The following is a 113,249-nucleotide window of genomic DNA, read 5'->3' on the forward strand; positions in this document are numbered from 1 at the left end:
CCGCGAGACGCAGGCCGATGCGCTCGGCGACCGCACCGGACGCCGTGTTCGCCGGGTTGGTCACAGCGACGACCCGACCGATGCCGTGAGCACGGGCCAGCGCCAGGAGTGCGGATGCCGCCTCGGTCGCGTACCCGGCACCCCACGCGTCCGGGTGGAAGTGCCAGCCGATCTCGATGCGCTCGGGCCGACCGTCGCCCGCCCCGGCCGACCACGGGATGCGCTTGAGCAGTACGACGCCGAGTCGCCGACCGTCCAGGGTCTGCACCGCGCGCGCCCCGAGGAGGCCGTCGGCGAGGCCCGTCCAGCGATCGAGGACGGCGTCGACCTCGGCCGCGTCGACCATCACCCTCCCGTCGCCCAGGTACCGACGCACGTCGGGCCGGCGGTACATGTCGAACAGGAACGCGCGGTCGTCGTCGTCGCGCGTCCACTCCCGCAGCACGAGACGCTCGGTGGCGAGGCGCGTCCGCCGCATCGGCAGGTGCGGGATCCCGTCTTCGGCGAAGGGCGCTCCGGACACCACGAACCCGAATCGCCCATACCACCCCGCGAGGTGCGCCTGGGCGTCGAGCAGGATCGGGATGCCGGGAACCTCGGCGTCCAGTACCTCGACCGCCGCGCGCATGAGGTCGGCGGCGATGCCGCGGCCCCGTGCTCCGGGAGCCGTCGCGACACGGCCGATCCGCGTGTTGTCGGCCTCGCGGAGGATGCGCAGGGTGGCCAGCACCTCGTCGCCCTCGCTCGCCCACATCAGCTCCGCACCGGGTTCGATGTCACGACCGTCGATCTCGGGGTAGGCCGCCTGCTGCTCCACGACGAAGACCGTCACCCGCAGCCACAGCAGGCGGTAGAGCGTGAGGGGGTCGATGCCGGCGACGGGCGTCCGGTGCAGGGTGACGGCCATCATCCGACCGTACTCGCCGGGTACGACACAGCTCATCCGTACGCGCATCTCGGCTGGGCGGTCGCCGGGGTGCCCCGCGCACCGGTGGACCGATGTCGGAGCATCACGCTAGCCTCCGGTCATGTCTTTCCAGTCGTATCTCGACAACATCGAAGCCAAGACCGGCCTGACTCCGCGGCAGTTCATCGCGCTCGCCGAGGAGCGCGGATTCGGCGCCGGCACGAAGGCGACTCCCATCCTGCAGTGGCTGAAAGACGACTACGACCTCGGTCGCGGCCACGGCATGGCGCTCGTGCACGTCATCACCAAGGGTCCGAAGATCAGCGACGCGCACGTCGGTCGCGGCGGACCGCACGGCGACGTGAGCGACGAACTCTGGCTCGACGGGGCGGCCAGCAACCCCGACCGCTGACCGCGGCGGGCAGAACCGGGGCGACCTCGGGGTCGGGCATCACTCGCCCGACGTGACCCCGAAGCGCCTCGAGGCGGCGATCTGCTCCGCCACGCGCCGCAGGGCCAGGATCAGCGGCTCCACGAGCGCCGTACCGAGGACGACGTAACGCACGGCATCCTCGATCGATGTGTCGGGCGTCGCCGCGAGTTCTGCCTCGGCAATGGCGGAGAGGTGGACGAGGTACGCCTCCATGACCCGTTCTGGCACGGTGAATCCCGCCCGATCCAGCCCGGCCAGAGCGTGGGCGACCGCGGCGACCTGGTCGGGGAAGCACTTCTCGCCGTTGCCGCCCATGCGCTCGAGCAGCGCGGTCGCCGCCGTCAGGTCGATGTCGGCCGCGACGGCAGGGGTGACGGCCGCGTTGGCGGCGCCGAGGAGGTCGTAGGGATTCGCGGGGGGCTCCTCCAGAACGCCGACCACCTTGCGCACACCCGCGAGGCCGACGCCCGCGTCGACCAGGGCGCGGATGACGCCGAGACGCTGCACGTGTGCGACACCGTACGACGCCTGGGTGGGCGAGGTCCGCTCCCCCTCTGGCAGGAGCTTCTCGCGCAGGTAGTACTTGATCGTGGCGACCGGCACGCCGGCTCGCGTCGATAATTCTGAGATCCGCACACTCACCCCTTGACTCGATAGCTCTACTATCCAACACTGGATAGCAACACTATCGAGTGAGGACGAGCCATGGCATCCATCAATCCGGGTCGGATGACCCATCGTTACGACGGCGAACTCGTGGTCTTCCACATCGGGATGACCGTCAACAAGTGGTGGCGACCCGACCAGTGGATGCCGCTCATGGGCGACATGCCGCGGATGCTCCGCGAGCTGAGCGTCGACCCCGACTCGGGCCTGCTCGGGTTCTCCATGCTGCTGGGGGCGCGCGGGCCCTACCTCGTGCAGTACTGGTCGTCGCTCGACAAGCTCTACGCGTACGCCTCCGCGCCGCAGCAGGAGCACCGGCCGGCGTGGACGCGCTTCAACAAGCGGGCGCGCAAGACGCCCGGTGCGGTCGGGATCTGGCACGAGACCTACGTCGTCGAACGGGCCGAGACCATCTACGTCGCGACGCCGCCGATGGGCCTGCCCCAGGCGACCGAGACCGTGCCGATCACGTCGCGCCACGACCGGGCGCGGGCACGCGTGGCCGATGGCCGGACGCACGGCGACGCGGCAGGCGACTGAGGGCCAGACTGGGGGGATGGCCTCGATCCTCACCACCGCTCCCGAGCTGCACGCCGCCCTCGCCACGGGGGCGTACCCCGACGGCGGCTCCGTGCGAGTGCTCGACGTCCGCTGGCGGCTCGACCGGCCCGACGGACTTCCCGACTACCGCAACGGGCACATCCCCGGCGCGCAATACGTCGACCTCGACCACGACCTCGCAGCGCACGGCGATCCGACTGACGGGCGGCATCCGATCCCGCCGATCGAGACCCTTCAGGCCGCCGCACGGCGATGGGGCGTCGACGCGGGAGACACGGTGGTCGTCTACGACGATCTGAAGAACATGTCGAGCGCACGGGCGTGGTGGCTGCTGCGCCACGCCGGCGTCGACGACGTGCGGCTGCTCGACGGATCGCTACGGGCGTGGACCGACGCCGGTTTCGACCTGGAGGACGGGGATGCCGAGACACCCGCGCCGGGCTCGGTCTCGCTGTCCTACGGGGCGCTACCGGTGCTCGAGCTCGACGCCGTCGGCGGGTTCGCCGACGAGGATCTGCTTTTGGACGCCCGCGCGGGCGAGCGCTATCGGGGCGAGGTCGAGCCGATCGACCCGCGCGCGGGGCACGTGCCGGGCGCCGTGAGCGCGCCGACGACCGAGAACGTCGGCGCCGACGGACGGTTCCGCTCACCCGACGAGCTGCGGTCGCGGTTCCGGATGCTGGGGGCCGAGGACGGCGTATCGGTCGGCGTCTACTGCGGTTCCGGCGTCACGGCGGCGCACCAGGCGGTGGCGCTCACCCTCGCGGGCTACGAACCGCGCGTGTTCCCCGGGTCGTGGAGCCAGTGGTCGAACCATCCCGAGCTGCCCGTTGCCACGGGGCCCGACCCCCGCTAGGCCCAGAGGTCGCTGACGGGGATCGCCCTGCCCAGCACGTTCTGTGCGGCACGGTGACCCGAGAGCATCGCGCCGGGCACGGTCGCGGGGTCGTCGCCCCACGTCGCCTCCCCCGCCAGGTGCAGGACGCCTCCCACCGGCTCGGCGAGATCATCGTGGTCGGCGCTGACGGACCCCGGCAGCATGTACGCGTAAGAGCCGCGCGAGAACGGGTCGTCCTGCCAGCGGGTCACGACCGCGCTGGTGGGCTCGGGTACCGCGTCGCCGTAGAGCCGGCGAAGCTGGGCGAGGGTGGATGCCACGATCTGGTCGTCGCTCCAGGCACGCGTGGCCATAGCCGCGGGTCCGGCGGCGAAAGTCAGCAGCGCGGGTTCGTCGTGCAGGCGCCCGAGGTCGTACCAGGAGTGCCACCACTGCCCCTCGTCGCCCAGCTGACGGATGCCGTACACGTCGGAATCCCAGAACCGTTCGGCGAATCGCAGCACGACCTTCTCGAACGCGTTCATGCGCAGCAGGCCGAGCGCACGGCGGTGTCGTTCGGGCAGCGGGGGCTCGATGACGACGTCACCGGCGTTCAAGACGCCGACGGGCACCGTCACGACGGCGTCGGCGGCGGCAAAGGTGCCCTGGTCTGTGTCGACCTCGATGCCCGTCGTCGACCACCGCACCGCTGAGGCGACGTGCGTGAGGCGGACGTCGAGCCCCTCGGCGAGATGCTGTGCGAGCTCGTCATACCCCTGCGGGAAGACCACCTCGTCGCCGTTCACGGTGTCGTCGTCGAGGCCGTGGGCACCGAGGCCCTCCCCTCCGACGCCGTACTGCTCCTGGGCGCGCCGGTCGTTGTACTCGCGCACGCGCTCTTTCCGCTCCGCGTCCCACTCCCGCGTCCCCAGAGCCGCCTCCACGACATCCGCGTACGTCGCGTCGGCCGGGGCGTCGGCGATGACGTCGACCAGCGTCGCGTTCAGCGCGCGGACGTCGTCGGCATACTGCCGAACGGCGGGGGCCTCGAGCCGCCGGCCCGCCGCGTCGAAATAGGTCAGCGGTCGGCTGTCGGGCTGGTAGCCGCCGACCGTGAACTCCACCATCGGCATCCCGAAGGCGCGGGCGGCCTCGGCCACCGGGCTGTCGGTGATGCCGTGGATCCACGAGGCTCCCCGGTCGGTGACGTGCCCGTCGGCGCGGTCGGTGAAGACGCGCCCGCCGACGCGATCACGGGCTTCGAGCACGACGACGTGGCGTCCCGCACGAGCGAGCAGCCGGGCGGCGGCGAGGCCCGCCACCCCCGCGCCCACGACGATGGTGTCGACCGTCTCCATGTGTCCTCCGGGCTCTCGGTTCCCGTGACGGTACTGCGGTCGCGGGGGTGGCGGCATCCGCCGCTCCGGAGAACCGGCGATGCCCGGGTGGACGCCGCGTACAGCGTCGGCCGACCGGGGGCCGCGGGCAGACCTTCCCGCGCTCCCGGATCGATCAGTAGGCTCCGGCTCATGGGGACGAACGAACGGCGGAGCCGAGGGTGGGACATGCTGCTGCGAGGGGTCGGCCTGTGCCGGGAACGACCCCACCATGACGACCTGCGACGAGCCGGGCGGGCGGCCAGCACCTCGCCCGCCGATGCCTCCCGGAGAGCAACGGGGTTCACGGCCTGGACGAGGATGGGCGGCGGCGGCGCGGTCTGAGGCTCAGGACTCGGGGAACAGCTCGGCGAGGGTGGTGGGCACGCCGTGGTCGGTGTTCGACGGGGCGCGGTGACGTGCCCGGGCGACGACCTCCGGGTGGGCGTTGGCCATGGCGTACGACCAGTCGGCGGCATCCATCATCTCGAGATCGTTGAGATAGTCGCCGAACGCCGCCGTCTGGGCGGGGGTGACCGCGAGGGCGGTCTGAATCCGGCGGAGGGCCGCGCCCTTGTCGACGCCGGGGTTCATGATGTCGACCCAGTGCGGCGACGACACCACCACGCGATGCGTCGCCGCGATGTCGTCGAGTGCGCGCCCCACGCTGTGCGCGGCCTCAGCGAAGTCGTAGACCGCGATCTTGAGGACGTCGTCGTCGACGGCGAGCACGTCGTCGACCTCTTCGAGCGCGGCGTAGTAGGTCGCCGCCTGGGCGCGGAACGCGTCGTCGGTGCGCTCGATGTAGGCGGAACGCTTGCCGCACACGACGACACCGAGGTCGTACCCCTCGGCCGCGAGTGACCGCAGTCGGCGGACCGCGCGTTCGACGACCTGCGCGTCGACGGCGTCGGACGCCACCTCGACCCCGGCGCGCACGACGTACGCTCCGTTCTCGGCGATGAAGGTCATGGCATCCGCCGCCTCGCCGAACGTGGCACGCAGGGTCGCGAGCTGTCTTCCGGATGCCGGGACGAAGGCGACTCCGCGATCCGCGAGTCGAGGGAGAAGCTCCCACAACGGTTCGGGGACGTTCCCGTCCCCGTCGAGCAGTGTTCCGTCCATGTCGACGGCGACCAGGCGGATGTCGTGGGTCACGGCATCCATCCTCTCAGCCACGGAAAGCGGCGCGAAAACCCCTCAACCCCTGGGAGGTCCCGGAAACACGCGCGGGTGCATGCGACTATGAGAAGGACGATCGCCCGATCGCGCCGACCAATGGAGAGCGGATGCCCCCCATCTGGAGACGAATCGTCCCCCGCAGCGTGCGTCTGCGAAGCAGACTGCGGCTAAAGAACGGCCGCTGGCGTCTCGCGACGCCCGACCGCGTGCTGCTCGAAGACGTCATCGTGCCCGAGTTCCTCGGCAAGGACGACATCCGGCGGATGCTCGACGTCGGGGTCGCCTGGTACACCCGCACGTATCCGCGGCTCTACCGGGGCATCGAGTACCACTCGATCGACGTCGACCCCGCGATGAAGCGCATCGCCGGACGCCACCATCACACCCTCTCGATGACCGATCTCGCGACGGTCTACCCCGCCGACACCTTCGATCTGGTCGTGTGCAACGGCGTGTTCGGATGGGGGCTCGACACCGCCGACGATGTCGCGCGCGGCCTCGAGGCGTGCGCGGACGTGCTCCGGCCGGGCGGGTGGCTCGTGGTGGGCTGGAACGACATGGAGGGGCGGCGCATCCCCGACCTCGACACGCTCGCGGCCGTCCGCTTCGAGCGCGCGGTGCTCCCCGCGGCGCACGCCGACCACGTCGTGACGTCGACCCCCTATGCCCACCGATACGACTTCTTCACCCGCCGGTGAACGCGCCGACGCCGATGATCGCCGGGATCTGGGCTCATTACGACGACGATCTGCTCTTCGCCGTCCCGACGATCGACGAGGCGATCAGCGCCGGTCACGGTGTTCGGCAGCTCTTCCTGACCGCCTCAGACGCGGGCCGCGGCATGTCACGGTACGTCGACGATCGTGAGACGGGCATCCGCGCCGCCTACGACGTCATGCGCGGATCGGCGACCGCCTGGTCGGATCGACGGACGGTGTTATCGAACGGCGTCACCGTGACGACGACCTCGCCGGACGACGACCCCCGGATCTCCCTGTCGTTCCTGCGGCTACCCGACGGCGGTCTCACCGGCGGCGGCTGGTACGCGACCGGTTACCGCACGATCACCAAGCTCCTCGGCGGGGCGCTCCCATCGCTGGCGACGCTCGACACCGGCCAGGACGTCACCGTTGCCCGGCTCATCACCACCATCTCCGCGTTCGTCGCCGAGACGGGGGCGACGGAGGTCTTCACGACCCTGCCCGACTTCGCCCCGGCCAGCGAGGGCGACCACCCCGACCATGGCGGCGCGGGCCGGCTCGTTGCCGCAGCGGTCGACGCGGGACTCCTCGACGGCGCGATCGTCCGGTACGCCGTCGGATACCCCGGCCGCACGTGGCCGGCCAACCTCGACCACGGGGCTGTGGCTCGAAAGGTCGCCGTCTTCGCCGCCTACGGCGCGCACGACGAGGTCGTGTGCCGCGCTCCGGAGGCCTACCTCGAGACTCCCGGACTCGGCGAATGGCTGCAGCGCGAGCATCTCATCGACGACCACGACATCGTGCGGCCCTCCCCGCCCTCCGCCGGCGGTCAGGCCGGCCGTGCGGCGACGCCGAGTCACGAGAGGGTACCCGGCGAGGCCTGAGAAGGCGAGGGCCGCGCGCAGACCCCCGGATGCCGCAGACACTTCGAGGATCATTCCCCTTGGAGGCAGCATGTACTTCCACCTGCAGGAATTCATCCACGAAATCGCCCAGGACGAGCCCGATCCCGCCGCAGCGAACGCGCTGCAGGAGGGACTCGGCGGGCAGTTCGGCGAGATGCGCACGATGATGCAGTACCTCTTCCAGAGCATCAATTTCCGCGGACCGTCGGGTAAGGCCTACAAGGACCTGATCCAGGGCATCGGAACGGAGGAGATCAGTCACGTCGAACTCATCGGCACCACGATCGCGCGCCTGCTGGACGGCTCCCCCGCCTACCAGGGCAAGCCGGCCGATCCCGTGGACCAGCCCGGCGCCGGCGGCGCCACACCGCTGAGCATCGCGGTGGATCACGGCAACATCCACCACTACCTCGTGGGCGCCCAGGGTGCGCTGCCCGTGGACGCGGCGGGAAACCCGTGGTCGGGGAGCTACGTCTACAACTCCGGCAATCTCGTGCTCGACCTGCTGTACAACCTGATGCTGGAATCCACCGGGCGCCTGCAGAAATGCCGCCTCTACGAGATGACCGACAACAAGATGGCACGCAGCACCATCTCGTACCTCATCGTTCGCGACCAGGCGCACGAGAATGCGTACGCGAAAGCGCTCGAAACGCTCGGGGTCAACTGGCGCACCTCCCTGCCCATCCCGAAGACGAACGCCGAACAGTTCCCGGAGGTGAAGCGGCTCGTCGACCTGGGTCTGCAGAGCAAGCAGTACTCGTTCGACCTCGGCAACCAGTCGGAGGTGGGCAGGATCTTCCAGGGCGCGTCGCCGTCCAACGACGGCACACAGCTGGATGCCAGCGAGCAGGCGCCCGTCGGCACGCCGATCACCGTGGCCCCCGAGCGCCCCGAGGAGTTCTCGCCGGGAGCCGACGCCGAGCTGCGCAAACTGATCGAAGCGACAGCCGCGATGGAGATGGCGGACATCGACGCCACGTTCGGACGGATGAAGTAGGAGCCCCGAGCGCCGCGCCCCCCGAGCCGGGGTGCGGCGCGATCTCCCGCTCTCGTGCGTACCGCTGGCACGAGCGAGGACCCTATGAATAACAAAAAGATCACGGACGCCTCTTCCGCTCCGTTACCTCACCGTTATAGAGTGCATGCACGGTAGTTGTTTTGCTGTGGCACCTACCGACATGTGATTGCAGGACACTCTGGTGCAGGACCGGGCCGGTCGGGATCCCCGACCGGCCCGTCTTCGTCTGTACGGCGCCGCCTCCCGGCGCGAGGATGGACACGTGAAGGACGCAGAGCTGACCGAACCCGACGGCCGCATCGTGCTCGTGCGGCACGGCGAGACCCAATGGAGCCGAAGCGGGCGGCACACCGGCCTCACCGACATCCCGTTAACCGAGACGGGCGCCTACAAGGCCGAGCTCGCCGGCACCCTGCTCGCGACACGGCGCTACGACCTCGTGCTGACGAGTCCGCTTCGTCGAGCCGTCGAAACGGCCACCCGCGCCGGGTACCCGGACGCTCGGCCGGAGGGGCGCCTGGTGGAGTGGGACTACGGCGCGTACGAGGGCCTGACGACGCCCGAGATCGTCGAACGCCTCGGCCATGCGTGGACGGTGTGGGACGGAACGCCCCCGGGCGAGACACCCGGCGAGACGGTCGCCGACGTCACCGCCCGGGCCGAGTCCCTGCTCGGCGAACTCCGCCCGCGGGTGCGGGCCGGAGAGCAGATCCTGCTGTTCTCGCACGGACACTTCCTGCGAGCGCTCGCCGGCACGTGGCTCGGCCTCACCGCCGCCGGCGGCCGCTTCTTCGTGCTGGGCACTTCGGCGGTGAGCGAGCTGGGCTTCGAGCACGGCGCCGAGGTCATCACGCAGTGGAACCACGTGCGCGGGCGGTGAAGTTGCGGCTCCGACGAGCCCTGACGGAGCCCGCGAAACAGCCCGTGAAGATCGGTCACGAAAATGTAACGACGACCTCTTCCCTTCCGTTACCCCACCGTTATAGAGTGCTCGCACGGTAGTTGTTTTGCTGTGGCAGCTACCGACATGTGATTGCAGGACACTCTTGGTGCAGGGACAAGGGCCGGTCGGAAGCCTCTCCGACCGGCCCTTACTCTGTCCGGCCCTCACACGGCGCCATATCGCACCCGACGCAAGGGGCGGAACGTCGGGCCGAACAAGCATTGTCGGCTCTACGCTGAGGGGATGACCGATCGACGCCTCGCCGTGCAGGCCTGGGAGAGCCTCTTCCGCGCGCAGCACGAGGTGTTCGAAGATATCCGCGGCGACTTCGACAGCACCGAACTGACGCAGGCGGAGTACGACGTGCTGCTCACCGTCACCCGGGCGCCGCAGATGACGGCGAGACTGCGCGACGTCACCGGCAACATGCTCATCAGCCAGCCCAGCGTCTCGCGTCTGGTCGAGCGGATGGTGACGCGGGGACTGCTGACCAAGTGCGCCGACCCGGAGGACGGTCGCGGCTCGCTCGTGTCCGCCACCGAGAACGGCGCGGTGGTGTTCCGCCGACTGGCCGCCGCGCACGGCCGCTCGATCGCCGAGCGCATGGCCCGCCTCGACAACGACGAGCTCGCGCAGCTGCACGCGCTCACCGCGAAGCTCCGCGACGGGGCCTGACCGCACGCACCACAGGCCGCGTGCGACCCGGCGGCGCGGGCTGCAACTCGCCATGTGGCGGTGAAACCTCACCCGTTCGCCGAGGCCGCACGCCTTCGGCCGCAGTCCGTTGCGGTGTTTCAAAAACCCTGCGGTTCGGCGGCCTCCGGTCGGGCACTTCGCCTCAGCACTCGATGACGTTGACCGCGAGGCCGCCCTCGCTCGTCTCCTTGTATTTCGTCGACATGTCGATACCCGTCTGACGCATCGTCTCGACGACCGCGTCGAGCGAGACGTAGTGACTGCCGTCGCCGCGCAGGGCGAGGCGCGCGGCGGTCACGGCCGTGGAGGCGGCGATCGCGTTGCGCTCGATGCACGGGATCTGCACGAGCCCCCCGACGGGATCGCACGTGAGGCCCAGGTGATGCTCCATCGCGATCTCGGCGGCGTTCTCGATCTGGCGGTTCGTGCCGCCCATGACGGCGGTGAGGCCGCCCGCCGCCATCGCGCACGCGGAGCCGACTTCGGCCTGGCATCCGCCCTCCGCCCCCGAGATCGACGCATTGGCCTTGAAGAGCGAGCCCAGCGCCGTCGCCGTCAGCAGGAACCGGCGGATGCCCCGACGGCGGTTCGCCTCGGCGACGTCGCCGTCATCCCATCCCGAGACCTCGGTGCGCGTGACCGCGTGACCGTCGTAGCCGAGCAGCGCGCTGCCGACGAGTTCGCCGTGCGGTGTCACGGCGTTGCCGATGCCGAGGCCGGAGTCGGCGAGGAAGCGCCACCAGTACATGGCCACGGCCGGCAAGATGCCCGCCGCTCCGTTCGTCGGCGCGGTGACGACGCGCCCGCCCGCCGCATTCTCTTCGTTCACCGCGAGGGCGAAGGCGCCGAGCCACTCCCCCGGAAGTTCTCGGTGCCCCTCGGCCTCGATGGCGTCGAGTTGACCGCGGATGACGGAGGCTCGGCGCTTGACCTTCAGGATGCCGGGAAGCACGCCACCGTTCTGCAGGCCTGCGTTGACGCAGGCCGCCATCGCATCCCAGATGCGGTCGAGGCCGGCGGCGATCTCTTCGTCGGAGCGCAACGCCTCTTCGTTGAGCCGCGCAGCCTCGGCGATCGTGATGCCGCGCTCGTCGCACAGCGCGATGAGGGTGGCCGCGTCGTCGAACGCGAGGGGCATCGGCGCCGCGGACACCCGCGCCGGCTCGCCGTCGCGTCGGATGAAGCCTCCGCCGATGGAGTAGTACGTGTCGTCCGTGACCACCCCTCCGTCGGCATCGCGCGCGACGAGGGTCATCGCGTTGGGATGACCGGGCAGACGCGTTCGGGGCTCGAGCGAGATGTCGGACCTCGCGAACGGGATCTCGTGCGTACCGGCCAGCGCGAGGAAGCGCCCGTCGGGCCAGTCCGACCACGCCCGTCGCACGGCATCCGGATCGACCGTCTCGGGGTCGAGGCCCTGCAACCCTGCGACGACCGCGTCAGGGGTGCCATGGCCGATACCGGTCGCGCCGAGTGAGCCGTAAAGGGCGCACGAGACGGATGCCACCCGCTCGAGGGCGTCGTCGCCCCGCAGTCGGGTGACGAAATCGACAGCGGCCTTCATGGGGCCGACGGTGTGGGAGCTCGAGGGTCCGATCCCGATGGAGAACAGCTCGAACGCGGAGGTGTATGCGCTCATTCCGCCAGCGTACGTCGCCGTCCCGACACCGGCCGGTTACCCCCGCGCCACGCCCGGGATGCGTGACGTTCGGGGCCGATTAGACGTCCCCCAAGGTCCCGGCTATGCTGGACCACGGCCTGCGCGCCGTTTCGCGCGGAGGCCCTGCGCCCGTAGCTCAATGGATAGAGCATCTGACTACGGATCAGAAGGTTAGGGGTTCGAGTCCCTTCGGGCGCACACTGTGTTGAGACAGTGATAAGCCCCGGCCGTGAGGAAACTCCGGCCGGGGCTTTTTTCGATGCCGGCGGGAGTGACGCCCGAGGCGTGGCACCGATCCCGGCGGCCGTTCGTCGGCTCAGCCCGAGGCGGACGCCTCACCGCGATGGGCGGCATCCATCTCCTCCGAGTGCAGGTGCAGGATCGCCAGTGACTCACGGAGCGAGCCGAGCGGCGCCTCGATGTCGTCGTAGTGGTGCACGAAGCCGTTGGCATCCCTCGCGGTCACCGACACCAGCGCGTAACCGGGACGCGGCACCCGCGCCTTCCGACCGACCCGTCGCTCCGCCATGGCATCCACCTTCCGTCGCGGCCGAGATTACCGCGGCCGGGGCGTGACGCCGCTCAGCGCGCGGCCGACTTCTTCTTCTTGCCGGTCTTGCCGCCGCCCGTCGTGGGCGGAGGGGCCGCGTCGGACGCCGCCTCGTCTGCGACGGCCTTGTCTTTCGCCCGTCGCTTCGCCTGGGACGCGAGGCGGGCGAGATCGACCATGCGCAGGGCATCCATGCGGGCCTTGCGCATCTGGGCGTACTCGGGATCGGCGTCCGCCGTCATGCCCTCGACGTCGAGTCGCTGACTGAGGTTCGCCTCGACATCGCCCCAGGCCGCGATCCGCGCGTCGGCGACCAGACCGGCCACCCGTTCCGGATCAGCCGCGAACGTGCGGAGCTCCTTCGCCACTCCCCGCGACTGTTTGGCCCGCCGGCGAAGATTACGGGTGTCGCGGTCGCGATAGTCGTGGGTGCCCGAGGAGTCGGAGAACCGCCCCCACGCACGCTTGCGCTGGTGCGTCACCCGGTCGGCAGCCTGGTCCTGCTCGTCGGCGAGCGAGTTGAGGACGGCGCGGGCGAACTCGGCGAACACGTCGCCGTCGAACTGCCCGCCCCGGGCGATCGTCTCGACGAGGATGCGATTGCGCACGGCGAGTCGCGCCGCCGCTGTCGCAATCGACAGCCCCTCGGCGATGGCCTCATTCGTGCGCCCCACGGAACCTCCCGTCCCAGGCTATCGTCCGCGGGGGGCGCCGCACTCAGGTCAGCTTGTCGACCACGGACGCGATGCGTCGCGCGCGGGTGTCCGCCGCCTTCGCGGATTCGACGCTGGTGACGTGTGCCTTCCGTGCACTCGGCGAAAGGGCGTCGAACGACGCGCGTGCACCGGACTCCGCCAGCGCCGCGGCCAGATCGTCGGGGACCTCGACCGTCCGCGGCGTCGTGTCGAGCGTCAGCGTGACGGTGATGGCATCCCCACCGGACAAACCCGTGGCGGCCCGCTTGTCGGACGAGAACGGGATGAGGAAACGCCCGCCCATCACGCCGATCGTGCTGGAGTAGCCGAAGCCGTTGACGTCGACCACGACGGCGGCGCGCTTCCCGCCGCCGAGCTCATCGACGACAGCGGGCGGCACCTCGATGCCGGTGTTCTTCCCCATCTGGAAGAGAGTCGTTTCGAAGCGCATGCGGCACAGTGTGCCAGAGCTCTCGGGCGGCCGCGCGGGAGCATCCGCACCCGCGTCCGACAATCCGCCGACCCGCGGGCTCCGAAGATCACGCAGCGGCGGTGCGGAAAGCACGAGCCGCCGGTGGGGGCGCACCGACGACTGGCTGAGATGATGACAGAACCCGTACGACTGCACATATCCGACGGCGTGGCCCGGGTCACCCTGAACCGACCCGACGACGGCAACGCGATCAATCTGGACCTCGCGCGAGCACTCCGTCGCGTCGTGGCTCGCATCGCCGACATCGCTCCGCGGGTCGTGGTGCTCACGGGCGACGGGGGCGCATTCTGCTCCGGTGGAGACGTGGTCGAGATGGCCGCAGCCGTCGACCTGGGCGACTTCGTGTACGAACTCGCGACGACCTTCCACGGCGCGCTCGCGAACCTGGCCGACATCGACGCGGTCATCATCGCGGCGGTCGACGGCGTCGCGGCGGGCGGAGGGCTCGGGCTCGCGCTCTGCGCCGATGTGGTCCTCGCCTCCGACCGCGCCCTCTTCCTCACCGCGTACGAGGCCATCGGGCTGAGCCCCGACAGCGGTGCGTCGTACCTCTTGCCCCGGGTCATCGGCGCATCCCGCGCACGCGCCATGAGCGCGGTCGGTCTTCGATTGGATGCCGCGGCGGCCCACGACATCGGGCTGGTCCACGCCGTCACGCCGTCGGCCGACCTCGACGACGCCGTGTGGACGATGGCCACCCGGCTCGCCGCGCGTCCGCAGACTCACATGGCCGCATCGCGGGCCCTGTTCCGCGGCGCGGACCCGCAGGAGTTCCGTCGCCACCTCGACGCGGAGGCCCGGGCTATCAGCGCGGCGGCCGCGTCGCCCGACGCCGCGCGCCTCATCCACGAGCACGCCGTCCGCGCCGAGCGCAGCGCCGCCGCCCTGCGGCGTCGCGCCGAGCGGGCACGCGCGGCGTAGGTGAACGTCGCGCGGAGCGCAATCCCCCCGGACCGCCGAGGACGACCTCGTAGTTTCGGATCCGTTGCGGAGGGCCTCGGAGAGTACTCGGGGGCCTTCTGTCGTTTCACGGGTCCTACCGGAGCAGGGATGTGGTCCGCAAAGGGCAATCCGAAGCACGGTGTTCCTCCGAAGATGTGGTGAGGCGGCCGGACGGTCGCTGCCAACACTCTGGGAGGTTCATCATGAGCTCATCACCCAACCGTCTCGTGGCCACCGTCTTCGGCGCTGTCTACCTGCTCGTCGGACTGCTCGGCTTCGCCGTGACCGGCGGCGTCGGTTTCATCGCCACCGAGGGCGGCCTGCTTCTGGGCATCTTCGAGGTCAACCCGCTGCACAACATCGCGCACCTGTTGATCGGTGGCGCGCTGCTGGTCGCCGGCCTTGCGAACGCCCGCGCCGCGAAGGGCGTCAACACCACCGTCGGTGCCGTCTACCTGCTGCTCGGTATCGTCGGCTTCTTCCTCACCGGAACGGCGGCGAACATCCTCGCGCTGAACGTGCCCGACCACTTCCTGCACCTCGGCAGCGCCGTCGTGCTGCTGGGTGTCGGCCTCGGCACCGAGCGCAGCATCCCCCGCACCGCGGCGGTGTGAGATGACCGCCGCGACCTTCACGCGGTCGTGGCCCTCCGTGTCCGCATGGGGGGCCGGCCTCATCATCGCCGCCCTCGGCGCGGGCGCGATCGTCCGCCCCGGTTCCGAGGCCGTCGCCATCGTCCTCGGGGCCGGGGCGGTCGTCCTCGGACTCGCCGCCCTCGCGTGGGGCGGTGCCGTCCTGGCCAGAGGTCGCACTCTCATGCCGCGAGCCGCCCTGGGCGGGTCGCTCGCCGCACTGGTGCTGACCGCCGCGCTGGTCGTCACCGACCCGGCGCACACCAGCATCATGGGTGCCGCCGCGGCATGCGTGCTCTTCGTCGTCGTGGGCGCCACCGCGGCGGGGTTCCTCCGTCGAGCCCGCCAGAACGACGGCACCGCAGACCGGACGGCGCAGCCGATGAGCGTCATCGGCCTGCTCGTGGCCGCCGCCGTCATCGCCGTCATCGTCACGCCCGCCCTGGGAGCGACCCAGAACGCCGTGCTGCTGCGCGATGACGGCACCGTTCCGGTCATCACGCACGAGGGCCACTGATCCGGAGCCGGCCCGCTCAGACGGCCTCCAAGATCTTCGTGAGCGAGACAACTCCGGAGCCGGCCCGCTCAGGCGGTGGCACGCTGGAAGGGTGACAGACGCCCCCTCCTCCCCCGCCCCCGACTGGATCCAGTCGCTCCGCGGGAAGATCCTCGTCGCCCTCGCGGGTGACCCGACCGGCATGGCCCCCTACGTGCGCGACATCGCCGAGGGCGACGACGCGGGGTACTTCGCGGAGAACGGCCCCGCCTGGACGGTGCACGCCGGAATGGGCACGCTCGTGGCCGGCATCCGGGCCCTTCTGCTGCAAGCGCTGCACCCGGGCGCCCTCGCGGGCGTGCACGACTGGTCGCGCTACCGCGAAGACCCGATCGGCCGCCTCACCGGCACGGTGCGCTGGGTGATCACGCTCACGTACGGCTCGAAGACCCAGGCGGATGCCGAGACCCGCCGTGTCGGACGCTTCCACCAGCGTGTGAAGGGCGAGTACCGCGCGGGCGACGGCGCCGAACGCACGTATACGGCGGAGGCGACGGACCTCGTCCGCTGGGTGCATCTCGCCTTCACCGACGCCTTCCTCGCCGGCCACGAGGCGTCGAAGAGGCCCATTCCCGGCGGACCCGATGCCTACGTCGCGGACTGGGCGACGGCCGGCCGCCTGATGCGCGTCGTCGACCCGCCCCTCACCCGCGACGCGCTGCGCGGCGAGATCGACGGCTTCTGGGAGCGCGGGGAGCTGCGCGGCGGAGAGCGCGTCGACGAGGTCGTACGGTTCTTGCGCAAGCCACCGTTCCCCGGCGCCATGGGTGCGGCCTATCGCGTGCTGTTCGCGGCGGCGGTGGCGACCATCCCCCGCCGGTACCGCAAGATGCTGGGCGTGCGGCGGTGGCCGCTGCCCGTGCTGACGCTGACCCGGGTGATCCTGCGCATCACCGAGCGCGCCCTCGGGTCGGGACCGCGCGCGCAGGACATGGCATACAAGCGTCTGCGGAGGCTGGAGCGGGAGGCGGCGTGAGCGAGGATCCTCGTCAGGCGGCTGAGCGGTACCGCCTCGATCGCCGACTGCGGGAGGCGGGGCTCGCCCCGTCCCCCGACGAACGAGCGGCGGACGAGGCGGCGCGTGACACGGCGTCGGGGCCGGCGAGGGGATCGACGTCGGCTGAACGCGCGGCCTTCGTCGAGACCGCGCTCCAGCAGGCCATCCGCCGGGGCGACTTCGACGACCTCCCCGGTGCGGGCAAGCCCCTGCCCGACCTCGGGGGCGGGCACGACCCGGACTGGTGGATCCGCCGAAAGATCGAGACGGAGAAGCTCACCGGGCTCGGGCCACCTGCCCTCACCCTGCGCGTCGAGCACGCCGAGATGGCGGAACGGCTGGATGCCATCGCACGCGAGCCCGAGGTGCGCGAAGCCGTGGAGGACTTCAACCGTCGAGTGATCGACGCGCGGCGGCAGCTGCTCGGCGGACCGCCGGTGGTGACACCCACGGTCGACGTCGAGGCCGAAGTGGCTGCGTGGGCCGCTCGGCGACGGGCGCGCGAGGCGGCGGCGACGGTTGCGAGTCCCGTGCGCAAGCGGCGGTGGTTCGGGCGGCGGTGACGCCCGGGCTCAGAGGGCGGCCAGGGCCTCCGCGCGCTCGACCAGGGCGCGAGCCCGGGCGAGGGTCGGCGCATAGGAACCGTCGACGGGACCGTCGGGGGTCGCCGACAGCAGTGACCTCGCGGCCTCCACCTCGGCGGGCGACGGGGTGAAGCCCGCGTGCGCGCCGGCAACGGCGGCATCCTGAAGCGCCAGCGTGCCGGTGAAGCCCATGGCGACCGCGTGCAGTGCGGCATCCCGAGCCTGCTCGATCGGACCGCACGGGCCGTCGATGGGTCCCGCGATCCCCACGGCGGCCGAGGCCACCACGAGCTGCGCCCGCGGCCACGACAGCGCCATGCGATCGGCCGCCATGCCGGTGTCGCGCCGAAAGTCTCCGGTGCCGAACGCGAGGCGACGGGTGGCGGGGTGTGCGGCGATCGCCGGCGCGGCCAGGAGCGCTGCGGCCGACTCGACCATCGCCACGATGGGAGTGCCGAACGGAAGGGATGCCGCCACGTGGGCGACGTCATCAGGGCCGGCGCACATGGCCAGGACGACGCCCGCGAGGCGACCCTCCAGATCGCGGCACAGGGACAGATCGTCGTCGCCGTCGCGGGTGCCGGCGGCGCTGATCCGCAACCAGACCGGGGCGTCGGCGGCGGCACGGTGCGCCCGCTCGCGCCCCTCGGCCTTGCGGCCGGCGGGGAGCCCGTCTTCGAGGTCGAGCACGAGGACGTCGGCCGTGGTGTCCAGGCCGCCCGCGAGCGGCGAGCGAAGCATCCAGGTGCGGGCGAGGTCCACACGCGCGGGGGCGGGGGCGGCCGAAGCCGCCCCCGCCGGGGTGTGCGCGATGGTCACGAACGGCTCCGAGCCACAGCCTCCGCCTCCGCCTTGGCGCGGAAGGTGTTGAGCGTGTCGGTGTCGACCGTGGCGGGGCCGGTGCCGGCCTCGGCCGAGGCCTGCTGCTTGGCATCCGCCGACTTGTTGACCGAACCGTGGTCGTCGCCGGTGAGCAGGTTCTCGTCGAACGGGATCCGGCCGGCGAGCACCTCGCCGACGCGCTCGCGGTCGTACTGCTTGGTCCAGGCACCGATCAGCATCGTGGCCACGGCGTTACCGGTGAAGTTGGTGACGGCGCGAGCCTCGGACATGAAGCGGTCGATTCCGACGATGACACCGACACCGTTGACCAGGTCGGGGCGGTAGGCCGAAAGACCACCGGCGAGCGTCGCCAGGCCCGCACCGGTCACACCGGCTGCACCCTTGGACGCGATGATCATGAAGACCATGAGGCCGATCTGCTCGGGGATCGACATCGGCGCACCCATGGCGGAGGCGATGAACAGCGAGGCCATGGTCAGGTAGATCGCGGTGCCGTCGAGGTTGAAGGAGTAACCGGTCGGGACGGTGATGCCCACGACGGGCTTCGAGACACCCAGGTGCTCCATCTTGGCGATCAGACGGGGAAGCGCCGCTTCGGAGGACGAGGTGCCGACGATGAGGAGGTACTCGCGGCCCAGGTACTTCATGAGCGAGAAGATGTTGACCCGCGTGACGGCGTAGAGCAGCGTGCCCAGGACACCCACGATGAAGACGAAGCACGTGAGGTAGAACGCACCCATCAGGATGCCGAGGCTGATGACGGCGGCGAAGCCGGTCTTACCGACGACGGCGGCGATGGCGCCGAACGCACCGAGCGGGGCCAGCCACAGGATCATGCCGAGGATGCGGAAGACGAGCACCTGGAAGTTGCGGATGGCGTCGACCATCTTGGCGCCGCGCTCGCCCATCCGCTGAAGGGCGAAACCGACGAGCAGGGCGATGAAGAGCACCTGGAGGATGCTGCCGCCGGTGAACGCCGAGAAGAAGGTCGTCGGAATGATCCCGAGGATGAAGTCCTGCGTGGTGGTGGGCTCAGCCGCCGCCTCGTAGGTGGCTCCGGCGATGTTCAGGCCCTCACCGGGGTGGATGATGTTGCCGACGATGAGGCCGATGATCAGGGCGAACGACGACATGATCAGGAAGTAGACCATCGCCAGGCCACCGATCTTGCCGACCGTGGAGGCCTTGGCGATCGATCCGATGCCGACGACGATCGTGCAGAAGATCACCGGGGCGATCATCATCTTGATCAGGCTGACGAAGCCCTTACCGATCGGCTCGAGCGTCGTCGCGAACGCGGGGGCCACGAGGCCCACGACGATGCCGCCGACGACGGCGATGATCACCGAGATGTAGAGCCAGTGGTTCGGGTCGATCTTCTTGCGAGGCCGGCCGTCGCGAGTGGTGCGGAGTGAAAGTGCCATGAGCGCCTATCTCCTCTTTCTAACGTCATTGTTATTGCCGGCCGAACTGCCGGTGGGTGAGATGCCTTGTTCCTGCCGGCGGGGCCGCCGGTGGATGTCATGACTGTGGTCGACGGCGAGCCCCACGACGATTTGTGGTCGTATTGTTCACGGCATGGACGCGAAAGGGCGAGGGATGCGACTGAGCGTGGGTGGGCGCCTGGCCCTCGTGTCGCTCGGCATCGTCGTGCTCGTCGCAGGTGTCCTCGCCGCGCTCCTGTCCGTGCAGTTGAGCGACTCCGGGCAGCGCGAGGCCGAGCAGGTGACCCGGTCGGTGGCCGAGACGTTCGCGCACGAGTCGGAGATCGCCACCCTCGCCGCCGCTCGCGACTCCGACCGTCTGCAGCCAATGGTCGAGCAGATCCTCCCCGACGCCGACCTCTCGTTCGTCACGATCATGACGCCCGACGGCATCCGTCTCACCCACCGCAACCGCTCCGAGATCGGCCTGCCGTACCAGGGTTCGAGGGCCGAGGCCCTCGCGGGCGAGAGCTTCACCGAGGTGTACGTGGGAACGCTCGGACCATCGGTGCGCACCATCGTGCCCATCCGCGAGGGAGGTGACGAGGACGGCCCCATCGTCGGCCTCGTCGCCGTGGGCGTGACGCTCGGCGCCGTGCAGCAAGACCTCGCCGCCCGCGTTCCCCTGATCGTCGCGGCATCCGCGGCCATCGTCGGCTTCGGCGTGCTCGGCGCGCTGTTCGTGCGCCGGAGCGCCCGGCGCGTGACCGGTTCGTACACGCCCCGCGAGCTGTCGCGCCTCGTCGACAGCTACGAGACCGTGCTGCACTCGCTGCGCGAGGGACTCGTAGTCACCGACCGCGACGGGCGCATCGTGCTCTACAACGACGAGGCCGCCGACCTCCTCGGCCTGCCGCCGGCCATCACCGGCCAGGTCTCGCTCGACCCGCACGACGTCGACATGGACACCGATCTGGCGGACGCCATCGCCGGTGGTCGCCGCATGGTCGAGGAGACCGTCGTGAACGGAGACCGCGTGCTGCTGGTCAACCAGGAGGAGGCGCGAGATCTCTCAGGCCGCCGCGCGCCCGAGCGTGGACGGGTGATGACCCTGCGCGACCGCTCCGAGCTGCAGGCCCTGCTGGGCGAGCTGGAGGGCGTGCGCACGCTCAGCGACACCCTGCGCTCGCAGACGCACGAGCACGGCAACCGCCTGCACGCGCTGCTGGCACTGCTCGAACTCGGGCGCATCGACGAGGCGCGGCGACTCATCGTGGCATCCACCGAAGACCGTCAAGAGCTGGCCGACCGCCTTGTCTCGGACGACGACGACGCCGTCGTCGTCGCCCTGCTGCTCGGCAAGCTCGACGAGGCCGCCGAGCGGGGCGTGCGCCTCGACCTCGATGTCGTCGAGCCGGCCCCCCGCGTGCCGTTGGCGGCGCCGGAGGCGGTGACGGTAGTCGGCAATCTCGTCGACAACGCCCTGGATGCCGCATCCGCGGGCGCCGAACCACGCTGGGTGCGCGTGTCTCTCACCGCGCGCGAGGGTGACGCGGTGCTCGAGGTCGCCGACAGCGGCGCGGGCTTCGATCCGTCTCTGCACGACCCGTTCGCCTACGGCGCCTCGACCAAGCCCGCACACGCGCCGGGCGGGCGCGGTGTCGGCCTCGCGCTCGTGCGCGACATCGTCGCCGCGCGCGGGGGGACCCTGCAGCTGGCGGCCGAACCGACGACGGTGAGGGTGTTCCTCCCCGTCGTGACGGAGCAGGTGCCGGCATGATCCGCGTGCTGGTGGTCGACGACGACGCCCTCGCGCTCGAACTGCACTCCGCTTACGTCGCGCGGGTCCCGGGCTTCGAGGTCGTGGGGCAGGCCGCGGGGGCCCGCGCGGCGCTCACGGCCCTCGCCGACCCCGAACGTCGCATCGACCTCGTTCTGCTGGACATGACCATGCCCGACGGCACCGGTCTCGACGTCGCACGGCATGTACGGGCGATGGGCTCGCGCGTCGACATCATCGCCGTCACGGCGGTGCGGGATGCCGCGACCGTGCGCGCCGCGGTCTCGATCGGCGTCGTGCAATACCTGATCAAGCCGTTCGCGTTCGGAGCATTCCGCGAGCGTCTGGAGGCATACCGCGCCTACGTCGAGGGCCTCGACCGCGCCGCCGGCGAGGCGACGCAGTCGGAGGTCGACGCGCTGCTCGGGTCTCTCCGGACGGTCGCGCCGCCGACCATGCCGAAGGGACTGAGCGACGAGACACTGCACTCCGTGGCCGAGCACGTGCGCACGGCATCCGGAGCCGTCTCCTCGACCGAGGTCGGTGAGGGCGAGGGAATGTCGCGGGTCACCGCCCGGCGGTACCTGGAGCACCTCGCCGACGTCGGGCGCGTGCGCCGCGAGCCTCGCTACGGCGGGCAGGGAAGGCCCGAGATCACCTACGCGTGGGTGCGGGGGTAGCCGCAGGCATCTGAGCCGCGCCAGGTTTCCGAGCTCGTCGAAGGGACCGGAGGTATCGACAAGCTCAGCCACCTCGCCTCCCCGACCCCGTGCCCCGATCCCCGACCCTCGGGCCCCAGGTCCCTGAGCTTGTCGAAGGGACCGGGACCCGCCGGCGTTGTCCACAGCCTGGACGAGCTACCCCGAGCGCAGTGCCATCATCACGGGATGCCATGGGCGTACATCCTGGAATGCCGCGACGGGTCGTTCTACGTCGGCAGTACGGGCCGAGAACTAGAGAGCCGCGTGTGGGAGCACAACCATGACGATGACCTCGCGGCATCCTTCACGAAGAAACGCCGGCCAGTGCGCTTGATCTACGCCGAATGGTTCGACGCTGTGGAGGCGGCGTTCGCCCGCGAGAAACAGCTTCAGGGGTGGCGCAGGGAGAAGAAGATGGCGCTCATCGCCGGACGTGGCCAGGATCTCCCCCGACTTTCGAGGGGCGGTTCGGGCTCGAAGGCTAGGACAGGTTCAGCCTCCACCCAAGGGCCTCAGCCCCCGCCAATTCGCTGAGCCCGGCGAACGGGACCGGCGGCTTCGACAAGCTCAGCCACCTCCGCCGCAGCTGAATGATCGAGCACATCGACGGCTCGCTCGCCCCTCAGAGGTCGAAGGCAGCGCGGACGCCCTCGTTGACCACGACGCCGGCGCGCACGTTCAGGCCTTTGGCGAGAGCGAGATCGGCGGATGCCGCGGCCTCCCATCCCGCGTCGGCGATGCGCGCGATGTAGGGCAGGGTGGCATTCGACAGCGCCCGCGTGGAGGTGTGCGGCACCGCGCCGGGCATGTTCGCCACGCAGTAGTACAGCGCGTCGTGCACGCGGAAGGTCGGGGCGTCATGGGTGGTGGGGCGAGAACCCTCGAAGCAGCCGCCCTGGTCGATCGCGATGTCGACGAGCACGGCCCCCGGCTTCATCGTGCGTACCATCTCGTCGGTGACGAGTTTCGGGGCCGCGGCACCCGGGATCAGGACCGACCCGATGACGAGGTCTGCGTCGGCGAGCTGCTCGGCGATCGCCAGGCGGGTGGACGCACGCGTCTCGATCGCTCCCCCGAAACGTTCTTCCAGCTGCCGGAGCTTCGGGAGCGAGATGTCGACGACCGTGACGCGGGCGCCGAGTCCGAGGGCGTTGGCCGCCGCATGTTCGCCCGCGACGCCGCCGCCGATGACGACGACCTTCGCGCGCGGCGTGCCGGGCACGCCCCCCGGAAGCAGGCCCCGCCCACCCGAGGCGCGCAGCAGATGGTGGGCGCCCTCGATGATCGACAGGCGTCCGGCGACCTCGCTCATCGGCGCGAGGAGCGGCAGCGCGCGGTCGGCAGTCTGCACGGTCTCGTAGGCGACAGCGGTGGTGCCCGCGGCCATGAGGGCGTCGGTCAGCGGGCGGTCGGCAGCGAGGTGCAGGTAGGTGAAGAGGGTGAGGTCGCGGCGGAGGAAACCGTACTCGGGCGCGATGGGCTCCTTGACCTTGACCAGCAGCTCGGCGCGGGCCCAGGTCTCGTCGGCGGAGGCGACGATCTCGGCCCCGGCGGCACGGTACTGCTCGTCGCCGAACCCGCTGCCCTCGCCCGCACCGGCCTGCACGAGCACCTCGTGACCGCGGTGGACGAGTGAGTCGACCCCGGCGGGCGTCATTGCGACGCGGTTCTCGTTGTTCTTGATCTCGGTCGGCACGGAGACGCGCATGGGTTCCTCCTCGAGCGGGTGAGCGTTGCGGAGAGAATCGCAGAATACTGTGTTTCTGTGGTGTTTCTCCGCAGATCCTTCGGTCACTACCGGTGCGCCAGCGCTATTGTCGGTCTCACCGCGCCTCCGGCGCCCGGGAGGACGAAGGATCTACGATGATCGACGACGACCTGCACCCGCTCGACGCGCACATCATCGAGCTGCTGTCCGCCGACGCGCGCATGACGAACGCCGCACTTGCCGAGGCCTTGGGGGTCGCGGCATCCACCGCTCACGTGCGCGTGCGCGCGCTCGTCGACCGCGGCCTCATTACCGGGTTCCACGCCGCCGTCGACCAGAGCCGTCTGGGACGCGGACTGCAGGCGATCGTCGGGGTGACCCTGCGTCCGGGTCAACGGCAGGAGAGCATCCGCGCCTTCGCGCACGACGTGCGCCGGCACCCGGACGTCATCCAACTGTTCTTCCTCGGCGGGGCCGACGACTTCCTCGTGCACATCGCCGTCGACGACTCCTCGGCCGTGCGCCGTTTCGTCGTCGACCACCTCTCCGCGCGGCACAGCGTGGCATCCACACGGACGAGCATCATCTTCGAGTACCACCGCAACGCGGTCGCGGCGGACTTCGACTGAGGGCGTCGACGGTTCCGGCCGCTTCGGCTGCCGGCGGCGTCGCGACACAACGCAGCAGATCCGGCCGCGTGAGCGTGCGAGCGCGGGATCAGTCGGCTGCGGTAGAGCGAAGATCCTGCGTTGTGCACCTTCGCGACAGCAACCCGGTGCCGCCGGGACCACGTGACGGCAGTCAGCGCAGAGCAGCGGCGATCGCGGCGATGTCGGCGGGGGTGGAACGGCAGCAGCCGCCGACCAGGCGTGCGCCCGCGGCGACCCACGCCGGGGCCTCTTCGTCCAACGGGGCGGCGGGGCCGAGCCAGGCGCGGGCGGCGGCGTCCCACCGCTCGCCCGTGTTCGGGTAGGCGACCGAGGGGATGCCGGGCACTTCGGCGAGCGCGGACAACACCGTCGCGGGCGCGCAGCAGTTGACTCCCACCGCGATGACCCCGGGGACGGATGCCGCGACGCGCAGGGCCGCCACACGCGAGCCGGGGGCGGCGAACCCCGTGCTGTCGGCGGAGAGGCTGACGAACGCGGGGACGCCGAGGTCGGCGAGCTCGATCGCCAGCGCCTCGACCTCGAGCCGCGACGGGATCGTCTCGACGGCGAGGAGGTCGGCCCCGGCGCCGGCGAGGACGTGCAGCCGACGTCGATGCGCGTCGCGCAGCTGCGAGACGGTGAGGCCGTAGTCGCCGGTGTACTCGCTGCCGTCTGCGCGGAGCGCCCCGATCGGACCGACGGATGCCGCGACCACGACGTCGCCGGCCTCCCGGGCGAGCGATACCGAGCGGGTCAGGAGCGCCTCGACGTCGGCATCCGGGATCCGCCCGTCGAATCCCAGCTGGTAGGAGGCCGTTATGACGACCTCGGCGCCCGCCGCGGCGAACGCGGCGTGGGCCGCGCGCACCTCGTCGGGGTCGTCGCGCAGCACACGCGCCGACCACAGCTCCGAGGTCACGTCGTTTCCGCGAGCCTCCAGCAGAGTGCCGAGTCCGCCGTCGAGGACGACCGGGCGTCGCGTGATGGTGTCGGCGAGGTCGATCACGCCTCGTGCGTCTCGCCTGCCGCGAGCACGCGCAGAGCACTCGCCAAGAGGGCCTGGTCACCACGGCTGACGTCGCGCAGGGCCTCGGCCTCGAGGCGGACGAGCTCGGTCATCGCAGCATCCACCCGTTCGATGCCCTCGGGGGTGATCGCGACGAGGATCGCGCGACCGTCCGACGGATTCGGGCGGCGGTGTACAAGACCGCGCTCGGCGAGCTTGTCGAGGCGGTTGGTCATGGCCGCACTGCCGATCATGGTGGCCGCGATCAGACGCGTCGCACTGAGCTCGGTGCCCGCGCGGCGGAGGACGGCGAGCACGTCGAACTCCCACACCGCGATGCCGGCGCTCGCGAAGGCCTTCGCGCGCAGCTTCGACAGGTGGAATGCCGCGCGGCGCAGGCGCGACATCACGTCGAGGGGCGTCAGGTCGACGTCGGGTAGCAACTGCGACCACGCATCGATGAGGAGGTCGACCTCGTCGTCCTTGCTGCTCGCGGTAGGCATTCTTCGACGGTACCGGAGCCGCGGGGTGCGGGGGCGCAGTGACGGGCGTGCCGGGACCGCCGGCATCCCCGCGTCCGGGTGTCTAGGGCACTCGAGCACGCATCAGGCAGCAACCCGGGTGAGCGGACACCGGATGCCGACGCGACTCCCGCGTGAGTCCGCGCGCGAAAGCGCACCGGCGACGCGACGCGCGGCTCCCGTGTCCGGCATCCGCGTTAGCGTGGAGCATCGCCCCCGACGCCGCGGAAGGAACCGATGACCCTGCACGACGAGACCGCTCCCCCGGCCGCGGACGCCGACGCCTCCGCGCCGGCCGGCGAAAACCCCGGCGTGCGCGGCATCGTCGAGAACTCGGCATCCCGTGTCTTCCCCGACCGCGACGACGCCCGGGCCGATCCCTGGTCGATCGACCTGGAGCGCATCCAGTTCTCGCCGTACTTCTCGCGGCTGTCGGCTGTGACGCAGGTGGTGTCGCCGTCGATCGGCGGAGCACCCGTGCACAACCGCCTCACCCACACGCTCAAGGTCAGCGCGATCGCGCGGGTCGTCGCCTTGCAGCTCAACACCCGCTCGCGCCGGGCCGGCGAGGGCGACGTGTGCAACGCGACCGTCGTCGAGGCTGCGGCCTACGCGCACGATCTCGGGCACCCGCCCTTCGGACACCTCGGGGAGTCGACGCTCGACCGTCTCGCCCGCACCGAACTCGGCCTCGCCGATGGGTTCGAGGGCAACGCGCAGACGTACCGCATCCTCACCGCGCTCGACGTGGTCGAGAACGCGCCGCGCGGGCTCAACCTCACCGCCGCGGTGCGCTCGGCGTCGGCGAAGTACCCGTGGGCGCCATCCGTCGACGCGGCCGAGATCGAGCGGATCGGCGCGCCGCGTGGCATCCGTCGCTCCTCCGACGGCGCGTATCGCGTGCACAAGTATTCGGCGTACGACCTGGATCTCGCCGACCTCGCCGAGGCTCGGCAGGGGGTGGATGCCGAGCCGCTGCGCCAAAGCGTCGAGGGCGCCGTGATGGACCTCGCCGACGACATCGCGTACTCGGTGCACGACGTCGACGACTTCTACCGGGCCGGCATCCTGGATCACGCGCCCATCGCGGCGGAGTTCCGCGGCTGGCTCGACGACGTGCTCGAGTGGCGCTCGCGCGACGACGCCGAGGTGCGCGCCGAGCTCGCACCCGGCGCGGGTCTGGAGCGGCTGCGCCGCAAGATGCGCCGCGACGACCCATGGATCGCCGACGACGAAGCCTTCCTTGCCGCCGTCAGCGACGTGGATGCCGAGATGGTCACCGACCTGCTCGCCCGCCCCTTCGACGGCTCGCTCACGGCCGAGCGCCGACTCGCGGGCTTCACCGACCGGTGGATCCGGCGGTTCCAGGAGTCGGCGCGGCTGCGTCCGCTCGACACCCCGCGCGCGGGTCCCGTCGTGCTGTCGCCGTGGGCGTGGCACCACGTGGAGGTGCTGAAGTTCGTGCACAAGCGGTTCGTGCTCAGCCGCCCCGACCTCGCGATCCAGCAGCGCGGCATGAGCCGCATCCTCGCCCGGTCCGTTCGCGCCCTCGGTGAGTGGCTCGACGACGACCGCGACCGCGCCCGCACCCCGCGGCGCCTGCGCGAACTCATCGCCCTCGCCCGTGAGCAGTACGCCGCCCTGCCCGCCGAACGCAGACCCTCGGATGCCGAGGCCGAAAAGCTCGCGCGCTCCCGCGGCATCGTCGACTACGTGGCATCCCTCACCGACGCGCAGGCGTTCGCCCTGTCGGAGGCGATCTCGGGCCGCGCAGATCGGCTGTGGGCGCTGGGGCAGCGGCTGTAGGTCTCTGCCGCGGTCCGGCGGGTTGCCAGCCGGTGCGGGCCCGCCTACGGTGGGCGGCATGCGACACCGCGCCGCCGTTCTTCTCGTCACGAGCGCCGTCGCCCTGCTCGCGGGATGCTCCGGGGAGTCGGTCGTCGCCGATCCGCCCTCCGCCGACGTGATCTTCGACCGCGCCCAGCAGTCCGCCGATCTGCTGCCCGCCGACGTCGCCTCCCTCTACGACGGCGACAGCAGCCGATACGTCGGCGAAGACTCCGCGGGCGACCGCTATTGGGCGGTGAAGGATCAGTCGGCCACGGCGTGCATCCTGCACCTCCCCGCCGACGACCCCGAGGAGTATCTCGGCTTCTGCGGGGGACCGGGCCTGTCGGGCGAGACCGCGGCGGGCATCGTCGTGGAGTACGCTTCGTCACCGTCGCAACTCGACCCGGATTCCGCGGAACTCGTGGGCGACACGCTCCTGGTGAAGCGCCCGTGATCCCTGTCGCGGCACACGGACGCCGGGCGTCATGAGGTCCTCGCATCCGATCCCCGGCAACCCGTGGCCGCGCGGCATGACCATGACGACCGACGATCGCCCGACCACGGTCAACGAGCTGCTGTGGGTGCGCGAGGCGTTCGATCTCACGGTGGCGGGTGACGCGCCGCCCCCACTGCTCGACTCGCCCGCCCCGGCGTCCAGGTCGCTGACCGAGAGCGAACGCGCCCGCTGGGCCGCCGCTTGGCCCGACGTCTGGACGGCGGTCGTCGAACACGCGGCGCGACCGCACGACGCCGAGGCGATGGACCGCCTCATGCGACAGGACACACCGGTCGAGGAACGGCCGGCCCTGCTCGCGCGCCTGGCGGGGCCCTCATGGCGCGACGCCTTTGGCGACGAGGTGTTCGACGACCCGTCGCACCGGGCGTGGGACGAACGATCGTTCGCGTCCATCCGTTCCGCCCTCCCCCCGAATTACGAGGCCCAGCCGGAGCGGCGGGCCGTGGACCACCTCGCCGCCGCTTGGCGGCGGGGGCTTGGGAAGATCATCGTCCTCGCCTGCGAGGGGACGTTCGTGCGCTCGGTCGGGTCGAGCGGACTGCTCGTCACCACGGGCGACCGCGATGACAACAGGTCGTACCGCGAAGCCCTGGCCTCGTTCGCGCCTCGTTGACGGAGGCCATGCGGCGGCGCCCGCGCGGCATCCACTGGTGCGTTCCACCAGCGCCGAGATCGCACGCGTTTCACGAGATGACACGCCCTTGCCGCGAACGACACGTCATCTCGGCGAACGGGCGTGATCTCGCCGCGGGCTGAGCCGTACGATCGGCGGATGCTGTGCGTCACCGACCCGCTGCCCGCGCGGCCCCGGCGGATCGTCGTCGCGGGGGTGTCGGGTGTGGGCAAGACGACGCTGGCGCGGCGGATCGCCGAGATCACCGGCATCCCCCATACCGAGATCGACGCGCTGTTCCACGGGCCGGACTGGACGCCCCGGCCCGCATTCGTCGATGACGTGCGCGCCCTCGTCGCGCGGGACACCTGGGTGACCGAGTGGCAGTACTCCGACGCGCGGCCCCTGCTGACCGCTCGCGCCGACCTGCTGGTGTGGCTCGACCTGCCGTTCGCGACCGCGACACTCCCCCGTGTCGTCGCCCGGACGGTGCGACGGCGCCTTCGCCGCGAACGCCTGTGGAACGGCAACGTGGAACCTCCCCTGCGGACGTTCTTCACCGACCCCGAGCACATCGTGCGGTGGTCGTTCGCGACGCGGAGGAAGTATCGCGAGCGGATCCCCGCACTGCGCCGCGATCTGCCGGTGGTGCGCCTGCGCCGCCGGCGGGATGTCGAGCGGTGGGTGGCCGGAGCGCTGACCGACACGGTGCGCTGAGCCGAGGACCGGCGCGCCGCGTCATCCGCGTCCACGCACCCGTCCCTCGGCAGACCAGCCTCGCCTCGACCCCCGACGATCGCGCAGCATCTCGATCGCACCCGAAAGGGGCCGTTCGCTGGATCACGCCCTGGTCGGGCCGGCGCCTGCCGACCGACCGTTCACGCGGGACGGGAGCCGTCGGCATCCCCCTTACAAGATGCCGACGGCCCAGGTCTACTCTGCCGCACGCAGCGCCGCGACGACGTCGTAGCGCTCTCGAATGGTGGGGCGATGGTCGGGCTCCACGGCGCGCGTGGTGGCGACCGTCCAGTCGACCGGGCCGCCCGCCAGCACGCCCGCCGCCTGCCGCGCCGCTCCGAGGGCGACGTACTCGCCCGCGGCCGGCACGACGATCTCGGCGTCGAACACCTGCGCGGCGATACGCGCGACGCCCTCGTTGGCGGCAGCTCCCCCGATCAGCAGGATGCGCCGCACCTCCACGCCCTGCGCCCGGATCGCGTCGAGCCCGACAGCCAAGCCGCTCAGCATCCCCTCGATCGCGGCGCGCGCGAGATTCGGACGGTTCGTGGATGCCAGGGTCAACCCGGTCAGCGACGCCTGCGCCTGCGGGAGGTTGGGGGTGCGCTCCCCCTCGAACCAGGGCACGAGCACGATGCCGCCGGCGCCGGGCTCGGCCTGGAGGGCGAGGGCACCGAGCTCGTCGTGCGGGACACCGAGCAACCCGGCGACGGCGTCGAGCACGCGGGCGGCGTTGAGGGTGGCGACCAACGGCAGGAACCGGCCGGTCGCGTCGGCGAAACCGGCGACCGTGCCCGTCGTGTCGCGCGTGGGTACGTCGGCGACCGCGAAGACCGTGCCGGAGGTACCGAGTGATACCACCACGTCGCCCACGCCCGCGCCGAGCCCCAGAGCGGCACCCGCGTTGTCGCCCGCGCCGGGACCGACGAGGGCGCCGCCGGGGAGCGTCCCCGCGCTCTCCCACGGCCCGAGCACACGAGGCAGCACCGCCTCGTGACCCAGTGCGCGGCGGAACAGGTCGAGGTCGTAGCCGTCGGCACCCCAGTACGCGGTTCCCGACGCGTCCGAGCGATCGGTGACGAGCTCGCCGAGCACGGCGTTGCCGGGCCCGAACCCGCGGAGGCGCCACGTCAGCCAGTCGTGCGGTAGCGCGACGGCGGCGACGCGCGCGGCGTTGTCGGGTTCGGCATCCCGCAGCCAGCGGAGCTTGGTGCCGGTGAACGAGGCGACCGGCACCGCCCCGGTGCGCTCGGCGTAGGCGCCGGCGCCGACCTCGTCGATCAGGTCGCGCGCAGCCTGCGCTGAACGGGTGTCGTTCCACAGCAGGGCATCGCGGATGACGCGCCCCTCGGCATCTAGCACGACCATTCCGTGCTGCTGACCGGCGATCGAGACCGCCGCGACGTCGTCGAGGCCGCCGGCTTGCGCGATGGCATCCTGCAGTGCGCGCCACCACGCCTCGGGATCGACCGAGGTGCCGGGGGGATGCGGCGCACGCCCCTCGCGCACGACCCGTCCGGTCTCGGCGTCGACGACGACGACCTTGCACGACTGCGTCGACGAATCGACTCCCATGACGAGCGCCATGCTCTGCCCTTCTGTCTGCCGCGCCTTCGTCGGCGCGGTCTGTGGTGTTCGAGCGCCCGCGAGGCGGGCTCCCCCGTTGAGTGTCCACAACTCGCCGTTCGCGCGCCGGTGGCGCGGAGTGTTGTGGACACTCAACAGGGGTTAGGCGGGGCCGGGAACCGGATTAGCGGCGCCGAGATGGACCCGCCGGCCGCGTCGGACGGACGGGTGCCCGGATGCCGTGGCATCCGGGCCCCTCCGAACTCAGCGGGCGCCGAGCAGGTGCTCGGTGGCGAGCTGCTGCAGGCGCACGAAGCCGAAGCCCTTGCCGCCGAGGTAGGCGTCGGTGTCGAAGTCCTCGTACGCCGAGCGGTCGGCGAGGAAGTCGTCATAGGTCTCGCCCTCGTTCAGCGTCGGCTGCGCGAGCTCGGCCACCTTCGCAGCCTCGAGCGCCTCCTGCACCTCGGGGTCGGCGCGGAAGGCCGCGGCGCGCTCCTTGAGCAGCAGATAGGTGTTCATGTTGGCCGAGACCGAGTCCCAGACGCCCGTCTCGTCTTCGGTGCGCGAGGGCTTGTAGTCGAAGTGGCGGGGGCCGTCGTAAGCGGGGACGCCGCCGGGGCCGCCGTTCTCGAGAAGGTCGACGAGCGCGAACGCGTTGTGCAGGTCACCGTGACCGAAGACGAGGTCCTGGTCGTACTTGATGCCGCGCTGACCGTTGAGGTCGATGTGGAAGAGCTTGCCGTGGTACAGCGCCTGGGCGATACCGGCGGCGAAGTTCAGGCCCGCCATCTGCTCGTGTCCGACCTCGGGGTTCAGTCCCACGAGTTCGGGACGCTCGAGCGAGTCGATGAACGCGATCGCGTGGCCGAGGGTCGGCAGCAGGATGTCGCCGCGGGGCTCGTTGGGCTTGGGCTCGATCGCGAAGCGGATGTCGTAGCCCTTGTCGGTGACGTAGTCGCCGAGCAGATTGACGGCCTCGCGGTAGCGTTCGAGCGCCTGGCGGATGTCCTTCGCGGAGTCGTACTCGGCGCCCTCGCGGCCGCCCCACATGACGAAGGTCTTAGCGCCGAGCTCCGCGGCGAGGTCGAGGTTGCGCAGCACCTTACGGAGCGCGAAACGGCGCACCTGGCGGTCGTTCGAGGTGAAGCCGCCGTCCTTGAAGACGGGAGCGGAGAACAGGTTCGTCGTGACCATCGGCGTGATGATGCCGGTGGCTTCCATCGCGCCCTTCAGGCGGTCGATCTGCTTCTGACGCTCAGCGTCGGTCGAGCCGAAGGCGAAGAGGTCGTCGTCGTGGAAGGTGAGCCCGTAGGCACCGAGCTCGGCGAGCTTCTCGACGACGTGCACGACGTCGAGGGGCTCGCGGGTCGGGCCACCGAAGGGGTCGGTGCCGTTGTAGCCGACGGTCCAGAGTCCGAACGAGAACTTGTCATCGCGGGTGGGGGTGGGCATTCCTGCTCCTTCGCATGGAGACGCACGGGTGCGTCATGACGCACATCGGGGTTTGTTGGTGCTCACAACATATATGGCGGATGCCGCGGCGTCCAGCCCCTGCCTCAGACCCCGAGCGCCCTGTCCACGACCGCGAACACTTCCGGATCCCACGTGAGCGCGCGGTCCCACGGCAGCCCGAACGCCTCGGCGAAGAAGATGCTGTGCACGTGATCGGAGAACGAGTGCCGTTCGACGGTCGGCAGCACCGCGGCGGGAATCTTGTCGGCGCGTCCACTGGTCAGCGAGACGAGACCGTCGTGCGGCCACAGCTGCGCCGGCTCGGTCGCCGCGGCGAAGTACCCCGCGCCGATCGCCGTCACCGGGATGCGGTCGAGCACCCCCGCCTGGGCATGGTTCCACTCGCGCAGGAACCGGCGCGACACCTCGTGCGCGGCTCCCTGGGAGTGGGCATCCGCGTACGGGCGCACCTCGGCGAAGATCTGCTGTGTCGCCGGGTCGTCGTGCGCGTCATCCTCCGAGAGCTCGCCGTCGAGGAGGTCGCCGAGCACCGATCCGTCCCACGGGGTGCCGAGTGTCACGAGCCGTTCGATCCGGAGGCTGTCGTCGCCCAGCTCGCGGATCGCGGCGCGTGAGAACAGGCCGCCCATCGAGTGACCGACGAGGTCGACGCTGGTCACGCCCTCGTCCGCGGCGAGGCGCCGCAAGAACCCGGCGAGTGCGACCCCTGCGTCGTCGACGCGGCCCACGGCGTTGATCGTGACGTCGGCCGGGAGCACGACGGGGACGTCGGCGAAGCCCTGCCACCCGGCATCCTCCCCCACCTCTCCCTCACCGATGCGGGCCGGAGCGGTGAACACGCGGATGCCGTGGTCGAGGAAGTGCGCGCGGAGGGCGGTCATCGTGTTGCCCGCCGCGAGGCCGGACGCGGCCGCGCGCTCCGGGTCGGTGTACGGGGTGACGGCGGCACCGCCGGAGACAAGGACGACAGCATCGGTCATGTCGCTCAGATTACCGACGAGCGCCGGGGCGCCTCAGCCGCCCGACATCACGGCCGCGGGCGCGTCACCGATCCGAACGCCTCCGGAGGAGCGTGTCGGCCGCGACCCCGGCGGTCAGACCCACGGCGGCGCCCAGCAGCAACCCGAGTGCGAGATTGTCGAAGCCGAACACGCCGATGGCGGCGCCCGCCGGCAACCCGAGGACGATGCCGATCGCGATCGGGTTCACCGCGGATGAGCGCTCGGGATCGTGGCGTGTCATGGCTTCACCGTAGGCACACCGGCCGGCGCGCACCTCCCCCTCGTGGGGGACGCTCAGCCGGGCAGCGCGTCTTCGATCGCGGCGACGACCTCGGGGGCGTCGGGGAGCGTCCGCGGGCTGAAGCGGGTCACGCGGCCGTCGGGAGCCACGACGAACTTCTCGAAATTCCACGAGATGCGGCCGGTCTTGCCCTCGGCATCCGGGGTCTGCGTCAGCTCCTTGTAGAGCGGGTGGGCGTTTCGACCGTTGACCTTGACCTTCTCGGTCATCGGGAACGTCACGCCCCACGTCGACGAGCAGTACTCGGCGATCTTGTCGCTGTCGCTGAGCTCCTGCAGGAACTGGTTGCTCGGGAAGCCGATCACGGTGAACCCGCGGTCGGCGTAGCGCTTGTGCAGCTCTTCGAGGGTCTCGTACTGCCCCGAGAGCCCGCAGCGCGAGGCGACGTTCACCACGAGCGCGGCCCTGCCCTCGGTCAGCGCGCCGAAGGTGGTCTCTTCGCCCTGGAGGGTGGTGACGGGGATGCCGGAAAGGTCCATGCTTCGATCCTCGCACCGCCGCCTTTGACCGGGGTGGGAATGGGGCGCCATCGCGCGGGACCGGGGTGGGAATGGGGCGCCATCGCGCGGGATCGCCGCCGCCGCGCGGCGCCGACGCCGGCTCGGCATCCACGCATAAACACGATTCGTGCGCGGAAACACGACGACAGCGCGTTTATGCGCACGAAGCGTGTTTATGCGTGAGGGGAGCGGCGGCCTCGGCGCCGGATGCCTATCGTGGCCACGTGAGCGCTCACGCCAGAGCGGGCCATCACGGTCACGCGAGTCCTTGACCGCACCCGCCCGTGGCACAGTGGTGGCATGGTCACCGCGGGGAGTCGGGGCGACGGCATGCGCCGTGCCAACCTCTCGCTCGTGCTGCGCACCGTGCACCGCGAGGGTCCGCGTTCGCGCGCCGCCCTCACCGAGGCGACGGGGCTAAATCGCTCGACGATCGCCGATCTCGTGGGCGAACTGCAGCGTGCCGGCCTCGTGATCGAGCGAGCGTCCGAGGCCCTGGGGCGCGTCGGTCGTCCCTCCCCCATCGTCGTGCCCGACCCCCGGGTCGTCGCCGTGGCGGTCAACCCCGAGGTCGATGCGCTCGACATCGGCGCCGTGACCCTCGATGGCACGATCATCGCGCGCCGGCGCCTCGAGCAGACCGCCCTCCTGAGTCCCGAGCGCACGGTCGAGCTGGTCGAGGCGGCCCTCGCCGGCTGGCGGAGCGGACCGCTCGCCGAGAGCCGGATCGTCGGTGTGGGCGTGGCTGTACCCGGCCCGGTGCGCGCGTCCGACGGACTCGTCCGCGAGGCACCCCACCTGCAGTGGCGTGACGCTCCGCTCTCGGAGCTGATGACGGATGCCACGACCCTCACCGCCCACGTCGGCAACGACGCGGCCCTCGGCGCTCTGGCCGAGCACCTCTTCGGTGCGGCGCGCGGCGCGCACGACGTGGTCTACCTCAACGGCGGCGCGAGCGGCATCGGCGGCGCCGTGATCGTCGGCGGCGTCCCTCTCGGCGGCGCCGGCGGCTACGCCGGGGAGTTCGGGCAGAACCGCCCCGGCATCGTCGACGCGGCCGACCGGCGCGCGAGCGGCGGGGTGCTCGAAGACGAGGTGAGCCGAGCGCTGCTGCTGTCGGCGGTGGGCCTCGACGGCGGCGACGACGCGGTCCTCGCTGCTGCCCTGGCATCCACCTCCGATCCCGCGGCGCACGCCGAGGTCGATCGGCAGCGGAGGATCCTCGCGACGGCGCTGGCGAACGCGGCGAACGTACTGAACCCGGCGGTCATCGTGCTGGGCGGCTTCCTCGCCGTGCTCGCCGCCCGCGACCTCGACGGCCTCGACACCGCCGTCCGCGCGCAGACGGTGGCGGCTTGCGCCGACGGCCTGCGCCTGGCCGTCGCCGAGCTGGGCGAGGACCGCCTGCTCGTCGGCGCGGCCGAGGCGGTGTTCGAGGCGCAGCTGTTCCCGGCTCGCTGAGTCCGACGCGGCGGAAGCGACGACCACCGTGGCGGGAGGAGATCCCGAGAGGGGAGGAGACCCACCGCCACAGCGTCCTCCTCTTCCAGAATCTCCTCCGCCGCGGCGAGGCGACGGCGAAGGACGGCGGACAGCGGCGACTCCGATGTCGGAGGTTCGAGGCAGGATGGGAGGCGTGATCCACAGACGCGACCCCGGAGCCACCTGGTCGGGCAACCACCGCTACCGCGCCACCGAGGTGCTCCTGCCGAGTGACCTCGTCGAGCTCGCCGAGGTGGTGGCATCCGCTGGCACGCTGCGCGTCCAGGCCACGCGGCACACGTTCAACGACGTCGCCGACTCGGACGCGGCGCTGGTCTCGCTCGAGCGCCTGCCGACCCGCGTCGAGGTGATCAGCGATCGCGTGCGCGTCGAGGGGCTCGTCACCTTCGCCCAGCTCGCGCCCGTGATCGAGGCCGAGGGGCGCGCGCTGCACAACCTGGGCTCGCTCCCCCACATCTCGGTCGCCGGCGCCACTGCCACGGGCACCCACGGCTCGGGTGTGCGAAACGGCAACCTGTCGAGCGCGGTACGGGCGCTCGACATCATGGATGCCGACGGGCACACGCACCACGTCGACCAGGCCCACGCCTGGTTCCCGGCCGCGGCGATCGGGCTCGGCGCTTTCGGTGTCGTGACCGCCGTCGAACTGCAGACCGAACCGAGCTACCAGGTGACGCAGCAGGCGTACACCGGCGTCGCGTGGGACGACATCGCGGGTGACCCCGAGCGGGTGTTCGGCGGCTCGCGCAGCGTCAGCGTCTTCACCACGTGGGGCGACCCCGCGCACGACATGGTGTGGGCGAAGAGCGACGACGGCGCGCCCGACTGGGTCGAAGAGCTGGGCGGGCGTCCCGTCGGCGACGACATCCATCTGGGGCGTATCCGCACCGTCGACAACACCACCCCGCGCGGCACGCCCGGGCCGTGGCACACGCGTCTGCCGCACTTCCGCGCCGATGCGCTCCCCAGCGACGGCGACGAGATCCAGACCGAGTACTTCGTTCCACTGGCGTCGGCGCGCGAGGCCCTCGCCGCGGTGAAAGCCGTCGCCCCCGCGTTCGACGCGCAGCTGCTGGTGAGCGAGTTGCGCACCGTCGCCGCCGACGAGCTGTGGCTCAGCCCGGCCTACCAGCGCGACGTCCTCGCCATCCACTTCACGTGGCGTAACGACACCGACGGGGTTCTCGGGGTGTTGCCGAGCATCGAGGCGGCCCTGGCGCCATTCGACGTGCGGCCGCACTGGGGCAAGGCGTTCACCATGCCCGGCGACGCCGCGCGCGCAACGCTCACCCGCGTCGATGACTTCCTCGCCGCCGCCCGCGAAGCCGACCCGCGCGGCGTCTTCCGCAACGACTTCTTGCGGCGGACGCTGGGCCTCTAGCCCACTCACCCTGCGGCATGGGCCCCGCGGGTCCACGAGAAGCCGAAGCGATAGCCGCGGTCGCCGTTCCGGTCGGGCCGTGGTTGTCATTGCGGTCGCGGTCGCGGGCGCCGTTGCGGTCGGGCCGTGGTCGCCGTTGCGGTCGGGCCGTGGTCGCCGTTGCCGCCGCGGTCGTGGTCGCCGTTGACGTCGAGGTCGGGCCGCGGTCGCCGTTGCCGCCGCGGTCGTGGTCGCCGTTGACGGCGCGGTCGCCGTGGTGGCCGACCGGAGGCGCGGGCTCGCCCGAGGGATCGGCGGCGGCACCACAAGTTGCGCCCGGACTACGGCCACGCAAAGTCAGCGATTCGCACAACCTCAGCCGCCGGGGCCGAATGCCACTGACCTTGCGCGAATCGCTGAGGATACGCATCACCCAACGGGCGTCGCCCGCGCCCACCGCGCACCCGCCGCCACCGCAGCCCCCGCCGCCGCCCCGCAAAGTCAGCGATTCGCACAACCTCAACCGTCAGGGCCGAATGCCACTAACCCTGTGCGAATCACTGAGGTTGTGCCGTGCCGCCGCGACCGCGAAACGGCGCCGCCCACCGCGGCGCCGCCCCGCGGCATCCGGGATCAGCGGCTGGAGTAGCCGCCGTCGATGGGAAGCGAAACGCCCGAAATCATGCCGGCGCCGTCGCTGAGCAGGAACACGATGGGGGCGGCGATGTCGTCCTCGGTCGCCCACTTGTGCAGGGGCATCGCTTCGAGGAACGGGCCCTCGATGTCGGGGCGACCCCAGTACCAGGCCGACATCGGCGTCATGACGACGGTCGGGTTAACGCTGTTGACGCGGATGCCGTAGCCGCCGAGCTCGAGGGCCGACACGCGCGTGATGTTGTCGAGCGCCGCCTTGGAGGAGCCGTACGAGATGTGGCCGGTGAGGGCGACGAGGCTGGCCTGGCTGGATACGTTGACGATCGCACCGCCCTTGCCGACGCGGATCATCTCGCGCGAGGCGTACTTGGTGACCAGCAGCGAGCCGCGGGCGTTGATGCTCATGACCTTGTCGAACACGTCGATGTCGGTCTCCATGGGGGTCGCGATCTCGCCACCCCAGCCGCCGCAGTTGACGACGCCGTAGAGGTCGCGGCCCTCGATCGCGGTGCGGATCTCGTCTTCGGACTCGAGGTCGAAGACCACGGGCTCGGCGCCGGTCTCGGCGGCGATCGCCTCGACGCTGTCGGCGGTGCGACCAGCGGCGAGCACGGTCGCGCCCGCGGCGACGAGGTGGCGGACGGTCGCGCCGCCGATGCCGCCACCGGCGCCGGTGACGAGGATGGTGCGGTCGGTGAATTCGGTCATGGGTGGGCTCTTTCGCGGGTCCTGGAGGCGAGGACGACGGCGGTGTCGTCGCGGCCCACTATAACCACAGAATCACGCGGATGACTTCGGTGTCATGACGAATTGATCACGGGTGTTGACACCGGTGACATGGTGGCCGTACCGTAACCAAAGTTCGACCGGTGCACCCCACCGGAAACCGCTTCGCCGACGCAGCACTCCCGATGTGCGACGCCGCCCGGAAGGACCCACACAGCCGTGACCCACACTTCGGAGACCGCCGCGACCCCGGCCGCCGCGACCGTGCGCATCGTCGACCTCGTCGACCGTGCCCGCGCCCTCGCCGCCACCGGTGAGCGTCGTGTGCTGGGTATCGCCGGTACCCCCGGGGCGGGCAAATCCACCGTCAGTGACGCGCTGCTCGACGCCCTCGGCGATGACGCGATCCTCGTCGGCATGGACGGCTTCCACCTGGCCAACGAGGAGCTCGTGCGCCTCGGACGGCGCGAGCGCAAAGGTGCCCCCGACACGTTCGACGTCGAGGGCTATGTCGCCCTCCTCGACCGCATCCGTGCCGGTCACGCGGTCTACGCCCCTCGCTTCGACCGCAGCCTCGAGGAGTCCATCGGCTCGGCGGTGCTCGTGCCCGCCGACGTACCCCTCGTCATCACCGAGGGCAACTACCTGCTGCACGACCGGTTCGGGTGGGATGCCGTGGCATCCCGACTCGACGAGGTCTGGTTCCTCGATGTCGACGCCGCCGAGCGTCGCGAGCGGCTGGTGACACGCCGCCTCTCCCACGACCACCCCCACGACGAGGCCGTCGCGTGGGTTCGCGACGTCGACGAGGCCAACGCCGCCGTCGTCGAGCGCGGACGCCACCGCGCCCACCTCGTCGTCACCGTCTCCGAGGCCCCCGCCGGGGCCCTCGGCCACCACGAAGGAGCTGCTTCATGAGCACCACCACGACCGTGCCCGTGCTGCAGGCGCGGGGTCTCTCGCGTCAGTTCGGCCATGTCCGCGCCCTCAACAACGTCGATTTCGAGGTCTACCCGGGGGAGGTCACCGCTCTCATCGGCGACAACGGCGCCGGCAAGTCCACCCTCGTGAAAGCCCTGTCGGGCAACCTGGCGGTCGATGAGGGCGAGATCCTCTTCGACGGCAAGCCGATCGAGATGTCCAACCCGCAGGTCGCCTCCGCCCTCGGTATCGAGACGGTGTACCAGGACCTCGCCCTCGCCCCGCACCTCGACCCGGTGCAGAACATGTACCTGGGGCGGGAGATCCGCCGCCCGGGCCTCGCGGGGGCCCTGGGGTTCATGAAGACCAAGGACATGGCCGTCGCGTCCCGCGCGGCGTTCGACGAGCTCGGCGCGACCGTCCGCTCCCTCACCTCTCCCGTGGGGGAGATGTCGGGTGGGCAGCGGCAGGCGATCGCGATCGCCCGCGCCGTGCACTGGGCCGGGCGCCTGGTGTTCCTCGACGAACCCACCGCCGCCCTCGGCGTGCGTCAGACCAAGAACGTCCTCGAAACGATCCGTCGCGTCCGCGACAAGGGCATCGCCGTCGTTCTCATCTCCCACTCCATGCCCCACGTCATGGACGTGTGCGACCGCATCCAGGTGCTGCGCCTGGGGACCCGGGTGGCGAACATCGACGCCAAGCAGACCTCCATGGAAGAACTCGTCGGGCTCATGACCGGCGCCGTCACGAAGGACGACCAGAAATGAGCACCACCACACCCCCCACCGAAACCGTCGCCATCGGCACCTTCGACGACAACAAGAAGGCCAACCCGTTCGTGGCCGTGCTGCGCACCCAGGCGTTCCAGATCCTCCTGGTGCTGCTGGCGATCATCATCGTGTTCAGCATCCTGGCCCCCGAGTCGTTCGCCCAGTGGTCGAACTTCCGGCTCATCATCCAGAACGCCTCGATCCTCGCCGTTCTCGCCGTCGGCATGACGTACGTGATCATCACCGCCGGCATCGACCTGTCGGTGGGTTCCGTCCTCGTCTTCTCCGGCGTCGTCGCCGCACTCGTGATGCGGGCGATGGGCGGCGAAGGATGGGGCGTCGCCATCGTCGGCATCATCGTCGCCGTGCTCAGCGGCGTGTGCTGGGGGCTCTTGAACGGCTTCCTCATCGCCAAGGCGAAGATCCCGCCGCTGATCGTGACGCTGGGCTCGCTCGGAATGGCCCTCGGTCTCGCGCAGATCCTCACCGGCGGCGTCGACGTTCGCGACGTGCCCACCGTGCTCACGGTCTCGATCGGTTATGGCAATGTCTTCGGCTCGGTGCCGATCATCAGCGTCATCGCGCTGGTCGTGGTCGTCATCGGCGCGATCGTGCTGCACTACACGCGCTTCGGCCTGTACACGCTGGCCGTCGGATCGAGCGAGATCGCGGCCCGCCGTGTCGGCGTGAAGGTCGACGCGCAGCTCATCAAGATCTACACGATCTCGGGCGCACTGGCCGGGCTCGGCGGCATCCTGTCGCTGTCGCAGTTCTCCACGACCGCCATCGCGGGGCAGACCCAGACGAACCTGAACGTCATCGCCGCGGTCGTCATCGGCGGCACCTCGCTGTTCGGCGGCGTCGGCACCATCATGGGCACCGTCGTCGGCCTGTTCATCCCGGCGGTGCTGCAGAACGGCTTCGTCATCACCGGTGTGCAGCCCTTCTGGCAGCAGGTCGCCGTCGGCGCGGTGCTGATCACCGCCGTCTACGTCGACCAGGTGCGCCGCACCGCCGCGACCCGCGGCAACAGCCAGGGCCTCTGGCGCAAATTCCTCAGCGGAGGTCGGCGCGGCTGAGCCGCGGCGGCTTCCATTCCTCCACCCCTTACCCAGAACCCGACACACAAGAACGGTGATCACAATGAAGTGGAACAACAAGGCGACCGCACTGACGGTCTTCGGCATGGCGGCGACCCTGACCCTCGCGGGCTGCTCCGGTGGAGCAGCGTCCGGCGGCGCATCGGGCGGTGCCGAGGACGGGTACAAGATCGCGTTCGTGCAGGGCGTCGCGGGAGATGAGTTCTACATCTCCATGCAGTGCGGCATCGAAGCCGAAGCAGAAAAAGAAGGCGCCACCGTCACCACCCAGGGCCCCGAGAAGTTCGACCCCACCCTGCAGAAGCCGATCGTGGACGCCGTCGTCGCGTCGCAGCCCGACGCGCTGCTCATCGCGCCGACCGACGTGTCGGCCATGCAGGCCCCCATCGCTGCCGCCGAGGCCGCCGGGATCAAGGTCGTCCTGGTCGACACGACGCTGGAGGACCCCTCCGGTGCGGTGTCGCAGATCTCCTCCGACAACGAAGGCGGCGGCGCCGCCGCGTTCGAGGCGATCCAGGAGGCCAACCCGAACGGTGGCAAGGTGCTCGTCGTGTCCACCGACCCGGGTGTCTCCACCACCGACGCCCGCGCCCAGGGCTTCGAAGACGCCGTCGCCAAGGACAGCAAGTTCGAATCGGTGGGGGTGCAGTACTCGCACAACGAGCCCTCCACCGCCGCGGAGATCGTCACCGCCGCGCTGCAGAAGGACCCCGACATCGTCGGCATCTTCGCCGCCAACCTGTTCGCCGCCGAAGGCTCCGCCACCGGCGTCCAGCAGGCCGGCAAGCAGGGATCGGTCACCATCGTCGGCTTCGACGCCGGCCCCGCCCAGGTGAAGGCCCTCGAAGCCGGCACCGTCCAGGCCCTCGTCGCGCAGGAGCCCGCCACCATCGGCTCCGACGGCGTGAAGCAGGCCATCGCGGCGCTGAAGGGTGAGGCCACGGAGGAGAAGATCCAGACCGGCTTCACCATCCTCACCAAGGACAACATCGCCACCGACGGCGCCGACGCCGTCTACAAGTCCTCCTGCTGAAACCCCGGATGCCGGGACCTGCGCACTCGCGCCGAGGTCCCGGCATCCACCCCCTCCCCGCGCGAGTTGCGCCACATTGCCGCACGGGTCCGTCTCGAGTGGCAAAGAGGGGCGACTCACCCTCAAAGACCACGGACCACGGGACCCCGCGCCTGGCGCTGGGGTCCCGGCATCCACTACCCCCGCCCGGGAGCTCGACAGGCTCAGTCACCGGGCTCACGCAACCCAGGTTCCTGAGCCCGTCGAAGGGACCTGGTCCCCACCTCACCGCCCCACCCCACGGAGCCCCGCATGACCGATCTCACCGCCGACGCCCTCTCCTCGCTCGCGGCGAACGTCTCCGTGCCGACCTACGACCGTTCCGCCGTGCGCTCGCGGATCGTGCACTTTGGCGTCGGCGGGTTCCACCGCGCGCACGAGGCGATGTACCTCGACCGCCTGCTCGAGGCCGGCCACACCGAGTGGGGGCTGTGCGGGGTGGGCGTGCTGTCGTTCGACGCCCCGATGCGCGATGCCCTCGCCGCGCAGGACGACCTCTACACGCTCGTGACCACCGCCCCCGACGGCTCCTCCACAGCCCGCGTGGTCGGCTCGATCGTGCAATACCTCTTCGCCCCCGACGACCCCGAGGCCGTCGTCGCCAAGCTCGCCGATCCCGACACGGCCATCGTCTCGCTCACCATCACCGAGGGTGGCTACGGCATCGACGACGCGACCGGCGCCTACGCGCCCCGCGACGAATTGACCCTCGCCGATCTCGACGGCTCCACTCCCCCGCGTAGCGTCATGGGTCTGCTGACCGAGGCCCTTCGTCGACGCCGGGATGCCGGCATCCCCGCCTTCACCGTCATGTCCTGCGACAACATCCAGGGCAACGGCCACGTCGCCCGCGCCGCCCTCCTGGGCTTCGCCGAGCGCCGAGACTCCGAGCTCGCCACCTGGATCGCCGAGAACGTGTCGTTCCCCAACTCCATGGTCGATCGCATCACCCCGGTCACCACCGATGAGACACGTGCCGCGATCGCCGAAGAGTTCGGCATCCGGGATCGCTGGCCCGTGCGCTCGGAATCGTTCGAGCAGTGGGTGCTCGAAGATGCCTTCCCCGCGGGTCGGCCCCCGTTCGACGAGGTCGGCGTGCAGCTCGTCGCCGACGTCGAGCCGTACGAGCTGATGAAGCTGCGCCTGCTCAACGCCTCGCACCAGGCGATGAGCTACCTCGGGATCCTCTCGGGCGCCGAGTACGTGCACGAGGTGTGCACCGACCCGCTGTTCGTGTCGTTCCTGCAGGGGTACATGCACCACGAGGCCATCCCCACCCTGCGGCCGGTGCCGGGCATCGACCTCGATGCGTACTGCGACCAGCTCATCGAGCGGTTCGGCAGTGAGGCCATCCGCGACACGCTCGCGCGACAGGTCGTCGACGGCTCCGACCGGCTGCCCAAGTTCCTGTTGCCGGTCGTGCGCGAGCAGCTCGCCGCGGGTGGGCGCATCGACCACGCCGCCCTCGTGCTGGCGGCGTGGAGCGTCTTCCTGGAAGGTCGCACCGAGGACGGCGCGGAGACCCCCGCGGTCGACAGCCGCCTGGACGAGCTGCGCGCGATCGTGACCGACGACCCCGCCGCGTTGCTCGACTACGCGCCGGTGTTCGGCGACCTCGGACAGAGCGCACGCCTGCGCGAGGCCTACCTCGCCGCGCGCGCCTTGCTGGCTGAGCGGGGGGCGCGGGGGGCGATCGCCGAGGTGCTCGGCGCCTAGGGTCTCGGCCGACGGCGAGGACCGCGGTTGCGGAGCCCACTGACTCCACCGGCGCAGCAGAACGATCGGTCCTTTCGACAAGCTCAGGGACCTGTGCCGCCACCGACCCACGAGGAGGACCCCTCTACGGGCCCAGGGACCTCCCCCGGCACTCCGTGACCTGCGCCGATGCCCGAGAACGCCGCCGCCGCGCTCAGAGGGACCGTAAGAATCCGTCGATGGCGTCGTGGAAACGCTCGGATTCTTGGTTGGCCTCGTTGCAGTGGCCGGTCGCGTCGAACGCCACCAGGTCGGCATCCGGATGCCGTTCGACGTACGCGACCGATCCTGAGAACGGCACCACGGGGTCGAGACGACTGTGCAGGATCAGCGTCGGGATGCGCGGTCCGGGTCGGTGTCCGCCCACCCAGGTGAGCGCGCGGGCGTCGACCGTCTCGATCAGTCCGAGCGCACGGGCGCCGACCGGGCTGCCCAGCACGCGCATGGCCGCTGCGGCGATCGAGCGCGGGAGGTGGGCGCCGGCGACGGCGTTCTCGACGACCCGCGTCCAATCCAGAGCGGGGGCGACGAGCACGAGTCCGGTCACCGTGCCGCGGTGCGGCGACTCCTCGAGCGCGAGCATCGCGATCGTCCCGCCCATCGACCACGCCACTAGCACGATCTCGCGCGCGCCGCACGCGATCGCGTAGGCGATCGCGTCGTCGACATCGCGCCACTCGCGCGTCCCGAGACTCGAGGGAAGAGCGTCGGCGGGCGCGCACTCCTCATCGCCCGCGTACGACACCACCAGCGACATCCAGCCGGCATCCGTCGTCGCGGGCGCCGAACGTAGGGCGCCGTTGCGACTGGAGCGCAGACCGTGCACGTGGATCGTCCACCGCCCGTCGGCCGTCTCGCGATCGCCGATCTCCCACGCCTCGGCGGTGCCGCCGCGACGGAGCGGAACGGCGACGTGGCGAGTGGGGCCGACGTCTTCGGGGGCGCCGATGTTCTGCGAGGTCCACGCGGCCATCGCCTCGCCGTCGTCCAGCCCCTCCGGCCGGGCGAGGATCCGGCGGACGACACGGTCGCGCTCGACCCGCACGATGTCGCCCACCGGCAGGTGCGATCCGTCGTCGAACCGCAGCCCGTAGACGCCGGGCTCGCGACTGTCGTCGATCACCGGCACCGACACCGTGTCACCCTCGATGAACACCGGCGCGAATATTTTCGGCGCGCGGGGGGCGACCAATCTGCGGGCGACGTATCCGGCGAGAGCGGTGTGGGCGATCGCGACGGCGGCGGTGACGACACCGGCACCGACGACGAAGGAACGGATCATGCGCGGGCTCCCATGGTCTGTCGAGTCAGATGGGCGTCGACGTCATCGAGCAACGCGCGCTGCTCGCCGGTCAACGGCGACGAGGCGGCGATCGCGGCGTCCTCGATGGCGACCCGCAGTGCGTGCAGGCGGCTGTCGAGGGGAGCATCGGACGACACGGCGGCGAGGCGCCGGACGCCTCGTCTGCGGGCCAGATCGCCGAGTCGCGCCAGCAGTTCCTCGCCCCGACGGCGAATGCGCGCCGACGCGCGCGAGGCTCGCAGGATCCCGACGACGAACGCCACGACGCCGAGGTAGAACAGCGGGTCGAACAGAGCGCCCACCACGAGGTTCGCCCCGAAGAACCGGGTCAGCGTGAGGTCGAGGATCTCGCTCACGCAGCCGAGAACGATGCCCACCGCACCCACGCGGAAGAAGGGGCGCACTCCCGGGAGCGACCCGCGGGCCGAGCGGAAGAGCAGAGCCCCCACCAGAGCGATCCCCGCCATGTGCACGACGCCGTACAGCCACGCGCCCGTCGAGGTCTCTGCCGCGTCCTCGACGAAACGGAACGACGAGGTCCCGCGCTCGGGCAGGGCGACGAAGAAGACGACCGCGAACAGGATGCCGAGCAGCACGGGGAACCGCCACCGGAGCGTGTGCACGCGCGCGGAGACCGGGGCGGTGCCCGCCTGGATGCCGAGCCACAGCGCCACCATCGTGAGGACGTTCTGCACGAGCTTGAGCACGTTCGTGCCGCCGAGCACGCCGTCGAGCTGAGCGAGCGGGATCACCGTGCCCTGGGTGAGGAGCGCGACCGCCCCGACCAGCGCACCCCACCACGCGATCCGCGCCCGCGGATACCGCAACGCCGCGCGTGCGCGGAGGATGACGACGGCCAGCAGTCCGACCAGCGCCACATCGATCAGGGCGACCGTCACCACGACGACTCCGCGACACGAGGATCGCCGTAGAGCACGCCGGCGATGCGGTGGGCCACGTGCTCGGCGACCAGTTCGGCCTCGAACTCCGGGGTGCTCAGCGTCGGGTCGTCGTAGGGCGACACCGAGGACCGCTCCTGCAGCGCACCACTGCAATGCGCGTCGTCGAGCAGGTGACCGAGTTCGTGAGACGCCGCGAACTGGCGATAGAGCGCCGGGTCGGATGCGCGCACGTGGATGGTGCCCACGCGCTGGTCGTCGAAGACCGTGAGGAAACCGGTGAGCGTGCCCCACCCCTGGGTGTCGGCTTCTTCCACGACGCGCAGGCGGATCTCAACGGCGTCCTCGACCGCCCGCACGATGTCGTCGAAGGCCATACCGACCTCGATGCCCGCCCGGCCCACAGCGCGATCGGTGCGCGCGCGCACGCGCCGCATCATGTCGTCCGACTCCGTCACGGCCGCCTCCCCCCGTCGGCCGCTCATGCCGCGGGCGGCCCGCTGCGAAGAGAGTGGGCGATGGCGCGCAGGGCGTCGGGTGACATCTGCCCGAGGGCGCGGAACTGGATGCTGCTGGCCCCGGCGGCGCGCATGGCCTCGCGCAGCTCGAGCTCGGCATCCGTCCGCTCCGTCACCGCCTCGTCGGTGTGATCCGTGAGGTATTCGGTGGGCACGTCGGCCCAGTGCGTGATGAGCCGGAGCACCTCCTCGTCGAGGACGACGGTGGAGGTCTCGGCGGAGAGGAGAGTGCTCGCGCCGCGGGCGAGGAACGGATCGATGTCGGCGAGGTGCTGCAAGAGCTCGTCCTCGGTGGCGGCGTGGCTCTCGACCAGTCGACGCACGCGCGCGGCCAGGGGAACGACAGGAATCCGGATCTCGATGCGCGCGGCGGTCTCGGGACTAGCGACCTCTTCGGGGGTCACGCCGAGGGCGGCGGCGAGGGCTTCGATGTCGTTGGTGTTGTAGGGCAGCGAGAATCCGGCGCGGGACTGGTAGTAGCTCTTCGTCATTCCGGCGCGCTGAAGCAACTCGCCGACGGAGAGGCCCTTCGCCCTCCGCAGGCGGTCCACATTCGCCACCACTCGACGGGAGTACCGGGAGGGTGGTCCGACGGCGCCGCGACCCACGTGTCGATCGTAGACGACCCGGACACGCCGGATGCTTGTAATTACAAGCAACCGGTGGGTGCTATTTACAAGGGGCTGTGTTTGGATGGAACGAGACCGCGAGCGAGAGGTCGGGGGGACCCGCCGCTCGCGCGGGCCGGACGCACAGCCGACCGGCCCATCTCCGCGGCGGGCGCGGCGTCATCGGGGGGCGTCGCGCTCGCTCGCTCCCCGCCGCGCCCGCCACCAAGGCTCAGGCGATCCGCCGCTCCCCCGGCCGGATGACCCGCCACCACCGGTGCCCGTACCCGTCGAGCGACACGTTGAAGCCGCCGCGCTCGAGCGTCTCGGCGCCGGAGTCGTCGTCGAGCAGGTTCACGACGCTCCAGCCTTCGGCATCCGCTCCGTCGATCTCGAGGCGGAAGGCGCGACCGTCGGGCGCGAAGTTGTGCGCGGCGACGAACATGCCGAGTTCGCTCGTGACCGAGTGCGCCAGCACGCACGTGTGCGGTTGATCCAGGATGCCGAGCTCCCCCCACCCGATCTCGGGCGAGGCGCGGTAGTGCCGCACAAGGTTCTGGACGAATCGCAGCATCGAGTCGGGATCGTTCCGCTGCTGCGCCACATTGACGTGCTGCGGGCCGAAGCCCCCGGGCACGATCTCGGCGATGAGTTCGTCGGCGGGCGAGAAGCCGGCGTCGTCGGCGCCGGTCCACTGCATGGGTGTGCGCACCGCCGCCCTGCTGCCCTCGATCGTGGGGTTCTCGCCCATGCCGATCTCTTCTCCGTAATAGAGCACGGGCGATCCCGGCAGCGAGAACATGAGGCTGTAGACCATGCGGATGCGACGCGGATCACCCTCGAGCATCGAGGGCAGGCGTCGCGTGATGCCGCGCCCGTGGATGCGCTGGCCCTCGTCGGGGGCGAAAGCGGCGAAGACCTCGTCGCGCTCGGCCGGGCTGAGCTGATCCAGAGTCAGCTCGTCGTGGTTGCGCACGAAGTTTCCCCACTGATTGCCGCGGGCGATCGCGGGCCGCGACTCGATCGCCTCGCGCAAGGGCGTGGCATCCTGTCTCGCGAGGGCAAGGTACAGACGCTGGTTGGCGACGAAGTCGAACTGCATCGTGAGCTCGTCGCCGTCGGCGTCGCCGAAGAAACGCATCTGCTCGTCATACGGCAGGTTGACCTCGCCGAGCATCATCGCGTGGCCGCTGCGCCGCGAGACGTAGCCGCGCAGCTCCCGCAGGAACTCGTGCTCGGGGCCGTCGTCGCCGTCGATGACGAACGGCACGGCATCCACCCGGAAACCGTCGATACCGAGCTCGAGCCAGAAGCCGATGGCCTTCGCGATCTCCTCACGCACCTCGGGGTGGTCGGTGGCGAGGTCGGGCTGGTGCCGGTAGAACGAGTGCTTGTAGTACTGACCCGCTGTCTCGTCGAAGAACCAGACACCGTCTTCGACGTCGGGGAACATGCTGGCGGGAGCGTCCTCGGGAACGTCGTCGCGCCACTGGTAGAAGTGGCGATGGCGGCTGTCGGGGCTCGAGCGGGCGTCCTTGAACCACGGATGCTGGTCGGAGGTGTGGTTCACCACGAGGTCGACGATCACGCGCATGCCGCGGTCGTGCGCGGTGCGCAGCACCTCCACCATGTCGCCCAGCGAGCCGTAGCGGGGATCGACGCCGTAGTAGTCCTCGATGTCGTAGCCGTTGTCACGCTGGGGCGAGGGGTAGAACGGGGCGAGCCACAGGCACGTCACGCCGAGCTCGGCGAGGTGGTCGAGCCGCTGCGCGAGACCGCGCAGGTCGCCCACGCCGTCGCCGTCGGCATCCAGGTACGTCTTGACGTCGAGGTTGTAGAAGACCGCGGTCTTCCACCACAGATCGCTCGTATCGGTGAGCCTCATGCCGTCACCCCCGTCTGGGCGTCGGTGCGGCGCGGAGCATACGGGAAGGTCGTCATCGGAGCCCTCTTCTCGGGAGCGGTGGCGGCTGGTCCCTTCCGTTCTATCCGGCGCACCTGATCGCGCGCGGGCTCTTGTCTCGGCCGGGGCGATGTGCGTCGGGTGGTGGCTCGAGGCGGGTGGTGGCGCGTGACGGGCGGGGGCGCGCGACGGGTGGAGGCGCGTGACGGGCGGGGGCGCGTGACGGGCGGGGGCGCGTGACGGGCGGGGGCGCGTGACGGGCGGAGGAGCAGGGACCAGCGGAGGAGGATCGACCCGCGGAGATCCTCCCCTCGATCCACGCCCTCCGCTCATCACCGGCGGCGCGGGCGCCGCGCCAGGGGCGTCACCGGCGGCGCGGGCGCCGCACCGGGGGCGGCGCCGTCGGCGGGGCCGCCGCTGGTAGCAGCGCGTCGCCGGCAGCCGGGGCGCGCAGGCTCGAGGCGGGACGCGGCAGCGTCAGAGGCGGCAGGACTCCCGCTCGACCAAAGACACGTCGATGACGGTGACCTCGTCGAGCCCGAGACCGGCATCGGGTTCGAGCCGCGCGAACACCCGTTCGGCGGCGAGCGCGCCGATACGGCGAGGATCCTGGTCGATCACGGTGACGGCGGGGCTGAGCGTGTCGGCCATGGGGAAGTCGCCGAAGCCCACGAACGGCAACGGATCACCGCGCAGCACGTGCGCGAGCGCCATCGACGAGCGGGCGTTCGCCGAGAAGATCGCGGTCGGCGGCTCGTCGAGCGCGCGCAGCCTGTCCAGAGCGGATGCCGCGGTCTCGCGGTCGGACACCTGCGAGGCGACGAGGCGCTCGTCGATCTCGACCCCGGCCTCGCGGAGGGCTCGGCGCCACCCCTCGACGCGTTTGGTCTCGGTGGAGAGGTGGACCATGTCGCCGAGGTAGGCGATGCGACGGTGCCCGTGCGAGAGCAGGTGGGCGGTGGCGAGGTGGGCGCCGGCCTCGTCGTTCTCGGTGAAGGTGTCGGTCGTCAGCCCCGCGGGGGCGCGGTCGACGAAGACGATGGGGGTGTGCCCGCGCCACCGCTCGAGCCACGAATGGTCGGTGCCGACGGGGGCGATGACGAGCCCGGTGAGCTGGCGGCCCAGGAGCGACTCGAGCGCGGCCCGCTCGTCGGCCGGGTTCTCGCCGAGGCTCGTGACGAGGGTGGAGAGGCCGTGGCGTCGCGCGGTGTCTTCGACGCTGCGCGCGATGGCGGCGAAGAAGGGGTCGACGACGTCGGGCACGGCCACGCCGATGACGGAGGCGCGACCCGCGCGGAACGTGGTCGCCAGGGCGTTGGGCACATAGTTGAGCTCGCGCATCGCGGCCTCGACGAGCGCCCGGGTGTCGGGCAGCACGTGGGGGTCGTCGTTAAAGACTCGCGAGACGGTCTTGGTGCTCACACCCGCGCGCTGGGCGACGTCGCGCATCGTCGTCACGAGGCACCTCCGGGATGTGGGCGAGTGGCGGCTTCGACGTGCAACCCTATCGGCCGGTCACCGTCGACCCGTGCCGGGCCGGCGAGGGCCGACACCGCTCCCCGCCGGGCGAAAGGAGAGCCCTCCCGCCCGGCACCGTGGCATCCATCCCCCGCATGCACACGCGGGATCCTCGACCGACGAATGTCGGACGCGGTCATGGACGTACCCGGCGCCGGGCGGTCGAGCGCATGTCAGCGGCCGTCGACGGCGTCGGCGAGCTCGCGCAGGCGCGGCAGGGCGCGGCCAGAAAGCAGCTCCTCGCGGCGGTCGGCGTCGATCGAGAGGCTGTCCTTCCACAGCGAGCGGCCGGCCATCGCGCCCGAAGCACCGTTCGCGACGGCGGTGCGCACCTGTTCGATGAAGGTCTCGTGGTCGACGCCGGCCGACAGCACGGCCCACGGCACACCCTGGGCGACCTCGGTCACGCGGGCGCTGGCCTCGGCCGAGCCCGGGTACTGGAGCTTCAGGATCTTGGAGCCGCACGCGACGGCGAGGGCGGCGCCGTCGACGACGAGGTCGGCGAACTTCGCCTTGTACTCCTCGTCGCTCTCGTCCTCGAGCTGGTAGGTGAGCAGCTCGACGATCAGCAGCAGGCCCTCGGCCTCGCAGGCAGCGACGAGGTCGCGGATCTCCTGGGCGACGCGGGAGTCGGCATCCTGCTTGTCGGGGCGCGTGTAGTAGAGCATCTTCGCGACGGTGCCGCCCATGTCACGGACCGTGCGCGGCGTCACGCCGGGCACGAAGCGCGTGTACTTCAGGCCATCGACGGTCTCGAAGCCCGAGGCGTCCAGGCCCACGACGAGTCCGGTGTCGCGGTCGAGAACACCGTCGTCGACGATCTGCGGCAGCGCGACCTCGGGGTCGAGCAGGATCGCGGGGGCGTGGTTGGCGAGGTGGCGCACGAGGTCGGCCTTCACCGCGGCGAGCTCTTCGCGCGAGATGGCGTCGGAGCCGTTGGGGGCGTCCTTGATCGCGGCCTTCATGCCGTTGCGCTGATCGGCGGCGACGATGAGCATGTGGCCGTCGGGGGTGCTGATCGACTGGAGCGCGCGGCGCTCGAGGGTGGTGAGTTCGTTCATGATCTCTCTTCTCTGGGGTTCTGTCTCGCGCCCGGTCGCGGGCGGGATGCGGTGGGGGCGGTGGTTTCAGGAGGGGACGGATGCCGAGACAAGCCGCCGCGCCATGTCGGCGGCTCCGAATGCGACGTCCTGTTCGCGGGTGGACAGGGACGCATCGGGCAGCACCTCGGCGCGGGCTCGGCGGACGCTCGCCATACCCGCCCACCCGCCCGTGAGGGTGGAGCGGGTCGCGGGCGCGACCTCGCGGTCCATGGCGGCGATGAGTGCGGCGACCTCGTCGTTGCTGTGCCGAAGCACCGCGCCGAAGATCTCGGCCGGTGAAGCTTCGGTGTGCAGCGTCAGGCGCAGGACGCCGTCATCATTGCGGGCGCCGGTGACCTCGATCGCACCGGCCGGCAGCTCGCCCTCGTAGGGCAGGGCCATGACCGCGGCATCCAGTTCGTCGCGACCGGCGCGGTCGCTGATCCCCGCCGCGTGCAGCGCGCGGCGCAGCAGCAGCCCCGTCTTGACCCCGGCGACGAGCACGTGCTGGCCGGGCACGACGTGGCGCACCTCGTTGATGAGCGCGTCGGCGAGGCGCTGGCGGGCCGCGTACCCGAGCGGCGCGTCGAGCACGCGCAGCAGCACCTCGGCGGTGCCGAGCGAGACGTGGTAGCTCCCGGCATCCAGGGTCCCGTTGGCCTGCGCGGCGACGAGGTGGTCGTGGCCCGCGACGGTGAGGGCGGCGCCCGCGACGCGCGGCCCGAAGGCCTCGGATGCCGTACCCCAGGGCAGGCCGCCACCGCGGAGCGGCGGAAGCAGGGCGTCGTCGACGCCGAGCGCGTCGAGCATGGCGGGCCAAGCGGCGCCGGAGTCCTGGTCGATGAGCCCGGTGCGGGAGGCGAGGGAGAGCTCGAGGGCGACGTCGCCGCCGAGGGCTGCGACGACGAACTCGGGAAGATCGAGCCAGCGGAGACCGCTGAGGTCGGTGCCCTGGTCGCGCAGCCAGGCGAGCTTGGCGACGCTCACTTGAGCGCCGAGGGGCAGCCCGGTGCGGCCTGCGAACTCCTCGCGAACCGCCTGCGGGAACGCCGCGATCTGGTCGAGCCCGCGCGGGTCGAACCAGGCGAAGCCCGGGCCCGCGGCGGCACCGTTCGCGTCGATCAGGATGCCGGTCTCCCCCATGCCGGCGACGGCGAGCGAGGTCAGCGGCTGGGCGGTCAGCGGGGCGAGGTCGGTTTCGACGAGGTCGATGAGCGTGCGCACCGAGGCCAGCAGGTCGTCGGCGGCGATGTCAGTGGTGCCGCCCTCGCCGACACGCCACGGTGTGGGCACCTGGGCACCCGCGACCTCGCGGCCGGCATCGTCGATGACGAGCATCTTGATGGCGGTGCTGCCGAGGTCGAGCCCGGCGTGCAGGCCGGTCGACGCATCGAGCGGGGTGCGCGCAGCGGCCTGGGTCATGTCACCGGTGTCTCGCACGAGCGGCCGTCCTCTCCGGAACTTCTTCGAGCCCCGGAATTCCAAGCATGACACCGGTGACTTGCTACGTCTATGGTGGGGGTATGCCGACGCCGTGTCAAATGCCCGAATTCCTCGCCGTCGTCGTCGCCGGAACGGCCGGCAGCGGCAAGAGCACACTCGGTCGGGCTCTCGCTATCGCGCTCCGCGCCCCCCTGATCGACCTCGACAGCGTGACGACACCGCTGCTCGATGCGCTCCCCGAGGGCGCGCTCGACGGCCATTGGCTCACCTCGCCGCACGCCCCGGCGATCCGCGCCGGACGCTACGCCGCCCTCCGCGCCACCGCCGCCGACGCCCTCTCCACCGCGGGCCGCGTGGTGGTCGTGGCGCCGTTCACCACCGAGCTGACCGGGGGCCCTGAGTGGGACGCCCTGCGCGAGGCTCTCACCCCGAGCGAGCCGCACGTCGTGCACGTCGACGGAGACCCCGCCGTGCTGGCATCCCGCCGCTCCTCGCGCGGGGCATCTCGCGACGCGCACCGGCCCGACACCGCCCCCGTGGCACCCTCGATCCCGGTGACCGCTGTCGACGCCGAGCTGTCGACGGCGCAGCAACTGGCCCGCGTCCTGCCGGCGCTGGGGATCCGGCGGCCGGTCGACGCGGACGCCGAGATCTTCACCCGCGAGTTCGACGCCGTACTCTTCGACCTCGACGGCACGCTGGTGGACTCCACGGCATCCGTCGTGCGGTCATGGCGCCGATTCGCCGAGCACTTCGACGTGTCAATGGAGGCCCTGCACGCCAACCACGGCCAGCCCGCGCGCACGCTCGTGGGCCACTTGCTGCCCGCCGACCGGCATGCCGAAGCCCTCGCGCACGTCACCGACCTCGAGGTGACGGATGCCGTGGGCCTTCTCCCCATCCGAGGCGCCGACGCGTTCTTCGCCTCGGTGCCGGCCGAACGCCGGGCCATCGTCACATCGGGGTCGGTGCCGATCGCCACCGCCCGTCTCGCCGCGGCCGGCTACGACCGGCCCGACGTGTTCGTCACGGTCGACGACGTGGTCCACGGCAAGCCGCACCCTGAGCCGTTCCTGTTGGCCGCCGCCCGCCTCGGCGTCGACCCGGCTCGCTGCCTCGTCGTCGAGGACGCCCCGGCCGGCATCGCCGCGGCCCGCGCGGCGGGGTGCGCCGTGTTGGCGTTGACCGGCACGACGGCCGAAGAGGAGTTGACCGCCGACCTCGTGGTGGACGGGTTGGATGCCGTGCGGGTAGAGGTGACGGCGTCGGGGGCGTTGCGGTTGGCGCCGGCCGGACCCTGACGGCGGAGCTGTGAGCGCTGCGCGCGCACGGTCTCTCCGGACGAGAGGACGACCTCAGTCCGCGCTCCCTCGGGCCGGAGCCCCGCCCCCTCGACACGGCGCCGTGTCTCCCTCGGGGCACGCGCCGCCGAAACAAGAACAACCGATGCGAAAGGGTCGGGACCCGTTTTGCACGGCCCCGGGTTTCGCAACGGGGTTTTGCACCGATCGTGCCCGCGAGTTGACGGGCTCCTCGATACGCGTGGCGCGCGTGATCATGAGTGGTGCGAAACCGATCGGTTTCGCACCACTGGGGCGTCCATGTAACACGAGTGAATCGCGCGAGATGGGCCGCTAGGGTCGAACGACTTCGCGAACGAAAGGGAGCCCATCGGATGCCACGACCCTTCATGACCGACCCCGACTTGGTCCGCTCCTTGCGTGGCCAGCAGTACCTGGTTCTGCGCCCTGTCGCGGATGTCGAGGAGTTCTACGACGCCGAGCAGCGATCGCTCTTCGGCCGTGTAGAGACACCTCTCCCACCCCAACACCGGCCACGTGACCTTACGGGGCTTCTATGAACCCAAGAGAGTGCAATCGCTCCGGAACGCCCTCACTGAATGGGCAGCCGCTCAGGCTCCCATAGATCTGCGGGTGGCCGCGGTCGACGGGTTCCCGGCACCGTTTCAAATCGTCATTGCGCGAGCCGAACGTACGCCCTCACTTGTAAGCGCGTACGCGAACCTCACTGAGCTGCTCGACACCACCGACTTTCAACGAATCGGCGAGCTCCCGCTCGAAGAGTGGGTGTTCCACCTCTCCCTTCTGTACGCCGGCGCGCTCCCCGAACAGGAGTGGCAAGCGCTCCATGCTGATGCTCGACGCGATATCGCTTCGGTGCCCGCCGAACTGATGACATCCGCTGAGTAAGTCTGGTACGACGACGAGGGTGAACACATCGAGGTCTTACCCCTGGGCACTGATCAAAGCTGATCTGGCGAGTGCGGCCAGCAGTGCGAAACCGATCGGTTTCGCACCGTCCGTTAGGAAGCGAGCAGAGCCGTGCGCCAGGTGTCCCGGTGGCTGCGGACGTAGCGGTCTACGCGGAGCCAATGCTCGCCGTATCCCTCCGAGAACATCGAGGCCCACGGCTCGGCGCCACTCTCGTGTGAGGTGCGCAGCAGCTCGTACATCGCCGTGGTGCGCTCGCTCATCGTGCCCGGGAGGTGGTGACGGAGTTCATCATCGGCCTGGTAGCCGTCGATGAACGCCGCGAGGTCTGCCGCGGCGAGGTCCGGGTCACGTTCGGGGTCGGAGAGAGTGAAGGCCTGCGCGGCGTAGGCGAGGTCCCAGAGTCGTGTGCTCGGGGCGGCCGCGTCCCAGTCGATGAACATCCACCTCTCACCCATGAGGAGGTTCCAGGGGGCGAGGTCGTTGTGACAGATCAGATCGGCGCCGGGCGCCGGGATAGCCGTCTCCCAGACCGCCCCCGCCGGTGGCACGTAAGTGGAGCTCGCGTCGTGGATAGTGCGGACCATCGCCCCCACGCGGCGGAGGTCGGGCTGGGGAAGCGGGTACACGTCGAGCGCAAGCGTGCCGGGAACAAATTCCTGCACCTGTCGGCCGGCGTCATCTCGCCCCAGCGGGGCGGGTGCATCGACCCCGGCGACGCGGAGCGCGTTCACGAACGCGACCACGCTCGGCGTCGAGGCCACCCAAGGCTTGCGGACCGTCTCACCCGCGCGCACCACGCCGTCGCCGCTCGCGTTGCCGCCCGATAAGGGCTCCTCGTGAACCATGAAGCCTCCAAGACTCACCAGCGATGTATTCGACAGCTCCACGGGGTGCGAAACCGATCGGTTTTGCACCATCAATCCACCATCGGCGTGGGCTATAGACGCGAGCGGCCGCCGGTGTGAAGCCGGCGGCCGCTCAGTCAGTGCTCGAAGGTCAAGCGCAGCGGGCGATGTACTGCTGCACATCGGCGCGGGTGAGCGTCTTCAGCGCGGCGAGGTCGTGGTGTGCGCGCAGATAGGCGCGGGCTGCGGCGGTTGCTTTCGCGACGGTCAGAGTCGAGCGGGCGAGGCACGGGGCGGAGTCGAGCGGGTTTGTGCGCGGGGTGCGCAGGTCGGCATCGATCCCGGTCACCGCGTCGTCGATGCTCGTCAGCACGATGGTCTCGGCTCCTTCCATCGTCGGGCTGTTGCGCCACCACTGCGCCATTCCGCCGTCCCCGTCGTCGCCGAAGCCGACGATGAAGGTGTCCAAGTTGGGTGTGGGGTCCAGGCCGCGAATGGTGTAGTCCCCGTTTCCATCCGTCACGGTGTCCGTGTAGCCCGCGAACTCCTGATAGGCGGAAACCGGCACGGGGGCACCGTCATCGGTTTCGACGTGGCCGCTGATGGTCGCCCCCAACGGCAGGACGTACTCGGGAAGGACCAGCGTCTCACCCGTCGACACTGTGAAGGCGGTCCCCGGAGCGTTCCTGCGCGTTGCGCCGAGGTTTCGGGGCACATGGACGCCGTCCTCGACCTGCGCGGCGACGACGTAGCCCACATCGGGCAGGACATCGGCGGTAAAGGTGCCGTCGGCGGTGGTTGTCGCGATGACGGTCGGTGTCTCCGAGCTCACCGAGGGCGGGAAGAGGTACACCTCTGTCCCTGCGGACGGAGGGTAATCCGGAGGACCTTCGAGGAGTACCTGGCCGATGATTGTGCCGGTCGCCTGCGGCGCATCGGCGTGAGCGGGGGCAGCGACCCCGGAACCCATGATCAGGACGGCCGCTGCGGCGGCGATCGAATTTCGAAGTTGAGCGCGCGAAAGCAATGACATGACGATCCCCCAGCGGGAGCACGGTGCCCCCATCGATCCCGACCTTAGGGGCGCGCGGTCGTCGACGGCTACACGCCTCCCAACTGTTTACAGAATTGCCCTGACGGTGCGAAACCGATCGGTTTTGCACCGGGTATCAACCGCGTCAAGCAGCGGCTTAGTCTGCCTGGACGAGGAGAGACTACGCACATGGGATACAACGGGGTGGCACCGCAGGATCGTGCAATGGCGCAGCTGCTCATCGTCATGGGCTCTCTCGTGACCCTGGGGGGCGCCGCGGGGTTATTTTTCGTCGACCTCTCCGAGACATCTCGCAGAGGGATCCCGATGTGGATTCTGATGCCCGCGGTGGTCCTGTCCGGTTTGCTGATCGTGGGAAGCGGTATCCGCATGTGGCGACGGAACGGGCCATCCTCACCCAAGAACCCGCCCGCTGATGAGAACGGGAATGAACCCCCGACTCGAGCGACGCGCATTGGCCGCGCCCTTCCAACGACATACTTCGCTGGAACAGGAGCCCTCGGTGCCGGCGGTGTTCTCGCCGGGTTAGTGACGCTGGTAATCGGTCTTGCATCCGGGGACTCAGGCCTCACATCGACGGGGGTCCTGGTGGGCGGTGCCGGGGCGGTGCTGTCACTTGTCGGGTGGTCTGCGGCTGCGTACATGAATTCGGTGAAGCAACCCCACAATGGCTAGTCGGCGCTTCAAGTGCTGCCGATCATGTCTGCGGGGCGACGTGCGATTGTCCGCAAGCTGAGCCCGCAACTTGTTCGCGTCGAACCGATGGGTTCTACAGCGTCTTGCTCATCCCGCGAGGCCTGTCTGCCGGGACGAACGATGCGGGTCGGTCTGGCCAATGGTCAGCTCTACGACCAGTGCGGCTATCGCCGCCGTCACCGCCGTTGCGAGGCCGGCGAAGGAGGAGAGAGCTATCCATGCGCCCGCGGCGTGGAACAAGGCGTCTGGATCGCTCAGGAGAACCGCGGTGATGACGACGGCCACCGTGAGAGTGGCGGAGGGGAACAGGAGACACGGTAGGGCACGACGCCTGTCTCGAGCGCGAAAGAATTCGGCCCCGACGTGTACGGCTACCCCGGTCGCGCACGCCAACGCGAGCAGTGTGAGGAAGGTGGCGGTCCAGCCGAGCGCACGCCGAGATGGACTGAGCGGTTCGCAACCCGCGACGAGCGGGGTCACCGCCCAGTGCACCCCTTCAGTGCATGGCAGATTCCAGAACAGCACGATCGCGCCGACGGACATGACGGAGGGGATTGCTAGACCAGCGAGCAGGGTCGACCAGCCGAGGGCGAGGCTATTACGTCGTATGAGTCCGCTCGTCATGTGGTCAGCTCCTGCTGTGGTCGGTGGAGGTGGCGGTCGTGGGGGACGCTCGATGGTGAAGCGCTCAGCCGGCGGTCGACATGGTTCGGTCCAGGGCCTCAACGAATTCTGCGTGGCGGTGGGGGTGCTGTTGGAGCTGTCGGAGGACGGTGAGGAGCGGGGTGCCGCTCAGACTTCCGGGCCCAATCATGGGCTCCCCCATGACCGACCACTCCGCGGACGGGTAGCGCGTGGCGATGCTGTTGCCCAGGAAGATCGCTGCTGAATATGTCAACTCGGCGGTGAGCCCGGTGTCCTCCGCCAGCACTCGGATGAGTGCGGGAAGGTCACCTGCTAGCGATGCGGCCGACAGGCCCCGAGCATGCAGTGAATGTGCGTAGGCGTCGTAGCCCTCAGCGAACCGCACGGGGACTTCCGCTTCGGAGGCGGGTCGATATGTTCCCATGCTTCGCGGACTCGGTTGCGTGAGGGGTGCAGAGTTGGGGAAAAGGTGGGCGGTCTCGTCGTGAGGCTCCATCGACCAATCTTCGCGGGTCGCAGGTGGTGCGAACAGATCACTCGTCCTGGGTCTCGCTCCGGCGTATTGCTTCGTCGAGATCCGCGCTGTTCCGAGCCTGAATGGCCCAGACCCAACCCACGGTCGCCCCGATGAGTGCGAGAAGCGCCGGTATCCACAAGCCGAACATGAACAGGATCACAACCAGCGCGGCAATTGGCATTCCGATGAGTTGTATAAGCAAAGTCCGACTCATCAACACTCCGATTGGATTACGCGCGCCACTGATTTCGATCATCCCCCGCGGCGCCCACGCGATAGCAAGTACCAGCTGTAGACGACGAAGAACGCCCCGCCCCCAACCAACAGCGGGGGGAGCACCCACAACGGCAAGCCACGGGGAGACGTGCCCGTGGGGTCATTCAGAGCCAACGGGATTCCGAGCAGCCCGACCAGGATGAACACCACGCCCATCCACATGCCAACTCTCGGCCGCTTCACATCGCTGATGCTCACAGCCCGAGCAGTCCAACACAAACTATTGACTCTCGACCACGCCGCCCCGGCACGCGCGGCGCGGTTGTGCGAAACCGATGGGTTTCGCACCACATAGGCGCGATGCAACCGCCGTTCTCATGGGACGAGGACGATCTTCCCGGTGGTGCCACCGGCCCGACCAGCTCTGTGCGCCTCGGCGACCTGCGTCAAGGGGAAGGTCTCGGCGACGATCACTCGGACTCGGCCGGTGGCGGCGAGCTCGGCGAGGTGTGCTCTGACGGAGTCGCGGTACGCGATTCCGGCATCCTGCCCGGGCCCGTAGCCGAGGAGTCTGATCCCGGTGCGGAAACGACGGTCAGAGCCGGTGATCGAGGCGATGCGTGCGGGGTCTGAGATGAGTTCGAGGGACACGTCGAGGGCCTCGTCAGAGCCGACCGTGTCGATCGCGGCGTCCACGCCGCCAGGTGCTGCGGCGCGCACGCGGGCGGTGAGTCCGTCCCCATATTCGACCGGGACGGCGCCGAGCTGTCGAAGCAGATCGTGGTTCCGTCCGGATGCGGTCGCGACGACGACGGCTCCGAGGTCGGTGGCGAGCTGGACCGCCATGAGGCCGACGCCGCCGGCTCCACCGTGGATGAGCACGGTATCGCCTGCCTGGACGTCAGCGGCGTGGAGGGCGTGTGCCGCGGTCAGCCCGGCGAGCATCAAAGAGCCGGCTTCCTCCCACCCGAGTGTGACGGGCTTCGGGATGAGGGAGGACGCGGGAGCGGTGACGTAGTCGGCGTACGCGCCGGTGACGGGGTACACGATCACCTCATCGCCCACGGCGACGTTCTGCACGCCCTGGCCGATCGAGGTCACGATGCCGGCGCAGTCCATGCCGAGGCTGGGCAGCGCGTCGGCCAGGCCGGCCGCATCCTTCTCGTCGTCGTCGACCTCATGGAACGCTCCGCTGTAGACCTTCCAGTCGAGTGGGTTGACGCCTGCCGCGCGCACCTGCACGACCACCTCGCCCGGTCCGGGCGTCGAGACGTCGACGTCCTGGACCGCGAGTACGTCGGGACCGCCGAATGCTCGCGGACGCACGATCCTGGCCATGAGACCTCCAAGGGGATCAGCGACCCGGCTGCTAGCCGGATCGGAATGACGGGGGCCGATCGGCCCCTCGTCCCATGCTGATCGACTCGACTCATATCCAAAAGCGCAACATAAGCAACTTATGTTTGCGTTTGACACAATAACTCGATGGCCGCGGAGCAACTCGATCTCAACCTCCTCCGGGTCTTCGACGCTCTGCTGGACACGAGCAGCGTGTCCAAAGCCGCGGATCGACTTCACCTGTCGATACCGGCGACGAGTCGAGCACTCGGCCGCCTCCGCCACGCGATGGACGACCCGATCCTCGTCCGGGCAGGCCGCGGAATGGTCCCCACGCCCTTCGCGCAACGTTCCGCCGCGCGGGTGAAGGCCATGATCGACGACGCCGACCGACTGCGCTCGGACACGGTGGGCGACCCATCCACGTGGCAACGGACCTTTCAGATCCGCATCAACGACGCTCTCTCCCCCTTCCTCGCACCACGCCTGACGCGCCTCGTGTCCGCGCAGGCGCCCCGCGTGCAACTGCGGTTCGTCGCGCAGCAGTCGAAGAAGGTCGATCTGCTCCGCGACGGCACCCTCGACCTCGACGTCGGAGTCGCCGACCAGACGCCACCCGACGTTCTCACCTCCGTCCTCTTCACCGACGTGTTCGTCGCCGTCGTGTCCTCCGTGTCCGATCTCGGGAAGAAGCGGACTTTGACCCTGGACGAACTGTGCTCCGTCCCCCACGTATCGGCATCGCGGCGTGGTCTGGAACGGGGCCCCCTGGACGACGCACTCGAACGTGCGGGATACACCCGTCGGGTCGCCGCGATCGTCCCGACCTATGCCGTCGGTGCGCTCATGGCGCTCGAGGACGACGTGCTCTGCCTGATCCCCTCCCGACTGGCCTCACACCTCCGGGAACGCGGCGTCCCTCTTCGCGCCCACAAGGTCCCCGTCGATCTCCCGGTGTCCATCGTCCAGCAGCGCTGGCACCAACGCGTAGACGCGGACCCCGCATCCCTCTGGCTGAGGGACGCCATGAACGCCGCATCCCGCGACGCACCGGTGGCGTCAGTTAGTCCAGACGGCGGCGATGCTGCGATCGACAACCCGTCGCCACCCCGCGGGGGCTGACGGGTCACGGCTTGCGGTTCCTGCCATCCAGAGCACCGTCATGAGGTCGTCGGCGGTGAACCCTCGGGAGAGGACACCAGCCGCGTGAGCGTCGTCGATCAGGTCCCGGCCGAGCGCGGTCGACCGATCGCAGGTTTCGATGAGCGACGTGGCGTTTGGGAAACGACGGAGCATGGCGTCGTTCAACGCCGGATCGGCGAGCTGTAGGTCGATCATCCCCGCGATGAATGCCTCCAGTCGCGCGCGGGGCGATGGTCGACTCAGAGCCTGCTCTTTGAGAGCCAGGAGCTTTTCGCCGGCGATTGCGGGGATCACGGCGTCGATGAGGTCCTCCCGGGATCCGACCCGGTTGTAGAGCGTCCCGATGCTGACGCCGGCCTCCCGAGCGATCTCCTCGAGCGGAGCGGAGAGTCCACGGCGCGAGAACACCGCAAGCGCGGCGGCGTGCAGCTTCTCGACGTTGGCTTGGGCATCTCGGCGGAGACCATTCGCACGCGTCACGACGACTCCAGTGGATATTGAGGGCACCCTCAACATAGGCTGGGTGCAAATTGAGGGCGCCCTCAATCTACCTCACCTACGTGACGACCTGTGGATTGCCAGGGCGCGAAAGGAAACACCATGCCGCTTATCACCATCATCGGAGCCGGCCCCGGATTGGGTCTCGAGATCGCCCGCGCCTTCGGGCGCAGGGGCTTCGATGTCGCTCTCGTGGCGCGCACTCAGACCGGGCTCGACTCTCTCGTCCAGACCCTCGTAGGCGAAGGAATCTCGGCGCACGGATTCGCTGCAGACATCAGCCGACCGGACACCGTCGCGACCGCCATCCGCACGATCAAGGACACACTCGGCCCGATCGACGTGCTCGAGTTCTCGCCGGCAGACCCGTCCCTCGCGCCCGTCGACGTCCTCGAGGTGACGATGGAGAACCTGCAGCCGCAGATCGACTTCTATCTCGGAGGCGCTCTCAACGCCATCGGGGAAGTACTGCCGGACATGATCGCGGCCGGCGAGGGCGCCGTCCTTGTCACGACCGGTGGCGGCTCCATCAGCCCTATGCCCTTCCTCGGCAATGTGAACATCGCCGCAGCGGGGCTCCGCAACTGGACACTCAATCTGCACAACGCACTCCAACCGAAGGGGATCTACGTCGCGCACATGGGGATCACCGCACTGATCGGAGGCGGCCACCCCGATGCCGAGCCCGATGTCATCGCCGAGGCGATCGCGCGGCTGCACGATGATCGTCGGCAGCCCGAGCTGCACTACGTCGCCTACAGCGGCTGACACCCCGGCCACACGAGGAAGACACGATGAAACTGACCATCTTCGGCGCCACACCGGGCGCACCGGTATGCACTTGGTCGAGGAGGGGCAGCTACCCGACCGCCGAAGATGACGCCGCGGAGCAGCAGCTCGATGCGGACCGGTGAACGCCCCCCAAGAGAATTTAATGGGATGCCGCGGTAGCTGACTCATGCCCTCCTCCCCCGGCCCGTGGTTCACGCTGAAGCTGACCTCGGTACGCGTGCCGCGCTGCTATGCGAGTTGGCACTGCTCAGCCGCACCGCTGGCCGCGGCACGCGACGCGAGCGGCTGACGATGGCGGTCACGCGGGAGACCGTCGACCTGAGGGGCGGTGCGGCGGTTCTGCATGTCGATGGAAGTGCGTCCTCGAGCTGCGCGCTGTCGGCTAGCAGTCGCTCTCGGCAGGCGCCCAAGGCGAGGGCGTCTCCATGGCACGGTCCCCGACATCGTGCGAGCTGTCCACGCTCTCCGGGTGGAGCGTTTCGCGGCGACTCGTCCCCCTCATCGGCTACACCGACACCATGACGGACCGGAATGGGAACTACACCATCCGTGGCCTGGATCCCCGACCCGGCGGCGAGTCCTACATCGTCGGCTTCGGCTCCGACGGAGACGGCGGGATGGCGCTGTGGTGGCGCAACAGCCCCACCATGGAAGGCGCCGAGACCATCGTGATCACCAGCATCGACGAGGCCGTCATCGGGATCGACGCCGACCTGCGCACCCCGCGCACGAACCCGCTCGAATCCGCCCCCTGCCTCGACCGGTCCACCCTGACACTCGCGAAGGCCACCACCGCCGCCCGTGCATACCTGCGCGCTCACCACGACATCGCCGCGCTGAAGACGCTCACCCGCGCCGACGTGCGGCAGTACCTGGCCCGCTGCGCCTGATCGCTCGCGCCGACTAAGCGGCCGCCGGCACCACGCCGACGGCCGCTCACGTCCGCTGTCCGTGCGCACCCCGCGCGAGACCGCCAGCAGTTCGGTCGCTACCGCTGCACGCTCCACCAGAGGAAGGAAGCGATCACGGCTCGCTCATGAACGATCATGGGCGACCCCTGGCCACCACCCCTTCGGGTCGCGGATACTACCGGCATCCGCCGAAGACACCAGGGCCCGTCTCTCGTCAGGCGCCTTTCCTACCGTTCTGGGACGCACTCGCCCTGACCTGAGGAAGAACATGTCCCGCAACATCGGCTATGCCACCCCCGACAAGAACACCCCCCTGGCGCCCTTCACCTTCGACCGCCGCGAGGTGGGCCCCGAAGACGTGCGCATCGACATCGCCTACTGCGGCGTATGCCACTCCGACGTGCACCAGGCGCGCGACGAATTCGGCGGCGCCCTCGCGACGCTGTGGCCCTGCCTCCCCGGGCACGAGATCGCCGGCACCGTCGCCGAGGTGGGCTCCGAGGTGACCCGCTACGCCGTCGGCGACCGTGTGGGCGTGGGCTGCCTCGTCTACTGGGGCGACGAGTCGCAGCGCGGCGTGAGCGAGGAGCAGTACCAGAACCCGCCCGCGATCTTCACCTACAACGGGCAGGACCCCGACACCGGAGACGTCACTCTCGGCGGGTACTCCGACGAGATCGTCGTCAACGAGCACTTCGTGCTGCGCATCCCCGACGCCATCCCGCTCGAGCAGGCGGCTCCGCTGCTCTGCGCCGGCGTCACGACGTGGTCGCCGCTGGCGCACTGGAACATCGGCCCCGGCAGCGTCGTCGCCGTCGCCGGCCTCGGCGGACTCGGTCACCTCGCCGTGCAGCTGGCGAAGGCGCGCGGCGCCGACCGCGTGATCGCACTGACCACCAGCCCCGACAAGGCCGACGCCGTGCGGGCCCTCGGGGCCGACGACGTGATCGACATGACCGACGAGGATGCCGTCGAGGCCCAGGCCTCGAGCGTCGACTTCGTGCTGTCGACCATTCCGACCCCGTTCGACATGAAGCCCTACCTCTCGCTCATCCGCCACGACGGGGCGCTGGTGACGGTCGGCATGCTCGAGCCGATCCACGAGGAGGGCATCGACTTCGGCTTCGTGTCGATGAACCGCATCACGATCGCCGGCTCGCTGATCGGCAGCATCGCCGAGACGCAGGAGGTGCTCGACTTCGCCGCCGAGCACGGGATCGCCGCCGAGGTGAAGGTCATCCCCGTGCAGCAGGTCAACGAGGCCTTCGACGAGATGGTCGCCAACGACATCCGCTTCCGCTTCGTGATCGACAGCAGCACCCTGGATGCCGACCGCGACAGCGCCGCGGAGCTGCCGGCTTCGCAGTGAGCGAGAGGGGACCCGTCCGCTGCCGGGCGCGTCCCCTCACCGCGTCGCCTGCGCTGACGGCTCCAGCGCGTGCACGTTCCGTTTCGCTCAGCCCTCCCCCGGCGGAGAAACGCTACATCGGCGGCGTCAGGAGAAGAGTTGGCGAAGCGCGTCGAGGTCGCCGGAGTCGACGACCTTCTGGACAGCGTCGATGGTGTTCTGATTCACGAACATGGCCTTGAGGGTGTCATTCCAGACGGCTTGCACGGTGTCCACGTCACCGGCATCGACTGCCCTGCCTGCGGACTCGATCGCCTGCTGGTACGGAATCTGTTCGAACCCCGCGGGCGCGTCCTCGGGGGCGAAGTACGGCACCCAAGGAGTGTCGGGGTCGGGGGTCAGCCAGAGCACCTGCTCCGGTTGGATCGTGCGCACGTGATTCATCGGGCCGAGGGTCGGGTACGCGCAGAACCGTTCGGCGATCACCGCCTCCACGTCGCCAGGCTCAACGGTATAGGTCACGGGGGCGCCGTCCTCATCGAATGTCACCTCGCCCCGCGCGAACTCACGTGCGCCGAGATCCCGCAGCGTCCCCCGCCGCTCAAGATACGGACCCCTGGTGGAGCCGTAGACCTCCGACATGCCAGAGCAGGTCTCCGAATCGGCCGATGGCGGCGCCGGCGTCGCTCCCGTCACCGGCGCGGCGACAGCCGTGGGAGCGGATGCCGTGGGAGCGGATGCCGTGGACGTCTGAACTGCCGTCGGCGCTGCCGCAGTGCAGCCGGCCAACGCCGAAGCCGTCAAGGCGAATGCGGCGAGTACAGGGGTGACCTTCGACGTGCCGGACATGACGCCATACTGACAGACCTGTTTCGCTTCACGACGTCGGATGGTGTCATGGCCGCCGCCGCGGAACTTCGATAGCGGCCACCGCCGGGCTGCTCAGCGGGGGCGTGGCTCCGCGCCGCGGTACCCGCTGCAAGCGGATGACGACCGCGGTCGCGCGGGAGAGGTCGGGGCCGTGATCGCCGGCATCGACGAAGCCGTCACCGGGGTTCAGCGACTGACGAGAGTTCCCTCCACCACGTCCTAGGTCGGCGCAGGATCATCGGGGGGAGATTCCGCGTCGCGGTAGTCCTTCTCTCGGCCCAGGAACGCCAGGATCGGATCGACGAGGGCGGCGAGAGCCTCCCAGACGGCGCTCATCGGTTGGGGCGCCCTTGCGCCCGCGGTCGCTCGAGTCCCTCTGCCATAGCCGGATGCTGTCAGCAGCACATCGCGGCTACCACCTCTTGCAATCTGTCCCCGCGCCGTGCATTCTCCTGGCTCAGGATGGCGCGAAGCCGATCGGCTTCGCACCACGGGCCCCCTCCGTTTGTAAAGCTCTAGGCAACTCCCAGCCCGACCCCGACACTGAATTCTCGATCGGCCATGCGGCCGTCAGTCACTGCCGAAGAGGCATCATGGACGATTCCGACCTGGTCCGCCGCGAGGACCGTCTTCGCCGCGAACTCGTGGATCTCGAGCAGCAGATCGCATCGTCGATCGCGAACGCGCTCCGCGTGCCCGGGGGCGGCCTCGCGCACGCGGAGTTTCAGGATCGTCTGCAGATCCGCGCCAATGAGATCCGCGCAGAACTCGGTCTCGCCACGCAGCCTGTCGGCAACCCACCCGGAAAGCCCCGACGGTGGCATCGGTGGCTTCTGTGGCTCTCGCTCGGCGCGGCCCTGGCGGCGATGATGCTCGTCTTCGTTTCCCGGTGACCGGCGACGCCGACGTGCAAAGGGGACGCGCCCGTGAAGACGCGTCCCCTCACCGCGTCGCCCGTTCCAACAGCTCCAACACGTGCACGTACGACTCCCCCGTCGCCTTCGTCATGCCCAGCTCGCACGTGCGATTGCACGAGGCGTGCGCGTCGGCGCCCCAGCCGACGACCTCGGCCGCCTCGGGGGCGGTCGCGGCCCCGGTGAGCTCGGGGTGCAGCATCCCGCGGTCTCCGGCGTAGGCGCAGCAGCCCCAGGCATCGGGCACACGCACCTCGGTGGCTACGGCCTCCCCCACCGCGCGCAGCGCAGGATCGATCCCCAGCTGCTTCGACGAGCACGTGGGGTGCAGCGCCAGCAGCTCCGCCACCGGCGTGGGGCTCAGGGCCGGAAGCAGAGTGGATGCCGCGAAGGCCACGGCATCCACGACCTCCACGCCCTCGTCGCGCAGCGTCGCCGCGAACCCCTCGGTGCAGCTCGACGCATCGCATACGACCGGGAGCGCGCCGTCGCGCGACGCCGAGCGCACGGCGGCGCGCACGCGGGCCGACATCGTCGCGTGCCCCTTCGCGTAGCCCTTCGACGACCACGGGGTTCCGCAGCACAGCGCATCGATTCCGTCCGGCACCACCGCCGCGACCCCGGCGCGCTCGAGCAGTCGCACGAACGCCGCGGTCGCGCCGATTCCGTCAACGGGCCCGAACATGCTGCCCACGCACGCGGGCAGGAACACCGCCACCGGCTCGACGCCCGGCGCGCCGATCCGCGAGCCGAGCGAGCGACGAGACGCCCCACCCGACGGCAGCTCCGCCGAGTACCGCGGCACCGTATCCGTGCCGAGCACCGCGCGGGCGGCATCCGTCACCGTCCGCACCACGGGCATCGGAACCGCCGCAGCCACGGAGAGCGCCGCCGACCCCGCCCGCGTCACCGCACCCCACCCGGTCGCCGCGGCCGACCACCCCGCGGCCACTAGCGGGTTGGCATCTTCTCGACGGAAGCGCTTCATCAGCGTCCCGGTGTTGATGAGCACGGGGCACGCGGTCTGGCACATGCCGTCGACGGCGCAGGTCTGCACACCGTCGTAGTCGTAGTCCTTCTCCAGCTCGGCGACGAGGGCGCCGTCTCCGCGCTCCCGGGCGGCAATCGAGGCGCGCCGGACGACGATCCGCTGCCGCGGGGTGAGGGTGAGCGATCGGCTCGGGCACACCGGCTCGCAGTATCCGCACTCGACGCAGCGGTCGGCCTCGGGCTCGATCGACACGGGCGCCTTGAGGTCGCGCATGTGCACCCCGGGGTCATCGCTGATGATCACGCCCGGGTTCAGGATGCCGCTCGGATCGAGCAGACGCTTCAGCTCCACCATCACGTCGTAGAGCTCGTCGCCGTACTGCCGACGCACGTACGGCGCCATCGCCCGGCCCGTGCCGTGTTCGGCCTTCAGGTTGCCGCCCGCCGCCAGCACGAGGTCGACCATCGCGTCGGTGAAGCCCTCGAATCGACCCAGCGCCCTCGCGCCCTCGAATCGGTCGGTGAGCATGAAGTGGATGTTGCCGTCCTTGGCGTGGCCGAAGATGACGCTGTCGGCGTAGCCGAAACGCTCGAACAACCCCTGCAGGCCCTCGCACGTGTCGGCGAGCCGCTCGACCGGCACGACGACGTCTTCGAGCAGAGCCGTCGTCCCGCTGGGTCGGGCACCGGCGACCGAGGCGTAGAGGCCCTTGCGGAAGGTCCACGCGGCGGCGCGCTGCACCGGGTCACGGGAGAAGACGACCGCGTCGAGAAGGTCCTCCCCGGCGAGCACGCGTGCGCCCGCCCCGGCGAGCTCCCGGAGCGCGAGAGCGTCGTCCGAGTGGTACTCCACGAGCAACGCCGCCTGCGTCGTCGCCTCGAACCCGTGGATGGCGGCGGGAGTGCCGGCCAGACGCTGACCGACGCGGAGGGAGGTGGCATCCATCAGCTCCAGCGTCGCCGCCCCGGTCGCGACCAGCGCGGGAAGGGAGCGCGTCGCGGCGTCCAGCGTCGGGAACACCGCAAGGGTCGTCGCGATGGCGGGGCGGATCGGCACCGTACGGAAGGTCGCCTCGGCGACGAACGCGAGGGTGCCCTCCGACCCGACGACGAGGTGCGCGAGCAGGGCCGCGGGAGTGTCGAAGTCGAGGAAGGCGTTGAGCGCGTACCCCATCGTGTTCTTCATCGCGAACTGCCGCTCGATCAGGGCGACGCTCGCGGCGTTCGTGGCGACGCGCTCGCGCAGGTGCATCAGCCCCTCGACGAGGGCGGGCTCGCGCTCGCGCAGCAGCGCGTCGGCATCGGGCGCGGCCGTGTCGACGACGGTTCCGGATGCCAGGACCAGCACGAGCCCCTCGAGGGTGCGATACGAATTCTCCACGGTCCCGCACGCCATGCCGCTGGAATTGTTCGCCACGACCCCGCCGATCGTGCAAGCGGCCTCGCTCGCCGGATCGGGTCCGAGGCGGTGCCCGTGCCGCAGCAGTCGCGCGTTCACCTGGCGCACCGTCGCCCCGGGTTGGGAGCGCACCCGGCGACCGCCGTCGAGCACGTCGATGCGTCCGAACCACTGTCGCACGTCGACCAGCAGCCCCGCTCCCGACGACTGCCCCGACAGGCTCGTGCCGCCCGAGCGGAACGTGACGGGGGTACCGGATGCCGTGGCCCCCCGCAGGATCGCTCCGACCTCGAGCGCGTCGGCGGCGATCACGACGGCATCCGGGGTCAGGAGATAGTGCGAGGCGTCGTTGGCGTAGGCGACGCGGTCGATCGCGCGGGTACGGATGCGCGCGACGTCGGTGACGGCCGCGGCGATCTCGGGGGCGACGGCGCTCACGCCTGCCCCTCGTCGGTCAGCGCACGAGAGAGGTCAGGGTTCGTCGCGATCACGGCCCGGATGCCGAGCGGCGGCCCCTCGACGATCGTCGACGCGTGCGCCACAGCGTGCGCTCCCCACTCGGCGGCCGAGGCGACGGCCACGGCCAGGGGATCGGCGCCCGCGGCGGGTTCCCTCGTGAGGCCGAGGAGGAAGCCGGCGAGGGCGGCGTCCCCCGCCCCGGCGGTGTTGGCGACGGACGGGGCCTCGGCCCGCGCGAAGACCTCGCGGTCGGCGGTCACGGCGATGAGGCCGTCGGCACCGAGGCTGGCCAGTACGGTCGTCACCCCGCGCGACACGATCTCCCGTGCGGCGGTGACCACATCGCCGAGGGTGTCGAGCGGACGCCCCACCGTCGCCGACAGTTCCTCGGCGTTGGGGGTCAGCAGGTCGATGCCGACGGGGTCGGCGAGCAGCGCGTCGAGGGCGGCGCCGCTGGTGTCGACCGCGACACGCGCCCCGTGTTCCCGCGCTATCGCGCGGACGGCGGCCAGGTCGACCAGGGCCCCGGTCCCGGCGAGTTCCGGCAGACTGCCCGAGATGACGAGCCAGGGCGAGGTGCGGGCGGCGAGCTCCACACCCAGGGCCGAGATCGTGGCATCCCATGCCTCCGGCGACAGGGGTGGAGTGGGCGCGTTGACCTTCGTGGTCGCACCGCCGGCGTCGATGATCGACGTGTTCACGCGGGTCGCGCCCGGCACCTCGACGATGCGCAGCAGCGGAGCTGTCAGCCCGGCGCGGGCGAAGCGCACGTCGTCGGTGCCGAGCACGACCACCGCCGCCGTGTCGGCGCCGCCCGCCGCGAGAGCGGCCGAGACGTTCACCCCCTTGCCGCTCACCTCGCGCGCGTAGCTGTCGGCGCGGGCGAAGGCGCCGCGGCGCAGGGTCCCGACGCGGTAGGTGGCGTCGATCGCCCCGGCGGCGGTCAGGGTGACGATGCCGGTCATGCGCCGACACCCGTCACGACACCGAGCAGGCGCCGCACTTCATCGGCGACCGCCGCGCGGCCCGGAGCGAGCCACCGGCGGGGGTCGATGGCATCCGGGTCCCGGTCGAGCTCGGCGCGGACGGATGCCGTCAGCACGGTGTTGAGGTGGGTGCCGATGTTGATCTTGCGCATGCCCGCGCGCACGGCTCCGTCGATGCCCGCGTCGGCGACTCCGCTCGACCCGTGCAGCACGAGCGGCACGGGCAGGGCCGCGGCGAGCTCGGCGATGAGGTGCTCGTCGAGCCTCGCGCTGCGCTCGCGCATCGCGTGCTCGCTGCCGACGGCGACGGCGAGGGCGTCGACCCCCGTGGTGTCGACGAAGCGCACCGCCTCGTCGACGTCCGTGCGCACGCCGGGTGCGTGGGCGCCCTTGCCGCCGATCTCGCCGAGCTCGGCCTCGATCCAGCCACCGGCAGCGTGCACGCGAGCGGCGACGGCGGCGGTGCGCTCGAGGTTCTCGGCGTCGGCGAGATGAGCAGCGTCGAACATGACCGAGCGGATGCCGACGGCCAACGCCTCGTCGACGAGCGCTTCCTCGGTCGCGTGGTCGAGGTGCACGACGACGGGCACGCGCGCGGACTCGGCGAGACGTAGGGCGGCGGAGCCGGCGGGGGCGAGACCCCCGTGGAACGCGATGGCGTTCTGCGACAGCTGGAGGATGACGCCGCTGTCTGCGGCTTCGGCGCCGGCGATGATCGCCTCAGCGACCTCGAGGGTGATGAAGTTGAAGGCCCCGACCGCGCGGTGCGCGGCGAGCAGTTCGGGCATGTCGGCCAGCGGCACGGCGGTCCTTTCTGGGCGCGCGTGAGTTACCGAACTCTGTCGCTTCAGCGGTGTCGGAAGCGGCAATGTGGGGCAAGTCGCGCGGGGAGGGGGTGGATGCCGGGACCTCGGCGCGAGTGCGCGAGGTCCCGGCATCCGGGGTTTCAGCAGCTGGACTTGTAGACGGCGTCGGCGCCGTCGGTGGCGATGTTGTCCTTGGTGAGGATGGTGAAGCCGGTCTGGATCTTCTCCTCCGTGGCCTCACCCTTCAGCGCCGCGATGGCCTGCTTCACGCCGTCGGAGCCGATGGTGGCGGGCTCTTGGGCGACGAGGGCCTGGACGGTGCCGGCTTCGAGGGCTTTCACCTGGGCGGGGCCGGCGTCGAAGCCGACGATGGTGACCGATCCCTGCTTGCCGGCCTGCTGGACGCCGGTGGCGGAGCCTTCGGCGGCGAACAGGTTGGCGGCGAAGATGCCGACGATGTCGGGGTCCTTCTGCAGCGCGGCGGTGACGATCTCCGCGGCGGTGGAGGGCTCGTTGTGCGAGTACTGCACCCCCACCGATTCGAACTTGCTGTCCTTGGCGACGGCGTCTTCGAAGCCCTGGGCGCGGGCGTCGGTGGTGGAGACACCCGGGTCGGTGGACACGACGAGCACCTTGCCACCGTTCGGGTTGGCCTCCTGGATGGCTTCGAACGCGGCGGCGCCGCCGCCTTCGTTGTCGGAGGAGATCTGCGACACCGCACCGGAGGGGTCCTCCAGCGTCGTGTCGACGAGGACGACCTTGATCCCGGCGGCTTCGGCGGCAGCGATGGGGGCCTGCATGGCCGACACGTCGGTGGGGGCGATGAGCAGCGCGTCGGGCTGCGACGCGACGACGGCGTCCACGATGGGCTTCTGCAGGGTGGGGTCGAACTTCTCGGGGCCCTGGGTGGTGACGGTGGCGCCTTCTTTTTCTGCTTCGGCTTCGATGCCGCACTGCATGGAGATGTAGAACTCATCTCCCGCGACGCCCTGCACGAACGCGATCTTGTACCCGTCCTCGGCACCGCCGGAGGCACCGCCCGACGAGGATCCGCCGGAGCACCCGGCGAGGACGAGGGTGGCTGCGGCGCCGAGGGTGGCGAACGCGAGAACCTTGCTGTTCCACTGCATTGTGATGACCGTTCTCTCTTGGTGGGGTCGGATGCCGGGCCTCAGCCGCGGCGTCCTCCGCTGACGAACTTTCGCCAGAGGCTCTGGGTGTTGCCGCGCGTGGCGGCGGTGCGGCGTACCTGGTCGACGTAGACGGCGGTGATCAGCACCGCACCGACGGCGACCTGCTGCCAGAAGGGCTGCACACCGGTGATGACGAAGCCGTTCTGCAGCACCGCCGGGATGAACAGGCCGACCACGGTGCCGAAGATCGTGCCCACGCCGCCGAAGAGGGACGTTCCGCCGATGACGACGGCCGCGATGACGTTCAGGTTGGTCTGCGACTGACCCGCGATCGCCGTGGTCGAGAACTGCGACAGGGCCAGGATGCCGGCGAGCCCGGCGAGCGCCCCCGAAAGCGTGTAGACCGAGATGAGGTGGCGGTCGACCTTCACGCCGACGCGGCGGGCGGCGAGCTCGCTCGAGCCGACGGCGTAGGTATAGAGGCCGAACTTCGTGAAGTGCAGCACGATGGCCCCGATCACCACGACCACGAGCGCGATCACGCTGATGATCGGCAGCGACCCGAACACGTTGCCGTAGCCGATCGACACCGTGAGCACCGTCGGGACGTCGCGGATATCGACGCCCCCGGTGATGATCTGGGCGAGCCCCAGCGCCATGCCGAGCGAGCCCAGCGTCACGATCAGCGGCGGGATCTTCGCCTTGGCGATGAGGAAGCCGTTCAACAGCCCCCAGCACACGCCACTGAAGATCGAGACCAGGATGCCGACGGTGGCGACGCCCCACCCTTCTCCGCCGAGAGCCCGCATGACGGTCGCCGAGACGACCCCCGAGAACACCAGAACCGAGCCGACCGAGAGGTCGATGCCCGAGGTGATGATGATGTACGTCATCCCAACGCCGAGCACCGCCAGGATCGAGGCGTTCTGAATGATGAGGCGGAAGTTCGACCACTGGGCGAATGAGTCCGGCGCCAGTGCACTGAAGATCAGCACGATGACGATGAGGATGATGAGGATCTGGAAGGCCTGCGCCTTGAGCAGCCCCACGAAGAAGTTCGGCTTCGAATCGTCGAAGGTGCCGATCGCGACGGTCTCCGTCGGCGGTGTCGTGGTGCTCATTTCTGGTCGTCCTTCGTGACGGCGCCGGTCATGAGCCCGACGAGTTCTTCCATGGAGGTCTGCTTGGCGTCGATGTTCGCCACCCGGGTCCCCAGGCGCAGCACCTGGATGCGGTCGCACACGTCCATGACGTGGGGCATGGAGTGGGAGATGAGAACGACGGCGATGCCCTTGTCGCGGACGCGACGGATCGTTTCGAGGACGTTCTTGGTCTGACGCACGCCGAGAGCGGCGGTGGGTTCGTCGAGGAACACCAGACGCCCCGCCCAGTGCACGGCACGGGCGATCGCGATCGCCTGCCGCTGCCCACCCGACATCTCCCCCACGGGAGAGGTGAGGGAGCGGACGGTCGCGCCGAGCTCGTCGAACGCCGCGCGGGACGCGACGGCCATGTCCTTGGTCTTCATGAACCCCAGGGCCCCCGCGAGGCCCGGGCGGCGGATCTCCCGCCCCAGGTACATGTTCTGCACCGGGTCGAGGTGCGGGGCGAGGGCGAGGTCCTGGTACACCGTCTCGATACCGAGGGCCGAGGCGACCTGCGGGTTGGACATCTCGATCGGCTTGCCGTCGAAGAGGATCTCGCCCTCATCGACCGCCAGGTTGCCCGACAGGGCCTTCACGAGGGTCGACTTGCCGGCGCCGTTGTCGCCGATGAGAGCGGTGACCTCCCCCGGGTAGACCTCGAAATCGACGTTGTTCAACGCCCGGACATGGCCGAACTGACGCGACAGGCCCCGCGCCTGCAGCACAGGGACGGCTGTGGTGACTGACGACATCGTCAGCTCCTTTCGTTGGTGAGAAGCACGCTCTCGTCGGAGACGAGAGAGGAAGAAAGGAACGTCTCGGCGACGTGCTCGAACGATCCGGTCGAGGCGGCGAAGGCGGCGAACAGCGCCGCCCCGTACGCGGTGCCCTCGTCGTGGGTCGACACGGTGACCTCCGGCAGAAGCGACGAGCGCGAGCGGACGACGGACGCCATGGTCGACCACCCCCCGGTGAGCACGGTCGAAGTAGGAGGAGCGACCTCGCGGTCCATCACCGCCATGCATTCGGCGAGCATGTCGTTGCCGTGGCGCAGGCTCGCCGCGAACAGCTCGGCGGGGCTGAGCCCGTCGCTCTGCGCGACGATCTTCAGCACGCCGTCGTCGTTGCGCGCGCCCGAGACCTCGAGGCCGCCGTCGGCGAGGGTGCCGTCGACGGGCAGTGCCATGGCCGCATCATCGATGCGCGCCCGGCCCGTGGCATCCGTGATCCCGAGCAGCTGCAGCACGCGCCGCATGAGCAGCCCCGACTTCGTGCCCGCCAGCAGCACGTACTTACCGGGGATGACATGGCGCACGCAGTTGATGCCCGCGTGGGCGAGTCGCTCCCGGGCGTCGAACGGCAGGGTGTCGTCGAGCACGCGCACGAGCGCCTCGGCGGTACCCATCGAGTCGTACAGCTGGCCCGTGCGGGTGGCACCGGCGGCGACGGCCGAGACGAGGTGGTCGTGTCCGGCGATCGTGAGCGCGGCTCCCTGGAAGCCCGCGGGCAGAGCGGGATCGTCCAGCGCCCCGACGGCCTCCCCAGCACTGACGCGCGCACCGAGGATCGACTCGTCGACGCCCAGCACGTCGAGGGCCGCGGCCCACGGGGTGCTGTCGTCCTGGTCGATGAGCCCGGTCCGAGAGACGAGCGAGTACTCGGCCACCCGCGGCCCGCCGAGGGCGTGCACGACGAACTCGGGGACGTTGAGGAAGGTCGTTCCGGCGAGCGCGATGCCGCTCTCGCGCAGGTACAGCAGCTTCGCGATGGATGCCAGCGGCCCCACCGGCAGCCCGGTGCGGCCGAGGAACTCGGCGCGGAACGCCGCGGGCGTCGCCAGGATCTGCTCGGCGCCACGCGGGTCGAACCACGCCATGAGCGGCGCCAGCGCGGTGCCCTCGGCATCCAGGAGCACACCCGCCTCCGCCATGCCCGAGACGGCGAGGGCGATCACGCGATACCCGTCGTCCAGCCGCGCGTCCGCCTCGGCGGCGAGCTCGCGCACCACGGCGATCGCGCGCTCGGCGGGCATCTCGGCCCGACCGTGGTCGAGGTTCGTCCACGGAGAGGGTCGACTGACGACGAGCACCTGGTGCCCGTCGGGGGTGGCGACCAGCAGCTTGGTGCTGGTGCTTCCCATGTCGATGCCGACGACGTAGTCGCTCACCGAACTCCCCCACCGCGGAGGGTGCCGGGCCAGCCGACGCCGGGGGATGCCACGAGCACCTCGGCCTCGCCGGTCAGGCGCCACGCGCCGAAGGCGTGCGGCACGGCGTACACCTGTCCGCGCTCGACATCGGTCGAGCCCGCGTTCGACACCATCGCGCCGGACCCCTCGCGCACGAGCACCACCGCGAAGCCCGCCTCGCGCGCCGCGGTCTCCCCCGCGGCGTCGAACAGACGGAAGTAGGGGTCGGCGACGGTCGGAAGCAGCGAGCGGAAGTCCGCCCCCGCCGGGGTCGTGCCGGCCGTGCTGATGAGAGCGTCGAGGGCCTCGGCATCCATCTTCTCGGTCGACACCGCGGGCATGACCGCGTCGAAGCCCAGGTCGAGGTGCGACTCCTCGCGGGTGGAGGTGGTCACCGACCACTCCAGCAGGATCGAGAAGTCGGTGGGTTCCTGCACCTCGGCGACGAAGATGCCGCCGTCGATCGCGTGCACCGTCCCGGCGGGTACGAGCACACCCATACCCGCACGCACGACCACGCGGTTCATGCGCGACAGCATCCATTCGCTGTCCTGCGCGTCGCGGCGGCGATCGAGCTCGTCGCGGTCGACGTCCTGGTTCCAGCCGACGTGCACGGCGCAGTCGTCCTCGGTCTCGAGCACGTACCAGGCCTCGGTCTTGCCGTAGGGACAGTCGAGGTGGGTGCTCGCGAACCCGCGGTCGGGGTGCACGTGCACGGGAAGACGCTGACGCGCGTCGAGGAGCTTGACCAGGATGCCGAGATCGGCGGCATCCCGCCCGCCCCGTGCCCCCACCCACGACGCACGGTCGGCGGTGACGAGGTCGCGGAGGAAGGCGCCCTGGTCGGTGACGGCGAGGCCGATGTCATCGGAGCCGAAGCGCGACACGGTCGAGCCGAGCCACTCCTCAGGCTGACGGTCGGTCTCGGGCACGATGCCGCGGAGGGCGGCGATGCGGTCGCCGCCGAGGTAGAAGTGCTGCACGGGGTTGGGCGGCAGCAGGACGGGCGTCGTCACGGGGCTCCGATCGGGGCTGCGGCCGGAACGGCGGCATCGCCGCCCGGCTCGGGGTGGACGAGGGTGAGCGCGGTCGCGACGAGGGCTGCGGCGGGCTCGACGAGGACGGCGGGGAGCGTCGCCGACGACGCAGATTCGGAACGCCGCGACAGAATCGCATCGGGCGCGAAGCCGCGTCCGAATCCGTTGCGCCGCTCCGATTCCGCGAAGGCCACCGCGACCGGCCGACCCGCCGGGGCGACCTCACCCGATCCGCGCGGCACGAGGCGCGTCGGCACGACGATGCGGGCGGGCCCCTCGTCGGGGCGTTCGGCGCGCTCTCGCAGCAGCGAGAACGCGGCCGTGGCGAGAAGCCGCGGGTCGTGGTCGACGAAGGTGATGCCGGGATCGAGCACCTCGGCGAGAGTGAAGTCGCCGAACGAGATGAGCGCCGGCATTCTCAGTCCCCTCGCGCGAATGGCGCGGACGGTGCCGATCGCGGCGAGGCTCGTCGCGCACAGCAGCGCGGTGGGGGCGTCGTCACGCTCGAGGAGCCGGGAGGCTTCGGCGGCTTCCCCGCGCCCGAAGCGTTCGTGGGTGACGACCAGCGACGGGTCGAAGGGGAGCCCCGCGGCTGCGAGGGCCGAGCGGTAACCGGCCAGCCGGTCGCTGACGGTGGGGTAGGGCACGTCCTCGCCCATGAAGGCCACGCGTCGGTGTCCATGAGCGATCAGCGCGGCGGTGGCCTCGACGGCCGCCCCGAAGTCGTCGATGACGACCGCGTCGATGCCGGAGCGCACCCGGTCGATGCAGGCCACGGGAAAGCGGGTGCGCAGGGCCGCCAGGGTCGAGGCCGCGACCGCCACGGGCGCCACGATGAGCCCCGCCAGTCGGTGCCCGGTGAGGCGCTCGAGCTGTGCGCTCTCGCGGGCGGCGTCGTAGCCGGTGCTGGCGAAGATGACGCTGAGGCCCTCCGCGACCGCGAGCTCTTCCACGACGCTGACGAACGCGGCGAAGAAGGGGTCGCTGATGGCGTCGATCAGGATGCCGATGGTGTCGGCGTCGCGGCGCTTGAGCTCGCGGGCGCTCCTGTCGGGCACGAAGCCGAGCTCGCGCACGGCACGCAGGACGCGTTCCCGGGTGGGCGGCAGCACCCCTGTCTCGTCGTTGATGACCCGCGACACGGTCTTGGGGCTCACGCCTGCCGCCGTCGCGACGTCGATGAGCCGAGCGCGCGGCCGAAGCGTCGTGGCCTCGCCGGCCGTCTCTCGCTCGTGCGTCATCGCTGCTCCGACATCGTTGTCTTGCGGATCGGGAACCCTCGTTCGGGCTCTGCTGGAGTCAGCATGAGCCTGCGGGACAACGTTGTCAAGTCACGGATCCGTCTCGGATGACATCGATGTCGAGGCCGAGCTCCCACGCCGATCCCGGCCCGAGCTCGCGCAGCAGACCCGCCGCCCGCGCGTCGGCGCGCCCGAGGATCGTCGCCGCCGTCGCCGGCTCCACGCCGAGGACGACCGCGCCCTCCTGCGCCACCCGCCACTGGAACATCCCCGGCAGCACGGCGGTGTCGAACGAGATCCGGATGCCGAGCCCCGACCGCGACACGACCTCGGCGGCGACACGACGGTCTACGGGCAGCTCGTGCGCGAAGACCTGCTCGGGGTACTCCGCGACGGGCTCGGGGAACTCCGCCCACGACGCGAGACCCGCCTCTGTCGCCGCATCGCGGGCGCGCACCCGTTCCGCCGGCGAGCGCAGCACGGAGCCGGCATCGATCACCGGCCAGCCGAGGTTGACGTGATAGAGCACCATGGGCTCGACCGCGCGCGAGCCGCGGTTCACGATCTCGTCACGCAGCTCGATCCGCCCCGCCCCGAACGGCAGCCGCACACGCCGGCGCAGTTCGAGGTGCGCGCCGAGCACGGTCGCCTCCACGACGGTCGCCTCCACGATCACGGCGTCATCCGAGACCTCCGATCGGGTGACGGATGCCGCGAGCCCGCTGTACCGCCCGTGCTGCGGATGCTCCCCCTCGGCGTCGACCGACGGTGGGCCGAACGACAGCAGCCCGCAGGTCGTGACGAGGCCCCCGCCGAACGACGCCCCGAAGCCCCCGGCGCCCGGTCGTAGCCACCCCGTCGGCGACACCCAGGCCAGTGGCACCCCGCGGTGACGCACCTGTCCGATGTCGAGCCCGCGGTCCGGCAGCAGTTCGACCTCGAGTTCTCCCGCGATCACCCGCAGACGCCGGGTTCCGGCATCCGGTCCATCGGTGCGCACCGAGGCTTCCACGCTCGCCACCTGCGCGAACGAACCCGTGCGCCGCCGCGCCTCGTCGACCGTCGATCCGTACAGCTCGCCCATGAGCCCCGCCTTCCTCGCCGTTGCGCGGCTCACGCTAGCAGTGATTGACAACGTTGTCTCGTCACCCGCATACTGACCGACGAGCGCAGAGCAGCGCCCCGACACGACGTCTCGGAGACCCACACCCCATGTCGAAACCCCGCCTCCACCGCCTCTTCAACGCGAAATCCGGCCGCGCGCTCGACGTCGCGGTCGATCACGGCGCGTTCCACGAGCACAACTTCCTCACCGGTATCGAAGACATGGCGAAGACCGTCGCGACGCTCGTCGACGCCGGCCCCGACGCCGTTCAGCTCACCCTCGGCCAGGCGCCCCTGTTGCAGTCCGTCCCCGGCAAGCAGAAGCCCGGACTGGTGCTGCGCACCGACATCGCCAACGTCTACGGGGATCCGCTCGAATCGCCCCTGCACAGCATCCACGTTCCGGATGCCATCGAGGTCGCCGTCCGTCTGGACGCGGTCGCCGTCTGCGTGAACCTGCTCGACCTGCCCGGCGAGCCGCAGGTGCGCGAGCAGTGCATCCGATCGATCCTGGCGCTCCGCACCGACGCCGAGCGGTACGGGATGCCGTTGATGATCGAGCCGCTGGTCATGCAGACCAAGCCCGGCACCGGCGGCTACGGCGTCGATGGCGACACCGCCAAGATCGTCACCCTCGTCCGCCAGGCGCGCGAGCTCGGCGCCGACCTCATCAAGGCCGACCCCACCGACGACATCACCGAGTACCACCGGGTCATTCAGGCGGCGGGTGACACCCCGCTCCTCGTGCGCGGCGGGGGCCGTGTCGACGACCGCACGCTCCTCGAGCGCACACGGGCCGTGCTCGAGCAGGGCGCGCGCGGCATCGTCTACGGCCGCAACGTGATCCAGCACCATGACCCGGCCGGCATCACCGCGGCGCTCATGGCGGTCGTCCACGACGACGCCTCGGTCGACGACGCCCTCGCCCTCATCGGCGGTGCCGCGTGAGCCCGCTCCAGGTCCCAGCCTCTTGCAGCCTCGCCGCCACGACCGCCGACGCCCGCGCCACGATCCCCGCCACTCGCGAAGGAGACCAGGAATGACCGGCAAGAAGGTCGGAATCGGCATCATCGGCGGCGGCCTCATGGGCCGCGAGATCGCTGCCGCCCTGCGCCGCTGGCCGGCGCTCATCGATCACCCGGCCGAGCCCGAGCTCGTCGCCGTATGCGACATCAACCCGGCCGCCCTCGAATTCTTCGAGCGCATCGACACCGTGCAGCTGACCACGACCGACCACCACGAGCTCCTCGCCGACCCGCGCGTCGACGTCGTCTACATCGCGGTGCGCCATGATCTGCACGAGCGCCTGTACGTCGACACCATCCGCGCCGGCAAGGCGCTGCTGGCCGAGAAGCCGTTCGGCATCGACCGCGCCGCCGCCGACGCGGTCGTCGCCGCCATCGACGAGACGGCCGGGTCGTTCGTCCGCGTCTCGAGCGAGATGCCGTTCTTCCCCGGTGCGCAGTGGGCCGTCGACTACGTCACGTCGGGCGCCCTCGGCCGCATCGTCGAGGCGAAATGCACGTTCCTCCACGCCAGCGACATCGATGTGAACAAGCCGCTGAACTGGAAGCGGCAGAAGCAGTTCTGCGGCGACGCGGGCGTGCTCAACGACCTCGGCATGCACACGTGGCACGTGCCGCTGCGCCTGGGTTGGACGCCCGAGAAGGTCGTCGGCATCCTGCAGGACGTCGTCACCGAGCGCCCCGGCCCCGACGGCACCCTGCAGCCGTGCGATACGTGGGACAACGCGGTCATCCACTCGTGGGCCCGCCACGACGGCGCGGCCTTCCCGCTCACCACCGAGACCAAGCGCATCGCGCCCGGGCAGAAGAACACCTGGGAGTTCGAGGCCATCGGCATGTCGGGCGGCGTGCGCTTCAGCACCAAGAACCCCAAAGAGGTGCAGGTTTTCGCCTTCATCGACGTGCCCGGGGTCGGCCGTGAGCAGAGCTGGCAGAGGATCGACGTCGGCAGCCAATCGGTATGGCCGACGGTGACGGGCCCGAACTTCGAATCGGGATTCTCGGATGCCATCCTGCAGATGTGGGCGGCCTTCCTCGCCGAGTACGTGGGCGAGCTGGGCGACGGCTTCGGCTGCGTCCGTCCCGAGGAGGCCGCGCTCACGCACCGCCTTTTCGCCGCCGCGATCGCGTCGCACGAGAACGGGACGTTCGTCGCCCCCGAGCTCTGACCTCCTCCCGACAAGCCCGTCGAGTGTCCAGGACTCGCCGCATCCGTCGCGCGGCGGCGGCGTGTCTGTGACACTCGACGGGCGCATCGGCCCCCGCCGGCGCGCGGATCCCGGAGTCGGCCGGCCCGCATCCCTATGCTCGGAGGATGCCGCACCCGACGGCATCCGAGGAGACTCATGCGCAAGACCGGCCGGCCCACGATGGTCGACGTCGCCGCCGACGCCGGAGTGAGCCTGAAGACCGTCTCGCGCGTCATCAACGGCGAACCCAACGTCGACCCGGGCATGGCCGAGCGGGTCGCCGCCGCCGTGCAGCGCCTCGGCTACCACCGCAACGCCCTCGCGGCGAGCCTTCGCTCCGGCAGCCGCGACACCATCGGCTTCATCGCCGCCGACCTGTCGAACACGTTCTACATGGCCGTCGCCGCCGCCGTCTCCACGATCGCCGCCCGCGAGCGCATGCACCTCGTCATGGCCTCCAGCGAAGAGGATGCCGACATCGAGCGCTCCCTCGCACTCGACCTGTGCCAGCGCCAGGTGGGGGGTCTCATCGTCGTCCCCACCGCAGACGACCACGCCTATCTGGCACGCGAGGTCGAACTGGGCACCCCCGTCGTCTTCCTCGACCGCCCCGGCAGCGGCATCCCGGCCGACGCGATCCTGCTCGACAACCGCGGGGGCGCGCGCGCGGCCGTGGCCGAGATGCTCGCCGCCGGACACCGCCGCATCGCCGTGCTGCTCGATCGCCGCAGCATCTACACGATGTCCCAGCGGTGGGCCGGCGTCGAAGAGGCCTTCGCCGCCGCGGGCCGGACGCCCGACCCGGCGCTGGTGGTCGACGGCCTGCACACCCCGGTCATGGCCCGCGACGCGATGCAGCGGCTGCTCGACGGCGACGGCGCTCCCACGGCCGTCTTCTGCGCGAACAACCGCGTCACGATCGGGGCGCTGGAGGCGATCCTCCCGCGCGGGGCCGACGTCGCCGTCGCGGGCTTCGACGACTTCGAGCTGTCACGTCTGCTGCCCCGTCGCATCCGCATCGTCGACTACGACGTCGCCGATCTCGGTGCCCGTGCCGCGGAGACTCTGCTCGCTCGTGCCGCCACGCCGGCGACGGGTTCCCACACGCACCTCGTCCCCACGCGTCTGGTCTACCGGGGCGGCATCCGCTGATCGCCCCTTGCTGGTGAGATTCGCCCCTGCGCGGGTGATTTGAAGGGGGCGTCCCGGTGACCTGGCCCCGGTGGCACCGGTGAGACGGCAAGACTGAGAGGTCACCCGCCGTCTCCCTGAGGTCATTCATGCGCAGTTCCGTCCCCCCTGATCACGGGTGGATCCCGATCGCGTACGGCGCGCTCGATATCCGCGGATCCGACCACTTCGCCGAGGACGCCGACGTGCTGGTGCTGCCGACGCGGCCGGGCGAGGCCCTGTGCCTGGTCGGCGAGGGCGCGACCCTCTGGCGGCGGCTCGTCGCCGCCGGCCCCGTCGCACCGGCGTCGTTCACCCCCGAAGAGAACGCGATCCTGGCGCACCTCAGCGCTCTGAGCCTGGTCACGGTCGCGGCATCGCACCCCGCACAGATCACCGCGCTGCACCCCCCGACGCTTTCGTCACCGCTGCACGAACTCGTCTACGCCCTCGTCGCGCGTGTGGCGGCGCACCAGGGCATCGCGTGCGTGTTCACCAAGGGTCCCGCCCTCCGCCTCCAGGGCCTGCGCGAACGCGAGCATTCGGGCGACGTCGACCTCTGGTGCGATCCCGCACGCGTCGACGAGCTCGCCGATGAACTAGTCCCGTGGGGCTGGGACCTCGCGCCCGACCCCTGGCGCGGCACGACGATCCACCACACGGCGACGCTCACCCCCCGGCGATGGGGGTGCGAGATAGACATCCACCGACGCTTCGCCGGGCTCGTGCTCGATGACGACCGGGCTTTCGCGCTCGTGCTCCGCGACGCCGTCCCCCTGCGCTTCGGCGCCGTCGATGTGCTCGTCCCCGCTCCCGCCACGCACGCCGTGCTGGCGGCGCTGCACGCGGTACGTCCCGAGATCGGCGCCGGCCCGCGCACCCCCGCTACCTCGGCCTCCGCGCGGGCCTTCCTCTCCCGTGTCGAGGGAAGCGTCGCTCGGGCGCGTGAACTCGGCGCCGTCCCGGCGTTGCGTCTCGAGCTCGAGCCCCTGACCGCCCCCGGCAGCCTCGAAGCGGATGCCGCGGGCACCCCGCGCGACTGGGCGTGGCGGCAGCAGCCCGACCACGTCCGCGCCTATTGGATGGCGATGAGCGGGGTGTCCTGGCCGATGCGCGCACGGCTGATCCTGCGGTTCGTCTGGCCGCCCGACGATGTCGCGATGGCCTCCGCCCGCCACGCGGGCCACTCCGCCACGACCCCGCAGCGAGCGCGATGGATCCGCCTCCGGCGCGGCATCCGCGACTGGGTGCGGCGGCGTCGCTGAACCGAGAGGGGCTCAGCGACGGCGCGCCCGCAGGGCCGCACGGGTGAGCGGGACGGAGGCAGCATCCAGGGCGCGGGTGAATTCGTCCTCCTCCCGCTCGACCCACCCCTGGCCGGCCAGGACGAATAGCGGGATGAGGGCGGATGCCGACAGGGGACCCCACCCCACCAGACCGAACGGGGTCTCCGTCGCCCCCATCACCAGCAGCGCCATCACGAACGCCACCCCGACGCCGCGCTGCCGCGCGGACGGTCGACGCAGTGTGGCGAAGAGCGCGATCACCAGGAGCGCTCCCCAGGCGACCAGCACCACCGCCCCGCCCTGCATCAGTGCCGTCAGGGCGAGGTTGTGCGCGTGGCTCGCGGCGCTCGAGAGCACGGATCTCAACAGGGCGTAGTTGTCGGCGAACCAGTGGGCGCCCAGGCCGAAGAACCAGTGGTCGCCGAGCTGCTGCCTATCGAAGATCCAGATGGCTCCCCGATAGGTGTACGCCTCGGGATCGGTCTCGGTGAACGGCAGCCAGAACACGGCGAAGACCGCCACGGCGAAGCCCCCGACGGCGACGGGAGCGAACGCGCTCCGCGGCAGCACCCGGGCCAGGAGGAGCACCGCCAAGACGACCGCGACCCCCACGAGGGCAGTCCGCGACGACGACAGGATGAGCGCCCACATCACGACGGCGAACAACACCAGCCGCACGGGCCATCGTCGCGCGAGGAACACGAACGGCAGGGCGAGCGAGAGGAACATCCCGAAGGTGTTGGAGTGGGTGAAGATCCCGGCCAGCAACGGCGCCCCCGTCAACGACTTGTCGAAGCTGTTCGTGCCGCCTGCGATGAGCACCTTCGACGGTGCCAGGTAGACCGCGGCGATCGAGGCCGCGGCGACGATTGCGCCGAGATAGCCGACCAGCGCGAGGTCCGGCGTTTTCACCCGCACACTCACCAAGAGCGCGCCCACTGCCGCGGTGACGAGCAGGCCGAGCGTCGGTGGGCGCCCGTGGACCAGTTCGTTCGCTGCCAGCACGAGACCGGGGGCGATCACCAGGATCAGGCTCGGCGCCGTCACCCTCCAGAACAGCCCCACGAAGAAGGTGGTGGCGACGGCGACGACCGGCACGACGATCGCGCCGAGGCTGTCGAGCGTCAGGGCCAGAGCGACGGCCGAGGTCTTGCCCTCCACGTAGTGCTGGCGGTCGCTGAACACCGTCTCGACGACGGGCGACGCGATCGAGTACGCCCAGACCAAGATCACCATCGCTCGGCGGGCGCGTACGGAGTCGACTAACCCGGGGGTCGACGAACGGGGGCCTCCGGGGGCGGCTCTTTCGCTGGTTAGCGTGCTCACGGCCGTCACCGTACAGCGCAAGGAGAACCCCGTGACCACGACCGACGTCGTCGCCCCCCGGAGGAAGGGGGCGTTCTTCCTCCTCGGGGCGCAGTGGGGACGATACGTCTCGCAGATCCTCGGAATCGTCGTCCTGGCGCGACTGGTCGGGCCCGCCGACTTCGGCATCGTCGCCCTCGGAGCCTCCCTCGCGGGGCTCGCCGCCGTCCTCGGCGATTTCGGCCTCAGCATGGCGGCATTGCGCGCGCCCTCCCTCGACGGACGCCAACGCACGAATCTCTTCTGGATGAACGCCGGCATCGGCGGGCTCGCGGCCGCTCTCGTCGTGGCGATAGCCCACCCGTTCGCCGCCGTCTTCGACGACGACCGACTCGTGACGGTGCTGCTGTTGCTCGCGCCCGCCTTCCTGCTGCGGTCGGCCAGCGCGCAGTTCCGTGTGGAGTTGAACCGTTCGGGGCGCCTGGGGCGGTTGGGCCTGACCGAGTTGACGGGCGACCTGTCAGGACTGGCGGTCGCGGTGGTCGTGGCCCTCTTCGGCGGCGGGTACCTCGCGCTCGCCCTGCAGGGCACTCTCGCCGCGGCCGTGACGCTCGTCTTCGCGCTCGCATTGACCCCGTGGCATCCCGGTCTCCCCCGACGCGGGGCCGAGATGCGAGGACTCCTGACCTTCGGGGGGAACACCTTCCTGGTCCATGCCCTCAACTACGCATCGACGAATGTCGGCACGATCATGATCGCCCGCACCGCGACCGATCAGGTGATCGGCTATTTCAACCGGGCGACTCAGTTGGTGAATCTGCCGATCGACCAGTTGATCACCCCGCTGACGCGCGTCGTCATCCCCCACCTCGCCGACGCACCCGGACCGGCCGAGGTGGGTGCGCGTCTCTCACGGTTCCAGACGGTCCTCTGCTATCCCGCTTTCGCCTATCTCAGCCTCTTCGTCGCCACCGCGCGGCCCGCCATCGAGGTCGTGCTCGGACCCGCGTGGGCGGATGCCGCGGCCTTCGTGCCCGTCCTCGCGGTCGCTGCGGTGTTCCAGACGCTCGGGTACCCCCAGTACTGGGCCTTCGTGTCGACCGGGCGTTCCGTGGTCCTGCTGGCGTCCGAGGCGGTGGGCCGCGTCGCGATGATCGCGCTCGCGGTGGCCCTGTCGTTCCAGGGACCGATGGCCGTCGCCTTCGCGATCGCTGCGGGACAGATCCTCCTGTGGGCGGCGGCGGCCGTCGTCTTCCTGCCGCGCACCGGTGTGCGCTCGAGCGTGCTCATGCGGGCGGCTCTCGCGCCCGTCGCCGTCTTCGGTGCCGCGTGGGCCACCGCGACTCTCGCGGACGCCGCCTTCTTCACCCCGCTCGACCCCCTCGCCCGCCTGTCCTGCACCGCCGGGGTCTGGGCGATCGTCGTGTCGGCGCTGATCCCGCTCCTCGCCCGCCGCGACCTTCGTCTCATCGCGGCGACGATCCGGCGGAGGTGACATCGGCGGCCGTCGTCACCCGGCTGAGAGGGCCCCGCACATGACCGACCGTTCCCCGGCTCGTCGCTGATGGCGCGCTGCCTGGTCATCGGGGCCAACGGCTTCCTCGGCTCCCGCCTCACCGACGCCCTCGTCGGCGCCGGTCACGAGGTGACCGCGTTCGATCGCTTCAGCCGCGGCACGCGCGCCTTCGCGTCCACCGACCTCACCGTCGTTCCCGGAGACTTCCTCAGCGTCGCCGACCTCGCCGCCGCCGTGTCCGGCCAGGACTACGTCTTCCACTTCCTGTCCACCACCACGCCGGCCACCGCCGATGCGGACCCCACCATCGACCTGCGAACGAACGTCCAGCAGAGCGTCGAGTTGCTCGCGTTGTGCGCCCGAGCCGGCATCCATCGCCTGTTCTACGCCTCCAGCGGCGGCGCGATCTACGGCCCACAGCCCGGCGCGACGTTCGTCGAAGACGCCCCCGCCGCCCCCGTCTCTCCGTACGGCATCGGCAAGCTCACGGTCGAGCGGTACATCGACTACTACGCGGCGACCGCCGGACTCGACGCCGTCTCGCTCCGCATCTCGAACCCGTACGGAGCGAACGCGAACCCGTCGAAGCGACAGGGCGTCATCCCGATCACCCTCAACCGCATCCTGCGCGCAGAGCCGATCGTGCAACTGGGCGACGGGTCGATGATCCGCGACTACATCCACGTCGACGATCTGATCCGGCGCATCCTGCGGATGGTGGATTCGGAGCCCCGGCACCGCGTTTACAACCTCGGCAGCGGCCAGGGCACGTCGGTGGCGGAGGTGCTCGGGACCGTCCGAGATGTCGTGGGCCGCGACTTCCCGGTGCGCACCGCCCCCAAGCCCGCCACCTTCGTCGACCACGTCGTGCTCGACGTCAGCCGCTTCGTCGACGAGTTCGGCACCGACGACGACCTGTCCCTGACCGAGGGCATCGCCCGCACCTGGATGGAGATGACGACCGCATGATGCGCGTTCTGCACGTGACCGAAGCGATGGGGAGCGGCGTCCTCAGCGTCGTCGACAGCATCTCGCGCCGCCAGGCCGAGGCCGGCGCCGAGGTGCGCGTGCTGTTCCTCCCTCGCCCGGAGACCCCGTCCGGCGAGGCGCTGCGCGCGCGCTTCCACCCGGACGTCGAGCTGACGCGACTGTCCACGGGCTCGCGGCTCGGCGACCTCCGCGCGCTGCACCGCACGATGCGCGACGTCGGTGACGTCGACGTGGTGCACGCGCACTCGAGCTTCGCGGGGGCGATCGTCCGGCGGGCGCTGCGCGGGCGCCGAGACCCTGCCACGGTCTTCTACTCGCCGCACGGTTTCGCGTTCCTGCGTCTCGACCTGCCCTCCGCCGTTAGAGCCGCACTCCGCCTCATCGAGCGACGCCTCGCCCGCCACTCCACGCTGATCCTCACGTCGCCGTCGGAGTACGCCCTGGCACAGTCGGCTCTGGCTCCCCCGCGCGCGCACCTCCTGCAGACCGGTGTCGCCTCCGACACCGTCTCGCGGCGTCCGCGACGCCCCGACCGTATGCGGCGACCGGTGGTGGGCATGGTGGGCCGCGTCACCTATCAGAAAGCCCCGTGGCGCTTCGCCGCCGCCGCCCGGGTGCTCGACGACCGCGCCGACTTCGTCTGGATCGGCGCGGGCGCGCCCGACGACGAGACGAGATGGTTCGCCGACGCTCCGGTGCACGTGACCGGCTGGGTCTCCCCGCAAGAGCTGGCGGCGTACATCGACGGGCTCGACGTGCTGCTGTTCCCCTCCCTCTGGGAGGGCATGTCGCTGTCGCTCATCCAGGCGCAGGCCCAGGGGCTGCCCGCCGTGGTCTCCGACGTCGTCGGCAATCGCGACACCGTCGCCGACGGGATCACCGGGTTCGTGCGCAGCACCGACGAAGCGCTGATCGCCGCGACCGCCCTTCTCCTCGACGACGCCGCACTCCGCGAGCGCATGTCCGCGGCGGCGCTCGACTGGGCACGACGCACGCTCACCGACGACCGGGTCGGCGAGGACTCGCTCGCCCTCTACGCCGCGGCCCTCGCCCCGCGAGAGCGGTCGTCACGATGACCGTCGTCAACGCGCGCTTCCTCACGCAGCACACCACCGGCATCCAGCGCTTCGCCACCGAGATCGCGCGCGAGCTCCTCGTGCGTCGCGACGACGTGATCCTCGCCGTCCCGCCGGGCGAGGTCGACACGGCCGGACTCGACCCGACGCGCATCGTGCAGGTCGGCCGTACCCGCGGTCACGTGTGGGAGCAGCTCGATCTGCCGCTGTTCGCGCGACGGCGTCGCGAGCTCCTGCTCAACCTCGCGAGCACGGGGCCGACGTGGTACCGGCCGCAGATATCCACGCATCACGACATCACCTACATCCGGCACCCTGAGAGCTTCGGTCGCCGTTTCCGGGCCGTCTACGGCGTCGTCGTGCCGCGCCTGATCGCCCGCAGCGACGGCCTTCTGACGGTGAGCGAGTTCTCCCGCGGCGAGATCGCCGACCACTTCGGTGTCGATCCGGCACGGTTCACAGTGGTCCACAACGGCGCCGACGCCCGCTTCCACCCGGGCGAGGGCGCCACCGGTCGCCCCTATCTGCTCGCGGTGTCCTCGCCCAATGCGCACAAGAACTTCGCCCGCATGCTGGCGGCATTCGAGCGCTTCGCCGAGACGCACCCCGACGTCGAGCTGCGCGTGGTCGGCAGCCAGACGAACAGCTTCTCGCGGCAGCGTTACGACGGCTCTCACGCCCGGGTTCGCTTCCTCGGTCGCGTCGACGACGACGAGCTGACGGCGCTGTACCGCGGCGCGATCGCCTTCGTCTTCCCCTCGCTGTACGAGGGGTTCGGCATCCCTCCGCTCGAAGCGCAGCAGTGCGGGTGTCCGGTGATCGCCTCGCTCGCCGCATCCCTGCCCGAGGTGCTCGCCTCCTCGGCGGTGTACGTCGACCCCTACGACGAGGCCGATCTGGCCGACGCCATGGGGCGCGTCGTCGACGACCCGACCTTGCGCGCACACCTCGTCACCGCGGGCCTGGCCAACGCCGAGCGCTTCTCGTGGCGCGCCTCCGCGCAGCGGGTGTCGGACGTGATCGACGACGTGCTGAGCGCCCGGTCGAGCCCGATCGCCGCAACGACCGGTCGCGTCAAGGCCCAGGCCGCGCGGCATCCGGGTGCCTAGCGTCGGGGCATGACCTCCGATCGCGACCAGTTCACTTTCGACAACCCCGTCACCCGTTACGCGCGCGTCGAGCCGCCCGTGCAGCACCAGCCCGAGCCCGGGGTTCAGGCCGACATGACGCCCGTTCCCGACCTCGGCGAGAAGACCTACCGCGGCCTCGGCCGCCTGGTCGGGCGCAAGGCCCTCATCACCGGTGGAGACTCGGGCATCGGCGGAGCGGTCGCCATCGCCTTCGCCCGTGAGGGCGCCGACGTGGCGATCGTGCACCTTCCCGGCGAGCAGCGAGACGCCGATCACGTGCTCGCGCAGATCCGGGATGCCGGACGCACGGGCGCCTCCATCGCGCTCGACATCACCGAGGCGGCCGCGTGCCGCGAATTGGTCGATCGCGCGGCCGAAGCGCTGGGGGGCCTCGACATCGTGGTGAACAACGCCGGAAAGCAGGTGATGGTCGAGAAGGTCGAAGACCTCAGTGACGAGCAGTTCGAGTCGACCTTCCGAACCAACGTCTTCGCACCGTTCTGGATCACGAAGGCGGCGCTCGCGTACCTGCCCGAGGGCGGCACCATCATCAACACCGCCTCACTCGAGGCGTACGTTCCCGCCCCCGACCGGCTCGATTACGCCGCCACCAAGGCTGCCATCAACAATCTGTCGAAGGGGCTCGCCCAGCAGCTCGCTTCGCGCGGCATCCGCGTCAACGTCGTCGCCCCCGGACCCACCTGGTCGGCGCTGCAGGTGAGTCAGGGTGTGTCCGACGACCAGATGGAGCACTTCGACGACGAGAGCACCTACCAGCGTGCGGGGCAGCCGGCCGAGATCGCCCCGGCGTTCGTGTTCCTCGCCTCGGCGGAGTCCAGCTATGTCTCGGGCGAGACGCTGAACGTCAACGGCGGCATGGTGACCCCGTAAGCCGACGACCCGCCCGCCCGAGCGCCCCGGCCGCCCCCACGGTCGGGGCTCTCGGGCGTATCGGGGCGCCGCGCCCCTGTGCCAGCACAGATGTGCGCGACTCCCGGAATCCGACGCCGCCGACGCCCGCCGGCGTGATTTCCGGGTCGGGATGCCCTCGTGCTCCGCGGTTCGGCGCGCCCCGGCACCGCCCCCGGCCCCGGCGTCCCCAGCCCCTCGACCCGCGAGACGGCCCGCCTCTCCGCCGACGTACGACGCTCTTGCGCAAAACGCCCCGATCCGCAACCGACCCTCCCCGACTCGGCGAGTGAGCGAGCGTGAGCACATGCCCTCCGAGAACGCCACCGCCCCGGGCGGGGCGCCCGTGACCCTTTATCTGCTTCATGCGCTCGGCGCGAGCGCCCGATCCTTCGACCGCCTCGCCGATCGTCTCGACGGCCGCGTGCGCGTGGAGGGCATCGATCTCCCCGGCTTCGGCTCGCTCGCGGCGGCCTCGGACTCGTCGCTCGACGCCTCGGTCGACCACGTGATCACGCATCTCGCCCGGCACGCGCGCGGTCGCTGGATCCTCGGCGGGCACAGCATGGGCGGCAAGATCGCGGCCCTGGTGGCATCCCGTGTCCTTCGCGGCGACGCACCGCTGGTCGGACTCGCCGGCATGGTACTGATGGCGCCGTCACCCCCGCGTCCCGAGCCGATGGACGAGGAGCGCCGCCAGCGCATGCTCTCGTGGGTCGCCGACGGAGCCCTGTCCGAAGTCGATGCCGAGACGTTCATCGATCAGAACACGGCCGAGCCGCTCGACGCCCCCGCACACGACCTCGCCCGCGAGGATCTGGGGCGTACCGCCCCCGCCGCGTGGCGGGCCTGGCTCGAGACCGGCAGCCGTGTCGACGCCTCGGCCGGTGTCGGCACCCTCGATCTCCCCGCCCTCGTCCTGGCCGGCACCGACGACGCCGATCTCGGCGCGGCCGCGCAGCCGGGGCTCCTGGCATCCGTCTATCCGCGCGCCCGTTTCGTCACCCTCGACGACACCGGTCACCTGATCCCGCTCGAGCGGACCTCCGAGGCCGCCGAGGCCATCGCGCACTTCGTCGACGACGAGGTTCTGCCAGGACCCGTCATCCCTGACGATTGGGCGACGCTCATCGCGGGTGACCGTGTGGATGCCCGCGTGCGCGGCATCCTGAATCTCCGTGCCGTTCCCGACGACCGCGGCTACGCGCCCTCCGTGCTCGACGTCGCGCAGCTCACGCTGCTGCGCGAGATCGCCGACCTCGTCGCGCCGCAGGACGGCCCTCCCATCGATCTGGCTGCCCGCGTCGACGCACAGCTCGCGCGCGGCGAGGGCGATGGGTGGCGCAACGCCGACCTACCGCCCGATCCCGAGGCCTACCGCGCCGGGCTCGACACCCTTTCCGGAGTCTGGCCGACCGATCCGACAGCCCGCGAAGAGGTTCTCCGCGCCGCGATCGAGGGGACGACGGATGCCGATGGCCCCCTCGACGCGGCTCGTCTGAAGTTGTGGCTCGAAGACGCCCGCAACGACCTCGTGCGCCAGTGGCTGGCGCACCCGGCGAGCATGGCGCGCGTCGGATACGACGGCTTCGCCACCGGGGGCAGCCCCATGCGCGGGTACGTGGAGCTCCGGCTCGGACGCCGCGAGGACTGGGAGCCCGCCGGTGTCGGCGGCACCGTGACGACAGGAGACGCGGCATGAACCTCGAGCAGATGCGCACATTCGGCACGGACGAGACGGTCGACGTCGTCGTGATCGGGACGGGCGCGGGAGGTGCGCCCCTGACATCCGAGCTGGCCAGGAAGGGCCTGAGCGTCGTCGCGATCGAGGCCGGTCGCCACTTCGCACTCGACGATCTCACCGCCGACGAGACCGAGGCCGTCGAGATCAACTGGATGTCGGAGCGCCTGAGCGGGGGCGACGACCCCACCGCGTTCGGGCCGAACAACAGCGGCCGCGGCGTCGGCGGTTCGATGCTGCACTGGGGCGCATTCACCCCGCGCCCCGACCGGCGTGATCTGGCCCTGCGCACCGAATCCGGCGTGGGGCGCGATTGGCCCGTCGACCCCGATGAGTTGTTGTCGTACGTCGAGCGTGTCGAGGGCGATATCGGCGTCTCTGGCCCGACCCCCTACCCGTGGGATCCGGCCCGCACGTACGCGTACGCCCCGGCGAAGCGCAACGCGCCGGCGAACCTGGTCGCGAAGGGCTGCGACGCCCTCGGTATCCGCTGGGCCGATGCCCCCGCCGCCGTCCTCACGCGCGCCCGACTGCAGGATCACCACGGCGAGCGCAGCGCGTGCGTGAATTGCGGCGAGTGCCACCAGGGGTGCCGGGTGGATGCCAAGGCCTCCACGGCGAACACGTACCTTCCCGCGGCGGTCGCCGCTGGCGCCGAGATCCGCGCCGAGGCGATGGTGCACGCGATCGAGCTCGATGCCCGCGGGCATGTCGCCGCGGTCGTGTACCGCCAGGGCGGTGTGGATGTGCGACAGCGCTGCCGGTCGCTCGTGCTCGCCGGCGGCGGGGTCGAGACGCCGCGCCTCCTGCTGCACACGGGCCTCGCGAACGACAACGGCCAGGTGGGGCGCAACTTCCTCGCGCACGGTGCGACGCAGGTGTGGGGCCGATTCGACGAGCCGGTGCGCGGACATCGCGGCTATCCGTCGTCGCTCATCAGCGAGGACATGATGCGTCCGGCCGACGCCGACTTCGCCGGCGGGTATCTCCTGCAGAGCCTCGGCGTCATGCCGTTGACCTTCTCGACGACGCTCGTGCGCGGAGGGGGGCTGTGGGGCCCCGATCTGATGCAGCGGCTCGACCAGTCGCGGTTCATGGCCGGCATCGGCATCAACGGCGAGTGTCTGCCGTCCGATGACAACCGGCTGACCCTCGTCGACGAGACCGACGAGTTCGGCATCCCCCGTGCCCGGGTGACTTTCAGCGCGGGCGAGAACGAGAAGGCGATGGACCGTCACGCGACGGCGTTCATGCTGCGGGTGATGGAGGCATCGGGTGCCCGCGAGACGATGGTGCTCGCCCGCACCGCCCACACGATCGGTACGTGCCGCATGTCGACCGATCCCTCGGACGGTGTGGTGGACGCGGACGGGCGCTCGCACGAGATCCCGAACCTGTGGATCTGCGACAACTCGGTGTTCCCCTCCGCCATCGCCGCGAACCCGGCATTGACGATCATGGCGCTGTCGCTGCGCACCGCCGACCGCTTCCTGGCCGCCGCCGCCTGATCAGCCCACCTCCCCGGCGGATGGGCGGTAGGGCCGCCGAGACCACCCCTGTATCGCGAGCTCACGCTCGTCAGCGTGCGATCACGGGTGAGCTCGGCAGGCGCGGGTCACTTCGCAGACGAGAGCGATCCCGCCCGCCGCGTATGCCGGCGTGTCGGCGACGCTCAGCACGACACCGCTCGACACGGGAGAATGGATGCCATGAAGCTCGAGCACCTCGTCCGGTTCGCGGCCCTCGCCGAAGAGCTGCACTTTCCCCGCGCGGCCGAGAAGCTCCGCATCCCCCTGGCATCGCTGTATACGACGGTCGACAAGCTGGAAGAAGAGGTGGGTCAGCCCCTCATCTCGCGCACCCCGCCGACGCAGCTCACGCCCGCGGGCCGCCTGCTGCTCGAAGAGGCGCACCACCGTATCGCCGATGCCCCGCCGGCCGCGCCGCGGCAGAAGGCTCCCGGCGGGGGCAAGGCGAAGGCGTCGAAGGGCAAGGGCCGCGCCCCGATCGTGAAGGGCGAACCCAAGCCGTACAAGAAGCGCCAGGGCCGCTGACCCCCGCCCCGTCCCACGTATAAACGCGAGCTGTGCGCACAAACACGCTGTCAGCGTGTTTCTCGGTGCGAATCGTGTTTACGGGTGCAGACACGCCGGCACCAGACGCCGGGCGGACATGCCGACACGCCGACACCACACGCCGGGCATACGGCCCCGCGCGGCGACGCGGCGCGGACCGACCGTTCCGCACGACTTCGCCGGCCGGACCGCTACACCTCCGTGACGACCCCGGCCTCGACACGCCACCGCCGATCGGTCTGCACGGCCGCGAGCATGCGCCGGTCGTGCGTCACGAGCAGCAGCGTGCCCGTGTACGACTCCAGCGCCTGCTCGAGCTGCTCGATCGCGGGAAGGTCGAGGTGGTTGGTCGGCTCGTCGAGCACGAGCACGTTCACACCACGAGCCTGCAGCAGCGCGAGACCCGCGCGCGTGCGCTCACCGGGCGACAGCGCGTCGACGGGACGCGTGACGTGGTCTGCCTTGAGCCCGAACTTCGCCAGCAGGGTCCGCACCTCGCCGGCGGCGAGCTCGGGCACGAAACCCTCGAACGTCTCGGCGAGCGGGCGCTCACCCACCAGGAGCGACCGGGCCTGATCGATCTCGCCGATCTCGACGCTCGCGCCGAGACTCGCGGTTCCCTCGTCGGGCGTCTGGCGGCCCAGGATGCCGCGCAGCAGCGTCGACTTACCGGCACCGTTCGGTCCGGTGATGCCGATCCGCTCCCCGGCGTTCACCTGCAGCGAGACCGGTCCGAGCGTGAAGTCGCCCTGCCGGAAGACGGCGCCCGACAACGTCGACACCACCGAACTCGACCGCGGGGCCGAACCGATGGTGAACTCGAGCTGCCATTCTTTGCGCGGTTCGTCGACCTCGTCCAGGCGCGCGATGCGGCTCTCCATCTGTCGGACCTTCTGCGCCTGCTTCTCGCTCGACTCCACCGACGCCTTGCGACGGATCTTGTCGTTGTCGGGCGCCTTCTTCATGGCGTTGCGCACACCCTGACTCGACCACTCCCGCTGCGTGCGAGCGCGTGAGACGAGGTCGGCCTTGGTCTCGGCGAACTCCTCGTACTTCTCACGCGCCTGCCGGCGCAGTGTCGCGCGCTCCTCGAGGTAGGCGTCGTAGCCGCCGCCGTAGACGCGGTGCGCGTTCTGCGCGAGGTCGAGCTCGAGCACGCGGGTGACGGAACGGGCCAGGAACTCGCGATCGTGGCTGACGAGCACGACCCCACCCCGCAGGCCTTTCACGAACGTCTCGAGGCGCTCCAGGCCGTCGAGGTCGAGGTCGTTCGTCGGCTCGTCGAGCAGCGCGATGTCGAAGCGCGACAGCAGCAACGCCGCCAGGCCCACGCGAGCGGCCTGTCCGCCCGAGAGCCCGGTCATGAACGCGTCCGGGCCGACGTCGAGCCCGAGATCGGCGAGCACCTGCGGCATCCGCTCGTCGAGGTCGGCCGCACCGCTCGCGAGCCACCGCTCGAGGGCCGTCGCATACGCATCGTCGGCCCCCACGGCGTCGGGGTCGCCGAGCGCCACCGCAGTGGCATCCATCTCACGCGTCGCCTCCGCGGCACCCGTGCGCCGAGCGATGTACGCGGCAACGGTCTCGCCGTCAACGCGCTCGTGCTCCTGCGGCAGCCAGCCGACGAACGCGTCCGACGGCGCGAGACTGATCGATCCGCCCTGCGCCTCGTCGACTCCGGCAAGCAGGCGCAGCAGCGTCGATTTGCCCGCACCGTTCGCGCCGACGACGCCGATCACATCCCCCGGCGCGACCGTGAGGTCGACACCCTCGAACAGCGTGCGGTGTCCGTATCCGCCGGCGAGGTTCTGGGCGACGAGCGTGGCGGTCATCCCCCTAGTCTCTCAGGGCAGGAGGCTCGCCTCGCGGCCTCGGCGTGCGGCCGATGCCGGTCGGTCGTGGTCGCGCTGAACGGGTCGCGATATCGACAGCGCACAGAGCGCGACGACCAGCGCCGGCGCACAGATGCCGAGGGAGACCGGCAGTTGTCCCCACACGTCCTCAGCGCTTTCTCGGTACCCCACCACCACGACGCAGGTCCATCCGACAGCGAGCATCGTCGTCGCGCTGGCGGCAATGCTGGCCGCTCCTGGACGCAGGCGCGACCGAACCGCGCGGACACGCAGACAGATCCACGTCAACACGGGCGCACCACCGACGGCAGCGACTCCCCCCAGCGTCCGCGTGACGTCGACCGACGATATGTCGCTCGCCGATAGCAGAGGGGCCACTCCGAGCGAGAGGACTGCGGACACCGCGAGCGCCAGCACCACTGCGATGTAGAGCAGCGACAGCCACCACGCTCCCCCGGCGTCACTGATCGTGCGCGTGCTCATGCTCCCCTCAACCGCCCGGCCCGACTCCCGCTGCAGACTGCATTCGACGAAGAGCGGCTACAGCGATGAGACCCAGGATGCCGAGAACGGCGACGGGGACGGTGAAACCCGTCAGCACCATCAGGGAGAACGGCCAAGGCAGGTCGGGGAGATGGCGATACACGCTGGACCCCCATAGCGCGAAGACACCGACCGTCCAGGCAAGCGTGACGAGCGCAACGAGCACCCAGGCGCCTCCGCGCGGCATTCGCGTCCGGCGAGCCAGCGCGAGCGCGGCGAGGACGCTGAAGGCGACGCCGGTTCCAGCGAGTGCGAGACCGATCACGACGGTGGCCCACTCCTCGCCTTTCGAGCTGTATCCCCAGAGCGAGGCGAACATCACGACCGCCCACACACAGCACAGCACGGACCACGGAATGAAGGATGCGAGGAGCAAAGCGCCCTCGCCCCAGGCCCGCAACCGTCGCGGCGTGGGCGATGCGCTCATCGATGCCCTCTCACTTCGTCGCGATGAGGAGTACCCCGCAGGACACGGTCCACACGCGAGCCCTCCCCCATGACGACCATTATCCGGGGGTCCGCTATCTCTTGCTTCCCCAAGAGGGAGGAGGCCATGGTCTTTCCGCTCACCGTGCCCGCGGGTGCGAGGTCGCGTACACGTCGCGGAGGGCATCGACGGTGACGTGCGTGTAGATCTGCGTCGTCGCGACCGAGGCGTGCCCGAGCAGTTCCTGCACGACGCGCACGTCCGCACCGCCCTGCAGCAGATGGGTCGCGAAGGAGTGCCGGAGCGTGTGCGGCGACACGTGCGAGGTGAGACCCGCGCGCTCCGCCGCAGCCTGGATGACGAGCCACGCACTCTGCCGCGACAGCGGCGCTCCCCGCACGCCGAGGAACAAACGCGGCGTCGCCCGCCCCTTCGCGGCGAGGACCGGTCGCACCCGGGTCAGGTAGGCCTCCACGGCCGCGCGCGCGTACGACCCGACGGGCACGATGCGCTCCTTGTCACCCTTGCCCCGCACCCGTAGTAGGTCACCGTGGGCGGTGTCGTCGACATCGAGCTGCACGATCTCCGACACCCGGGCACCGGTCGCGTAGAGCAGTTCGAGCAGAGCCCGATCGCGGACGGCCGACGGCTCCGCCGCCGAGGCATCGGCCGACCCGGGCGCAGGTCCCGCGGCATCCAGCAGGTCGTCGACCTGGGCGATGGTCAGGGCCTTCGGCAGGCGACGGGGAGCCTTGGGCGGGCGCAGACGACCGCTCGGGTCAACCTCGACACGGCCCTCGCGCACGAGGAAGCGATGCAGGCCCCGCACGGACGACTGCAGCCGTGCGAGAGAGGAGGATGCCGGCGCCGGGACCGCCGACGCCCGCTCGGCTGCGAATTCGGCGATCAGCCCCGGCGTGACGGCCTCCACCTCGGTCACGCCCCGCGCGCCCAGCCATTCGCCGTACACCGCCAGGTCGCGGCGATACGCGGCGACGGTGTGGTCGGAGAGCCCACGCTCGAGCGCGACGTGCCGGAGATAGGTCTCGACCGCACGCTCGAGCTCCACGTCAGTGGGTGGCAGCCTCGCGGCGCAGCACCTCGGCCGCGGCGAGCACGCCCGTCGCGAGGATGCCGTTGCGCAGACGCCCCGCCAGCACACCGTCGATGACGTCGGCCAGCGGCACTCGCTCGACCCGCATGTCGGACTCCTCGTGCTCACGCTCGTAGTCGCTCTCGACCGCCCTCAACCCCCGGGCGAGGAACACGTGCACGACCTCGTCGTTGCCTCCTGGCGTGGTGTGCATCGAGATCAGGTGCTGCCACCGGTCGGCCTCGAGGTCGACCTCCTCGGTCAACTCGCGCTTCGCCGTCTCCAGCGGCGGCTCGCCGTCCACGTCGAGAAGCCCGGCAGGGATCTCCCAGTCGCGCTCCTTGATGGGGTGGCGGTACTGCTGGATGAGCACGACGCGCTCGTCGTCGTCGACGGCCACGACGGCGGCTGCTCCCGGGTGGTCGACGTACTGCCGCGTCATCTCACCGTCGCCGTAGCGCACGGTGTCGCTGCGCACGTCCCACACCGCACCCTCGTACACGAGGTCGCTTGCGACGACCTCGAGGTCGACGCGCTCGTCGCGCAGCTCTTCCACGTCAGTCCTCCTCGTCGTCGAACAGCTCGCTCGCACGGTGTCGCTCGAGAGCGGCGCCGACGAGACCGCGGAAGAGCGGGTGCGGCTCCGTCGGACGCGAGCGCAGCTCGGGGTGAGCCTGCGTGGCGATGTAATAGGGGTGCACGTCGCGGGGCAGCTCGACGAACTCCACGAGATCGAGGTCGGGATTGAGCCCCGAGAAGACCAGACCTGCGTCGCTGAGCTGTCGACGGTAGGCGTTGTTCACTTCGTAGCGGTGGCGGTGACGCTCCGAGATGCGGTTCGCCCCGTAGACCTCGGCGGCGAGAGACCCCTCCGCGAGGTCGGCCGGGTACAGCCCGAGACGCATGGTGCCGCCGAGGTCGCCGCTCTCGAGGATGTCGACCTGCTCGGCCATGGTCGCCACGACCGCGTGGGCGGTGTCGGGATCGAACTCGCTCGACGAGGCGCCCTCGAGACCCGCAACCGTCCGGGCGTACTCGATGACCATGCACTGCAGGCCGAGGCAGATCCCCAGCGTGGGGATGCCCTGCTCGCGCGCGAATCGCAGCGCCCCGAGCTTGCCCTCGATGCCGCGGATGCCGAAGCCGCCGGGCACGATGATGCCGTCGACCGCGCCGAGCGCTTTGGCCGCACCCTCGGGCGTCTCGCACAGGTCGGAGGGGATCCACGTGATCTTCACCTGGGTCTCCTGACCGAAGCCACCGGCCTTGATGGCCTCGGTCACCGAGAGGTAGGCGTCGGGCAGGTCGATGTACTTGCCGACCAGGCCGATGGTGACCTCGTGCTTCGGGTTGTGTACGGCCTGCAGTACGCGCTGCCAGCGCGACCAGTCGACATCGGCCGCCTTGTCGAGATCGAGCGCGTCGACGATATGGGCGTCGAGACCCTGATCGTTCAGCATCGAAGGGATGTCGTAGATGCTCGGAACGTCGACCGCGTTGACCACGGCGTCTTCGTCGACATCGCACATGAGCGCGATCTTTCGCTTGTTCGACTCGGTGACGGGCCGGTCGCTGCGCAGCACGAGCGCGTCGGGCTGGATGCCGATCGAGCGCAGCGTCGCGACGGAGTGCTGCGTCGGCTTCGTCTTCTGCTCACCCGAGGCGCCCATGAAGGGCACGAGCGAGACGTGCACGAAGAAGACGTTCTTGCGGCCGAGCTCGTGGCGGATCTGGCGCGCCGACTCGATGAAGGGCTGCGACTCGATGTCGCCGACCGTGCCGCCGATCTCGGTGATGATGACGTCGGGCTGAGGACTCTCGGTGGCCTGCAGACGCATGCGGCGCTTGATCTCGTCGGTGATGTGCGGGATGACCTGCACCGTGTCGCCCAGGTACTCGCCCCGACGCTCGCGCGCGATGACCTGCGAATAGATCTGGCCCGTGGTGACGTTGGCCGCCTGACTCAACTCGATGTCGAGGAAGCGTTCGTAGTGTCCGATGTCGAGGTCGGTCTCGGCGCCGTCGTCGGTCACGAAGACCTCACCGTGCTGGAACGGGTTCATCGTGCCCGGATCGACGTTGAGATACGGGTCGAGCTTCTGCATCACGACGCGCAGACCGCGCGCGGTCAGAAGGTTGCCGAGGCTTGCCGCCGTCAGGCCCTTACCGAGTGAGGAGACCACTCCTCCGGTGACGAAGATGTGCTTCGTCGTGAAGGTTCTGCCGTCTGAATGTCCCGCGTCCGAAGTCTGCATCACGGGCTTCGATCCTATCAGTCGCGTCGGTGAGTCGTCTCGCAGTCTGGCACCACCCTCCGACATCCGCGTCACCGCATCATGACGATCGCGGGTCGATCGACGGATCAGCCGACCGCGCGACCGGTTTCCAGAAGCTCCCGTGCGTGGGTCAACGCGGCGTCCGAGTCGCTCAAGCCCGAGAGCAGCCGCGCCATCTCGGCCTCCCGCTCGGCGCCGTCCAAACGTCGGACACTGGATGCCGTGACCGCGCCGTCATTGCCCTTGACCACCGTCAGGTGGTTGCCGGCGAAGGCGGCCACCTGTGCGAGGTGCGTGACGGCGATGACCTGCGACGATTCCGCGAGACGCGCGAGACGGCGTCCCACCTCGATGGCCGCAGCTCCTCCGATGCCCGCATCGACCTCGTCGAACACGAAAGTCGGCACGGGGTCGACGCCGGCGATGACGACCTCGATGGCCAGCATCACGCGGCTGAGTTCTCCGCCCGAGGCGCCGCGCGACACCGGTCGCGGATCGGCCCCGGGGTGGGGCGCGAGCAGGATCGACACCTCGTCGCGGCCGTGACCGGCGGCGGCTGCGGGGGCCACGTCGACGGTGAGGTGCGCGTCGGGCAAGGCGAGCGCGTGGAGTTCCTCGGTCACCGCCGCCCCCAGCCGTTCCGCAGCCGATCGACGGTTGGCGGTCAGCGCCTCGGCCGCGCCGTCGAGTTCCGCCGCGGCGGCGTCGCGTTGCGTCTGGAGACGCTCGAGACGGTCGCCGTCGTCGTCCAGTTCGACCAGCCGCGCGGATCCGGTCGCGAGCAGGGCGATGGCGGCATCCACCGATCCGTGAGCTCGGGCGAGGCCGGCGAGAACGCCGCGGCGTTCGTCGACCGCGGCGAGTTCGTGGGGCCCCGATTCGTCGAGGTCGGCGAGGTATCCCGACAGTGCGACGGCGGTGTCCGTGGCGCGGTATCCCAGGTCGGCCACCTGTTCGCCGATGACGGCGAGGGCTGCGTCGCTGCCGGCGATGCGCTCGAGAGCGCGACGCGCCTCGGCCAAGAGGGACACGACGTCGGGCGTGCCGTCGTCGTTCGACAGGGCGGCGTGCGCGGCGTCGGCGGCCAGACGCAGTTCTTCGGCGTTCGCGAGGCGCTCGGCACGGCGGGCGAGCTCGTCGTCCTCCCCGGTGACGGGGGCCGCGGCTTCGATCTCGGCGATGGCCGCCCGCAGCTGCTCGGCCTCGCGTGCGCGGTCGTCGCGGTCGGCTGTGAGCGTGGTCAGCTCGGCGTCGAGGGTCCGCCAGGCGTCCCAGGCTGCGCGATAGGCGGCGCGCGCGGCGGCGACCGGTTCGCCTCCGAAACGGTCGAGCGCATCGCGCTGCGCCGCCGACGACTTCAGTCGCAGCTGGTCAGACTGCCCGTGTACGACGACGAGGTCGTCGGCGAGAGCGGCGAGCACGCCGGCGGGAGCTGTTCGGCCCCCGACCGTGGCGCGCCCGCGCCCCTCGCTCGACACCGTGCGCCCCAGGTACAGCTCGGCGGATCCGCCGCCGACGGGCTCGACGTCGCCGCCCGCCTCGCGCACCCGTGCCGCCACGGGGCCGTCTTCGGGGACGATCCAGACGCCCTCCACCGCGGCCTGGGATGCACCCTTGCGCACGGCGCCCGAGTCGGCTCGTTGGCCGAGCAGCAGTCCGAGCCCCGTGACGACCATCGTCTTGCCGGCTCCGGTCTCGCCCGTGATCGCGGTGAAGCCTCGACCGATGGGCAGCGTCGCGTCGGCGATGACGCCGAGATCGCGCAGGCGCATCTCTTCGATCACGCCGCACCTCCCGGCATGCCGCGCCAACCCGTCACCGGCAGACGGAACTTGCGCACCAGACGATCGGTGAAGGCGGCGGGGTGAAGACGCGCAAGTCGCACGGGCCGAGAAGACCGGCGCACCACCACCCGCGCACCGGGCGGCAAATCGTGCGAGCGTCTTCCGTCGCACCACAGGATGCCGCTCCCGCTCGTGCGCTCGAGAACCTCGACGGCAACACTCGCGTCGGGGCCGACCACGAGCGGTCGGGCGAAGAGAGCGTGCGCCGACAGAGGCACGACGGCGATGGCCTCGACCGTGGGCCAGACGATCGGTCCCCCGGCGGAGAAGTTGTAGGCCGTCGAGCCGGTGGGCGTCGCGATGACGACGCCGTCGCAACCGAACGACGACAGGGGCCGCCCGTCGACGGCCATGACGACCTCGAGCATGCGCTCTCGGCTCGCCTTCTCGATGGTCGCCTCGTTCAGGGCCCACGTGTCGTAGATGACCCGGTCGTCGGCATCCTGGATCTTCACGGCGAGGGCCAGGCGCTCCTCGACCGTGTAGTCGCGGGCGATCACACGGCGCACGGCATCGTCCATGTCGTCGCGTTCGATCTCGGCGAGGAAGCCGACATGCCCCATGTTGATGCCCAGGATCGGCGCGGTTCCGCCGCGCACCATCTCGGCCGCGCGGAGGATCGTACCGTCGCCGCCGAGCACGATCGCGAGCTCGACGTCATCGATGGCGACGTCGACGCCGAGAGTGGCCACACCCTCGAGCGTGAGACGCTCCGCCAGTTCGGGTCGGTCTTCGGCGGAGACGACGGGAGTCGCACCCGCCGCACGGACCGCGGTGATGATGCGCTCGGCCGCGTGCACGGTGTCGTCACGGCGTGCGTGGACGACGAGGAGGATTCGGCGATCGCTGGGGGTCATCGGCTTCCGGTCAGTCGGGTCACGGTGCTCTCCCATTCTGAGGGGTCGCTGCCGTGGGTGGCCGAGAACCACGCGACGTACTCCTGGTTGCCGTGGGTTCCGACGATCGGCGAGGCGATCAGACCGGCGGTGGGCAGGCCCGCATCCCATGCGGACCAGAGCACGCCGTGCACCGCGTCGGAACGCAGCGCCGGGTCGGTCACCAGGCCACCCTTGACCGCCGTGCGGCCCACCTCGAATTGCGGCTTGATGAGCAGCACCGCGTCGGCGCCGGGCGCGGCGGTGGCGACGACGGCGGGCAGAACGTGGGTGAGCGAGATGAACGACAGGTCGCCGGTCACCACGTGCGGGCGCGTCTCGATGCCCGTCGCGGCGGCGAGCGAGTCGGCGGTCATGAACCGCACGTTATACCCCTCCACCGATACGACGTCGGGATCGGATGCCACGACGGTGGACAACTGCCCGTGACCGACGTCGACGGCGAGGACCGGACGCGCTCCGCGCTCGCGCAGCACCTGGGTGAACCCCCCGGTGGACGCACCGAGGTCGAGCGCGACCCGCCCGTCGACGGCGACGGGGAACGCGTCGAGGGCGGCGATCAGCTTGTGGGCGCCGCGACTGACGTAGTGGTCGGCTCCGGCCACCTCGATCGCGCTCGACTCGTCGACCTGCGTCGCGGCCTTCACCACCGGACGACAGTCGACGTTCACGAGGCCCCCCACGATGAGCTGTGTGGCGTGCGAGCGCGAGCGCGCGAGTCCGCGGGCGGCGAGCTCGGCATCGAGGCGCGGGCTCACGGCCGCGCCGCGACCGACGCGTCGGTCGGGGCCGACGCGAGTCGACGCGCGAGCTCGTCGTGCATCGCGGCGTATGCCTCCGCGCGGGTGTCGAGCGGTTGCACCTCGATCAGGCGCACGCGGTCGATCAGCTCGGGCGCGGCATCCGGGGCGGTGCTGTCCGACATGGATGCCATGCTACCGACGTCAGCGCCCGCGGAAGGGGTCGGCGTACAGCTGCTCTGGTACGCGGAAGCCGAAGATAGCGCGTCCCGAGTTCCAGATGGCCGCGGCTCCCGCGCGCAGCAGGTCGATCTGTCGGCCTCCCTGCGACACGATTCGGAGGTCGACGCCGTCGATCTCGACGATCGCGTCGCCCACGCGCGTGCGCGCGCCCTTCACGATCGTCGCCGGGTACGGCTCGAACAGCTGGCGCAGGTCTTCGACGATGTAGTCGGGGCGCTGCGACGGAATGGCTGCGAGCACCTGCTTCGGCCGATCGATCCCCGTCAGCACCAGCACCGACGGCATGTCGGCCGTACGCGCCCCTTGGATATCGGTGTCGAGGCGATCGCCGATGAAGAGCGGTGCCTGGGCCCCCGTCCGAGTGACCGCCACATCGAAGATGGGGCGTTCGGGCTTCCCGGCGATCGTCGCGAGACGGCCGACCGCGGTATGGACGGCCGACACGAGGGTCCCGTTTCCCGGAGCGATGCCGCGTGCCTGCGGGATCGTCCAGTCGGTGTTCGTCGCGACCCACGGGATGCCCCCGTCTTCGACCGGCGTCGCGAGCGCGTAGGCGGCCTCGGCAAGCTGTGCCCAACCGACCTCCGGCGCGAAGCCCTGGACCACGGCCGCCGGCGCGTCGTCGGCGCTGCGTGTCACCGTGAACCCGGCCTTCTCGACTTCGACGACGAGCCCCTCCCCGCCGATGACGAGCAGCGTCGACCCCGCGGGTACGAGGTCCTTCATCAAGCGCATCGCGGCCTGCGGGCTCGTCGTGACGTCGGACGCCTCCACACGAAGCCCCAACGAAGACAGATGCTGCGCCACGGAGACATCGGTGCGGGAGGCGTTGTTGGTGATGTACCCGAGACGCTTCCCCTCGGCCTGGGCCCTGTTGAGGCTCTCGACGGCGTGCGGCAGGGCGCCCGGGCCGGCGTAGACGACGCCGTCGAGGTCGGCGAGGACGACGTCGATCCCGTCGAGCGGTGTCGCATCCGGCTTGGCCCGCCCGAAGATCACCGTTCACCCTCGCGCTCGTCGGCCGGCACGTCGACACTGCTCGATGACGCTTCGCGCGACTCCTCGTCCCCATGCCGTTCGCCCTCGACGACGTCGTCGGGGCTCGTCGTCACGACGTCCCCGTCCTCGTCGTCCTCCGCGAGACCGGCACCGTTCTCCTCGTCCATGGGGGCGGACCCGTCCTCGTCTTCCTCGGCGTGGACGGCCCCGTCTGCGTCGTCGACGACGTCGGCCACGGGAATGACCCCGGATGCCACGTCGACGCCGCCCTCGTCGTCGATGAGTTCGATCTCCTCGACCACGATCACCTCGCGATCCGCGACCCCCGAGGCCGCGTCGAGGGCGTCGGAGGCGATCTGGGCACGTCGTTCCCATTCGGCCGCCTCGTCATCGCGTCCGAGCTCCTCGAGCACGGCCGCTCGGGCGGAGAACAGCGCCGGACTCCACTCGAACGCGCGGTCCGGGTCAGCCTCCGGGATCTCGAGCTCCTGCAGTGCGCGCTCCGTCTCGCCGAGGTCCAGTCGTGCCCCCGACATGGCGATCGCGAGCTGGACGCGTACCGGAACCGACAGCGTCGAGCGGTCGACGGCACGGCCTTCCTCGAGCGCACGGTCGGGTCGGCCGACGCCTCGTTCACTGTCGACGATCAGCGGCAGCTGATCGTCGGAGCCGGTGATCCGACGATGCGTACGGAGCTCCCGCAGTGCGAGGGCGAAGTCGCCGACGGCGTAGGCGGTGATCGCCACGGTCTCGCGGACGACGCCGACGCGGCCCGCGCTCCGGGATGCCGCCAGCGCATGCTCGTGCGCCAGCTCGGGTTCCTCATCGATGAGGCGGGCCGCCATGGCGAGGTGACGCGCCACGTTCTCGGCGTTGTCCTTGCTCAGGGTTTTGAGCTCGTTCCGCGCTGCGCCAGGCAGGTCCCAGGCGGTGACTTCCTCGGGGATCTCCGGTCCGCGCTCGCGCCGGTCCTGGGGCGGGCGCGTGGCACGGGAGTCCTCGCGGTCGAACCGGCGGGGAGCGCCCGCGCCGGGGCGACGGTCTCCAGACGGCCGACGGTCGTTGCCGGCGAAGCCGCGCGAGTCGCCCTCACGACGGGGACGACCGGCGCCGCCACCATCCGTGCGGAAGGTCCGGTCTCCCGAACGCGGCGGACGCGAGTCGTTGTCGCGACGGAAAGGACGGTCGCCGTCTCGCGCAGGACGACCCGAACCCGCGCCGTCGCGACGGAACGGACGATCCCCCTCGCGCGGCGGGCGCGAATCGTTGTCGCGACGGAACGGGCGATCCCCGTCACGCGGCGGGCGCGAATCGTTGTCGCGACGGAACGGGCGATCCCCCTCGCGCGGCGGACGCGAATCGTTGTCACGACGGAAAGGACGATCCCCGTCACGCAGCGGACGCGAATCGTTGTCACGACGGAAAGGACGATCCCCGTCACGCGGCGGACGCGAATCGTTGTCACGACGGAAAGGACGGTCGCCGTCTCGCGCAGGACGACCCGAACCCGCGCCGTCGCGACGGAACGGGCGATCCCCCTCGCGCGGCGGACGCGAATCGTTGTCACGACGGAACGGACGATCGCCATCGCGTGAGGGCCGACCTGCGCCGCCGCCGTCACGTCGGACTGGCCGAGCATCTCCCGAACGCGCTGGCCGCCCGTCGCTGTCACGCCGGAAAGGACGATCGCCGTCACGGTGCGGTCGTCCCGTCTGCGAACCCGAGGGACGCCCATCGCCGTCTCGACGGGCAGGGCGATCGCCGTCACCTCGTGAAGTCCGGTCGCCGCGCGATCCAAAGCTTCCGCCCTGAGAGCGCCGGCTGTCGGACGCGCGCCCACCCGAGCGCTCCTCGTTGCTCCTGCGGTCGTTCGCATCGTCCGTAGACATGACTGCCTCCCCGGGAAATTATGCCCGCAAATGCGAAATGGCCACCCAGCGTTGGGTGGCCATTTCGGCTTAAAGGAAGTCCGGCGGTGTCCTACTCTCCCACAGGGTCCCCCCTGCAGTACCATCGGCGCTGAGAGGCTTAGCTTCCGGGTTCGGAATGTGACCGGGCGTTTCCCTCTCGCTATGGCCGCCGAAACACTATTGATGTTCCGTAAACCAACAACGATATTTCATTGTTGTTGTTCTCGACCGTACATCGAGAACCACTCAGTGGACGCAAGCACCAAAAACGGTGTGTTATCAAGTCATCGGCTTATTAGTACCGGTCAGCTTCACGTATTACTACGCTTCCACATCCGGCCTATCAACCCAGTAGTCTGGCTGGGAGCCTCTCACCCCGAAGGGTATGGAAGTCTCATCTTGAGGCCGGCTTCCCGCTTAGATGCTTTCAGCGGTTATCCATCCCGAACGTAGCTAATCAGCGGTGCTCCTGGCGGAACAACTGACACACCAGAGGTTCGTCCAACCCGGTCCTCTCGTACTAGGGTCAGATCCTCTCAAACTTCCTACGCGCGCAGCGGATAGGGACCGAACTGTCTCACGACGTTCTAAACCCAGCTCGCGTACCGCTTTAATGGGCGAACAGCCCAACCCTTGGGACCTACTCCAGCCCCAGGATGCGACGAGCCGACATCGAGGTGCCAAACCATGCCGTCGATATGGACTCTTGGGCAAGATCAGCCTGTTATCCCCGAGGTACCTTTTATCCGTTGAGCGACAGCGCTTCCACAAGCCACTGCCGGATCACTAGTCCCGACTTTCGTCCCTGCTCGACCTGTCAGTCTCACAGTCAAGCTCCCTTGTGCACTTACACTCGCCACCTGATTGCCAACCAGGTTGAGGGAACCTTTGGGCGCCTCCGTTACATTTTGGGAGGCAACCGCCCCAGTTAAACTACCCACCAGGCACTGTCCCTGAACCGGATCACGGTCCTAAGTTAGATATCCAGAGTGACCAGAGTGGTATTTCAACAATGACTCCACACTCACTGGCGTGAATGCTTCACCGTCTCCCACCTATCCTACACAAGCCACACCGAACACCAATACCAAGCTGTAGTAAAGGTCACGGGGTCTTTCCGTCCTGCTGCGCGTAACGAGCATCTTTACTCGTAATGCAATTTCGCCGAGTTCGCGGTTGAGACAGTTGGGAAGTCGTTACGCCATTCGTGCAGGTCGGAACTTACCCGACAAGGAATTTCGCTACCTTAGGATGGTTATAGTTACCACCGCCGTTTACTGGGGCTTAAATTCTCAGCTTCGCCTTGCGGCTAACCGGTCCTCTTAACCTTCCAGCACCGGGCAGGCGTCAGTCCGTATACATCGTCTTGCGACTTGGCACGGACCTGTGTTTTTAGTAAACAGTCGCTACCCACTAGTCTCTGCGGCCACCACACCCTTTCGGAGCAAGTCCTAATAAGTGGATGGCCCCCCTTCTCCCGAAGTTACGGGGGCATTTTGCCGAGTTCCTTAACCACGATTCTCTCGATCTCCTTGGTATTCTCTACCTGACCACCTGAGTCGGTTTGGGGTACGGGCGGCTTGAACCTCGCGTCGATGCTTTTCTCGGCAGCATAGGATCACCCACTTTTTATCCGCATCGTGTCTCAGCCTGTATGACTCCCGGATTTGCCTAAGAGTCGGCCTACGCACTTGCACCAGGACTACCATCGCCTGGCTTGGGCTACCTTCCTGCGTCACACCTGTTAATACGCTAACCGCACCAGCATGGGGTCGAGCGTTCGCCAAGACGGCTTCACCCCGAAGGGATCCATCCATTCCTGGTTAGGACTCTTAGCACCACTGGATTAGCTTGGGCGGTTCTTCGCCGGTACGGGAATATCAACCCGTTGTCCATCGACTACGCCTGTCGGCCTCGCCTTAGGTCCCGACTTACCCAGGGAAGATTAGCTTGACCCTGGAACCCTTGGTCTTTCGGAGGACGTGTTTCTCACACGTCTTTCGCTACTCATGCCTGCATTCTCACTCGTGTAGCGTCCACGGCTGGGTCACCCCGCCGCTTCACTCGCCACACGACGCTCTCCTACCCATCAACACGGCTGGACCACGAAGGCCTACCAAAAATGTCAATGCCACAACTTCGGTGGCGTGCTTGAGCCCCGTTACATTGTCGGCGCGGAATCACTTGACCAGTGAGCTATTACGCACTCTTTCAAGGGTGGCTGCTTCTAAGCCAACCTCCTGGTTGTCAAAGCAACTCCACATCCTTTCCCACTTAGCACGCGCTTAGGGACCTTAGTTGGTGGTCTGGGTTGTTTCCCTCTCGACTATGAAGCTTATCCCCCACAGTCTCACTGCTGCGCTCTCACTTACCGGCATTCGGAGTTTGGCTGACGTCAGTAACCTTGTAGGGCCCATCGGCCATCCAGTAGCTCTACCTCCGGCAAGAAACACGCAACGCTGCACCTAAATGCATTTCGGAGAGAACCAGCTATCACGAAGTTTGATTGGCCTTTCACCCCTATCCACAGCTCATCCCCTCAGTTTTCAACCTAAGTGGGTTCGGTCCTCCACGACGTCTTACCGTCGCTTCAACCTGGCCATGGATAGATCACTTCGCTTCGGGTCTAGGACACGCGACTGAATCGCCCTATTCAGACTCGCTTTCGCTACGGCTACCCCACTCGGGTTAACCTCGCCACGTATCGCTAACTCGCAGGCTCATTCTTCAAAAGGCACGCTGTCACCCCTACTAAGGAGGCTCCAACGGTTTGTAAGCAAACGGTTTCAGGTACTATTTCACTCCCCTCCCGGGGTACTTTTCACCTTTCCCTCACGGTACTTGTCCGCTATCGGTCATCTGGGAGTATTTAGGCTTATCAGGTGGTCCTGACAGATTCACACGGGATTTCTCGGGCCCCGTGCTACTTGGGATACTTTTCACGCCAAGAACAGGCATTTCGACTACGGGGTTCGCACCCTCTATGACCGGCCGTTCAAAACCGTTCGTCTATACCCTCTTGTCACGTCGACTGCTCGGCAGAACAATCAGAAAAGTCCCACAACCCCCAACGTGCAACACCTGCCGGCTATCACACACGCTAGGTTTAGCCTCTTCCGGTTTCGCTCGCCACTACTCACGGAATCGCTTTTGCTTTCTCTTCCTGTGGGTACTGAGATGTTTCACTTCCCCACGTTCCCTCTACCCGCCCTATATATTCAGGCGGGAGTCACCAGGCACGCACGCGCCCTGGCGGGGTTTCCCCATTCGGACACCCTCGGATCAAAACTCGCTTATCAGTTCCCCGAGGCTTATCGCAGATTGCTACGTCCTTCTTCGGCTCCAGATGCCAAGGCATCCACCGTTTGCTCTTAAAGACTTGAAATCACATGAGTTGAATCGTCAAAAAATTGACTAATGATCTTTAAGATCATCTTCACGACACCATCCCGAAGGATCATGTCGAAGATGCTCGCGTCCACTGTGTAGTTCTCAAAGTACGGGCGGAACCCCCTCCCACCCCACCAACCGGTGAAGCCAAAGAAGGCCCAGAGGAACAGCCACCAACCACCCAGCCCAAAGACTGACGCGATCAGCGCCCGGCCCCTCAGGACCCAACAGCGTGCATGTACCCACCCCTCCGACCCCGAACCGTTCCCACAGCAAGCTGCGTACTAGATCCAAAACCATCAAAATGAGCACCAAGTCAAATGTTCCACCCATGAGCTACCGGCAGACACGAACGGTCTGATCCGGCGCCTGGACACCACCAAGCCGAAGCCCGCTGATGCCAGATGCTCCTTAGAAAGGAGGTGATCCAGCCGCACCTTCCGGTACGGCTACCTTGTTACGACTTAGTCCTAATTACCGATCCCACCTTCGACGGCTCCCTCCACAAGGGTTGGGCCACCGGCTTCAGGTGTTACCGACTTTCATGACTTGACGGGCGGTGTGTACAAGACCCGGGAACGTATTCACCGCAGCGTTGCTGATCTGCGATTACTAGCGACTCCGACTTCATGAGGTCGAGTTGCAGACCTCAATCCGAACTGGGACCGGCTTTTTGGGATTCGCTCCACCTCACGGTATTGCAGCCCTTTGTACCGGCCATTGTAGCATGCGTGAAGCCCAAGACATAAGGGGCATGATGATTTGACGTCATCCCCACCTTCCTCCGAGTTGACCCCGGCAGTATCCCATGAGTTCCCACCATTACGTGCTGGCAACATAGAACGAGGGTTGCGCTCGTTGCGGGACTTAACCCAACATCTCACGACACGAGCTGACGACAACCATGCACCACCTGTTCACCAGTGTCCAAAGAGTCCCGTATTTCTACGGTGTTCTGGTGTATGTCAAGCCTTGGTAAGGTTCTTCGCGTTGCATCGAATTAATCCGCATGCTCCGCCGCTTGTGCGGGTCCCCGTCAATTCCTTTGAGTTTTAGCCTTGCGGCCGTACTCCCCAGGCGGGGAACTTAATGCGTTAGCTGCGTCACGGAAACCGTGGAATGGTCCCCACAACTAGTTCCCAACGTTTACGGGGTGGACTACCAGGGTATCTAAGCCTGTTTGCTCCCCACCCTTTCGCTCCTCAGCGTCAGTTACGGCCCAGAGATCTGCCTTCGCCATCGGTGTTCCTCCTGATATCTGCGCATTCCACCGCTACACCAGGAATTCCAATCTCCCCTACCGCACTCTAGTCTGCCCGTACCCACTGCAGACCCGAGGTTGAGCCTCGGGATTTCACAGCAGACGCGACAAACCGCCTACGAGCTCTTTACGCCCAATAATTCCGGATAACGCTTGCGCCCTACGTATTACCGCGGCTGCTGGCACGTAGTTAGCCGGCGCTTTTTCTGCAGGTACCGTCACTTT

The 113,249-nt window shown here is 69.9% G+C and carries 105 protein-coding genes, 1 tRNA gene and 3 rRNA genes (2 of these 109 only partly in view); 48 read left to right on the forward strand and 61 right to left on the reverse strand.

The annotated features are described in order from the left end of the window. On the reverse strand, positions 1–907 hold the 5' portion of the coding sequence (locus ACXKZF_RS13210; RefSeq protein WP_488984483.1) for a GNAT family N-acetyltransferase. Its footprint begins 83 nt before the window's first position; only the first 907 of its 990 coding nucleotides appear in the window; the start codon lies at positions 905–907; the stop codon falls past the left edge of the window. A gap of 121 nt (positions 908–1,028) precedes the next feature. Between ACXKZF_RS13210 and ACXKZF_RS13215 the strand changes: the two genes are divergently transcribed. Then, positions 1,029–1,319: a DUF4287 domain-containing protein gene (locus tag ACXKZF_RS13215; protein ID WP_488984484.1), complete on the forward strand. Its 291-nt coding sequence runs from the start codon at positions 1,029–1,031 to the stop codon at positions 1,317–1,319. 39 nt (positions 1,320–1,358) lie between these two features. On the opposite strand, the gene ACXKZF_RS13220 is transcribed toward ACXKZF_RS13215, so the two are convergent. Next, positions 1,359–1,982: a MerR family transcriptional regulator gene (locus tag ACXKZF_RS13220; protein ID WP_488984485.1), complete on the reverse strand. Its 624-nt coding sequence runs from the start codon at positions 1,980–1,982 to the stop codon at positions 1,359–1,361. Positions 1,983–2,045: 63 nt separating this feature from the next. On the opposite strand from ACXKZF_RS13220, the gene ACXKZF_RS13225 reads away from it, so the two are divergent. Next, complete coding sequence (locus ACXKZF_RS13225; protein ID WP_055955637.1) at positions 2,046–2,546, forward strand: DUF4188 domain-containing protein; 501 nt, start codon at positions 2,046–2,048, stop codon at positions 2,544–2,546. A gap of 16 nt (positions 2,547–2,562) precedes the next feature. Beyond that, positions 2,563–3,423: a sulfurtransferase gene (locus ACXKZF_RS13230; RefSeq protein WP_488984486.1), complete on the forward strand. Its 861-nt coding sequence runs from the start codon at positions 2,563–2,565 to the stop codon at positions 3,421–3,423. Here the strand turns inward: ACXKZF_RS13230 and ACXKZF_RS13235 are convergent. Beyond that, positions 3,420–4,742, reverse strand: coding sequence for a flavin monoamine oxidase family protein (locus ACXKZF_RS13235; protein ID WP_488984487.1), 1,323 nt, complete (start codon positions 4,740–4,742; stop codon positions 3,420–3,422). The two genes, ACXKZF_RS13230 and ACXKZF_RS13235, sit on opposite strands and share 4 nt — an antisense overlap. 366 nt (positions 4,743–5,108) lie before the next feature. Next, positions 5,109–5,927, reverse strand: a complete 819-nt coding sequence (locus ACXKZF_RS13240; protein WP_488984488.1) for a Cof-type HAD-IIB family hydrolase — start codon at positions 5,925–5,927, stop codon at positions 5,109–5,111. A 122-nt stretch (positions 5,928–6,049) separates the two neighbouring features. On the opposite strand from ACXKZF_RS13240, the gene ACXKZF_RS13245 reads away from it, so the two are divergent. The 5 genes from ACXKZF_RS13245 to ACXKZF_RS13265 all read left to right on the forward strand — a co-directional run bounded on the left by ACXKZF_RS13245 (position 6,050) and on the right by ACXKZF_RS13265 (position 10,187). After that, the gene (locus tag ACXKZF_RS13245; RefSeq protein WP_488984489.1) at positions 6,050–6,640 is read left to right on the forward strand and encodes a class I SAM-dependent methyltransferase; all 591 of its coding nucleotides are present in this window, start codon (positions 6,050–6,052) and stop codon (positions 6,638–6,640) included. 14 nt (positions 6,641–6,654) lie between these two features. Continuing rightward, complete coding sequence (locus tag ACXKZF_RS13250; RefSeq protein ID WP_488984490.1) at positions 6,655–7,527, forward strand: PIG-L family deacetylase; 873 nt, start codon at positions 6,655–6,657, stop codon at positions 7,525–7,527. Positions 7,528–7,597: 70 nt separating this feature from the next. Then, on the forward strand, positions 7,598–8,548 hold the full coding sequence (locus ACXKZF_RS13255; RefSeq protein ID WP_488984491.1) for a manganese catalase family protein: 951 nt from the start codon (positions 7,598–7,600) through the stop codon (positions 8,546–8,548). A 283-nt stretch (positions 8,549–8,831) separates the two neighbouring features. Then, entirely contained in the window at positions 8,832–9,449 is a 618-nt protein-coding gene (locus ACXKZF_RS13260) for a histidine phosphatase family protein (protein WP_488984492.1), read from the forward strand. A gap of 306 nt (positions 9,450–9,755) precedes the next feature. Continuing rightward, complete coding sequence (locus ACXKZF_RS13265; protein ID WP_488984493.1) at positions 9,756–10,187, forward strand: MarR family winged helix-turn-helix transcriptional regulator; 432 nt, start codon at positions 9,756–9,758, stop codon at positions 10,185–10,187. 163 nt (positions 10,188–10,350) lie between these two features. Here ACXKZF_RS13265 and ACXKZF_RS13270 read toward each other — a convergent pair whose 3' ends face one another. Continuing rightward, positions 10,351–11,847, reverse strand: coding sequence for an L-serine ammonia-lyase, iron-sulfur-dependent, subunit alpha (locus tag ACXKZF_RS13270; protein ID WP_488984494.1), 1,497 nt, complete (start codon positions 11,845–11,847; stop codon positions 10,351–10,353). A 146-nt stretch (positions 11,848–11,993) separates the two neighbouring features. On the opposite strand from ACXKZF_RS13270, the gene ACXKZF_RS13275 reads away from it, so the two are divergent. Further along, positions 11,994–12,066: transfer RNA gene (locus ACXKZF_RS13275), tRNA-Arg, on the forward strand. Positions 12,067–12,184: 118 nt separating this feature from the next. Here the strand turns inward: ACXKZF_RS13275 and ACXKZF_RS13280 are convergent. The 3 genes from ACXKZF_RS13280 to ACXKZF_RS13290 are packed head-to-tail and all read right to left on the reverse strand — an operon-like array spanning position 12,185 to position 13,564. Then, the gene (locus ACXKZF_RS13280; RefSeq protein ID WP_488984495.1) at positions 12,185–12,397 is read right to left on the reverse strand and encodes a hypothetical protein; all 213 of its coding nucleotides are present in this window, start codon (positions 12,395–12,397) and stop codon (positions 12,185–12,187) included. Positions 12,398–12,450: 53 nt separating this feature from the next. Next, on the reverse strand, positions 12,451–13,092 hold the full coding sequence (locus ACXKZF_RS13285) for an asparagine synthase (protein ID WP_488984496.1): 642 nt from the start codon (positions 13,090–13,092) through the stop codon (positions 12,451–12,453). Between the two features lie 43 nt (positions 13,093–13,135). Next, a complete protein-coding gene (locus ACXKZF_RS13290) occupies positions 13,136–13,564 on the reverse strand; it encodes a YdeI/OmpD-associated family protein (protein WP_488984497.1) in 429 nt (142 codons plus the stop codon). Between the two features lie 150 nt (positions 13,565–13,714). Here ACXKZF_RS13290 and ACXKZF_RS13295 point away from each other — a divergent pair, with 150 nt between their 5' ends. The 5 genes from ACXKZF_RS13295 (at position 13,715) to ACXKZF_RS13315 (ending at position 17,296) form a co-directional block, all read left to right on the forward strand. Next, on the forward strand, positions 13,715–14,527 hold the full coding sequence (locus ACXKZF_RS13295) for an enoyl-CoA hydratase/isomerase family protein (RefSeq protein WP_243223730.1): 813 nt from the start codon (positions 13,715–13,717) through the stop codon (positions 14,525–14,527). 224 nt (positions 14,528–14,751) lie between these two features. Continuing rightward, complete coding sequence (locus ACXKZF_RS13300; protein ID WP_055955590.1) at positions 14,752–15,162, forward strand: DUF4383 domain-containing protein; 411 nt, start codon at positions 14,752–14,754, stop codon at positions 15,160–15,162. A gap of 1 nt (position 15,163) precedes the next feature. Next, positions 15,164–15,697, forward strand: a complete 534-nt coding sequence (locus ACXKZF_RS13305) for a hypothetical protein (RefSeq protein WP_488984498.1) — start codon at positions 15,164–15,166, stop codon at positions 15,695–15,697. A 91-nt stretch (positions 15,698–15,788) separates the two neighbouring features. Next, positions 15,789–16,712 carry an oxygenase MpaB family protein gene (locus tag ACXKZF_RS13310; protein WP_488984499.1) on the forward strand — a complete coding sequence of 308 codons (924 nt, stop codon included), beginning with the start codon at positions 15,789–15,791 and terminating at the stop codon, positions 16,710–16,712. Beyond that, positions 16,709–17,296 (forward strand): DnaJ family domain-containing protein, encoded by a 588-nt coding sequence (locus ACXKZF_RS13315; RefSeq protein ID WP_488984500.1) that lies wholly within the window; start codon positions 16,709–16,711, stop codon positions 17,294–17,296. The genes ACXKZF_RS13310 and ACXKZF_RS13315 overlap by 4 nt, the downstream gene beginning before the upstream one ends. A 9-nt stretch (positions 17,297–17,305) precedes the next feature. On the opposite strand, the gene ACXKZF_RS13320 is transcribed toward ACXKZF_RS13315, so the two are convergent. Together ACXKZF_RS13320 and ACXKZF_RS13325 are read right to left on the reverse strand one after the other, a co-directional pair. Further along, positions 17,306–18,136, reverse strand: a complete 831-nt coding sequence (locus ACXKZF_RS13320) for an HpcH/HpaI aldolase/citrate lyase family protein (protein WP_055955575.1) — start codon at positions 18,134–18,136, stop codon at positions 17,306–17,308. After that, entirely contained in the window at positions 18,133–19,584 is a 1,452-nt protein-coding gene (locus tag ACXKZF_RS13325) for a cation:dicarboxylate symporter family transporter (protein ID WP_055955572.1), read from the reverse strand. Before ACXKZF_RS13325 ends, ACXKZF_RS13320 begins: the two co-directional genes overlap by 4 nt. 175 nt (positions 19,585–19,759) lie before the next feature. Here ACXKZF_RS13325 and ACXKZF_RS13330 point away from each other — a divergent pair, with 175 nt between their 5' ends. From ACXKZF_RS13330 to ACXKZF_RS13340, 3 genes are all read left to right on the forward strand, one after another. Then, positions 19,760–21,364, forward strand: coding sequence for a sensor histidine kinase (locus ACXKZF_RS13330; protein WP_488984501.1), 1,605 nt, complete (start codon positions 19,760–19,762; stop codon positions 21,362–21,364). Further along, positions 21,361–22,044 (forward strand): response regulator, encoded by a 684-nt coding sequence (locus ACXKZF_RS13335; protein ID WP_055955565.1) that lies wholly within the window; start codon positions 21,361–21,363, stop codon positions 22,042–22,044. The genes ACXKZF_RS13330 and ACXKZF_RS13335 overlap by 4 nt, the downstream gene beginning before the upstream one ends. A gap of 207 nt (positions 22,045–22,251) precedes the next feature. Beyond that, the gene (locus ACXKZF_RS13340) at positions 22,252–22,599 is read left to right on the forward strand and encodes a GIY-YIG nuclease family protein (protein ID WP_488984502.1); all 348 of its coding nucleotides are present in this window, start codon (positions 22,252–22,254) and stop codon (positions 22,597–22,599) included. Between the two features lie 88 nt (positions 22,600–22,687). Here the strand turns inward: ACXKZF_RS13340 and ald are convergent, their stop codons facing one another. Beyond that, complete coding sequence (ald, locus tag ACXKZF_RS13345; protein ID WP_488984503.1) at positions 22,688–23,773, reverse strand: alanine dehydrogenase; 1,086 nt, start codon at positions 23,771–23,773, stop codon at positions 22,688–22,690. Between the two features lie 155 nt (positions 23,774–23,928). Between ald and ACXKZF_RS13350 the strand changes: the two genes are divergently transcribed. Beyond that, positions 23,929–24,402, forward strand: a complete 474-nt coding sequence (locus ACXKZF_RS13350) for an Lrp/AsnC family transcriptional regulator (protein ID WP_488984504.1) — start codon at positions 23,929–23,931, stop codon at positions 24,400–24,402. 172 nt (positions 24,403–24,574) lie between these two features. On the opposite strand, the gene mmuM is transcribed toward ACXKZF_RS13350, so the two are convergent. After that, positions 24,575–25,429: a homocysteine S-methyltransferase gene (gene mmuM, locus ACXKZF_RS13355; protein WP_488984505.1), complete on the reverse strand. Its 855-nt coding sequence runs from the start codon at positions 25,427–25,429 to the stop codon at positions 24,575–24,577. After that, positions 25,426–25,932, reverse strand: coding sequence for a MarR family winged helix-turn-helix transcriptional regulator (locus tag ACXKZF_RS13360; RefSeq protein WP_055955553.1), 507 nt, complete (start codon positions 25,930–25,932; stop codon positions 25,426–25,428). The genes mmuM and ACXKZF_RS13360 overlap by 4 nt, the downstream gene beginning before the upstream one ends. Before the next feature lie 255 nt (positions 25,933–26,187). On the opposite strand from ACXKZF_RS13360, the gene ACXKZF_RS13365 reads away from it, so the two are divergent. The 4 genes from ACXKZF_RS13365 (at position 26,188) to ACXKZF_RS13380 (ending at position 29,627) form a co-directional block, all read left to right on the forward strand. After that, complete coding sequence (locus ACXKZF_RS13365; protein ID WP_488984506.1) at positions 26,188–27,756, forward strand: deoxyguanosinetriphosphate triphosphohydrolase family protein; 1,569 nt, start codon at positions 26,188–26,190, stop codon at positions 27,754–27,756. A gap of 58 nt (positions 27,757–27,814) precedes the next feature. Continuing rightward, on the forward strand, positions 27,815–28,234 hold the full coding sequence (locus ACXKZF_RS13370) for a hypothetical protein (protein ID WP_055955546.1): 420 nt from the start codon (positions 27,815–27,817) through the stop codon (positions 28,232–28,234). A 31-nt stretch (positions 28,235–28,265) separates the two neighbouring features. After that, positions 28,266–28,910 (forward strand): hypothetical protein, encoded by a 645-nt coding sequence (locus ACXKZF_RS13375; RefSeq protein WP_156459175.1) that lies wholly within the window; start codon positions 28,266–28,268, stop codon positions 28,908–28,910. Between the two features lie 159 nt (positions 28,911–29,069). Further along, on the forward strand, positions 29,070–29,627 hold the full coding sequence (locus tag ACXKZF_RS13380; protein WP_488984507.1) for a P-loop NTPase family protein: 558 nt from the start codon (positions 29,070–29,072) through the stop codon (positions 29,625–29,627). 216 nt (positions 29,628–29,843) lie between these two features. Here the strand turns inward: ACXKZF_RS13380 and xylB are convergent, their stop codons facing one another. From xylB to ACXKZF_RS13405, 5 genes are all read right to left on the reverse strand, one after another. Beyond that, a complete protein-coding gene (xylB, locus tag ACXKZF_RS13385) occupies positions 29,844–31,235 on the reverse strand; it encodes a xylulokinase (protein WP_488984508.1) in 1,392 nt (463 codons plus the stop codon). A gap of 243 nt (positions 31,236–31,478) precedes the next feature. Further along, complete coding sequence (gene xylA, locus ACXKZF_RS13390; protein ID WP_488984509.1) at positions 31,479–32,666, reverse strand: xylose isomerase; 1,188 nt, start codon at positions 32,664–32,666, stop codon at positions 31,479–31,481. A gap of 104 nt (positions 32,667–32,770) precedes the next feature. Next, on the reverse strand, positions 32,771–33,667 hold the full coding sequence (locus tag ACXKZF_RS13395; RefSeq protein WP_488984510.1) for an esterase/lipase family protein: 897 nt from the start codon (positions 33,665–33,667) through the stop codon (positions 32,771–32,773). Between the two features lie 64 nt (positions 33,668–33,731). Then, positions 33,732–33,929: a glycine zipper domain-containing protein gene (locus ACXKZF_RS13400; protein WP_055955525.1), complete on the reverse strand. Its 198-nt coding sequence runs from the start codon at positions 33,927–33,929 to the stop codon at positions 33,732–33,734. Positions 33,930–33,982: 53 nt separating this feature from the next. After that, positions 33,983–34,468, reverse strand: coding sequence for a glutathione peroxidase (locus tag ACXKZF_RS13405; RefSeq protein WP_488984511.1), 486 nt, complete (start codon positions 34,466–34,468; stop codon positions 33,983–33,985). A gap of 321 nt (positions 34,469–34,789) precedes the next feature. Between ACXKZF_RS13405 and ACXKZF_RS13410 the strand changes: the two genes are divergently transcribed. Both ACXKZF_RS13410 and ACXKZF_RS13415 read left to right on the forward strand, forming a co-directional pair. Next, positions 34,790–35,950: an ROK family transcriptional regulator gene (locus tag ACXKZF_RS13410; RefSeq protein WP_488984512.1), complete on the forward strand. Its 1,161-nt coding sequence runs from the start codon at positions 34,790–34,792 to the stop codon at positions 35,948–35,950. A 175-nt stretch (positions 35,951–36,125) separates the two neighbouring features. Continuing rightward, positions 36,126–37,373 carry a D-arabinono-1,4-lactone oxidase gene (locus tag ACXKZF_RS13415; RefSeq protein ID WP_488984513.1) on the forward strand — a complete coding sequence of 416 codons (1,248 nt, stop codon included), beginning with the start codon at positions 36,126–36,128 and terminating at the stop codon, positions 37,371–37,373. Positions 37,374–37,985: 612 nt separating this feature from the next. Here the strand turns inward: ACXKZF_RS13415 and ACXKZF_RS13420 are convergent. Next, complete coding sequence (locus ACXKZF_RS13420; RefSeq protein WP_055955512.1) at positions 37,986–38,714, reverse strand: SDR family oxidoreductase; 729 nt, start codon at positions 38,712–38,714, stop codon at positions 37,986–37,988. Positions 38,715–38,951: 237 nt separating this feature from the next. Between ACXKZF_RS13420 and ACXKZF_RS13425 the strand changes: the two genes are divergently transcribed. From ACXKZF_RS13425 to ACXKZF_RS13445, 5 genes are all read left to right on the forward strand, one after another. Then, positions 38,952–39,650 (forward strand): nucleoside/nucleotide kinase family protein, encoded by a 699-nt coding sequence (locus ACXKZF_RS13425; protein WP_488984514.1) that lies wholly within the window; start codon positions 38,952–38,954, stop codon positions 39,648–39,650. Next, a complete protein-coding gene (locus ACXKZF_RS13430; RefSeq protein WP_488984515.1) occupies positions 39,647–40,423 on the forward strand; it encodes an ATP-binding cassette domain-containing protein in 777 nt (258 codons plus the stop codon). Before ACXKZF_RS13425 ends, ACXKZF_RS13430 begins: the two co-directional genes overlap by 4 nt. After that, positions 40,420–41,505, forward strand: a complete 1,086-nt coding sequence (locus tag ACXKZF_RS13435; protein WP_055955503.1) for an ABC transporter permease — start codon at positions 40,420–40,422, stop codon at positions 41,503–41,505. The genes ACXKZF_RS13430 and ACXKZF_RS13435 overlap by 4 nt, the downstream gene beginning before the upstream one ends. Before the next feature lie 64 nt (positions 41,506–41,569). Beyond that, positions 41,570–42,559: an ABC transporter substrate-binding protein gene (locus tag ACXKZF_RS13440; protein WP_488984516.1), complete on the forward strand. Its 990-nt coding sequence runs from the start codon at positions 41,570–41,572 to the stop codon at positions 42,557–42,559. A gap of 291 nt (positions 42,560–42,850) precedes the next feature. Beyond that, on the forward strand, positions 42,851–44,314 hold the full coding sequence (locus ACXKZF_RS13445) for a mannitol dehydrogenase family protein (RefSeq protein ID WP_488984517.1): 1,464 nt from the start codon (positions 42,851–42,853) through the stop codon (positions 44,312–44,314). Between the two features lie 193 nt (positions 44,315–44,507). On the opposite strand, the gene ACXKZF_RS13450 is transcribed toward ACXKZF_RS13445, so the two are convergent. The 8 genes from ACXKZF_RS13450 to ACXKZF_RS13485 all read right to left on the reverse strand — a co-directional run bounded on the left by ACXKZF_RS13450 (position 44,508) and on the right by ACXKZF_RS13485 (position 53,606). After that, positions 44,508–45,635: an alpha/beta hydrolase gene (locus tag ACXKZF_RS13450; RefSeq protein ID WP_488984518.1), complete on the reverse strand. Its 1,128-nt coding sequence runs from the start codon at positions 45,633–45,635 to the stop codon at positions 44,508–44,510. Then, complete coding sequence (locus ACXKZF_RS13455; protein ID WP_488984519.1) at positions 45,632–46,558, reverse strand: hypothetical protein; 927 nt, start codon at positions 46,556–46,558, stop codon at positions 45,632–45,634. The genes ACXKZF_RS13450 and ACXKZF_RS13455 overlap by 4 nt, the downstream gene beginning before the upstream one ends. After that, the gene (locus ACXKZF_RS13460; protein ID WP_055960408.1) at positions 46,552–47,013 is read right to left on the reverse strand and encodes a hypothetical protein; all 462 of its coding nucleotides are present in this window, start codon (positions 47,011–47,013) and stop codon (positions 46,552–46,554) included. The genes ACXKZF_RS13455 and ACXKZF_RS13460 overlap by 7 nt, the downstream gene beginning before the upstream one ends. Before the next feature lie 23 nt (positions 47,014–47,036). After that, the gene (locus tag ACXKZF_RS13465; protein WP_488984520.1) at positions 47,037–47,633 is read right to left on the reverse strand and encodes a hypothetical protein; all 597 of its coding nucleotides are present in this window, start codon (positions 47,631–47,633) and stop codon (positions 47,037–47,039) included. Between the two features lie 280 nt (positions 47,634–47,913). After that, positions 47,914–49,566, reverse strand: coding sequence for an alpha-amylase family protein (locus ACXKZF_RS13470; protein WP_488984521.1), 1,653 nt, complete (start codon positions 49,564–49,566; stop codon positions 47,914–47,916). Between the two features lie 495 nt (positions 49,567–50,061). Then, positions 50,062–51,033, reverse strand: a complete 972-nt coding sequence (locus ACXKZF_RS13475; RefSeq protein ID WP_156459310.1) for a LacI family DNA-binding transcriptional regulator — start codon at positions 51,031–51,033, stop codon at positions 50,062–50,064. A gap of 242 nt (positions 51,034–51,275) precedes the next feature. Continuing rightward, positions 51,276–52,163 carry a tagatose-bisphosphate aldolase gene (locus ACXKZF_RS13480; protein ID WP_055960420.1) on the reverse strand — a complete coding sequence of 296 codons (888 nt, stop codon included), beginning with the start codon at positions 52,161–52,163 and terminating at the stop codon, positions 51,276–51,278. A 66-nt stretch (positions 52,164–52,229) separates the two neighbouring features. Beyond that, on the reverse strand, positions 52,230–53,606 hold the full coding sequence (locus tag ACXKZF_RS13485) for an FGGY family carbohydrate kinase (RefSeq protein WP_488984522.1): 1,377 nt from the start codon (positions 53,604–53,606) through the stop codon (positions 52,230–52,232). A 119-nt stretch (positions 53,607–53,725) separates the two neighbouring features. On the opposite strand from ACXKZF_RS13485, the gene ACXKZF_RS13490 reads away from it, so the two are divergent. Then, on the forward strand, positions 53,726–54,928 hold the full coding sequence (locus ACXKZF_RS13490) for an HAD-IA family hydrolase (RefSeq protein WP_488984523.1): 1,203 nt from the start codon (positions 53,726–53,728) through the stop codon (positions 54,926–54,928). Between the two features lie 570 nt (positions 54,929–55,498). After that, complete coding sequence (locus ACXKZF_RS13495; RefSeq protein WP_488986004.1) at positions 55,499–55,837, forward strand: hypothetical protein; 339 nt, start codon at positions 55,499–55,501, stop codon at positions 55,835–55,837. Between the two features lie 113 nt (positions 55,838–55,950). On the opposite strand, the gene ACXKZF_RS13500 is transcribed toward ACXKZF_RS13495, so the two are convergent. The 5 genes from ACXKZF_RS13500 to ACXKZF_RS13520 form a co-directional block, all read right to left on the reverse strand. Continuing rightward, entirely contained in the window at positions 55,951–56,706 is a 756-nt protein-coding gene (locus ACXKZF_RS13500; protein ID WP_488984524.1) for a phosphotransferase, read from the reverse strand. A 151-nt stretch (positions 56,707–56,857) separates the two neighbouring features. Further along, entirely contained in the window at positions 56,858–57,739 is an 882-nt protein-coding gene (locus ACXKZF_RS13505; RefSeq protein ID WP_488984525.1) for a carboxypeptidase-like regulatory domain-containing protein, read from the reverse strand. An 804-nt stretch (positions 57,740–58,543) separates the two neighbouring features. Then, complete coding sequence (locus ACXKZF_RS13510) at positions 58,544–58,741, reverse strand: hypothetical protein (RefSeq protein ID WP_488984526.1); 198 nt, start codon at positions 58,739–58,741, stop codon at positions 58,544–58,546. Between the two features lie 893 nt (positions 58,742–59,634). Then, positions 59,635–59,874 (reverse strand): hypothetical protein, encoded by a 240-nt coding sequence (locus tag ACXKZF_RS13515; RefSeq protein WP_488984527.1) that lies wholly within the window; start codon positions 59,872–59,874, stop codon positions 59,635–59,637. 335 nt (positions 59,875–60,209) lie between these two features. Further along, positions 60,210–61,172: an NADP-dependent oxidoreductase gene (locus ACXKZF_RS13520; protein WP_488984528.1), complete on the reverse strand. Its 963-nt coding sequence runs from the start codon at positions 61,170–61,172 to the stop codon at positions 60,210–60,212. A gap of 147 nt (positions 61,173–61,319) precedes the next feature. On the opposite strand from ACXKZF_RS13520, the gene ACXKZF_RS13525 reads away from it, so the two are divergent. Next, positions 61,320–62,294, forward strand: a complete 975-nt coding sequence (locus ACXKZF_RS13525) for a LysR family transcriptional regulator (RefSeq protein WP_488984529.1) — start codon at positions 61,320–61,322, stop codon at positions 62,292–62,294. On the opposite strand, the gene ACXKZF_RS13530 is transcribed toward ACXKZF_RS13525, so the two are convergent. Then, positions 62,232–62,861 carry a TetR/AcrR family transcriptional regulator gene (locus tag ACXKZF_RS13530; protein ID WP_488984530.1) on the reverse strand — a complete coding sequence of 210 codons (630 nt, stop codon included), beginning with the start codon at positions 62,859–62,861 and terminating at the stop codon, positions 62,232–62,234. The genes ACXKZF_RS13525 and ACXKZF_RS13530 overlap by 63 nt on opposite strands. Positions 62,862–62,915: 54 nt before the next feature. Here ACXKZF_RS13530 and ACXKZF_RS13535 point away from each other — a divergent pair, with 54 nt between their 5' ends. From ACXKZF_RS13535 to ACXKZF_RS13545, 3 genes are all read left to right on the forward strand, one after another. After that, on the forward strand, positions 62,916–63,581 hold the full coding sequence (locus ACXKZF_RS13535; RefSeq protein WP_488984531.1) for an SDR family NAD(P)-dependent oxidoreductase: 666 nt from the start codon (positions 62,916–62,918) through the stop codon (positions 63,579–63,581). 542 nt (positions 63,582–64,123) lie between these two features. Then, positions 64,124–64,495 (forward strand): hypothetical protein, encoded by a 372-nt coding sequence (locus ACXKZF_RS13540; protein ID WP_488984532.1) that lies wholly within the window; start codon positions 64,124–64,126, stop codon positions 64,493–64,495. Positions 64,496–64,784: 289 nt separating this feature from the next. After that, positions 64,785–65,885 (forward strand): NAD(P)-dependent alcohol dehydrogenase, encoded by a 1,101-nt coding sequence (locus tag ACXKZF_RS13545; RefSeq protein WP_488984533.1) that lies wholly within the window; start codon positions 64,785–64,787, stop codon positions 65,883–65,885. A 126-nt stretch (positions 65,886–66,011) separates the two neighbouring features. Here the strand turns inward: ACXKZF_RS13545 and ACXKZF_RS13550 are convergent, their stop codons facing one another. Further along, positions 66,012–66,386 (reverse strand): hypothetical protein, encoded by a 375-nt coding sequence (locus ACXKZF_RS13550; RefSeq protein WP_488984534.1) that lies wholly within the window; start codon positions 66,384–66,386, stop codon positions 66,012–66,014. Between the two features lie 941 nt (positions 66,387–67,327). Here ACXKZF_RS13550 and ACXKZF_RS13555 point away from each other — a divergent pair. Then, positions 67,328–67,627, forward strand: a complete 300-nt coding sequence (locus ACXKZF_RS13555; protein WP_055960439.1) for a hypothetical protein — start codon at positions 67,328–67,330, stop codon at positions 67,625–67,627. Between the two features lie 49 nt (positions 67,628–67,676). Here ACXKZF_RS13555 and ACXKZF_RS13560 read toward each other — a convergent pair whose 3' ends face one another. The 10 genes from ACXKZF_RS13560 to ACXKZF_RS13605 form a co-directional block, all read right to left on the reverse strand. Next, positions 67,677–70,475 carry an FAD-binding and (Fe-S)-binding domain-containing protein gene (locus ACXKZF_RS13560; protein WP_488984535.1) on the reverse strand — a complete coding sequence of 933 codons (2,799 nt, stop codon included), beginning with the start codon at positions 70,473–70,475 and terminating at the stop codon, positions 67,677–67,679. Further along, positions 70,472–71,461 carry a 1-phosphofructokinase family hexose kinase gene (locus ACXKZF_RS13565; protein WP_488984536.1) on the reverse strand — a complete coding sequence of 330 codons (990 nt, stop codon included), beginning with the start codon at positions 71,459–71,461 and terminating at the stop codon, positions 70,472–70,474. Before ACXKZF_RS13565 ends, ACXKZF_RS13560 begins: the two co-directional genes overlap by 4 nt. Continuing rightward, positions 71,458–72,285, reverse strand: a complete 828-nt coding sequence (locus ACXKZF_RS13570; RefSeq protein ID WP_488984537.1) for a class II fructose-bisphosphate aldolase — start codon at positions 72,283–72,285, stop codon at positions 71,458–71,460. The genes ACXKZF_RS13565 and ACXKZF_RS13570 overlap by 4 nt, the downstream gene beginning before the upstream one ends. A 143-nt stretch (positions 72,286–72,428) precedes the next feature. Continuing rightward, positions 72,429–73,418 carry an ABC transporter substrate-binding protein gene (locus ACXKZF_RS13575; RefSeq protein ID WP_488984538.1) on the reverse strand — a complete coding sequence of 330 codons (990 nt, stop codon included), beginning with the start codon at positions 73,416–73,418 and terminating at the stop codon, positions 72,429–72,431. Between the two features lie 41 nt (positions 73,419–73,459). Further along, complete coding sequence (locus ACXKZF_RS13580) at positions 73,460–74,542, reverse strand: ABC transporter permease (protein ID WP_055960458.1); 1,083 nt, start codon at positions 74,540–74,542, stop codon at positions 73,460–73,462. Next, positions 74,539–75,318: an ATP-binding cassette domain-containing protein gene (locus tag ACXKZF_RS13585; RefSeq protein ID WP_488984539.1), complete on the reverse strand. Its 780-nt coding sequence runs from the start codon at positions 75,316–75,318 to the stop codon at positions 74,539–74,541. The genes ACXKZF_RS13580 and ACXKZF_RS13585 overlap by 4 nt, the downstream gene beginning before the upstream one ends. 2 nt (positions 75,319–75,320) lie before the next feature. Continuing rightward, positions 75,321–76,733 (reverse strand): FGGY-family carbohydrate kinase, encoded by a 1,413-nt coding sequence (locus ACXKZF_RS13590; protein ID WP_488984540.1) that lies wholly within the window; start codon positions 76,731–76,733, stop codon positions 75,321–75,323. Then, positions 76,730–77,770, reverse strand: a complete 1,041-nt coding sequence (locus ACXKZF_RS13595; RefSeq protein ID WP_488984541.1) for a class I mannose-6-phosphate isomerase — start codon at positions 77,768–77,770, stop codon at positions 76,730–76,732. Before ACXKZF_RS13595 ends, ACXKZF_RS13590 begins: the two co-directional genes overlap by 4 nt. Continuing rightward, positions 77,767–79,032: a LacI family DNA-binding transcriptional regulator gene (locus tag ACXKZF_RS13600; RefSeq protein ID WP_488984542.1), complete on the reverse strand. Its 1,266-nt coding sequence runs from the start codon at positions 79,030–79,032 to the stop codon at positions 77,767–77,769. The genes ACXKZF_RS13595 and ACXKZF_RS13600 overlap by 4 nt, the downstream gene beginning before the upstream one ends. An 85-nt stretch (positions 79,033–79,117) precedes the next feature. Continuing rightward, positions 79,118–80,116: an aldose 1-epimerase family protein gene (locus ACXKZF_RS13605; protein WP_488984543.1), complete on the reverse strand. Its 999-nt coding sequence runs from the start codon at positions 80,114–80,116 to the stop codon at positions 79,118–79,120. A gap of 128 nt (positions 80,117–80,244) precedes the next feature. Here ACXKZF_RS13605 and ACXKZF_RS13610 point away from each other — a divergent pair, with 128 nt between their 5' ends. From ACXKZF_RS13610 to ACXKZF_RS13625, 4 genes are all read left to right on the forward strand, one after another. Next, positions 80,245–81,084: a class I fructose-bisphosphate aldolase gene (locus ACXKZF_RS13610; protein ID WP_055960316.1), complete on the forward strand. Its 840-nt coding sequence runs from the start codon at positions 80,245–80,247 to the stop codon at positions 81,082–81,084. Between the two features lie 91 nt (positions 81,085–81,175). Continuing rightward, the gene (locus ACXKZF_RS13615) at positions 81,176–82,330 is read left to right on the forward strand and encodes a Gfo/Idh/MocA family protein (RefSeq protein ID WP_488984544.1); all 1,155 of its coding nucleotides are present in this window, start codon (positions 81,176–81,178) and stop codon (positions 82,328–82,330) included. Positions 82,331–82,507: 177 nt separating this feature from the next. Further along, positions 82,508–83,503 (forward strand): LacI family DNA-binding transcriptional regulator, encoded by a 996-nt coding sequence (locus tag ACXKZF_RS13620; RefSeq protein WP_488984545.1) that lies wholly within the window; start codon positions 82,508–82,510, stop codon positions 83,501–83,503. Between the two features lie 128 nt (positions 83,504–83,631). Continuing rightward, positions 83,632–84,786 carry a nucleotidyltransferase family protein gene (locus tag ACXKZF_RS13625; RefSeq protein ID WP_488984546.1) on the forward strand — a complete coding sequence of 385 codons (1,155 nt, stop codon included), beginning with the start codon at positions 83,632–83,634 and terminating at the stop codon, positions 84,784–84,786. Positions 84,787–84,798: 12 nt separating this feature from the next. Here ACXKZF_RS13625 and ACXKZF_RS13630 read toward each other — a convergent pair whose 3' ends face one another. After that, positions 84,799–86,133, reverse strand: a complete 1,335-nt coding sequence (locus ACXKZF_RS13630) for an O-antigen ligase family protein (RefSeq protein WP_488984547.1) — start codon at positions 86,131–86,133, stop codon at positions 84,799–84,801. 31 nt (positions 86,134–86,164) lie between these two features. On the opposite strand from ACXKZF_RS13630, the gene ACXKZF_RS13635 reads away from it, so the two are divergent. From ACXKZF_RS13635 to ACXKZF_RS13670, 8 genes are all read left to right on the forward strand, one after another. After that, positions 86,165–87,607 (forward strand): oligosaccharide flippase family protein, encoded by a 1,443-nt coding sequence (locus ACXKZF_RS13635; RefSeq protein WP_488984548.1) that lies wholly within the window; start codon positions 86,165–86,167, stop codon positions 87,605–87,607. Positions 87,608–87,676: 69 nt separating this feature from the next. Further along, the gene (locus tag ACXKZF_RS13640; RefSeq protein WP_488984549.1) at positions 87,677–88,597 is read left to right on the forward strand and encodes an NAD-dependent epimerase/dehydratase family protein; all 921 of its coding nucleotides are present in this window, start codon (positions 87,677–87,679) and stop codon (positions 88,595–88,597) included. Further along, the gene (locus tag ACXKZF_RS13645; RefSeq protein ID WP_488984550.1) at positions 88,594–89,694 is read left to right on the forward strand and encodes a glycosyltransferase; all 1,101 of its coding nucleotides are present in this window, start codon (positions 88,594–88,596) and stop codon (positions 89,692–89,694) included. Before ACXKZF_RS13640 ends, ACXKZF_RS13645 begins: the two co-directional genes overlap by 4 nt. Next, entirely contained in the window at positions 89,691–90,803 is a 1,113-nt protein-coding gene (locus ACXKZF_RS13650) for a glycosyltransferase family 4 protein (RefSeq protein ID WP_488984551.1), read from the forward strand. Before ACXKZF_RS13645 ends, ACXKZF_RS13650 begins: the two co-directional genes overlap by 4 nt. A gap of 9 nt (positions 90,804–90,812) precedes the next feature. Continuing rightward, positions 90,813–91,715, forward strand: a complete 903-nt coding sequence (locus tag ACXKZF_RS13655; RefSeq protein ID WP_488984552.1) for an SDR family oxidoreductase — start codon at positions 90,813–90,815, stop codon at positions 91,713–91,715. A 325-nt stretch (positions 91,716–92,040) separates the two neighbouring features. Continuing rightward, positions 92,041–93,435: an alpha/beta fold hydrolase gene (locus ACXKZF_RS13660; protein WP_488984553.1), complete on the forward strand. Its 1,395-nt coding sequence runs from the start codon at positions 92,041–92,043 to the stop codon at positions 93,433–93,435. After that, the gene (locus ACXKZF_RS13665; RefSeq protein ID WP_488984554.1) at positions 93,432–94,982 is read left to right on the forward strand and encodes a GMC family oxidoreductase; all 1,551 of its coding nucleotides are present in this window, start codon (positions 93,432–93,434) and stop codon (positions 94,980–94,982) included. The genes ACXKZF_RS13660 and ACXKZF_RS13665 overlap by 4 nt, the downstream gene beginning before the upstream one ends. 201 nt (positions 94,983–95,183) lie before the next feature. Further along, positions 95,184–95,528 carry a helix-turn-helix domain-containing protein gene (locus ACXKZF_RS13670; RefSeq protein ID WP_154097209.1) on the forward strand — a complete coding sequence of 115 codons (345 nt, stop codon included), beginning with the start codon at positions 95,184–95,186 and terminating at the stop codon, positions 95,526–95,528. 212 nt (positions 95,529–95,740) lie between these two features. Here the strand turns inward: ACXKZF_RS13670 and ACXKZF_RS13675 are convergent, their stop codons facing one another. From ACXKZF_RS13675 to ACXKZF_RS13750, 16 genes are all read right to left on the reverse strand, one after another. Next, a complete protein-coding gene (locus ACXKZF_RS13675) occupies positions 95,741–97,381 on the reverse strand; it encodes an ABC-F family ATP-binding cassette domain-containing protein (RefSeq protein ID WP_243224341.1) in 1,641 nt (546 codons plus the stop codon). Between the two features lie 12 nt (positions 97,382–97,393). Further along, positions 97,394–97,885: a hypothetical protein gene (locus ACXKZF_RS13680; RefSeq protein ID WP_488984555.1), complete on the reverse strand. Its 492-nt coding sequence runs from the start codon at positions 97,883–97,885 to the stop codon at positions 97,394–97,396. Positions 97,886–97,892: 7 nt separating this feature from the next. After that, positions 97,893–98,372, reverse strand: a complete 480-nt coding sequence (locus ACXKZF_RS13685) for a hypothetical protein (protein WP_055960364.1) — start codon at positions 98,370–98,372, stop codon at positions 97,893–97,895. Positions 98,373–98,511: 139 nt separating this feature from the next. Then, positions 98,512–99,441, reverse strand: a complete 930-nt coding sequence (gene xerD, locus ACXKZF_RS13690; RefSeq protein WP_488984556.1) for a site-specific tyrosine recombinase XerD — start codon at positions 99,439–99,441, stop codon at positions 98,512–98,514. 1 nt (position 99,442) lies between these two features. Next, positions 99,443–100,021 (reverse strand): NUDIX domain-containing protein, encoded by a 579-nt coding sequence (locus tag ACXKZF_RS13695; RefSeq protein ID WP_488984557.1) that lies wholly within the window; start codon positions 100,019–100,021, stop codon positions 99,443–99,445. Position 100,022: 1 nt separating this feature from the next. Continuing rightward, positions 100,023–101,720, reverse strand: coding sequence for a CTP synthase (gene pyrG, locus ACXKZF_RS13700; protein ID WP_055960375.1), 1,698 nt, complete (start codon positions 101,718–101,720; stop codon positions 100,023–100,025). A gap of 107 nt (positions 101,721–101,827) precedes the next feature. Next, positions 101,828–103,525 (reverse strand): DNA repair protein RecN, encoded by a 1,698-nt coding sequence (gene recN / locus ACXKZF_RS13705; protein WP_488984558.1) that lies wholly within the window; start codon positions 103,523–103,525, stop codon positions 101,828–101,830. Then, positions 103,522–104,442 carry an NAD kinase gene (locus ACXKZF_RS13710; protein WP_488984559.1) on the reverse strand — a complete coding sequence of 307 codons (921 nt, stop codon included), beginning with the start codon at positions 104,440–104,442 and terminating at the stop codon, positions 103,522–103,524. The genes recN and ACXKZF_RS13710 overlap by 4 nt, the downstream gene beginning before the upstream one ends. After that, entirely contained in the window at positions 104,439–105,239 is an 801-nt protein-coding gene (locus ACXKZF_RS13715) for a TlyA family RNA methyltransferase (protein WP_488984560.1), read from the reverse strand. The genes ACXKZF_RS13710 and ACXKZF_RS13715 overlap by 4 nt, the downstream gene beginning before the upstream one ends. Continuing rightward, positions 105,236–105,406, reverse strand: coding sequence for a hypothetical protein (locus ACXKZF_RS13720; RefSeq protein WP_488984561.1), 171 nt, complete (start codon positions 105,404–105,406; stop codon positions 105,236–105,238). The genes ACXKZF_RS13715 and ACXKZF_RS13720 overlap by 4 nt, the downstream gene beginning before the upstream one ends. 19 nt (positions 105,407–105,425) lie before the next feature. After that, positions 105,426–106,460, reverse strand: a complete 1,035-nt coding sequence (locus ACXKZF_RS13725; protein WP_055960394.1) for an HAD-IIA family hydrolase — start codon at positions 106,458–106,460, stop codon at positions 105,426–105,428. After that, positions 106,460–107,326, reverse strand: a complete 867-nt coding sequence (locus ACXKZF_RS13730; RefSeq protein WP_488984562.1) for a hypothetical protein — start codon at positions 107,324–107,326, stop codon at positions 106,460–106,462. The genes ACXKZF_RS13725 and ACXKZF_RS13730 overlap by 1 nt, the downstream gene beginning before the upstream one ends. A gap of 20 nt (positions 107,327–107,346) precedes the next feature. Further along, positions 107,347–108,159: a hypothetical protein gene (locus ACXKZF_RS13735; protein ID WP_488984563.1), complete on the reverse strand. Its 813-nt coding sequence runs from the start codon at positions 108,157–108,159 to the stop codon at positions 107,347–107,349. A gap of 271 nt (positions 108,160–108,430) precedes the next feature. Next, a 5S ribosomal RNA gene (gene rrf / locus ACXKZF_RS13740) occupies positions 108,431–108,547 on the reverse strand. A 101-nt stretch (positions 108,548–108,648) separates the two neighbouring features. Then, positions 108,649–111,758: ribosomal RNA gene (locus tag ACXKZF_RS13745) — 23S ribosomal RNA — on the reverse strand. A 420-nt stretch (positions 111,759–112,178) separates the two neighbouring features. Next, a 16S ribosomal RNA gene (locus ACXKZF_RS13750) occupies positions 112,179–113,249 on the reverse strand (it continues 451 nt past the right edge of the window). The 16S, 23S and 5S rRNA genes sit together here, the layout of an rRNA operon.

This window comes from Microbacterium sp. ABR10, from assembly GCF_057812175.1.

Excerpts from the sequence above, each read along its gene's own strand:
- ACXKZF_RS13575 (WP_488984538.1), bottom strand. The coding sequence starts at position 73,418 with ATGCAGTGGAACAGCAAGGTTCTCGCGTTCGCCACCCTCGGCGCCGCA.
- ACXKZF_RS13400 (WP_055955525.1), bottom strand. The coding sequence starts at position 33,929 with ATGACACGCCACGATCCCGAGCGCTCATCCGCGGTGAACCCGATCGCG.
- ACXKZF_RS13490 (WP_488984523.1), top strand. The coding sequence starts at position 53,726 with ATGCCCGAATTCCTCGCCGTCGTCGTCGCCGGAACGGCCGGCAGCGGC.
- ACXKZF_RS13410 (WP_488984512.1), top strand. The coding sequence starts at position 34,790 with ATGGTCACCGCGGGGAGTCGGGGCGACGGCATGCGCCGTGCCAACCTC.
- ACXKZF_RS13255 (WP_488984491.1), top strand. The coding sequence starts at position 7,598 with ATGTACTTCCACCTGCAGGAATTCATCCACGAAATCGCCCAGGACGAG.
- ACXKZF_RS13670 (WP_154097209.1), top strand. The coding sequence starts at position 95,184 with ATGAAGCTCGAGCACCTCGTCCGGTTCGCGGCCCTCGCCGAAGAGCTG.
- ACXKZF_RS13450 (WP_488984518.1), bottom strand. The coding sequence starts at position 45,635 with ATGATCCGTTCCTTCGTCGTCGGTGCCGGTGTCGTCACCGCCGCCGTC.
- ACXKZF_RS13520 (WP_488984528.1), bottom strand. The coding sequence starts at position 61,172 with ATGGCCAGGATCGTGCGTCCGCGAGCATTCGGCGGTCCCGACGTACTC.
- ACXKZF_RS13650 (WP_488984551.1), top strand. The coding sequence starts at position 89,691 with ATGACCGTCGTCAACGCGCGCTTCCTCACGCAGCACACCACCGGCATC.
- ACXKZF_RS13440 (WP_488984516.1), top strand. The coding sequence starts at position 41,570 with ATGAAGTGGAACAACAAGGCGACCGCACTGACGGTCTTCGGCATGGCG.
- ACXKZF_RS13655 (WP_488984552.1), top strand. The coding sequence starts at position 90,813 with ATGACCTCCGATCGCGACCAGTTCACTTTCGACAACCCCGTCACCCGT.
- ACXKZF_RS13540 (WP_488984532.1), top strand. The coding sequence starts at position 64,124 with ATGACGGACCGGAATGGGAACTACACCATCCGTGGCCTGGATCCCCGA.
- ACXKZF_RS13500 (WP_488984524.1), bottom strand. The coding sequence starts at position 56,706 with ATGGTTCACGAGGAGCCCTTATCGGGCGGCAACGCGAGCGGCGACGGC.
- ACXKZF_RS13250 (WP_488984490.1), top strand. The coding sequence starts at position 6,655 with ATGATCGCCGGGATCTGGGCTCATTACGACGACGATCTGCTCTTCGCC.
- ACXKZF_RS13280 (WP_488984495.1), bottom strand. The coding sequence starts at position 12,397 with ATGGCGGAGCGACGGGTCGGTCGGAAGGCGCGGGTGCCGCGTCCCGGT.
- ACXKZF_RS13270 (WP_488984494.1), bottom strand. The coding sequence starts at position 11,847 with ATGAGCGCATACACCTCCGCGTTCGAGCTGTTCTCCATCGGGATCGGA.
- ACXKZF_RS13515 (WP_488984527.1), bottom strand. The coding sequence starts at position 59,874 with ATGATCGAAATCAGTGGCGCGCGTAATCCAATCGGAGTGTTGATGAGT.
- ACXKZF_RS13360 (WP_055955553.1), bottom strand. The coding sequence starts at position 25,932 with ATGCCTACCGCGAGCAGCAAGGACGACGAGGTCGACCTCCTCATCGAT.
- ACXKZF_RS13215 (WP_488984484.1), top strand. The coding sequence starts at position 1,029 with ATGTCTTTCCAGTCGTATCTCGACAACATCGAAGCCAAGACCGGCCTG.
- ACXKZF_RS13230 (WP_488984486.1), top strand. The coding sequence starts at position 2,563 with ATGGCCTCGATCCTCACCACCGCTCCCGAGCTGCACGCCGCCCTCGCC.
- ACXKZF_RS13535 (WP_488984531.1), top strand. The coding sequence starts at position 62,916 with ATGCCGCTTATCACCATCATCGGAGCCGGCCCCGGATTGGGTCTCGAG.
- ACXKZF_RS13665 (WP_488984554.1), top strand. The coding sequence starts at position 93,432 with ATGAACCTCGAGCAGATGCGCACATTCGGCACGGACGAGACGGTCGAC.
- ACXKZF_RS13325 (WP_055955572.1), bottom strand. The coding sequence starts at position 19,584 with ATGGCACTTTCACTCCGCACCACTCGCGACGGCCGGCCTCGCAAGAAG.
- ACXKZF_RS13525 (WP_488984529.1), top strand. The coding sequence starts at position 61,320 with ATGGCCGCGGAGCAACTCGATCTCAACCTCCTCCGGGTCTTCGACGCT.
- ACXKZF_RS13430 (WP_488984515.1), top strand. The coding sequence starts at position 39,647 with ATGAGCACCACCACGACCGTGCCCGTGCTGCAGGCGCGGGGTCTCTCG.
- ACXKZF_RS13335 (WP_055955565.1), top strand. The coding sequence starts at position 21,361 with ATGATCCGCGTGCTGGTGGTCGACGACGACGCCCTCGCGCTCGAACTG.
- ACXKZF_RS13645 (WP_488984550.1), top strand. The coding sequence starts at position 88,594 with ATGATGCGCGTTCTGCACGTGACCGAAGCGATGGGGAGCGGCGTCCTC.
- ACXKZF_RS13680 (WP_488984555.1), bottom strand. The coding sequence starts at position 97,885 with ATGAGCACGCGCACGATCAGTGACGCCGGGGGAGCGTGGTGGCTGTCG.
- ACXKZF_RS13395 (WP_488984510.1), bottom strand. The coding sequence starts at position 33,667 with ATGACCGATGCTGTCGTCCTTGTCTCCGGCGGTGCCGCCGTCACCCCG.
- ACXKZF_RS13380 (WP_488984507.1), top strand. The coding sequence starts at position 29,070 with ATGCTGTGCGTCACCGACCCGCTGCCCGCGCGGCCCCGGCGGATCGTC.
- ACXKZF_RS13365 (WP_488984506.1), top strand. The coding sequence starts at position 26,188 with ATGACCCTGCACGACGAGACCGCTCCCCCGGCCGCGGACGCCGACGCC.
- xylB (WP_488984508.1), bottom strand. The coding sequence starts at position 31,235 with ATGGCGCTCGTCATGGGAGTCGATTCGTCGACGCAGTCGTGCAAGGTC.
- ACXKZF_RS13605 (WP_488984543.1), bottom strand. The coding sequence starts at position 80,116 with ATGGGCGAGCTGTACGGATCGACGGTCGACGAGGCGCGGCGGCGCACG.
- ACXKZF_RS13545 (WP_488984533.1), top strand. The coding sequence starts at position 64,785 with ATGTCCCGCAACATCGGCTATGCCACCCCCGACAAGAACACCCCCCTG.
- ACXKZF_RS13720 (WP_488984561.1), bottom strand. The coding sequence starts at position 105,406 with ATGTCGGACAGCACCGCCCCGGATGCCGCGCCCGAGCTGATCGACCGC.
- ald (WP_488984503.1), bottom strand. The coding sequence starts at position 23,773 with ATGCGCGTCTCCGTGCCGACCGAGATCAAGAACAACGAGAACCGCGTC.
- ACXKZF_RS13420 (WP_055955512.1), bottom strand. The coding sequence starts at position 38,714 with ATGACCGAATTCACCGACCGCACCATCCTCGTCACCGGCGCCGGTGGC.
- ACXKZF_RS13660 (WP_488984553.1), top strand. The coding sequence starts at position 92,041 with ATGCCCTCCGAGAACGCCACCGCCCCGGGCGGGGCGCCCGTGACCCTT.
- ACXKZF_RS13290 (WP_488984497.1), bottom strand. The coding sequence starts at position 13,564 with ATGCGCTTCGAAACGACTCTCTTCCAGATGGGGAAGAACACCGGCATC.
- pyrG (WP_055960375.1), bottom strand. The coding sequence starts at position 101,720 with ATGCAGACTTCGGACGCGGGACATTCAGACGGCAGAACCTTCACGACG.
- ACXKZF_RS13615 (WP_488984544.1), top strand. The coding sequence starts at position 81,176 with ATGACCGGCAAGAAGGTCGGAATCGGCATCATCGGCGGCGGCCTCATG.
- ACXKZF_RS13305 (WP_488984498.1), top strand. The coding sequence starts at position 15,164 with ATGACCGCCGCGACCTTCACGCGGTCGTGGCCCTCCGTGTCCGCATGG.
- ACXKZF_RS13405 (WP_488984511.1), bottom strand. The coding sequence starts at position 34,468 with ATGGACCTTTCCGGCATCCCCGTCACCACCCTCCAGGGCGAAGAGACC.
- ACXKZF_RS13330 (WP_488984501.1), top strand. The coding sequence starts at position 19,760 with ATGCGACTGAGCGTGGGTGGGCGCCTGGCCCTCGTGTCGCTCGGCATC.
- ACXKZF_RS13375 (WP_156459175.1), top strand. The coding sequence starts at position 28,266 with ATGAGGTCCTCGCATCCGATCCCCGGCAACCCGTGGCCGCGCGGCATG.
- ACXKZF_RS13225 (WP_055955637.1), top strand. The coding sequence starts at position 2,046 with ATGGCATCCATCAATCCGGGTCGGATGACCCATCGTTACGACGGCGAA.
- ACXKZF_RS13445 (WP_488984517.1), top strand. The coding sequence starts at position 42,851 with ATGACCGATCTCACCGCCGACGCCCTCTCCTCGCTCGCGGCGAACGTC.
- ACXKZF_RS13340 (WP_488984502.1), top strand. The coding sequence starts at position 22,252 with ATGCCATGGGCGTACATCCTGGAATGCCGCGACGGGTCGTTCTACGTC.
- ACXKZF_RS13600 (WP_488984542.1), bottom strand. The coding sequence starts at position 79,032 with ATGACGCACGAGCGAGAGACGGCCGGCGAGGCCACGACGCTTCGGCCG.
- ACXKZF_RS13300 (WP_055955590.1), top strand. The coding sequence starts at position 14,752 with ATGAGCTCATCACCCAACCGTCTCGTGGCCACCGTCTTCGGCGCTGTC.
- ACXKZF_RS13565 (WP_488984536.1), bottom strand. The coding sequence starts at position 71,461 with ATGACCGGCATCGTCACCCTGACCGCCGCCGGGGCGATCGACGCCACC.
- ACXKZF_RS13625 (WP_488984546.1), top strand. The coding sequence starts at position 83,632 with ATGCGCAGTTCCGTCCCCCCTGATCACGGGTGGATCCCGATCGCGTAC.
- ACXKZF_RS13585 (WP_488984539.1), bottom strand. The coding sequence starts at position 75,318 with ATGTCGTCAGTCACCACAGCCGTCCCTGTGCTGCAGGCGCGGGGCCTG.
- ACXKZF_RS13475 (WP_156459310.1), bottom strand. The coding sequence starts at position 51,033 with ATGCGCGACGTCGCCCAGCGCGCGGGTGTGAGCACCAAGACCGTCTCG.
- ACXKZF_RS13620 (WP_488984545.1), top strand. The coding sequence starts at position 82,508 with ATGCGCAAGACCGGCCGGCCCACGATGGTCGACGTCGCCGCCGACGCC.
- ACXKZF_RS13245 (WP_488984489.1), top strand. The coding sequence starts at position 6,050 with ATGCCCCCCATCTGGAGACGAATCGTCCCCCGCAGCGTGCGTCTGCGA.
- ACXKZF_RS13505 (WP_488984525.1), bottom strand. The coding sequence starts at position 57,739 with ATGTCATTGCTTTCGCGCGCTCAACTTCGAAATTCGATCGCCGCCGCA.
- ACXKZF_RS13350 (WP_488984504.1), top strand. The coding sequence starts at position 23,929 with ATGATCGACGACGACCTGCACCCGCTCGACGCGCACATCATCGAGCTG.
- ACXKZF_RS13685 (WP_055960364.1), bottom strand. The coding sequence starts at position 98,372 with ATGAGCGCATCGCCCACGCCGCGACGGTTGCGGGCCTGGGGCGAGGGC.
- ACXKZF_RS13675 (WP_243224341.1), bottom strand. The coding sequence starts at position 97,381 with ATGACCGCCACGCTCGTCGCCCAGAACCTCGCCGGCGGATACGGACAC.
- ACXKZF_RS13470 (WP_488984521.1), bottom strand. The coding sequence starts at position 49,566 with ATGAGGCTCACCGATACGAGCGATCTGTGGTGGAAGACCGCGGTCTTC.
- ACXKZF_RS13265 (WP_488984493.1), top strand. The coding sequence starts at position 9,756 with ATGACCGATCGACGCCTCGCCGTGCAGGCCTGGGAGAGCCTCTTCCGC.
- ACXKZF_RS13370 (WP_055955546.1), top strand. The coding sequence starts at position 27,815 with ATGCGACACCGCGCCGCCGTTCTTCTCGTCACGAGCGCCGTCGCCCTG.
- ACXKZF_RS13610 (WP_055960316.1), top strand. The coding sequence starts at position 80,245 with ATGTCGAAACCCCGCCTCCACCGCCTCTTCAACGCGAAATCCGGCCGC.
- ACXKZF_RS13240 (WP_488984488.1), bottom strand. The coding sequence starts at position 5,927 with ATGGATGCCGTGACCCACGACATCCGCCTGGTCGCCGTCGACATGGAC.
- xylA (WP_488984509.1), bottom strand. The coding sequence starts at position 32,666 with ATGCCCACCCCCACCCGCGATGACAAGTTCTCGTTCGGACTCTGGACC.
- ACXKZF_RS13710 (WP_488984559.1), bottom strand. The coding sequence starts at position 104,442 with ATGACCCCCAGCGATCGCCGAATCCTCCTCGTCGTCCACGCACGCCGT.
- ACXKZF_RS13640 (WP_488984549.1), top strand. The coding sequence starts at position 87,677 with ATGGCGCGCTGCCTGGTCATCGGGGCCAACGGCTTCCTCGGCTCCCGC.
- ACXKZF_RS13435 (WP_055955503.1), top strand. The coding sequence starts at position 40,420 with ATGAGCACCACCACACCCCCCACCGAAACCGTCGCCATCGGCACCTTC.
- ACXKZF_RS13555 (WP_055960439.1), top strand. The coding sequence starts at position 67,328 with ATGGACGATTCCGACCTGGTCCGCCGCGAGGACCGTCTTCGCCGCGAA.
- ACXKZF_RS13580 (WP_055960458.1), bottom strand. The coding sequence starts at position 74,542 with ATGAGCACCACGACACCGCCGACGGAGACCGTCGCGATCGGCACCTTC.
- ACXKZF_RS13480 (WP_055960420.1), bottom strand. The coding sequence starts at position 52,163 with ATGAACGAACTCACCACCCTCGAGCGCCGCGCGCTCCAGTCGATCAGC.
- ACXKZF_RS13235 (WP_488984487.1), bottom strand. The coding sequence starts at position 4,742 with ATGGAGACGGTCGACACCATCGTCGTGGGCGCGGGGGTGGCGGGCCTC.
- ACXKZF_RS13295 (WP_243223730.1), top strand. The coding sequence starts at position 13,715 with ATGATGACAGAACCCGTACGACTGCACATATCCGACGGCGTGGCCCGG.
- ACXKZF_RS13485 (WP_488984522.1), bottom strand. The coding sequence starts at position 53,606 with ATGACCCAGGCCGCTGCGCGCACCCCGCTCGATGCGTCGACCGGCCTG.